This is a genomic window from Ruminococcus sp. RTP21484sp1_RTP21277st1_D2_RTP21277_210401 (assembly GCF_040924225.1).
Taxonomy (GTDB): domain Bacteria; phylum Bacillota; class Clostridia; order Lachnospirales; family Lachnospiraceae; genus Blautia_A; species Blautia_A faecis.
The window spans coordinates 1-82,616 of the sequence record NZ_JBCOMJ010000025.1 but is presented as its reverse complement, the minus strand read 5'-3'; the positions used below and the strand labels follow the sequence as shown (position 1 = coordinate 82,616).

Below are 82,616 nucleotides of genomic sequence, written 5' to 3'. Positions count from 1 at the left end.
TAATAATACTCATTTATTTATATTTATTATCTTATAAAACCCAATGATTTTATAACAAAATAGCATAAATATATATTTATATATCTTTTATTATTATGAAAAATATAAATATATTTACAATAAACAGAATAAAGGAGGATGCAAAAGATGAGTGATTTTGTAATGCAAATTGGAGCTGACCTGGATTTATCTAAAGTCCAGGAACAGCTTGATTCTATAAAAAAACAAAAAGTAACTCTTGATATTGATATTAAAGGTAATGATGATGCACACAATCTGGCAAAGAGCATTGAAAAAGGATTGAAAGCCACAAAAATTGATACATCAGGATTGAGTAAACAGTTAGCAGACGCATTTAATATTACGGACAAATCGGTAGTGAATAAGATTAAGAGCCAGATTAACAGCGTAATGTCTGAGCTTGGAAAAACATGGAACGGTAAGGAGTTCAATTTACAGGGTGGCAAGGGCAAAGCTTTTATATCTGGGCTGAGTGATCTTGCGAATAGTGTTTCTCAGAATGCCAATATTATTCAGGGAAAAATGGGGATTTATGATCAGTTCTACAGCTATTTCAAAGACAAGAAGATATATGTATCAGATGATTTGAAGAAAGCATTGAGCGGTGATGATTATAAGGAATTATTGAACAATAATATAGGTCACATTGTCAGGGATGCAAGCAAGGGCGTAAGCATTGATTCTATCTGGGGCGAAATGACAAGCATGTTCCCGGAACATTTTGCGGATAATATTACCAACCAGGCGGACCAGATTAAAAGAGCCTTTGAAGTATTAACGCAAGCACGACAGGATATGGTACAGACGATATCTGCACAGGACATGACACCGGAACAGTTTTCTGGTATTAAAGCAGACGCATTCGATGAAGTTATATCTATGGCTAATCAAATGAGGGAAAGACTTCAGCAGAATATTGAGACTGCTTCAGAAGGTGTGAAGAATACATACGATCTTGATGTGGATATTAATACAGAGAAAATTGTATCTGATATCCGGAATGCTATTCTGTCTGCTACCTCTGGTGCTGAAGATGCAGTTCAGATTAATGTGAAGATCAATGATGAAGAGTTGCTATCACAGATGAGGTCTGCAATCAGTCAATTAGCAACTGGGGACGAGCCAGTACAGGTAGACATTCAAGTAAATAAGCAGAGTTTGGAAGCTGATCTGGAAGTTGCACTGAAAGATGTAGAGTTACCTATTAAGTTCAAGATTGATTCAGAACAGATGGCAGCTGATATCCAGGCGGCTGTTAATCAGATCACAGACGTTGAAATCAACTTGAGGGTTAATACGGATAGTCTGCGAAGCTCTGTTGAGGGTGCTGTGAACAATGGTGGAAGTAATGTCCCGACGGTTGATACATCTGGAATGAGCGAATTACAGAATATTCTTAATGGTCTTAATAACGCAGGTGTCCAGGGACAGAGTGTGTTCCAGAGTTTTGGCAATACACTGAAAGACGCTTTTAGCACATTTACCGCAGCAAATTTGTTGACTGATGCTATTTATAAAGTTGGTGACGCTGCCAGAGATGCAGTGAGTACGGTCAAAGAATTGGACGATGCCACAATAGCTTTGCAGCTTGCCACGGGAGCTAATTATAATACAGTTCATGGTATGATGAATGATTATAATGCACTGGCAAAAGAGTTGGGATCACTTACTACACAAGTTAGTGAGGGTGCAGATGCCTGGTTGAGACAGGGAAAAAGCATTGAGGAAGTAAATAACCTTGTAAAATCATCAATGGTTCTTTCTAAAGTCGGTGATATGTCCTCTGAAGATGCAACCAAGTATCTTACCGCAAGTTTGAATGGATATAAATTACAGGCTGATGCAGCTGAGTCGGTAGTTGATAAGATTTCGTCAGTTGACCTCGTTTCGGCTACAGATTCAGCCGGTCTAGCTGAAGCAATGTCTCGTGTTGCTGTTACTGCGGATCAAGCCGGAATCTCTATGGACCGTCTATTGAGTTATGTGGCAACTATCGGTGAAGTCACACAGCAAAGTATGTCTACTGTGGGAACTGCTATGAAGTCTATTCTAACTCGTATGACTAATATAAAAGCCGGGAAGTTGGAACTGGTAGACGAGGACGGAACTACTGAGAAGCTGTCTGATGTTGAAGCTACACTTGCAAACGTGGGAATTAATCTTAGAAAAACAATGACGGAGTATAACAGTGCTTCAGACGTATTAGATGCACTTGCTTCCAAGTGGGATACATTGAATCAGGCACAGCAAAACGCCATTGCGATTTCTTTTAGTGGCCAACGCATGCAGAATCAATTTAGAGTCCTCATGGAGAATTATGACCGTGTACAGAAGTACACAGACGTTGCTGCAAATTCAGAAGGCAGTGGTGAGCAAAAGTTTGATCTCTACTTGGAAGGACTTGAAGCAAAAACCAATTCCTTAAAGGCTTCCCTGGAATCATTATCTTCCAGTGTGATTTCTCGTGACCTATATGCTGGATTCTTGGATGGATCAAAAGCAGTTGTAGACTTCACGGAGAAAACAGGACTTCTCAAAGGAGCATTGGCAGGACTTGGAACAGCTGGTGCGACCTATGCTCTTAGTCAGTTAGTAAGTATGGCTACCGGTGCAACAAAAGAATTTTCCAATTTGTCAAATGCTCTGAAGATGGTTAAAGCAGCGGAGTCCACAGGAACATTTGACACTTCTAATATGGCAAGTCTAATTAATCTCACGAAAGGTCTTTCAAAATCTCAGACCAAACTTGTATTATCCAGTACAGCATTATCAGATGCACAGAGAGTAGCAGTGCTGATGGGGCAAGGCATGACTGAAGCACAGGCGAGTGCTGCGGTTGCTTCTATGGGATTAGCAAGTGCTGAAACGACTGCTACCGGAGCAACAGTTTCATTGAGTTCTGCGCTTTCTGGGTTAATGTCAACGTTGTTAGCAAATCCTCTGATCTTAATTGCTGCAAGTGTAACAGCTGCCGTATCCGCTTTTTCCGCATACAAAAGATCAATTGAAGAAGCAGTGGACAAAGCGCAAGAAGCTGGAAACGCTTGGGAGGATAATAATACCTCATTGCAGAGCAACATTGATAAGATTACGGAATTACGCACAGCATTGGATAATGGCACACTGACTGAAGAGGAAGCTTATCAGGCGAAATCTGATCTGTTGGAAATCCAGGATTCCTTAACAGAGAGCTACGGTAATCAGGCACAGGGCATAGATTTAGTGAATGGTTCATTGGATCAGCAGATTTCCAAACTGAAGGAGTTATCTACTGAAGAATCCAAACGTTTCCTGAATGAGAATAAAAAGGGTATTGATGAAGCTGAAAAGCAGATGGAGAAGAATAGACATACATTCTTAGGACAGTATTTTGACGATGGAACCAGTCAAGCTACAGCAATAAATGCAGCTGTAAAGAAATTGCAAGATAAATACGGTGCCGAGGTTTTTGACCTGCAAAAGGGTTTTGATGATATGGGTACTGTAAATATTCAGTTCAATGCTGATGCAAGTACCGCTAGCGAAGCTTTAAATGATTTTATGAATGAGATGAATACGATTCAGGAACAGTATGGTGAAAATGATGTTTTGAACGGGTTATTATCTAATGCTTCAAGTGGTTTAGAATCAGCAAATGAGGTGTTGACAGAATATCAGGACTTATACAACCAGGCGAAACAAGCTGAGTTATTTTCCGATAAACAACAATACTCTGGGAAGACTGCGTTGGAATGGTTAAATAAATACGAAGGCGCTATAAATAAATACAATGATGCAATATCAAATGGAAATGCAGACGAGATTGCAGATGCAAAGCAATATTATGATGATATCAACAAGAGTGTTCAGGTTCTTATGAACACAGATGCCTCTAAGTATTCCTCACAATTTAAGGAGATTGGAGATCAGCTAAACACGGCTGCCATAAAAGCCAATGAGTTCAACCAGGCTTTATCCGGTGAGGGTGAAAATGGATTCCAGAAACATTTACAATCTGTAGCTGAAGAGATCAAGAAGTTAAATATGGATGATTCAGACTTTAAGGCTGCTGTTGGTTCAGGTGATGTGGATTCCATTAATTATCTTGTAGAAGCTGCTAAAAATGCAGGAATCATTACTGGAAAATCTGCTAGTGAGATTCAACCTTTAATTACGGCATTGGGAAATCTGGGTTATATCAGCAATATGTCCGCAGATGGATTGGACAATGTAGCTGATAGTGCAAGCAATGTGGATATGTCCTTCTCTGATCTTGCGAAAGAGGACAGTTCAAGCTTATTGCAAGAAATCAGTGCTGTACAAGGGGCATTAGATTCTCAGGCTATTGGCGTATCAGTCAGCTATGATGATTTTAACTCTGACGCTCTGGCTGATTATAGATCGGCTTTGGAATTCGTTAATGGAAGTTTGGTACTTAGCGAAGAGAATGTTAAAAAATTAACAAAAGCAAAAGTGGAAGAACAGGTTGCTACCAATAACACAGCAAAAGCACAGAAACAGCAAGAATACTTAGAAAATGCCAAGCAGATTGAAGCTTTGCGCCAGAAACTCATTGACAATACAGACGCAACAGGTAAGAGCGCAGAGAGCATTCAGGAACAGATTGACGGATTACTTGCAAGCAATGATGCAATTGTGGAGCAGTGCGGACAACTTGATTTATTAAATTCTTCATTGATGGAGTCCATAGGAATTTATCAGCAGTGGAAAGACGCACAGAATGCTTCTGAATCAGGTAATATGTTTGACGATGCAATTACGGCATCTAAACAGATAGATGATGTTTTGAATAACACAGATTCAGATATCTATGGAAGAGTTGGACGTAAAGATTATCAAGCTTCTTTGGATTTTCTTATTCCTGATACGGTCGATAGCACAGATGAAAATGCAATCAATTCCTACTTGAGCAGTATTGACAATCTGTTTACTCACAATGAAAATGGGGAAAGAGCTGGACTTAATATAGAAGAGTTTTGTCAGCAAGCAATGAATAAAGGTCTTATGGTACTTGATGAAGCAGGTGAAAACTACCAGGTAGCAGGTGGCAAGACTATGGAAGATTTTGCTGAAGGAATGAACTTATCTATGCCTATGGTTCAAGCAATGTTCGGTGAGATGCAGGAATTTGGAGCAAATTTTGACTGGTCGGACGAGGGTATTCAATCCATGGGTGATATTGCCATGGCTGCTACAGAAGCTTCAGAAGCATTACGAAGTGTAGCTGGGAATGAAGACCTAAAAATCAATCTTGATGTATCTGATCTGGAAACGACAGAAGAAAAATGTTCTGCATTGGATGATACTATATCAGAGATGAACAGTGTTAAAGCAAAGGTCGGTGTAGATTCATCAGAAGTCGATCAGGCAAATACCATAATTCAGTATTGTGTAGCTCAGAAACAAGAGTTGGAAGCACCAGCTGTAATGAATGTTGATGTAAGCCAGGTTTCCGGTAAGATTGGAGAAGCTGTTGGATTACTTCAAGAGTTCCAGACAGCGCAGAACACATTGCAGATGCAGGAGACACTTGGAATGGACACGTCAGAAGCCCAGGCAAATGTGGAAGCTGTAGCGGATAAGATTAAAGGGCTTGATACAAATGTAAAAGCTACATTGTCTATAGATGATTCTTCGATAGATACAATCCAGGACAGCATTAGTAATAAGCTTACAAATGAAGTCATGGTAAAGGCTGGAATTGATGATTCTGCTATTATTGGATTCCAAGAAACCAAACATGATGCAAAAGGTGAAGTTGATTGGGATAACGATACGACAAAAGTTGATGCTTACGCCGCTGCTCAAAAGAAAAGTGACGGTACGGTGTTGTGGAGTAATGATATTTCACAGGTAAAAACTCAATTTCAGGCTGTAGGACACATTAATTGGGGAAACACTTCTGCTCCTACTAATGGAGCTAATAGCGTGAATGGGACAGCTCACGTATCTGGAACTGCTAAAGTTACAGGTGATTGGGGCAATAAGCGTCCTGGAACTACTCTTGTGGGCGAATTAGGTCGTGAAATGTGCGTAAATCCTCATACCGGAAAATGGTATACAGTTGGAGATAACGGAGCCGAATTTGTGAATATTCCACAAGGAGCAATTGTATTTAATCATGTACAGACTGAAGAACTTTTGAGTAACGGTTTCACAGCTTCAAGAGCAGTCGCATTAGCGTCCGGTACAAGTCCTGATATATCCGGTAAAGCTTTTGTATCTGGAAATGCCATGGTAACAGGTGGAATCAGTGTGAAACAGGCTCAGAAGTCAGTTATATCTGGTGGTAATACAGCCAAGGCTACCAATGCTACAAATGCAGATACCAAGGCTACTCAAAGCCATACCAAAGCAACAAATGATTCCACAAAAGCCACCAAGAAATCTAAGAAAACTCTTGATTGGGTAGCTGAACGGCTTAAAACATGGGAGAAGAAAGTTAAGAAATTCTCCGACCAGGTTACAGACTTTATTTCTTCAGCATTCAAGACTTCATTGTTGAAGAAGCAAATGAAAACCATGAGCAAAGAAATCTCTTCCAATAGCAAAGGTGAGCTTGCTTATATGAAAAAGGCTAACTCTGTAGCCAAGAACTACACATATTATGATAGTGATGGCGACGAGATAAATGTATCTATTCCAAAGAAGTATCAGAGATTGGTGCAATCTGGTGCTTACCGTGTTGAGGACATGGACACTTCAACAGACGAAGGAAAAGCTTTAGCAGAAGCAATTGAGCAGTATCAATCATGGTATGAAAAAGCTCAAGATTGCAAGCAAGCTGTAGTGGATTTACGAAATGAACAACAAAAGCTTTTTGAACAGTGGGCGAATATGCCAACTGAAGCAGCCGAGAAAAAGATTGATAGATTGACTACAGGATATAACGGTATAAATGCAGTATCTTCCAGGCTTACAGCTGCAACAAAAGGTGGTTCAACTCAAGCAGCTCTTGCTGAGACAATGAAATCTGATCTGACAGATGCCGAGAATCAGAAGAAAGCGGATAATAAAACATTAAAGGCTGCAAAAACGGCTAATAAGAAAGCGTCTACAGCAAAGAAGAAAGCAAATAATAAAGTGAAATCCACTGCAAAATCCTTATTGAAAACAAATCTTACTGATGAACAGAAGAAACAGGTTCAAGCTGGTAAGAAAATTGATTCTACTGGTATGTCAGGTTCCCAGAAGAAAAAAGCTGACGCTTATAATAAGGCTGTGACAAACAAGACCAAAGCGAATAAGAAAGCCACATCTGCAAAATCTAAATTATCTACGGCGAAATCTAACTACAATTCATCCAATTCTACATATAAATCCATGAAGTCTAATGTGAATACAGCGCTTAATGCTTATGATTCCGGTAATTCTCTTTCTTACATGAATGGTCTGGTTGACGAACAAGTATCTGGGAAGAAATCAGAACAGGAAGCAAGGAAGAAAGCAGTGGAACAGGCGAATGCTAATGTTACGACAGCAAAGAATCAGAAAACTGCAGCTGATAAGAAATTAGCTAATCTACAGAAAAAGTATAAAAATAGTAAGACACTGACAGCAGCACAGAAAAAGAAAATGGCAGCTGGTAAGGCGATTGATACAACTGGAATCACGGACACGAAACAGTTGAAGATTCTGAATGCCTACAATAATGCTCTTGCTGATTCCAAGAAAAAAGCAGAGAATGTAACGATTGCTACAGATGCATTAGCTACAGCAAATGAGAATCTAATGACCGCAGAAGTAGAATCTGCACAGGCTACCGTTGAAGCGATTTCTACGAAGTTTGATAATGCTAAGACCTACTATGAAGCACTTTTATCATATCAGGAACAATTGAGCAATGCACATGAAAAGAACATTGACCTTACAAAAGCTCACGGAGATTACGAAAAATCTTCTGACTATGATACAAAAATCAGTGATAAACAGGCAGAGAGAGCTATTAAACAGAATGAAGTTAATGAACTGACGAAGCAGTTAAATGATGGCGTTGCCGCAGGAACCATTGTTGAAAATTCTCAGGAATGGTTGGACATGACTACGCAGATCAAAGAAGCCGAAAATGCTGTGGCAGATTACGATAATACCATTGAGGAATTGAAGCAACAACAGATTGGTGTCTACTACGAGGAACAGTTTGAAAGAGCTGCGGAAAAGGTTGATAGATTCCGTGATAAATTAGATGGTCTGAAAGCATTGATATCTGACGATATGAAGATTGATAAGAACACAGGACTTCTTACAGAATCAGGTGCGTTGGCAATTACATTGGATGTTGATGATATCAATGCTTCCACAGAAAATCTGAAAACCTATATAAAGGAAAGACAGCAGATTATCAACGATTACAACGCTGGGAAGTTTGGTGAAGATGAATATAACCAGAAGTTGAAAGATATTGATGAAAATATCAAGAGCACCACTGCAAATATATATTCTTCCAGAAATTCCATTTTGGAGCTGGTGAAATCCCAGTCCCAGGCAGAATTGGATGTATTAAACAAGGTCATTGATAAGAGGAAAGAAGCTTTGTCAGCTAAGAAAAGCTATTATGACTATGACAAAACACTGAAGAACAAAACCAAGGATATTGAGGTGTTGGAAAGACAAATTGCAGCGTTGGAAGGATCCACTAGTGCTGAAGACAAAGCAAGAAAAGCAAAACTGCAAGAACAGCTGCAATCCGCAAAAGATGATCTGAATGATACAATCACAGATCATGCTTATAGTATGCAGACAGACGCACTTGACAAGTTGTCTACTGATATGAGTGAAGATCTGGATAAATGGATTAATACTATAAGCTCTAATATGGAAGAAATGACTACAGCTATTAATGATGCTGTGAAGAATGCAGGACTATCCACAGCCGGAACAATCAATGCTATTTCTTCAATATTAAGACATTACGGATTATCAGATAGTGAGATTTCACAGTCTGGCTTAAGTGATATTAAAGGTTATGCTTCCGGTACTGACTATGTTCCAAAATCTGGAATGTACAGAGTGAATGAGAAGGGTATGGAGTCTGTCTTTTCAAAGCAATACGGTACGCTCACTTTTCTGAGCCAGGGAGACAAAGTGTTTACAGCAGACTTCACGAAACAATTGTTAGATAACTCAACTATTGCTACACAAAAAAACATGCCTGATTATGCTGGAATGGCAAAAGCTATAGAAAAGAATATCCAAAATATTCAAAATCTAAGTGGGAACACTTATGTAAATAACTTCTATATTGATGGTGCGCAAGATACAGATTCTATTTTGAAAGAAATTGACAAACACTTGGACAAGAAAATCCAGGCACATGACAAGAAACAGGTAAGAGATTTCAGAAGTTTGCATTGAAGTGAAATGCTTCATGAGTGATTTTTGAATGATGTAATTTTTTTAGAATTATAATAAAGAGCTTTTAAGAAGAAATTACTGCAACTGGTAATGGCTTCTTGGAAGCTCTTTTTGAATATATTGAGGTAATTTTTATGGAAATAACAAATTGTGTAACACAGGAAACAACAAATGCAGCAGTAATGGGACTTGGATCAAATGAACAGGAAATGTTGAATTTTGCAATCAAAAATGGTATCATCAACTTACCACATTTGCAGGATCAAATTGAGATGATGAAGAATGCGGAAATTTTACAAAATCATCAATATAAGATATGGCAAGGAAATAATCAAAAGTGGTATACATATTTACCAGATGGCAAAGATGGACGTAAACAGGTGAAAAGGTCTACAAAGGCAGCCATTGAAAAAGCAGTGATTCAATATTACCGCCAAAATCCAAAAAAAGAAGAACGCAAGATCAAAACTTTTAAAGATGCTTATGAGCATTGGCGTAGTGTTCAAGATACTCTGGTTTGTCACAATACCGTATGCAAATATAATACAGACCGCAAAAGATATTTTGACAATACTTCATTTGTAAAAAAGAATATTCAGGACATGACGGAAGAAGACATAAAGGTTTTTATCGTAAAAACAGTCAAAGAAAAAGCACTATGCAAAAAGGCTTGTAAGACATTATTCAGTTATATTAAAAATACAATCTACAGTGCAAGAGTAAATAAAGCCATTGTTGGTGATCCTATGGAATTCTTACAGGCAAAACAGTTCTATCAATATTGTGTAGAGAAAGAAAAGCCTTTAGAGCAGAAAATTTTTTCTGATTTGGATTTGAACAGTCTACATGAGAGATTTGATCTTGACCATGAGAAAAAACCAGATTATATCCCTACATATGCAGTACAGTTAGCTTCTTTAACAGGGATGAGGGTTGGAGAAATTGTTGCGCTTAAATGGGAAGACATTAAGATGGATTACATTGTTATTAACAAGTCTGAAAAATACGATAGGATTACAAAAGAGTATTTCATTGACAAGACTAAAAATAAGAAAGACAGAGTTTTCCCAAAAACTAAAGAGATTGAGAAGCTGTTTAACACAGTAAAATATGTTGAACAGATAAATGGATTTTTGTGCGAATGGGTGTTCGCTGATAAAGACGGTAGGATTCATGCACCAAAAGTATCTTCTTGTATTAAGAACAAATGCAAGCAGCAAGGAATAAGGAACAGAGGAATTCATTCTTTTAGAAAAACAGTAAATTCTAAATTGAAATGTAATGGAGTTTCTACAACTGTTGCTGCTTCTTTACTTGGTCATACTGAAGAAGTAAATGAAAAATATTACACTTTTGATACAACAGACTTGAAATATAAGACAAAAATTATTGAAGATATTGAGGTAAAACAACAAAAGTAATCAAGGTAATCAAAAATATTTGATTATCAAACAAATAAAACACTTGATTTTTAAGGATTTATGGAGTATATTAAGAAAGTCATTTGGGGGCCGTGAGGTCGCAGGTTCAAATCCTGTTGCCCCGATTAGTCATTGACAAGTGACTTGAAAAATGTTAAGGTAATAACCACAAAGAACATATAAGAGAAATGCTTTGATAAGGAGTAGTACACAGGTGCCAGAGCACAGAGAGTCATCGGGTGGTGTGAGATGACGGAAGGAAACTGTAGAACTCGCCTTGGAGCAGCTGTCTGAAATTACTTCGAATGGTTAGAAGAAGCGAGAGTAGACACAGCCGGATTCCACCGTTACAGGGAAAGGATATAAGGAGTAATCCCGTATCCGATAAGTGTATGGATTCTATTCATGAAATAAGAGTGGTACCGCGTAGGATGTATGTCTTCCGTCTCTTGCACCTGTATGTGTGCAGAGTTGGAGGGCTTTTTTTATGTGATAGCAACCTCATTGAAATTTGCTGCCATATAAACCTGCTTTATCAGACAGAGTTCTGACAGGGCAGACAAAGAATCCTTCCGTCACAGAAAAGAGAAAATTTAAATTTACAATATGGAGGAATGAAAAAATGATGAATGTAAGCAAATACAAAAAACAGTATTATCTTCCACCAGAAATCTGTATGGACTGGGCAAAAAAGGACTATATTGACAAGGCACCTGCATGGTGTTCTGTAGACCTTCGTGACGGAAACCAGGCACTTGTCATCCCAATGAGCCTGGAACAGAAGGTTGAGTTTTTCAAACTTCTTGTACAGATTGGATTTAAAGAGATTGAAGTAGGATTTCCAGCTGCTTCTGAGACAGAGTATACGTTCCTTCGTACCTTGATCGATCGCAAACTGATTCCTGAAGATGTTACGATCCAGGTACTGACACAGGCCAGGGAGCATATTATCCGTAAAACCTTTGAAGCTGTAAAAGGTGCACCCAAAGCCATTGTTCACGTATACAATTCCACATCTGTTGCACAGCGTGAACAGGTATTCAAGAAATCTAAAGAAGAGATTTTAAAGATTGCCGTAGAAGGTGCGAAATTATTAAAAGAACTGGCTGAACAGACAGAAGGAAACTTCCAGTTCGAGTATAGCCCGGAGAGCTTTACAGGAACTGAGCCGGAATATGCCCTTGAGGTCTGCAATGCAGTTATCGATGTATGGCAGCCAACTCCGGACAACAAATGTATCATCAACCTTCCGGTAACAGTGGAGCATTCCATGCCGCATGTATATGCAAGTCAGGTTGAGTATATGTGCAAACATATGCTTCACCGTGAAAATGTAATCGTTTCTTTACATCCTCATAATGACAGAGGTTGTGGTGTGGCAGATTCTGAAATGGGAATTCTTGCCGGAGCAGACCGCATCGAGGGAACTCTTTTTGGAAACGGAGAGCGTACTGGTAATGTTGATATTGTAACACTTGGAATGAACATGTATTCCCAGGGAGTAGATCCGAAGCTTGACTTCTCCGATATGCCTCACATCTGTGAAGTATATGAGCGTTGCACGGGAATGACAGTTGGAGAGAGAAGTCCATACAGTGGCGCACTTGTTTTTGCAGCATTTTCTGGTTCCCATCAGGATGCAATTGCCAAAGGCATGCACTGGATCGAGGAAAAAGATCCGAATCGCTGGACAGTTCCGTATCTGCCAATTGATCCCACAGATGTTGGACGTAATTATGATGCAGATGTTATCCGTATCAACAGCCAGTCTGGTAAAGGCGGCGTAGGCTACATTCTGGAAACAAAATACGGTCTGAACCTTCCGCCAAAAATGCGTGAGGCAATGGGTTACGCAGCCAAGGGTGTTTCCGATCACCTTCATAAAGAGCTTCATCCAGATGAAATTTTTGATCTGTTCAAAAAGACTTTTGAGAATGTGGGACAGCCGTACAGCATTAATGAAGTGCACTTCCAGCAGACGAGCGAGGGAATTACAACTAAGGTAACCTCCACATTTAATGGAAAAACAATTACCACAGAGGCTGTGGGAAATGGACGTCTTGACGCAGTGAGCAATGCCCTGAAGAAAGCATACGAATTGAAGTATTCTCTGGAAGTATACCAGGAACATGCGTTAGAGCGTAGCTCCAGTTCCAAGGCTATAGCATATGTTGGAATCAAGAAACCTGACGGAACTATGGCGTGGGGAGCAGGCGTAGATTCGGATATTATCCGTGCTTCCATTGATGCACTTGTAACAGCAATTAATAACCGCTGAGAGATTTGTTTAAACCTTATTTATAATAAGAAGTATATTTGATAAAAAACCACCGCAAATCAGTTTATAAAAAAGACTGTGCGGTGGTTTGCTGCTTTGAAAGGTAACGGCGCTTTTTGTCAGAATTCAGCGATAAAAAAGGTTTGACGAATCGAAAAAGAAAAGCTATAATAAAATCCATAAGAAGGGGAGAAACAACCATACCTAAGAATAAAAGGGGACAAATAGAAACAGGGTAAATTTATCAAAAATATTACATGATTTTTGAATGAATCATCCTATTTCTTTCTTGTCGTCTTTCTTTTTTTACCTGTTTTTAGAGAAAAAAGCTATAGAAAGCAAAAAAAACTTGACATTTGGGAGTTTATTAAATATAATTTTCCTATAAATTACAGAAATGTTACAGAATGAATAATAAAAGAAATCAAAACATAACAGAAGTGCAAGGAAAGAAGAATATGAAATTAAAAAGAAGTTTACAACATGTAACAACTTGCAAGAGCAATGCCCAGAAAAAAAAGAATGGAAATGCTCTTGTACATAATTTTGTAGCTCTTAGCGCCTGCGCCACGTTGGCAATGATTTTGGCAGTTGGAACGAAGGTGGCGGAGTTTGGTCCACGGAGTCAGGTATATGCAGCTTCGGACAAAGAGAACAGATCCGCGGATGCCTGGACTGACCTTGGAAATGTAGAGTATGATCTGCCTACAGGAATTGCCGGTATGGTAACCAGTGTTGCAGATACTCCATCAGCAGGAACATCTGTAACAAGAATTGGAACTTCATGCGAGAGAGTCATGGTAGGCCAGCGCGTGAAGCAGATAAAAGGAAACGTGGATGAGCTGAATGTAGGGGACTCTATGGCTGATACAGTTGCGAGCCTTGATGCAGCTGCAGTATCCATGTCTGCAAATCCGAAGATCATGTCGGACGCAGATTATGATAACCTGCTTCATATAGTAGAGGCAGAGGCGGGCACAGAGGACATTAAAGGTCGTGTACTGATCGCAAATGTAATTATGAACCGCCTTTCCCATGAGGAATTTCCAGATACCATTACAGGTGTTATTCTGGATCAGAGAAATGGAATTCCTCAGTTTTCACCTGTTTACGATGGTAAGTTTTATGAAGTAACGGTAACAGATGAGACCAGGGAAGCTGTGAAACAGGCATTAGAGGGAACTGACTATTCAGAAGGAGCTCTGTTCTTTGTTCAGCGTTCTGCTGCGGACAAAAAGAACGTGTCCTGGTTTGATAAGGATTTAAAAAAATTATTTAAATATGGTGTTCACGAGTTTTACACCTACCCGGATGAAGCTAAGTCACAGAACACTGAGAATGAAACCTCAGAAGATGACACAAACGTTGTTCAGATGGTGAAAAAATAATATTTTAATAACAGTAACATTCTGTAATAAGGAGATATAAGCCGCCAGGAAATTACAATTCCAGGTGGCTTTTTCAAATTGGGTGTTGATTTAGCACGGTGAAGTATGTATAATACCTGTAAAGTTAAAATATGATAACAAAGAGAGGATGACTGTCGGAAGGTTACAGATTCCGGAATGTGTACCTCATAACAATAAGCGAAAGGCAGGAATAACAAATGCAGGTAATGTACCAGAGCACCAGAGGAAAAGGAGAACCGGTAACCGCTTCCCAGGCTATTTTAAAGGGACTTTCTGAAGATGGAGGACTGTTTGTACCAACACAGATTCCGGCACTTGATGTTTCTATGGATGAACTTTCCAGAATGACTTATCAGGAAACTGCTTATCAGGTAATGAGCCGCCTTCTTACTGACTTTACAGAAGAAGAGCTGCGCACTTGTATCAACCGAGCATATGACAAGAAGTTTGACACAGATGTGATCGCACCTCTTAAGGAAGCTGACGGGGCATATTATCTGGAACTTTTCCATGGTCCTACAATTGCATTTAAAGACATGGCACTTTCCATTTTGCCATATCTTATGACGACTGCAGCAAGAAAGAATAATGTAAAAAATGAAATCGTTATCCTGACTGCGACCTCCGGAGATACTGGAAAAGCAGCACTTGCAGGTTTTGCCGATGTTCCGGGAACCAGGATTATTGTATTCTATCCGAAACATGGCGTAAGCCCGATCCAGGAGAAGCAGATGGTAACCCAGAAAGGTGCCAATACTTACGTTGTGGGTATCACAGGTAATTTTGACGATGCCCAGACAGCTGTAAAGAAAATGTTCAATGATAAAGAACTGGCAGCAGAGCTTTCCCAGGCTGGATTCCAGTTCTCTTCTGCAAACTCCATTAACATTGGACGTCTTGTTCCCCAGATCGTTTATTATGTATATGCATATGCTGCGCTGGTGCGCCAGAACAAGATCGAAGCCGGACAGGAGATCAATATAGTAGTTCCTACAGGAAATTTTGGAAACATTCTGGCAGCATTTTATGCAAAACAGATGGGACTTCCGGTGAACAAGCTGATTTGTGCTTCTAATGAGAACAAGGTTCTGTTTGATTTCTTCTCCACAGGTACATACAATAGAAAGAGAGATTTTATCCTTACCAGTTCTCCATCTATGGATATTTTGATTTCCAGCAATCTGGAGCGCCTGATCTATCGCATTACAGGCGGAAATCCTGAGGAGTGTGCAAAACTTATGGAAAATCTTTCCAAGGGTGGTGAATACACTATTACACCTGAGATGAAAGCCCAGCTGAAGGATTTCTATGGAAACTACTGCTCCGAAGAAGAGACGAAGGAAGCTATCCGCGAAGTATATAAGACAAGTGATTATGTGATTGATACACATACTGCAGTTGCTGCTGGCGTATACAAAAAATATGTGAAAGATACCGGAGATAAGATTCCGGCAGTTATTGCTTCTACAGCAAGTCCATACAAGTTTACCAGAAGTGTTATGGATGCAATCTCCGAGGGACATGAGAATCTGGACGATTTCGGGCTTGCAGACGCACTTGAGAAGCTTTCCGGGGTGGCAGTTCCGAAGGCAGTCAACGATATCCGTACTGCACCAGTACTTCATGACCGGGTAGTAGATGCAGAAGATATGCCTGCAACTGTGAAAGAGATTCTAAAAATCAGTTAAAAATCAGTAAAAAGAATTTGTGCATTTTCTGTTGAAAAACAGTATATACTAGAGTATAATTATTTTTAGAAAATGAATCCTGGGATGTGCGAGGCCCCTTTTATTTTTGAACCTACATTGACATCAAGGGAATCCAATATCGCAGTGCGGATGTCAGACCTCTCGTTGTGGTAGGCAGAAGTCCTGTTGAGGATACCCACCTAGCGGTTAGCTAGGCGTCAAAAGAAAGGGAACGGCATTCTGGGATTTTTTAGAACAGGGAGGCAGGTAATATGGGTGTTACAGCAAAGAAATTTGGAAACTTAACCTCTGGGGAAGAGATTACTTTATACCATCTGGAGAATAAATCCGGTGCATGTGCAGAAGTGATGGATTACGGTGCCATTCTTGTGAAGCTTTGCGTTCCGGACAAAGATGGGGAGCTTACAGATGTAGTGCTTGGTTATGACGATGTTCAGCAGTACGAAGTAAATGGCTGCTTCTTTGGTGCGATCATAGGAAGAAGCGGAAACCGTATCGCAGGTGCCAGATTTTCCCTTTATGGACAGGAATACCAGCTTGACAAGAATGAGAATGACAATAATCTTCACAGCGGCCCCAATGGCTTCGAGAAGAAGATTTGGACTGTTAAGAATACAGATTCTGACAAAAATGCCATTACTTTTTCCAGAATCAGCCCGGATGGCGAGAATGGATTCCCGGGAGAATTCCAGGTGTCTGTTACATATGAATTTACAGAGGACAATACCCTGCAGATTTACTATAGCGGAATCAGTGACAAGGCGACACTGGCAAATATGACCAACCATTCCTACTTCAACCTTACAGGGGAGGGAAGCGGCAAGGTTCTTGATACATATCTTACGATCCATGCCAGAGATTATAATCCGGTGGATGAGTTCTCTATTCCTACAGGCGAATATGCAGCAGTAGAGGGTACTCCTATGGATTTTAATAAGGCGAAAAAGATTGGCCAGGAAATCGAGGCAGACTTCCAGCAGCTGAAGTACACTGGCGGATATGACCACAATTATGTGACTGACAATTACGCGAAAGGCAGTCGGAGAACGGTTGCAGTTGCTTACAATGAGACCTCTGGTATTACGATGGATGTGATTTCGGATTGTCCATGTGTGCAGTTCTATGCCGGTAATTTTGTTATTGATGAGAAGGGTAAGAATGGACATGTTTACAACAAGCGTGAAGGCTTCTGCCTTGAGACACAGGTTGAACCAAATGCAGTAAATGTGGAAGCATTCCATTCACCAGTACTTGAAGCTGGTGAGAAGTATCAGTCTTTTACCGCATATAAATTTGACGTAAGAAAATAATTACAATACAGATATTTTTGTCTGGTTTTCTTCATATACTTTTGTATGAAGAAGACCAGATTTTTTTATGGATTGAATTATTTTCTGATTGTACTGCTGGGCTGGCTGCTTTTGTTTGGAAAAGCCGCAGAAATGAACAAGAGGAGTGAAGAAAGTGCCAAAAGGGAGCAGAAAGAAAAGAAAAAGGAAACTGACGAAAACAAGGTGCAACAACGAGAGCCTTCCATTCGCGTTCTGCTCACAGACTCGTCCTGGCAATCCTGTTATCACCAGTCAGTAACCATAGAACAAAAAGGAAAAGAACATACCTACACCCCGGATTCACAGGAGCTCCAGAATGATAGTCTGCTTCTGGACGGGGGAACTGATGGCATTGCGATTCCCTCTATTGAAAGAGCTCAGAATCCTCCTGTTTATTATGGAACTCTGGAAATTAAAAAGACAGCGCAGGGGCTGCTGATTATTAATGAATTGTCCCTGGAAGCTTATCTGGAAGCTGTAGTCCCAAGTGAAATGCCTGCATCCTATGAAGAACAGGCATTGATGGCCCAGGCAGTATGTGCCAGAACCTATGCAGTTTGCCAGATACAGGAAAACAGTCTGGAAAAATATGGGGTGGATGTAGATGACAGCGTGAATTATCAGGTTTACAACAATTTTGGGGCAGATAAAAGAACAAATAAAGCAGTACAGGATACAAAAGGTCAGATCCTATGCCAGAATGGAGAACCGATCACGGCTTATTATTTTTCTACATCAGCAGGCAGGACAAGCACAGATGAGATATGGGGAGCAGACAGGTCAGCAGCTTATCTGAAAAGTGTAGAATGTGATTTTGACCAGAATATGCCATGGAGCAGCTGGAGCGTGGAAATTCCCTGGGAAACTTTAGAGAAACGATCGGGAAATCTGGAAGGCAGCGGGGAATTTATAGGGCTTCAGGTTATTAAAAAGAATATCAGTGGTGCAGTTACGGGAATGGAGATTGTGACGGAAAATAAAAGTATACAGCTGGAAGGCGAATATGAAATACGGCAATTTCTTTCCCCGGCAGGGTGTTTGATTACAGAAAAAGATGGAAGTATTGTGAACGGCAGTAATCTTCTGCCAAGCGCCTATTTTGAACTGAACGTGAAATCCGGTAAGGCAGTACAGATTCAGGGGAAAGGGTATGGACACGGTGTGGGAATGAGCCAGAACGGGGCAAATGAAATGGCCAGGGAAGGCTATGGCTGGCAGGAAATCCTAAATTATTTTTTTAAGGATATTACGTTGGAAGTGGTGGGGAATAACCTGTCAAAGCGGGAAACATGACATTTTGCAAGGTATTTTTGTGAACAAAGTTCACAGAAAACCCGAGAATTAAGTTTGCGCAGCAAACGCTGCTGTTTGTGCTTGTCACAGGAAGGTTCGTCTTTTTGTGCATCGCGAAGCGTTTACTGATTATGGAGTGAACAGTAATTGTTGCTGTGAACGGAAAGAACAGTAACACCAGGAAAAAGTAGACAGAAAGCATGTTTCGTGATATGATACAAAAAATGATTACGAAAATGTAACAGGAGCAATCATATGGATAAGAAGAAAGAAAAACAGAGCGTTCTCCAGCTTCTGTTCGGTTTTATGGACAGGGCAAATGGAGACCATGTGGGAGCTTATGCGGCACAGGCAGCATATTTCCTGATTATGTCTTTTATTCCGTTTATTCTGTTTCTCACGACTATAATTCGATATACACCTTTAACATACAATATGGTCAGCGAAACCATCCGGGCATTTGTGCCCCACAATATACAGAATTTTGTGCTTACCATTGTATCAGAAGTATATGGCAGAAGCACGGCGGTAGTTCCGATTTCTGCTATCATGGCATTGTGGTCTGCAGGAAAAGCCATGCAATCCCTTACGAACGGACTGAATAGCATTTATCACGTCCATGAGACCCGTAACTGGCTGATTACCAGAATGTATGCAGTTGTTTATACATTTCTGTTCAGCATTGCAATTATTGCAAGTCTTCTGCTTCTGGTTCTTGGAAATCAGATTCAGATTATGGCAGGAAAGTACGTTCCATTCCTTGGGAGAATTATCGGAAAGATCATTGGAGCCAGGACGGCGCTTGTATTTGCCGGACTGTTTCTGATCTTTCTGATTTTGTATAAAATGCTTCCAAACCGTAAAGCTACTTTTAAAAGTCAGGTGCCGGGAGCTCTTCTGATTGCAGCAGGGTGGTCCCTGTTTTCCTATTTCTTTTCTATTTATTTTGACATGTTTCCAGGCTTCAGCAATATGTATGGAAGCCTGACTGCGTTGATCATGGTGATGCTGTGGCTGTATATCTGTATGAATCTGCTGCTGTATGGAGCAGAGATTAACGCTTACTTTGAAAAGCAATTCAGAATGGCCCAGGCATCCATGAGGGAAATGCTCAGCCGCGAGCGTGATGAGGCGGAAAAAGAGCTTAATAAGGAGAAGAAAAAATATCTGGAAAAAGAGAATGAGAGAAAGAAAAAGACTGAGATGAAAGTTTCAGCTGAGAAAAAGAAGGAAGAGCAACAGACAAATTAACCTCTTGACAGATTCACTCTGATGTGGCATAGTTATAAAAGAGAAAAAGCCAGGAAGGTGTTTTTAGGAAATTATTTTCTTTCAGAGAGAGGAAGCCACCGGCTGTAAGCTTCCTTAAGTTCAGATAGTTTCTGAGTTTCGCACCGGAGCCGCGTTTCTGAAATTTCCAGTAGGAAGCGACGTGAAGCTGCGCGTTAAGCGGCGGGAGAGCCTGTATATACAGGAATCAGGGTGGTACCGCGGAATATGCTTCGTCCCTTTTGTTGGGGACGGAGCTTTTTTATTTTCACGAGCAAGAGTCAAAGTCCACGCTTGGGTGAGAACTTGGTGACTGCCGCGAAAATGTAGGAAATACGCAAAGCGGGTTTTTCGCATTGTAAAGTCCTTGGAGCGCGAGCGCTGAACAATCCGCTTTACGAAAGAAAAAATCTGCTATGTAGATATTTTCTTACCTTCCTTCCCCCCCTCATCTGGCAGATTATAAAAATAAAGGAGAAATGAACCATGGATATGAAAGAAAGACTTCAGGAACTGGCTGAGAACGCCAGAGTACGGATTGAAGAATCCGAAGGCCTGGATAAATTAAATGATGTGCGTGTGGCATATCTTGGAAAAAAGGGAGAGCTTACCGCAATCTTAAAAGGAATGAAAGACGTTTCCCCGGAGGAGAGACCGAAGGTTGGCCAGCTTGTAAACGAGACCAGAGCTAAGATCGAAGGTCTTCTTGAAGAGTCCAGACAGAAACTGGAAGAAGCAGTCAGAGAAGAGAAGATGAAAGCAGAAGTAATCGATGTTACCCTACCTGCAAAGAAATCCAGAATCGGTCATCGTCATCCCAACAGCATTGCGCTGGAAGAGGTTGAGCGCATTTTTATTGGAATGGGCTATGAAGTTGTAGAAGGTCCGGAAGTTGAATATGCAGATTACAACTTTACCAAGCTGAATATTCCGGAGAATCATCCGGCAAGAGACGAGCAGGATACTTTCTTTATCAATGATTCCATACTTCTTCGTTCCCAGACATCTCCGGTTCAGGCACGTGCCATGGAAAAAGGAAAGCTGCCGATCCGTATGATCGCACCTGGAAGAGTATTCCGTTCGGATGAAGTAGATGCAACTCATTCTCCATCCTTCCATCAGATTGAGGGCCTTGTAATAGATAAAAATATTACGTTCGCAGACCTGAAAGGAACTCTTGAAGTATTTGCGAAAGAGCTTTTCGGACCAGAAACCAAAACAAAATTCAGACCACATCACTTCCCGTTTACAGAGCCAAGTGCAGAGGTTGATGTTTCCTGCTTCAAATGCGGCGGAAAAGGCTGCCGTTTCTGTAAAGGATCCGGCTGGATTGAAATCCTTGGCTGTGGAACAGTTCATCCCAATGTACTTCGCATGTGTGGAATTGATCCGGAGGAGTACACTGGTTTTGCATTCGGCGTAGGTCTTGAGCGTATTGCGCTTCTGAAATATGAGATTGATGATATGCGTCTGCTTTATGAGAACGACATCCGTTTCCTGAAGCAGTTCTGATTTCTGGGCATCGCGAAGCGTGTAACTGTGAAAGTACTGAGCAGTTACCTTTCATAATATAAATATTAGAGTGAGAAGAGGATTAAATAAATGAATACTTCATTATCTTGGATGAAAATGTATGTGCCGGATCTTGACGTAACCGCACAGGAATATACAGATGCAATGACATTGTCAGGTACAAAGGTAGAAGGCTTCACCAGGCTTGATGCTGACCTTGAAAAGATTGTAATCGGACAGATTGAGAAAATTGAGAAACATCCGGATGCAGATAAGCTGATCATCTGCCAGGTGAATATCGGATCTGAGGTGATCCAGATCGTTACGGGTGCTCCAAACGTAAAAGAGGGAGACAAGGTTCCGGTTGTTCTTGACGGAGGTCGTGTAGCAGGAGGACATGATGGAAAAATGACTCCTGGCGGAATCAGGATCAAAGCCGGAAAACTTCGCGGAGTACCGTCCAACGGCATGATGTGCTCCATCGAAGAGCTGGGAAGCAACCGGGATATGTATCCGGAAGCCCCAGAATATGGAATTTATATATTCCCGGAAAACGCAGTTGTAGGTGAAAGCGCTATTAAGGCTCTTGGACTTGATGACGTTGTATTTGAATATGAGATCACATCCAACCGTGTTGACTGTTACGGTGTTCTTGGAATTGCAAGAGAAGCAGCAGCTACTTTTGGTAAGAAATTTTACCCTCCGGAAGTTAAAGAGACAGGAAATGATGAAAAAGCTTCTGATTACGTAAAGGTAACTGTAGAGAAACCGGAGCTTTGCCCACGTTATTGTGCAAGAGTTGTAAAAAATGTTAAGATCGGACCATCTCCGAAATGGATGCAGCGCTGCCTGGCTTCCAATGGAATCCGCCCGATCAACAATCTGGTAGATATCACCAACTATGTAATGGAAGAGTTTGGACAGCCAATGCATGCTTACGATCTCGATACGATTGCAAACCATGAAATTGTTGTACGCTGTGCGGGTAAAGATGAGAAATTTGTCACACTGGATGGTCAGGAACGTATTATGGACGAGAACGTCCTGATGATCTGCGATGGTGAGAAACCAGTTGGAATCGCAGGTATTATGGGCGGCGAGAACTCCATGATCACAGATGACGTACACACAGTTCTGTTTGAGGCAGCCTGCTTTGATGGAACAAACATCAGACTTTCTTCCAAGAGAATCGGACTTCGTACAGATGCTTCCGGCAAGTTTGAGAAAGGTCTTGATCCGAATAATGCAAAGGCTGCAATCGACAGAGCCTGCCAGCTGATGGAAGAGCTTGGTGCCGGTGAGGTTGTTGGCGGTATGGTTGATATCTGCAATAAGGTCAGCAAGCCATCCCGTGTAAAATTTGAGCCAGACCGTATCAACGGTCTTCTTGGAACAAATCTTTCCAAAGAAGAGATGCTTGGCTATCTTGCAAAGATCGAACTCACCTATGATGAGGAGACAAATGAAATCGTAGCACCGACTTTCCGCCAGGATATCCACTGCATGGCAGATGTTGCAGAAGAAATTGCACGTTTCTACGGATATGACAAGATTCCTACAACTTTGCCATCCGGTGAGGCTACTACAGGAAAAATGCCATTCAAGCTTCGCATTGAAAATATCGCAAGAGATATTGCAGAGTACTGCGGATTCTCAGAAGGTATGACTTACTCATTTGAGAGCCCGAAGGTATTTGACAAACTGAGAATTCCAGAAGATAATGTACTTCGTCAGGTGATCACCATCAGCAATCCTCTTGGTGAGGACTACAGCATTATGCGTACCAGTACACTGAATGGAATGCTTTCTTCTCTGGCAACTAACTATAACAGAAGAAACAAAGACGTTCGTCTTTATGAGCTTGGAAATGTATATCTTCCGAAGGCACTTCCACTTACCGAGCTTCCAGATGAAAGAACCATGTTTACACTTGGAATGTACGGAACCGGTGATTTCTTTGACATGAAGGGCGTTTGTGAGGAGTTCTTCGAAAAAATCGGTATGAAGAAGAAAATGGAGTATGATCCGGCAAGCGGAAAACCATTTCTTCATCCTGGAAGACAGGCCGATATGGTATACGAGGGAACCGTTGTAGGTTACCTTGGAGAGGTTCATCCGCTGGTTGCAGATAATTATGGAATTGGGGAGCGCGCATATATCGCAATGATCGATATCAAGAGCGTTCTTGAATTTGCAAATTTTGACCGCAAGTTTACCGGAATTGCAAAATATCCGGCAGTAACCCGTGACATCAGTATGCTGGTTCCGAAACAGGTGCTTGCAGGTCAGATCGAGGACATTCTTGCTCAGAGAGGCGGAAAGATCCTGGAGAGCTATCAGCTGTTTGATATCTACGAAGGAAGCCAGATCAAGGGTGGCTACAAGTCTATGGCTTATGCGCTTGTATTCCGTGATCACGATAAGACCCTGGAAGAAAGCGAGATTTCTGCGGCAATGAAGAAAATTTTAAATGGTCTGGAAGGCCTTGGAATCGAGTTGAGAAGCTGATGCTTTTATATATTGTAAGACACGGTCTGACGCCCTGGAACCACCTTCATAAGGCTCAGGGTTCAGCAGACATTCCTCTTGCTCAGGAGGGAATTGATCTTGCCAGAAGAACGGGCGAGGCTCTGATGGATGTAAAGTTTGATATCTGTTTTACAAGTCCTCTTACCCGTGCGAGACAGACTGCCCGGTTAGTTCTGGGTGGCCGTGATATTCCTGTGATACCGGATAAAAGGATTCAGGAAATTAATTTCGGGGTTCTGGAAGGACACATTATGAGAACTGGAAATACTATGGAGTCCAACTGCGAAGAATTTGATCTGTTTTTTAAGGATCCTCTGAAATTTCCGCGTCCGGAAAATGGAGAGAATATTCAGGATGTCCTGGATCGTACCAGAGAATTCTGGCTTGAAAAAACCTCAGATCCGTCTCTGGCAGACAAAACGATTTTGGTGTCTTCCCATGGATGTGCAGTGCGGGCTCTTCTCCAGAACCTGTACAAGGATCCTGAACATTTCTGGCATGGATGTGTGCCGCCTAACTGCAGCATTAACCTGGTAGAAGTGAAGGATGGTAAGGCCAGATTCCTGGAGGAAGATAAGGTTTACGCCTGAAAATATGAAATATGATATAATACCCCTGGCTGTATGAAAAAGGTGTGAAACGATTACTGTGAAGGTCGTGAGCAGTAACAGGTAACATTTTTCATTAGGCAAGGGGTATGTTTTTTCTTGTTATTATTAGAAAATTGTGATATTATGATAAAAAATGTACCATTATTAATGGAAAATTCACAAAATGCACCAATTTATTACGATGGAAGCCTTGGGCGTGCAGATTGCGGGAATGATTTTTTAAACAGCTCTGCAGATGCTATAAGCGCAGAGTAGTTGGCATTCATATATGGTGATGCCGTCGACAGACGGCATATCTATTTTGTGAAAATACAAATGGGGAGGCAGACAATGAAGAAAAAAATCACACATTCTGTATTGTTTGTTGCGGTTCTTGCAGGAACCACTGCTTTGACTTTATTTGCCGGCAGGGGGAACTTATCATCTACGATCTACAATTTCGTATTTCTGGCGGTGATCGCAGTCCTGTATCTGATCGCAATGTTTGGTGGAATGTTCCGTATGAATAATCTGAGTACGGCATTTCACAGAGCAGTAGAGGAGCTGAACAGTATGTTCAAGACTCCTGGGAAGACAGATCCCAGGAATCTTACATATTTAGGCGAGCTCTTCGATGATAAATATCTGGATCAGAAGATGGACAGCTTTACAGACAGCATTAACAATAGTAAAGAAGGTCTTGGGGATATTGAGGAATTCATTAATGAAGATGAGCTGGATATCCATGTTCATAAGAAGCTTCTGGAAATGGTTCCGGATATCTTTACCAGTCTTGGTATTTTAGGTACTTTCCTTGGTCTTGTCTGGGGTCTTCGGGATTTTCAGCCTACTGATTACAGTGCCATGACTTCTTCTGTAGAAGCGCTGGTGGAAGGTATTAAAGTAGCATTCCTTACCTCTATTTATGGTATCTCTTTTTCCATTATTTATACCTTTGGGATGAAGGGAGAGTATTCATCCATGACAGAGGAGCTTCAGGGATTCCTTGAAAAGTTTCATTCTTATGTAATGCCTACAGCGGAGAATGAGTCCAGAAATCTGCTGCTTGCAAGCCAGAAGCTGCAGACAAGCGCCATGAAACAGATGGCAGAGCAGTTTTCCGTTCAGATGGCAGACAGCTTTGAGAAGGTTATCACACCTACCTTCCAGAAGATGAATGATTCTCTGGATATGCTGGTTTCTTCTGTAACCAGATGTCAGGAGGATGCTATTCGTGAAATATCGGACGAATTTTTAAAACAGATGAACAATTCTTTCCATATGCAGTTCCGTGATTTCAACGTGGCACTGGATCAGCTGAAAAAGGCACAGAAAGAGAATACAGCTTATACTTCTGCCATGTACCAGACTATGAGCCAGAAGCTTTCTGAGACCTATGACAAGCAGGACAAAGCCATTACAGATATGGTAAGGGAGATGGGAGGTATGCAGACCCGCTACATGTCTACTGCCAATCGTATCCTTTCTGAGAATCAGGAGATCCAGAAGATGCAGCAGCAGGATTATCAGCATATTGTGGATTATCTGAAGGATGCCGAGAAATCTGCAGCTAAGTTCTGGGTTGCCTGCAACCAGGCAATGCAGAAATATGTTGAAACAGCAGCTTCTTCTATTGAGAGAGTAGGGGCTACAGGTCAGGCAAGTGCAGATCTGATCCAGGCAAACAGCAAGATGGCAGAGCAGTTTACGGCCCAGATGGAGGATTTTGCCCAGTATCAGAGACTTTCCTATAAAACAATGGAACAGGTCCGCAAGCTCCTCAGTGAGGTGACTGCAGCGAATACCAGAGATGTATCTCTGATCGCAAGCGGAAGAAATGATTCTGTAGAGAAGCTGGGCAATCTGATTGCTCAGCAGAATGAGGGACAGCAGGCTCTTCTTGAGGAAATCAACAAGAACATGAAAGAGCTTTCCAAGGCGGCACAGAAAGGAAAATTTGGCTTATTCAGATAAGAGGAGATAGACATGCGCAAAAAAAGAAAATCAGGGGATGGAGGCTTTAATATATGGCGCTCTTATTCCGATGTTATGGCCGGCGTTCTGCTTCTTTTCATACTGATCATGTCATTGACGCTTTTCCAGGCTCAGAAGAGCTACGACGAGAGTATTCAGGAGAGAGATGAGAAGCTGGCTCTGCAGGCAGAGTATACGGCTGATCTTCTTGCCAAGCAGAATACCATTGAAGAACAGGAAGGAACTATTAAGACCAAAGATGAGAAGCTGACTGCACTGGCACAGACTCTGGCAGAGCAGGAAGCCAAGTTAAAAGAGCAGCAGGCTCTTCTGAATCAGCAGCAGACGGATCTGGATGAGAAGACCACGCAGCTTAGTGAGCAGCAGACAAAGATCGATAATATTATTGGTGTCAAGGCCGAAGTTGTGGAAGCACTTCAAAAAGAATTCCAGAAAAATAATATCAATGTAAATCTGGATTCCAAGACTGGTGCATTGACACTGGATGCCAGTGTATTGTTTGACGTTGATGAGTCGGAGCTTACAGATGCTGGTAAGGAAGCACTCCGAAACGTACTTCCGATTTACTGTAAGGTGTTGATGGAGGATACTTATAAGAATTATCTTGCTGAGATCATTATTGACGGTTATACAGATACAGATGGTGATTATGCGTATAATCTGGAGCTTTCCCAGCAACGTTCACTTGCAGTGGCACAGTATCTTCTTGATATTCAGGGGGAGTTTCTGACTGAGGATCAGAGCCTGGATCTGCAGGATTACCTGACTGTAAACGGACATTCCATGGCGAATCCGATTCTGGATGCAGATGGAAATGTAGATAAAGAGGCTTCCCGTCGTGTTGAGGTCAAATTCAGACTGAAGGATGACGAGATGATCGAAGAACTGAGTAAGATCATGGCGGGAAGTGAAGAGAGTGCAGCAGATATTGCCACAGAGGCAGGCGCAGATGCAGCAGCTAATTAGTTACATATAATTTTCAAAAGCAAAAGAGTATTTCAAATTCTTAGATCAGAGAAAATGAAATACTCTTTTTGTGTTTACATTTGAAACTCTTTTAGCTGTTTGCGTGGGAAAAAAACAGCTGAAAAAATATGAACAGTTACTATGAATTGCAGGAGGTAGAGACTTCTATAGAAAATTAGTTGCAATTTATCTGTTTCAAGTATAAAATGAGAAACAGAGTGAGTTTATATCATGTTTTACAAAAGAAAAAGTACTGCTGTAGCATTCGCAGCAGCCACAGATAAAAGGAGAGAGTGAAATGTCAACAAAAATCGGACGTAATGATCCATGCTGGTGCGGCAGTGGAAAGAAATATAAAAAATGCCATGAGGCTTTTGATGCGAAAGTAGAAATCCTGCGTCAGAAAGGATATCCGGTTCTGGATCATAAACTGATCAAGACTCCAGAGCAGATTGAGAAGATTAAAGAGAGCTGTCGAATCAATGTTGCAGTACTTGATTATGTGGCAGAGCATATTAAAGCTGGTGTATCAACAGAAGAAATCGATCATTGGGTACATGAGGAAACTGTGCGTCATGGAGGAATCCCGGCACCGTTGAATTATGAAGGGTTTCCAAAGAGCGTGTGTACTTCTGTGAATGAGGTGGTATGCCACGGAATTCCATCTGAGGATGAGATCCTGAAGGACGGTGATATAGTGAACGTAGACGTTTCTACAATTTACAATGGCTATTTTTCTGACTCATCCCGTATGTTCTGTATTGGAAATGTAAGTCCTGAGAAAGAAAAACTGGTCCGCGTAACCAAAGAATGTGTGGAAATCGGTATTTCCAAGGTAAAACCATGGGAACCTATTGGAAATATGGGTCACGCTGTTCATATGCATGCACTTGAAAATGGCTACACAATTGTAAAAGAAATCGGCGGACATGGCGTTGGCCTGGAATTCCATGAGGATCCCTGGGTAAGCTATACTTCCGAAGAGAACAGCGGCGTGATCATGGAGCCGGGAATGATGTTTACCATTGAGCCTATGGTAAATATGGGAAGCGATGAAGTATATACAGATGAGGAAGATGACTGGACAGTACGCACTGAGGACGGTATGCCTTCTGCCCAGTGGGAAGTAACCGTACTGGTAACAGAGGATGGCTGCGAGGTTATCTGTTGGTAATGGTTTTGGAAGGTTGTCTTTGAAAAAAATTTGTGACTTGTTTTATGGGCTTTTTATAAAAATAATGGTTGCAAACAGAAAATAATTATAGTATAATCACTTATGTTGTGAAAAAAGATGGTCCGCTGTTACCGTGATGGGTATTAAGAACATCCAGAGAATAAGGAGAGAATAAAATGAACGAAATTATTAAAAACATCGAAGCAGAACAGCTGAAAAAAGACGTTCCACAGTTTAACGTAGGTGATACCGTAAGAGTACACGCACTGATCAAAGAGGGTAACCGTGAGCGTATTCAGATCTTTGAAGGAACTGTATTAAAGAAACAGGGCGGAAGCACCAGAGCTACTTTCACAGTAAGAAAAGCTTCCAACGGCGTTGGCGTTGAGAAAACATGGCCGCTTCATTCCCCACACGTAAAGGAAGTAGAAGTTATCCGTCGTGGTAAAGTTCGCCGTGCGAAACTGAACTACTTAAGAGACCGTGTAGGTAAAGCTGCTAAGGTTAAAGAGCTTGTTAAATAATTTCAATTGAAAATTGCTGGTTGCTGTTCACTGGTAATGTTCCGTGAAGTGCTTTCGGGAACGAAGTGAATACGAACAGTGACATTTGCTGCGCAGATGGCCGTGATGACTGTCTGGGCAGCATTTTTTTGATTATTTTTTCTTTTTCTTTTTCGGGATATGTGATAAGATAATAAAGTATCTGGCCTGAGATGAAAAAAGCGTTTTGGAACCAGACGCAGGACATGCAATTATGACACGAATGGAGTAGATATGAGCGACAGAAGAAATAAAAGAGAAAAAGAGCAGTTGTTCAACATGCCGGAAATTGCAAAACTGGAGAAAAAATCTTTTTCTGGTGCCATGGAGAAATTGGAAGACAGTAAACTGAAAAAAGTTTTGATCTGGGTATTCGAGATCGCAGTTACACTGATCTTTGCAGTGCTGACCTCCATGATGCTATTTCAGTCTGTGACGATGCAGGAGAGCTCCATGGAGCCTACTCTGGCAGTTGGAAGCCGGTATTTTGTAAACAAGCTTGCTTATAAAGCGTCCTCGCCGAAACGCGGCGACCTTATTGTATTCCGCACAAATGCAAGTGATGATGCGGCTCTTCATATCCGCCGTGTGATCGGACTTCCAGGTGAGACCATTCAGATCGTGAATGGAAGAATTCTGATCAATGGAGAGACATATAAAGAAGGCAAAGATTTTCCCGCGATCAACAATCCGGGAATGGCAGCCAATGCCATTACACTGGAAGCGGGAGAGTACTTTGTCCTGGGCGATAACCGTAATAACAGCGAAGACAGCCGTTATGGCGATATCGGACGAGTGAATAAGAAATATATAACTGGTAAGCTCTGGTTCCAGATATCCCCGAAGAAAGACATAGGGCCGTTGAATAATTAAACTGTGAGACTTTTATAAAAAATAAGTGATTGTTCAGCACGTTCGCGGTTACACGCTTTGTGGAACGGTATCTGCTGAACAGCTGCAAGAATGAGGTAAATATGAACGTACAATGGTATCCTGGTCATATGACCAAAGCGAAAAGACAGATGCAGGAGGACATTAAGCTGATCGACCTGATCATTGAGCTTGTGGACTCCAGGGTTCCCCTTGCAAGCCGGAATCCGGATATTGACGAGCTTGGGAAAAATAAAGCAAGGCTGATCCTTTTGAACAAATCAGATCTTGGAGATGAACGCCAGAATGAAGCATGGAAAGCTTATTTTCAGGGGAAAGGGTTCTATGTGGTAAAAGTAGATTCCCGCAGCGGCTCTGGTATGAAAGCGATTCAGGCGGCTATTCAGGAAGCCTGCAGGGAGAAGACTGAGAGGGACAGAAGAAGAGGAATCAAAAACCGCCCGATCCGTGCTATGGTAGTAGGAATTCCTAACGTTGGTAAGTCTACTTTTATTAATACTTTTGCTGGAAGAGCATGCGCCAAGACAGGAAACAAGCCAGGTGTAACCAAGGGCAAACAGTGGATCCGCCTAAATAAGAATGTGGAGCTTCTGGATACTCCTGGGATTCTCTGGCCCAAGTTTGAAGATGAGGCAGTGGGAATGCGTCTTGCCTATATTGGCTCTATCAAGGATGATATTCTGAATATGGAGGAGCTTTCCCTTACGCTTATTGATTTCCTTCGGGAAAAATATTCTGGTGCATTGGAGAAACGCTATCAGATCCAGGAGGAAGGCACAGCTGTGCAGATATTAGAAGCAATCGCGCGCTCCAGAGGATGTCTGAAGAAAGGAGAGGAACTGGACTATGCAAAGGCCTCTCTGATTCTGTTCGATGACTTCCGCTCTGGAAAGATTGGAAGAATCACTTTGGAGTGGGTGCCAGAAGAAGGTAAATAATATGCAGAAAATCGGAGAAATAAAGAGTGAGATCCAGGCAGCAGAACCGGGAGAATATGCCGCTCTTTTTGAAAAATACAAAGAGGATACAAGAAGTGGAGTCAGGAAGCTTCTGGAGCAGCTTCATAAGAAAGAAGAGGCTTACCAGAAAGAACTTCTGCGCACAGAAAAGATGAAGGAATTTGAGCGCAAATACGAAGATCTGGGCTATGTGTGCGGAATTGATGAAGTTGGAAGAGGCCCGCTGGCAGGTCCTGTTGTAGCAGGTGCTGTTATTTTGCCAAGAGACTGCAAAATCCTGTATCTTAATGATTCCAAACAGTTAAGCGCAAAAAAAAGGGATGAATTGTATGACGTGATCATGGAGAATGCGGTAGCTGTTGGAATCGGAATGGCAAGTCCCCGGAGAATTGATGAGATCAATATTCTTCAGGCTACCTATGAGGCAATGCGTGAGGCTGTCAGCAAGCTGGAGCCGGTGCCGCAGATTCTTCTCAATGATGCAGTAACCATTCCCGACGTGACCATACCTCAGGTGCCGATTATAAAAGGGGATGCCAAGAGTATTTCCATTGCAGCTGCCAGCATTGTAGCTAAGGTCACAAGAGACCGGATGATGGTAGAGTACGATAAAGTGATGCCAGAATATGGCTTTGCCTCAAATAAGGGGTATGGAGCTGCAGCACATATTGAAGCCTTGAAAAAATATGGCCCAAGTCCGATACACAGGGCAACTTTTATAAAGAATTTTATAGGATAATGTGAAAATTTGAAATGGCTGATGATCCGGATATGAATATGTTTTGCAGTTATGAATACAAAAGATACCTACACAGAAGTATATATGGGAGTTTTTATGCAGAAAAACAAGCGAAAAGTAGGTGCTTTTTATGAAGAAATCGCTGCAGATTATCTGGTTTCCCAGGGCGTGATGATTCTGGAGCGAAATTACAGGAACTGGCTGGGGGAAATCGACCTGATCGGAATGACTGCTGATGGATGGTTGATTTTTGTGGAGGTTAAGTACAGAAGTACGGAACGCTCCGGAAGTCCACTGGCAGCAGTGGACGGCAGAAAGCAGCTGGTGATTTCCAAGGTGGCAGTGGAATATTTGAAGAACCATTACAGAAGCATGGATGTGAGATGCAGGTTTGATGTGGTGGGAATCAACGGCGATAAGATCTGCTGGATAAAAAATGCCTTTGATTTCTGTCAGTGAGCCAGAGCCTGTTTGAAAAAATATTCCTGCAATCTGTATGCCCCACTTTGCGGTATACTATGCCAGAATTCTGTTGACGTAGCTCGCTGCGGCGCCCTTATCCGGACAAAATCTCCCACAAATTGTGACGCACATCTTGCAGAAAGCCTTTTTCAAACACGCTCTAGAGAATGAATTCTTAACAGGTTCGAGAAGAACTGTGAGATCAGAAGAAGAGGAGAATCAGATGAAGATTAAATGGCATAACGAAAATAAACTTCATATGCAAGTAAAAGAAAATAATGGAGTCACCTATCTTACTTATCCCTCTTTTGAACAGTTCCCGGATATTGTGCATTGTTTCAGTACAAGACTTGGCGGTGTAAGCCAGGGAATTTTTTCATCTATGAATCTTAGCTTTACAAGAGGTGATGAAGAAAACGCGGTAAAAGACAATTATCGCAGACTTAGTGCAGCGGTAGGCTTTTCTTTGGAAGATATTGTCACATCTGATCAGACACACACTACAAACGTGCAGCTGGTGGGGGCAGAAGACAGGGGGAAAGGTGTAACGCGTCCAAGAACATATAAAGATGTGGATGGAATGATCACCAATGTTCCAGGTGTTGTTTTATGCACCTTTTATGCAGATTGTGTGCCGCTGTATTTCGTAGATCCGGTTCACAAAGCCGTGGGCTTGTCTCATTCCGGATGGCGCGGGACAGTTGGGAAAATCGGTAAGGTGACTATAGAGAAAATGGCAGAGCAGTTTGGCTCAGATCCGGAGGAAATTTTTACGGCAATTGGTCCCTCTATCTGTCAGGATTGCTATGAAGTAAGCGAAGATGTGATTCTGGAATTTCAGAAAGCTTTTGAAGAGAAGTACTGGGAAAGGCTTTTTTATAAAAAGAAGAATGGTAAGTACCAGCTGAATCTTTGGGAAGCAAACCACATTATTTTTCTGGAGGCAGGAATAAAAGAAGATCATATTTCCGTGCCTGGAATTTGCACCTGCTGCAATCCGGAATTCCTCTTTTCCCACAGGGCATCCCATGGCAGGAGAGGAAATCTGGCAGCTTTTCTGGGCATTCTTCGGGAAAAATAATGTGCCAGACACGTATAGATGCGGTTTACGATCCATGCAAATATGTAAATATAAAGAAGCCCTGTGCCACAAACGAGATAATGTGGAACAGGGCTTTGTTTGTTTATTTATTGTCTATTACTGATTTACACGCTTCATCAGATCCATGATCTTCTCATTGCTGGAACGAACCTTCTCAACAGAAACATCATGGTTGATGATATCCATAATACTTGCAAGATATTTGCTCATATTTGCTTCCACATAGTAAGGTCTGGTAAGAAGCTCCGGAATACGGTAATTCAGGTTGGTTGTGATAACCTTGTCAATCCAGCCTTTCTCATAGTAAGCGTCAAATTTATCCATACCTTCTGTAAACAGACCGTAAGTAGTGCAGATGAATACACGGTTGGCGTGACGTTCTTTGATCTGTTTGGCAACGTCAAGCATACTTTCTCCAGAAGAAATCATGTCGTCGATGATAACAACGTCTTTGCCTTCTACAGAGTCGCCAAGGAACTCATGAGCTACGATGGGGTTCTTGCCATTTACCACTGTGGAATAATCACGTCTCTTATAGAACATGCCCATATCAACGCCCAGAATATTGGAAAAATATACGGCTCTGGACATAGCACCCTCATCCGGACTGATGATCATGAGATGATCATTGTCAACCTGGAAATTGTCAACGTTCTTTATCAGCGCTTTCAGGAACTGATAGGTTGGGAAAAAGTTGTCAAAACCATTTAACGGAATGGAGTTCTGCACACGCGGATCATGAGCATCAAAAGTGATGATATTGGCTACGCCCATATCACTTAATTCACGAAGTGCCAGTGCGCAGTCAAGAGATTCTCTCTTCTTACGTCTGTGCTGACGGCCTTCATAAAGGAATGGCATGATTACATTGATACGATGTGCCTTACCTGTAGCTGCGGAAATAATTCTCTTCAGATCCTGAAAATGGTTATCCGGAGACATGTGATTCTCGTGACCGCAGACAGTGTATGTGGAACTGTAGTTGGTAACATCTACCATAATGTAAAGATCAGTTCCTCGGACAGATTCCTTAATGATTCCCTTACCTTCACCGGTACCGAAACGCGGACATTCGCACTCCACGATAAAAGAGTCTTCGCTGTATCCCTGTGGGATATTGTCAAGGCCTTTCTTTTCTACAAGTTCCTTACGGAATTTTACCAGGTTTCTGTCTACCTCCTCTGCAAGTTCGCGGCAGCCCTCCAGCGCTGCGATACGAATAGGTGCGACAGGCATAGATTTCTCAAGCAATTCTATGTTCGGCATGATATTCCTCCTAAGTAGTATGCTAATTATCGATTCGATTATCTGCAAAAAATGGGGACACGTGTCCTTTACCTTTACAGATCTCTTCTTTATATTTATAACATTTGCCCTAAATGTCGTCAAGGAATTTATTGATTTTTACTTGAAAAATTACCCGGACGTGAGAATGAAATGAAATTTTTTGTTGTGTTTTTCGGGAAAACTTGTTATATTAAAAATAATGGCTTTATTATGCTGAGCCAGAGATGGACGATCTGTGATGTTGTATTCGGGTCTCTGAATCTTAAAATGTATTTGAAAAATGATTTTTCAAACAGATTCTGGAACAGAGCTGACGCGACAGATCGCATTTGACTTATAATGGAGATAAATGTGAAGAAACAAAATAAACACGTGATTGCAATTGTGCAGGATGGAAGTATCGCACAGGAACTGGAGCTTGTGCCGGGAGATATACTGCTCACTGTAAACGGTCAGCCTGTGGAAGATATATTTGACTACCGATATCTGATGAATGAAGAATTCGTTGTTCTGGAAGTGGAAAAGGCAAACGGAGAGATCTGGGAGCTGGAGGTGGAGAAGGAATATGAAGAAGACCTTGGGATTACCTTTGAGAAGGATCTGATGGATGATTATCGTTCCTGTTCCAATCACTGCATTTTCTGTTTTATTGACCAGATGCCGCCTGGAATGAGAGATACTCTTTATTTTAAAGATGATGATTCCAGATTGTCCTTCATACAGGGAAATTATGTGACCCTGACCAATATGAGTGATCATGATATAGACCGGATCATCCGGTACCATCTGGAGCCCATTAATATTTCCATCCAGACCATGAATCCGGAACTGAGATGTAAAATGCTCCATAACCGCTTCGCCGGGGATGCATTGAAGAAGCTTCAGAAACTGTATGATGCAGGAATCACTATGAATGGGCAGATTGTTTTGTGCAAAGGAGTTAATGACGGTAAGGAACTGGATGACAGTATTCGCAAGATGTCTGCCTATGCACCAGTACTTCAGAGCGTTTCAGTAGTTCCGGTTGGTCTGACTAAGTTTCGTGAGGGGCTGTATCCGATGGAACAGTTTCAGAAGGAAGATGCATTAGAAGTTCTGGATATTATTCATTCCTGGCAGAAGAAAATGATGGACCAGTATGGCATTCATTTTATCCATGCTTCAGATGAATGGTACATTCTGGCAGGGAAGGATCTGCCCCTGGAAGAGTCCTATGATGGCTATCTTCAGCTGGAAAACGGTGTGGGAATGCTTCGGCTCCTTGGCGAAGAAGTGAAAGAAGCTGTTGCAGGCAGGACAGGAGATGACCGAAGGATAAAGGCTGTCAGTGCTACAGGTGCTTTGGCGGCACCATTTATTAAGAAATATATGGAGATGATCCATGAGAAATTTCCAAATGTAGAAGTGGATGTGATCTCCATAAGAAACGAATTTTTCGGAGAAACGATTACGGTGTCTGGTTTGATCACGGGACAGGATCTGATCAGACAATTAAGCGGCAGAGACCTTGGAGAGAAGCTTTTGCTTCCCTGCAACATGCTGAAAAATGAAGAAGATGTTTTTCTGGATGATATTTCTGTGGAAGAGCTTTCCAGGAAACTGAATGTAGAAATTGTAATTGTGGATGAAGGTGGTTCAGACCTTGTGTCTGCAGTCCTTGATCCGATTGAACATAAGAAACAGAAAAGGAGACAAATGTATGAGCAAACCGGTAGTAGCAATTGTGGGCAGGCCTAATGTAGGAAAATCCACATTGTTTAATGTACTGGCAGGGGATAAGATTTCCATTGTTAAAGATACGCCAGGTGTAACCAGAGACAGAATTTATGCAGATGTATCATGGCTGGATAATGATTTTACTATTATTGACACAGGTGGTATTGAACCGGATAGCGGCGATGTGATTCTTTCTCAGATGAGGGAGCAGGCTCAGATCGCTATTGATACTGCGGATGTCATTATCTTTATTACAGATGTACATCAGGGACTTGTGGATTCTGATGCGAAAGTTGCAGATATGCTTCGCCGCAGCGGCAAACCAGTGGTACTTGCAGTGAATAAGGTGGACAGCATTCAGAAATATATGATGGATGTTTATGAATTTTATAATCTGGGAATCGGCGAGCCATTTGCCATTTCTGCAGCTAACCGTCAGGGACTTGGAGATATGCTTGATGAGGTCGTAAAACATTTCCCGGAGGATACGGGAGAGGATGAGGATTCTGATATTCCGAAGATTGCTATTGTAGGTAAACCTAATGTTGGTAAGTCCTCTCTGATCAATAAGCTGCTGGGGGAAGACCGTGTAATCGTTTCAGATATTGCTGGAACCACTCGTGATGCAGTTGATACGAAGGTTACCTGGAACGAAAAAGATTATATTTTTATCGATACAGCCGGACTCCGCCGTAAAGCAAAAGTAAAAGAAGAAATTGAGCGCTTCAGTGTGATCCGTACTGTAACAGCTGTAGAACGTGCAGATGTTGTAGTTGTAATGATCGATGCATCAGAAGGCGTTACAGAGCAGGATGCAAAAATTGCCGGAATTGCCCATGAGAAAGGCAAGGGCGTGATCATTGCAGTGAATAAATGGGATGCTATTGAGAAAAATGACAAGACCATTTACAAACATACTAACCGTATTCGGGAGGTCCTTTCCTTTATGCCTTATGCAGAAATCGTGTTTATTTCTGCCCGAACAGGACTTCGGATTTCCAGAATGTTTGAGACACTGGATGCGGTAATTGAGAATCAGACTATGCGTATCCAGACTGGTGTGCTTAATGAGATCCTTGCAGAAGCAGTTGCCATGCAGCAGCCGCCGTCTGACAGGGGCCGCCGTCTGAAAATTTTCTACATGACACAGGTTGCGGTAAAACCGCCTACATTCGTAATCTTTGTCAATGACAAAGAACTTATGCATTTTTCCTATACCAGATATCTGGAAAATAAAATCCGGGATGCCTTTGACTTTGGGGGCACACCGCTGAAACTTATTGTAAGAGAGCGCGGAGAGAAGGAATAAAGATGGAACGTATTATTTGTCTGGCTATTGGATATTTGTTTGGAATGTTTCAGACGTCATACATTATCGGAAAAATCCATCACATGGATATCCGTCAATATGGAAGCGGCAATGCAGGAACTACCAATGCCCTTCGTACTCTTGGAAAAAAAGCGGGGGCAATGACTCTTATTGGCGATATGCTTAAATGTGTGATTGCCATTCTGATCGTGGATGCAGTATTTAAGAATCGGTATCAGGAAATTCTTCCATTGCTTGGCATGTACACGGCAGCAGGCTGCGTGCTTGGACATAATTTTCCGTTTTATCTTGGATTCAGGGGCGGCAAGGGAATTGCAGCTTCTGCGGGAATGCTGCTGGCAATGGACTGGAGAGTATTTCTGATCTGCGCGGTGATCTTTATTGGGCTGGTAGCTATTACCCGCTATGTGTCATTGGGGTCAATGGCAGCATATGTAGGTGCGCTGATTTGTTTCATTGGGTTTGGCGCTGCGGGAAGTTATGGCATGGATTTCCCTCATACATTTGAGATGGATGTGATCATGGGACTTATGACAGCACTTGCAATTTACAGACACAGGGCGAATATTTACCGCCTTTTAAATGGAACTGAGAATAAGCTTGGTGCAGCGAAAACTGCAGCCAAATAAGATGAGGTGATAAAATGGCAAAAATCAGCGTAATGGGAACCGGAAGCTGGGGAACAGCACTTGCAATACTGCTTCACAACAATGGTCATCAGGTTATGTTGTGGTCTGCACATCCGGAAAAGGCAGCCAGTCTGAATCAGACCCGGGAGGATCCGAAAAAGCTTCCCGGAATTAAAATTCCGGATGGAATTGTGATAACCGGTGATGAAAAGACAGCTTTGGATTCACCAGATATAGTTGTATTTGCCTCACCATCTGCTTATATGCGTGCTATCAGCAAACGACTTTCCCCATTGATTCGACGGGGACAGATTATTGTAAATGTGGCGAAAGGTGTAGAAGAAAATACGCTTATGCCTGTGTGTGATATTATTAAAGAAGAGATTCCTCAGGCAGATGTTTGTGTGCTTTCAGGACCAAGCCATGCGGAAGAAGTAAGCCGCGGACTCCCTACTACGTGTGTAGTCAGTGCCCGCAAAAAAGAGACCGCTGAATATCTCCAGGGCCTTTTTATGAGCCCTGTTTTCCGGGTGTATACGACACCGGATATGCTGGGGGTAGAGCTTGGCGGTGCCCTTAAGAATGTAATCGCCCTGGCAGCAGGGACTGCTGATGGCTTAGGGTATGGAGATAATACAAAGGCTGCTTTGATCACAAGAGGAATAGCAGAGATGGCGCGGCTTGGTGTCAAGATGGGCGCTAAATTGGAGACTTTTGCCGGCCTTTCCGGAATTGGTGATCTGATTGTTACCTGTGCCAGTGTGCACAGCCGAAACAGACGCGCCGGCTATCTGATGGGACAGGGTTACACCATGAAGCAGGCTATGGATGAAGTGCAGATGGTTGTGGAGGGCGTTTATTCCGCAAAGGCAGCCAAAGCGCTGGCTGAGAAATATAATGTGGAAATGCCGATCATTATGGAAGTAAATAAGCTTCTGTTTGAAAACAAGCCTGCATCTGAAGCTGTGAAAGACCTGATGCAGAGAGAGAAACAGGGAGAAATTTCCTGGGAACTGTGAATGCTATATTCAGCAAATAAGCTGTTGCAAAATATAAAATACAGAAAATATAACTGAAAGAATAGAACCGCAAAAAACTGCCAGAGCAGTGAGCAAAAAAACGAAAGAGTATGCTCAATGTTCTGGCAGTTAATAATTTACAAAGAGTGAAAAGATTAAAAAATAACATCCTTCAGATCATCCGGCACATGGGATGTATGGAGATCTTCATTTAAAGTATCCATGATCGCCATATCTTCATCCTCAATGTTGAAATCAAAAATATTGGCGTTGGAAGCAATGCGGTCTGGATTGACGGATTTCGGAATTACAGAAATACCCTTTTGGATTGCCCAGCGAAGACCGACCTGAGCAGGAGTATGTGCATACTTGGTTCCGAGAACACACATTACATCATTGTCAAGGTAAGCACCTCTGGCAAGCGGTGCATAAGCCTGAACCTGAATTCCTTCCGACTGGCAATATTCAATCAGTTCTTTCGGATAGCAAAGCGGATGACATTCGATCTGGTTGACAGCAGGTACAATACCGGAAATTTTCTTAAGCTCTTCCAGATGATGAATCTGGAAATTGCTGACGCCGATGGAAAGTACACGGCCGGTTTCAAGAAGTTTGGCCATCTCCAGCCAGGTTCCGGTATAGCAGCCAGGCACCGGCCAGTGAATCAGATAAAGATCCAGATAATCCAGCTTCAACCGCTCCATGCTTCTGTAAAAAGCACCATCTACATCTCCAAGGCGCTGCGCATTGTTCCAGATCTTGCTGGTGATAAAAAGTTCTTTGCGTGGGACACCACATTTGGCAATTGCCTTGCCTACACTTTCTTCGTTTTTGTAAGCGGAAGCAGTGTCAATAAGACGGTAGCCCGCGTTCACTGCAGCTGTAATGGCTGTCTCTGCTTCGTTATCTGCTGTTTTATATACACCAAGCCCTAAAAGGGGCATTTCTCTGTCGGTATTCAGGAATACGGTTTCTCTCAAAGCTAATTCCTCCTCATTAAACAATAAATGCTGCTGCTCATGAAGTAATCAGCAACCAATAAATTTCATTCATTATAGCATATAATTACAAAACATTCACCTGTTTTTTGCTTAAATACGCATTCGTTAATCTTTAGACAAACTTTAGAAATAACTGGTAAAATTGTACAGAAATTAAAACATATATTTGTGTGGTAAAGCGTTGAAATTTGGTGAAATTTTATAATTATCTCCTTGCGTAATAATGAGAAAGGTTGTATAATAAAAGAAAAATTTGATAAATTTATGTCATAACTCTGCGATTTTTTAGGTAGAAGAAAGAAAATGTGTTATGCATGAAGGTATGAGGTATGCGGAATCTCATTATATTAAAAGGGAATAGAATATCTTTATATCCATTCTTACATGTTTTCTCACGTTGCCGGCGTGAGTTTTTTTCGTGCCTGGAAGAGAAACAATGTTATGATTTGTCTGCCGCATTCAAGGCGGAAAGGAGTAGTTACTATGCATTTGATCAAAGATGAAAACGGCAATCTGATCCAGCATGGTCATGAGCATACCCACCAGCATACCCATGCAGACGGAGTGAGCCATACACATGCGCATACCCATGACGGAACAGAAGGTCATGACCATACACATAATGAGGGACAGAACTGCAGTACAGACTGCGGCGGCTGCCAGGGAGGGGACTGCAGGAATGAGACAGTAGCTCTTCTTACCTATATGCTTCAGCACAATGAGCACCATGCAGCAGAACTTGACCAGATGGCGGATAATCTTGCCAAGATGGGAATGGATGCCGCTGCGAAGACCATTAAGGAAAGCGTATCCGATTTCCAGAAAGGCAACATGCGCCTTGGCCTTGCCCTGACTCTTGTGAAAGAGGAAATGAAATAAGGAGGCATTATTATGTGTTTAGCAACTGTATATAAAGAAAATGACGATTCTGTAATCTTCAAGAACGTCAGCCGTATTAATGTAGATGGAAACAAACTTGTTCTCCGCGATATTATGGGTGATGAAAGAGTGGTAGAGGGAACCATCCTTATGGTAGACCTTGCGAACAGTATCGTTAAAGTAAAATGTGACTGACATGGATTTTCTGATTACTGTTCAGTGGAAGTGTTTCATAAGGTGCATTTGCAAACAAAGTGTACAGTAACGTTTTCTGCTGATACAGAAGAACAAAAGCGGATTGCTTCAGTAATCCGTGATGCTTATCAGATCTTGAGGCATTATGCCTTTAGAATAAAAATTACTTAATACGTGGAGGTATGTAATTATGAAATTGTCAGAAGCAATGAGAGAAAGAATGCTTCTGTCTTTCGAGCTATTTCCGCCGAAGACAGAAAAGGGGATGGATAACCTTCCTGGGACGATCGATCATCTGATGAAATACAAACCTGCGTACATTTCCTGTACATACGGTGCAGGCGGCGGAAACGTTGGTGCTAACAGAGAAGTATGCCAGATGATCAAGAAAGCCGGAACAACACCGGTTACCCATTTCACAGTAATCAAGAACACAAAAGAGGGAATCAAAGAGCAGCTGGATCAGTACCTTGCAGAGGGTGTAGATCATATGCTTGCACTTCGTGGAGATATTCCGCTTGGTGAAACAACAACCTGCGGTGATTTCAACTACGCTACAGATCTTGTTAAATTTGTCCGTGACGAATTTGGTGACAAATTCGAAATCGCAGTTGCAGGATCTCCGGAGGGACACATTGCATGCCGCAGCCTTGATGCTGATATTGCAGTTCTGAGACAGAAACAGGACAATGGTGCCGATTATATCATGACTCAGCTTTGCTGGGATATGGAGCAGTTTAAATACTGGCTGGATTCAATCCGTGAGGCTGGTGTTACAATGCCTGTAGACGTAGGAGTTATGCCAATTCTTGACATGTCCGCTACAATTAATATGGCACTTTCCCGTAACGGTTGTGTAATGGACCGTGAGCTTTGCAGACTCATCTCCAGAAACTGGCTGTTCCCGAATCCATTTGCAGCAAAAGATGCTGATGGCAAGCCGTTTGATATGTTCTATGATGATAAGATCAAGAGATTCAAAGAAGAGGGAATCGAGTACACGATCAGACAGATCGACGAGTACCGCGCTCTCGGCGTAGATGGCATCCATCTGTATGCTTTGAATAAATGGAAAGATGTATCCGAGATCATTGACAGATCCGGACTTTGTACTTTAATCTAATCGATTTTGACTTAAATTTTTCAGGAGGCAATTGATAGTATTATGGCACATGTAATTGCTGTCGCAGGTAAAGGCGGCGTTGGTAAAACCACATTATGCGGAATGCTGATCCAGTATCTCTGCGAGAAAGGCAAAGGACCGATCCTTGCAGTAGATGCTGACGCAAACTCAAATCTGAACGAAGTTCTTGGAGTAGAAGTGGAGACTACACTTGGTGATGTAAGGGAAGAAATTGCTCGCGCAGAGCTTGCAAGCGAGAATCCGATCCCGGCGGGAATGTCCAAGGCGGATTACGCTGAAAGACGTTTTGAGGATGCTCTGGTAGAAGATGATGATTTTGATCTTCTGGTTATGGGCAGAACCCAGGGAAAAGGCTGCTACTGTTTTGTAAATGGACTTCTTCAGACCCAGCTTGCCAAATACCAGAATAATTATCCTTATATCGTAGTTGATAACGAAGCTGGTATGGAGCACATCAGCAGGGGAGTACTTCCGTCCATGCAGACAGCGATTCTGGTCAGTGACTGTTCCAGAAGAGGTGTACAGGCTGTAGGTCGTATTGCAGAGCTTATTAAAGAATGTGATATGCACCCGGATACAGTAGGCCTTATCATTAACCGTGCTCCTGGCGGAAAGCTGAATGACGGAATCAAAGAAGAGATTGAGAAGCAGGGTCTTCATCTTCTTGGCGTAGTGCCGCAGGATGAGACTGTTTACGAGTATGACTGCGAGGGTAAACCGACTGCAGGGCTTCCGGAAGATAATCCGGTAAAGATGGCTCTTCGTGAGATCGTAGATAAGCTTGTTTTATAAGGGAAGTCCCCCTTACCCCACATGTTTATGTGATAAGAGGATAGAAATGGCATTATAATTCGCAGCAGGCAAGAACGCTGCTGCGGAATTTTTGTCAGGTATTTATCCCATGGGAGGGGATGGGTTCCGGAAAACGGAATATAAATAAATTTATCAAAAGTAACACATACTTAGAGGAGGTCAATAATGAGTGAATTCAAATTAACTACAGTGGAAGAATTCGAAGCTGCCACAGCCCGTCTTCTTGAGACTGGTGCAAAGGTAGGCGCTGATTCCTGGCAGATGCGTGTTAAGAATCAGACTCCACACTGTAAATTCGGTGAGCAGGGCGTATGTTGCCGAATCTGTTCAATGGGTCCGTGCCGTATTACACCTAAGGCACCGAGAGGTATCTGCGGATGCGATGTACATGGTATCGTAGGAAGAAACTTCCTTCGTTTCACAGCAGGCGGCGCAGCTACACACTCTGATCACGGACGTGAGATCTGTATCACACTTGGACATGCAAAAGAGGGCGGCGACTATCAGGTGAAAGATCCTGAGAAGCTGATCCGTATTGCAAAAGAGTGGGGCGTTGAGACAGAGGGTAAAGACATCTATGATCTGGCTCATGAAATGTCTGATCTTGCTCAGGAAGAATACGGAAAGATCAGAGGATATTCCAGATGGCTTAAGAGAGCACCTCAGCATACACAGGATCTGTGGCATGCAGCTGGAATTGAGCCAAGAGCAATTGACCGTGAGGTTTCCTGTGCACTTCATATGACTCATATGGGTAACACAAGTAAACCGGAGGCTTTGATCCGTCAGGCGCTTCGTAACGGTCTTTCCGATGGATGGGGCGGTTCCATGTGCGGAACTGAGTTCTCTGATGTCCTTTTCGGAACTCCAAAGCCAATCGATACCGAGGCTAACCTTGGTGTTATGAATGCAGAAAATGTAAACATCGTTGTTCATGGACATGACCCGAGTCTTTCTGAGATGATCTGTGAGTATGCAGACAGCAAAGAGATGATCGACTATGCGAAATCCATGGGTGCTAAGGGAATCACTGTTTCCGGTGTATGTTGTACATCTAATGAGGTTGCAATGCGTCGCGGTATTCCGATGGCAGGTAACTTCTTACAGCAGGAGAACGTTGTACTGACAGGTGCCTGTGAGGCAATCGTAGTTGACGTTCAGTGTATTTTCCCGGCACTTGGACCTCTTTCCAAATGCTTCCATACAAAATTCATCACAACTTCTCCAATCTGCCAGATGCCAGATTCCGATTTCATTGAATTTGATGCAGGTACAGCAGGAGAGAAAGCAAAACAGATCGTAAAACTTGCATGTGAGAACTTCAAGAACAGAAAACCAGAGCTTGTACATATCCCGGATCTGAAACATAAAGCTACTGTTGGTTACTCTGTAGAAGCAATCGTTAAGACACTTGACGGCGTAACAAACTCTCAGGTAGACGAGACTGGTACCACCAAACCTCTTCTTGAGTGTATTACATCTGGTGTTATCCGTGGTGCTGTTGCTATGGTTGGATGTAACAACCCGAAGGTCAGACCTGACACAGCTCACATCGAACTTATGAAGAAACTGATCGCAAACGATATCGTGATCATCGCTTCCGGATGTTCCGCTCAGGCAGCTGCTCGTGCAGGACTTATGGACAAAGCTGCAAAAGACCTTTGCGGTGCTGGTCTGAAACGTGTTTGCGAGCTTGCAGATATCCCGCCAGTATTACATATGGGATCCTGTGTTGATATCAGCCGTATGCTGATCCTTGCTTCTGAGCTTGCCAAGGATTCCGGACTGAACATTTCCCAGCTTCCAGTAGTAGGATGTGCTCCTGAGTGGATGTCTGAGAAGGCAGTTTCCATTGGAAACTATGTAGTAGCAACTGGTCTTGATACATATCTTGGTGTAGACCCATATGTTTCCGGTTCTACAGAGGTTGCAAGCCTCCTTACAGAGGGTGTACGTGACTGGGTAGAAGCAGCATATACAGTTGAGAAAGATATTGATAAATTAGGCGATCTTATGATTGCGAGAATCGAAGAGAAACGTGACGCTCTCGGAATCTGATCGAAGGAAAGGCGCGATTAACTTATGAAAATAGCAGTAACCGGTAAAGGCGGAGTAGGAAAGACAACTTTTGCAGCAACACTTGCCAGACTATATGCAGATGAAGGGAAAAAGGTCCTTGCAGCTGATGTTGACCCGGACGCAAACCTGGGACTGGCTCTTGGATTTGATGAGGAGACTTTAGATTCCATCGTTCCCATTTCCAAGATGCGTAAGCTGGTAGAGGAGCGTACCGGAGCCAACAGCCAGAATCAGTTTTATACACTGAATCCGAAGGTAGACGACATTCCGGACACCTACGGAAAGGTTTGTAATGGTGTAAAGCTGCTTGTCCTTGGAACCGTGGAAACAGGCGGAGGCGGATGTGTCTGTCCTGAACATGTCATGTTAAAAAGAATCATCAGCAACCTTGTAGTGCACAGGGATGATGTGGTAATTATGGATATGGAAGCCGGTCTGGAGCATCTGGGCCGGGGAACCACGGAGAGCATGGACGAATTTATTGTGGTGATCGAACCAGGTGCAAGAAGTGTACAGACCTACAAAAACGTAAAACGTCTTGCAAAGGATCTTGGCATTACTCAGGTTAAGGTAGTGGCCAACAAAGTACGGAACGAAGAGGATGAAGAATTTATCCGCAACAAGATTCCGGCAGAAGATCTTCTTGGAATGATCCATTACAATGTAGAAGTTATGGACGCAGACCGCCAGGGTAAATCACCCTATGATTTCAGTGAGACAGTAACATCTGAGATCAGAAAGATTAAAGAAAAGATAGACAACGAATCAAGTCTGTAAATAATAGGAGGTACTACAGTGACTTTATTTGATAGAGTATTCAGCGGAAACGACGCTGTTTATGGATTAACAGAGGGCGCTATTGATGCAGCCATCGCACAGCATGGCGAAGACAAAGCAGTAAGCTTCCCTGATACCGCTTACAGCCTTCCTTGCTACTATTCAGTAACAGGAACCAAGGTTACAACCTTAAAAGAGTTAAAAGAGGCTCTTGGCGTTGTAAAAACTCTTATGACAAGAGAGAAAAGACTGAACGACGCATTCATGTCCGGTATTGCTACCGCACTTTGCGCAGAGTTCATCGAAGTTCTGAAATATATCGACGGAGCAACACCATATGAGGAGCCATGCTATGGCCACCTTGCAGATGCTGTGATCCGTGAGCTTGGTGTACCGCTTGTAACAGGCGATATCCCTGGTGTAGCCGTTATCCTTGGAACAGCTCCATCTGTAGAAGAGGGTGTTGCACTTGTAAAGAGCTATCAGGCACAGGGTATCCTTGTAACACTGGTTGGCGGAATCATTGACCAGGTGAAGGAAGCTGGCATGAACACTGGAGCAAACGTACGTGTTATTCCTCTTGGAAAAGACGTTACAGCAGTTATCCACGTTGTATCTGTTGCACTTCGTGCAGCTCTGATCTTCGGTAACGTAACACCTGGAGATGCAGGTACACTTATGAAATATACAATGGACCGTGTTCCGGCATTCGTTAACGCATTCGGACCTCTGGATGACGTTGTAGTTGCTTGCGGAGCTGGCGCTATCGCACTTGGCTTCCCGGTAATCACAAACGAGACAGAGAACATCTTCCGTGTACCGAAGAGCCTTATCGTTCAGGAGGACGTAAGCAAATTCAACGCTACTTCCCTTGAGGCTCGTGACATCAAGATCAAGATCACAAACATCGATATCCCGGTTGCATTCGCATCTGCATTCGAGGGCGAGATCATCCGTCGTAAAGACATGCGTGTTGAGTTCGATGGTTCCCGTGTTGACTGTGCTGAGCTTGTACATACCTGTGACGCTTCTGAGATCGAGGATCACAAGATCACAGTTGTAGGACCGGAAGTTGACGAGATGGAAGACGGAAGCAAGAACAGCATTGCATACGTTGTTAAGGTTGCCGGTAAGAACATGCAGCCTGACTTTGAGCCTGTTATCGAGCGTAAATTCCACAACTACATCAACTGTATTGAGGGTGTATATCACACCGGTCAGAGAGATATGCAGCGTATCCGTATCAGCCATGCAGCATTTGATGCAGGATTCCGTATCAAACATATCGGTGAAGTTCTTTATACTCAGGTTAAGAACGAATTTGACGCAGTTGTTGACAAGTGTGAGGTTGTGATCTACACAGATCCTGCTGAGTGTACCAGAATCCGTCATGAAGTTGCAATTCCGACATTCGAGAAACGTGATGATCGTCTTGCAAACCTCACTGACGAGTCTGTTGATGTATATTACAGCTGTATCCTCTGCCAGGCATTCTCCCCGTCTCACGTTTGTGTTGTTACACCAGAGAGACTTGGACTTTGCGGTGCCGTTTCATGGCTGGATGCAAAAGCTACCAACGAGCTTGATCCGAACGGACCTTGCCAGGTGATCACCAAAGAGCGTCCGATCAATGAAGAGCTTGGTTCTTATGAAGACGTTGATGAAGCGGTTCAGAAGTTCTCCCAGGGTGCTCTGGAGCACGTTACCCTGTACTCCATCATGCAGGATCCTATGACTTCCTGCGGATGCTTCGAGTGTATCTGCGGTATCGAGCCATTCTCCAACGGTGTAGTTATTGCTAACCGTGAGTATGCAGGTATGACACCTCTCGGAATGACCTTCTCTGAGATGGCTTCCATGACAGGTGGTGGTGTTCAGACTCCTGGATTCATGGGACATGGTAAACACTTCATCGCTTCCAAGAAATTCATGAAGGCTGAGGGCGGTATCGAGCGTATCGTATGGATGCCGAAAGAATTAAAAGAGTTCATCGCAGAGAAATTAAATGCTACTGCAAAAGAACTTTACGGAATCGATAACTTTACAGATATGATCGGTGATGAGACTGTTGCTACAGATCCTGAGACTCTGGTAGGATTCCTTACAGAGAAGGGACATCCGGCACTTGGACTTGACCCGATGATGTAATTTATCCAGCAGCTCCTGCTGCAAAATGGAGATAATTTCCCTGGAGTCTGTCTCCTTTAGACAGGCTCCGGGATTCACTATTTCCGGCAGGAATACTGATTTATAGTTTCGCTGCGGAGGGCGAACAAGCAGATCATTTTGATTGCGGAATGAAATGATCTGTATCTGATAATTTATTTAGCAGCAAACCAATGGATAGAGGCGGAGCCTTACATGGTTTGTGATAGAAGATTAACAGAAAAGGAGATGCAGAAAATTGTTAATTAACAGAATTTTCAGCGGTAATGATGCAGTATACGGTCTAACAGAAAAAGCCGTAAACGATGCTGTACAGCAGCATGGTGCAGATAAGGCAGTGGGATTTCCACACACAGCATATTGTCTTCCATGCTATTATGCAGTAACCGGTGTGAAGATCAAAACACTTGGAGAACTGCAGGCAGCCCTTGGCGTCGTAAAATCTCTTATGACAAGAGAGCATGCTCTGGATGATGCTCTTATGTCAGGTGTAGCAACAGCCCTCTGTGCGGAATTTATTGAAGCACTGAAGTATCTTGATGGGGCAGAACCCTATCAGGAGCCTTGTTATGGCCATCTTGCAGATTCCATTATCCGTGAGCTTGGTGTACCGCTTGTAACAGGAGATATCCCTGGTGTAGCCGTTATCCTTGGCAGCGCACCGACTGCACAGGAAGGTGTTGACCTGATCAAGAGCTATCAGGCACAGGGTATCCTGGTAACATTAGTTGGCGGTATCATTGACCAGGCACAGGAGCTTGGTCTTAAGATGGGCTATAATTTACGAATTGTTCCTTTGGGAAAAGACGTAACATCTGTTATCCACGTTGTATCTGTTGCACTTCGTGCAGCACTGATCTTCGGCAATGTAACACCTGGCGATGCAGCAAGCCTTCTTACATACACCAAAGACAGGGTTCCGGCATTTGTAAATGCTTTCAAACCTGTTGATGATGTAGTTCTTGCAGCCGGTGCTGGTGCGATCAAGCTTGGTTTCCCGGTAATCTCCAATGAGGATGAGAACATTGTGGAAGTACCAGGAGCCCTGATCGCGTGTCCGAACGTTGCTGACTTTAATAAGGTTTCCCTTGAAGCAAGAGGAATCAAGATCAAGATCACAAAGGTGGATATTCCGGTAGCATTTGCGTCTGCCTTTGAAGGTGAGATCATTCGTCGTAAAGATATGCGTGTGGAATTTGACGGTTCCCGTGTGGACTGCGTAGAGCTTGTGCAGACTAAGGAAATGAACGAGGTCGAGGATCACAAGATTACTGTCGTAGGTCCGGAAGTCGATAGCTTCGAACCTGGAAGCAAGCACAGCCTTGCCTACGTGGTAGAAGTAGCTGGTAAGAAGATGCAGCCGGATTTTGAACCGGTTATCGAGCGTAAATTCCACAATTATATAAACTGCATTGAAGGTGTATATCACACAGGACAGAGGGATATGTTCCGTATCCGTATCAGCAATGATGCTTTTGCAGCAGGTTTCAGAGCAAAACACTTTGGTGAAGTTCTTTACACTCAGGTAAAGAATGAGTTCGAGGCTGTTGTAGATAAGTGTCAGGTAACTGTCTATACAGATCCGGATGAGTGTACCAGAATGCGTCATGAAGTAGCAATCCCTACTTTTGACAAACGTGATGCACGTCTGGAGACATTGACTGATGAATCTGTAGATGTTTATTACAGCTGTATCCTGTGTCAGGCATTTTCTCCGTCACATGTCTGCGTAGTAACACCGGAGAGACTTGGACTTTGTGGAGCCGTTTCATGGCTGGATGCAAAAGCAACCAATGAACTGGATCCAAACGGCCCATGTCAGATCATCACCAAGGAGCGCCCGATCGATGTAAATCTGGGCTCTTACGAGGATGTTGATGAAGCAGTAAAGAAATATTCCCAGGGTGCTCTGGAGCATGTTACTCTGTACTCCATCATGCAGGATCCTATGACCTCCTGCGGATGCTTCGAGTGTATTTGCGGTATTGAGCCATTTTCTAATGGTGTGGTTATCGCAAACCGTGAGTATGCAGGCATGACACCTCTTGGAATGACGTTCTCCGAGATGGCTTCCATGACCGGCGGCGGTGTTCAGACACCAGGCTTTATGGGACATGGAAAACACTTTATTTCATCCAAGAAATTCATGAAGGCAGAGGGCGGAATTGAGCGTATCGTATGGATGCCAAAGGAATTAAAAGAGACCGTGGCGGAGCGACTCAATAAGACTGCAAAAGAACTCTATGGCATTGACAACTTCACTGATATGATCGGTGATGAGACCGTTGCCACAGATCCGGAAGTTCTTGTTGCATTTTTAACAGAACATAACCATCCTGCATTGTCAATGGATCCGATGATGTAGTATAATGGTTCTGTATAATTTTTACAAATTTTTAAGGAGGCTTTAAGAAATGCCATTTAATCAGAAACCACAGAAGTTCAACGCAAAGATCAACACTGTTACGGTTGGAACTGGCGATAAAGCGGTTACTATTGGAGGAAATTCTACATTTCCTTTCTATACATTTGACGCACCAACCGAGAACAGCCCGAAAATCGGTGTAGAGATCACGGATATGGGACTTGATGACTTTGCACCTGGAATCAAAGCATATTATGAAGGATGCACCACCATGGCTGAGATCGCTCAGAAAGCAGCAGCTATGGAAGGTGGAGATTTCGTTGTACTCAACCTGGAAGGCGGAGATCCAAACGGAGTAAACAAATCTACAGAAGAACTTATTGCAATCGTAAAAGAGGTTGCAGATGCAATCGACTGTCCATTAGTAGTTGAAGGCTGCAAAAATGTGGAGAAGGATGCGGAACTTCTTCCGAAGGTTGCAGAGGCACTTCAGGGCAGAAACGTGATCGTGATGTCTGAGAAGGAAGAAAACTACAAGGCAATCGGTGCTGCAGCAGGACTTGCTTACAACCAGATCGTAGGCGCTGAGTCCGCTGATGATATCAACCTTGCAAAACAGTTGAACGTAGTAACAACACAGTTAGGTGTTGATGCGAAGAAGATCGTTATGAACGTAGGAACAGCTACCGTTGGTTATGGTTACGAGTATGTTGTTTCCACTATGGACCGTATCAAAGGTGCAGCATTATCCCAGAATGATAACATGCTGCAGATGCCTATTATTACACCAGTTTCTTCTGAGACATGGGGCGTAAAGGAATCAGTTGCAACTGAGGAAGATATGCCAGAATGGGGCTCAGAGGATGAGCGTGGTATCGACATGGAAGTTATGACAGCAGCAGCAGACCTGGCAGCAGGATCTGACGCAGTTATCTTAAGACATCCAGAGTCTGTAAAGACCATCGCTAAGATGATCAAAGCACTTGTGTAATATTTTTAGGAGGGAAAAATTGATATGGCACTGAATGGTATTCAGATTTTTAAATTAACACCAAAGAAAAACTGTAAGGAATGTGGATGCCCGACATGTATGGCTTTCTCCATGAAAGTTGCACAGGGCGCTTTAAAGATTGAGCAGTGTCCACATATGTCTGAGGAAGCATTAGCATCTCTTTCCGAGGCAACTGCTCCGCCAATGAAGACGATCAAGATTGGTACTGGCGATGAGGAGCTTACCCTTGGTGGTGAGACCGTTCTTTTCAGACATGAGAAGACCTTTGTAAACAAGACAAGATATGCAGTAGAGCTTTGCACATGCATGGATGACGCTACTGTAGATGCAAAACTGGCTGAGATCCCGAAGGTTGATTATGACCGTATCGGTGAGAGAATGTACGCAGAGATCGTTTACGTAAACTGCGATGCAGAAGCAACAGCTGACAAATATGTAGCACTTGTACAGAAAGCAGCAGCTCTTGGACGTACCCTGATCCTTGGATGTTCTGATCCGGAGATCGCAAAAGCAGCCCTTGAGGTTTGCAAAGACAGCAAGCCGGTATTAAACGGAGCAAATGCTTCTAACTATGAGGCTATGAACGCAGTTGCAACAGCAGCTGGTGTTGTTCTTGGTGTATCTGGCAAAGATCTTAACGAGTTATATGATACTACAGCAGCAATCGAGAAACTTGGAAACAAGAATCTGGTACTTGATGTAACAGGCGCTGACATCAAAGAGACCTTCGGCAATGCCGTACAGGTACGTCGTGCAGCTCTGAAGGATCAGGACAGAACATTCGGTTATCCATCCATCGTAAACCTTGCAAAGATCGCTGGTGGTGACTATCACCTTCAGGCAGGTCTGGCAGCTATGTTTACAATGAAATACGGTTCCATCGTTGTTATGGAGCGTATGACATATGCAGAGGCACTTCCGTTATATGGTCTGCGTCAGAACGTATTTACTGACCCGCAGAAGCCAATGCGTGTAGAGCCAGGTATCTACCCGATGAACGGTGGAGATGAGAATTCTCTTGTTGTTACAACTGTTGACTTCGCTCTTACATATTTCCTTGTATCTGGAGAGCTGGAGCGTTCCGGTGTTCCGCTTAATCTTGTTATCAACGATGCCGGCGGTTTATCCGTACTGACATCCTGGGCAGCAGGAAAATTCTCCGGAAACAGTATTTCTACATTCTTCAAAGAGAAAGTAGAGCCAAATGTTAAGAGCAGACGTCTGGTAATCCCAGGTAAGGTTGCAGTCCTGAAGGGTGATCTGGAAGCAAAACTTCCAGGATGGGAAATCATCGTTGGACCAAGAGAAGCTGTACAGCTTGTGAAGTTCTTAAAGGATCTTGAAGGCTGATTTAAGCCTTTAAGACCCTAAAAGGGTATGCCGCTTATGGGCGGCACCACTATAAATGTAAAGGAGAACATTTGACATGGCAAAATTTGTTACAATTGGAGAGAGACTTTCAACAACAGCACCTTCTGTAAACAAAGCATTTACAGAGAGAGATCCTGAGCCGATCTTAAAGAGAGCAAAACAGCAGCTTGATGCTGGTGCTGTTTATCTTGATGTAAACATCGGACCAGCTGAGAACGATGGAGAAGACCTGATGAAATGGGCTGTTAAGCTTCTTCAGGAGAACTTCGACAACGTTCCGCTGTCTCTGGATACATCCAACAAAAAAGCAATTGAGGCTGGTATTTCCGTATACAACCGTTCCAAAGGAAAACCAATCGTAAACTCTGCTGATGCAGCTGGAAGAATTGAGAACATCGACCTTGCAGCAGCTAACGATGCAATCGTTATCGCTCTTTGCAACGGTGAAGGTATTGCAAAAGACAACGACGAGCGTATGATGTACTGCCAGATGCTTCTTGAAAGAGGTATGGAGCATGGTATGGACGCAAGTGATCTGTGGTTTGACCCGCTGTTCCTGGTTGTTAAAGGAATGCAGGACAAACAGATGGAAGTACTTGAGGCTATTAAAATGTTCTCCGATATGGGACTGAACTCTACAGGTGGTCTGTCCAACAACAGTAACGGTATGCCGAAGAACATCCGTCCAATCATGGATTCCGCATTAGTTGCTATGGCTATGATGCAGGGCCTTACATCCGCAATTGTTAACCCTAACGACCTTCGTCTTATGGAAACAATCAAATCCTGCGATGTATTCAAGGGCAACACCCTGTATGCTGATTCCTATCTTGAACTGTAATTATTTGTAATTCGTTTCTAAATAGGGACGTAAGATACAAAAGGGGCTGGGGCTTTGGCCTCAGTCCCTTTTTCTAACGGATAAGAATAATAATGATGTCTGTTTTGGCAGATATATGACCATATGAGAAAGGTGAGTGCCGGATGTTTAAGGTTACATTTTCTTTTGAAGATGGCAGTGTGGTAGAACATTTTGCCAATGCGGGGGACAATTTACTTGAATTAGCCAGAGAGGCCAATGTGGCCATCGACGCGCCGTGCTCCGGAAATGCTTCCTGCGGAAAGTGCCGGGTACAGTTAAAAAAAGGAGAACTGGACAGCAAGAAAACCTTACATATCAGTGAGGAAGAATATCAGGAGGGATGGCGTCTTGCCTGCACCAGCAAGATCTGTGCAGATGTGACCGTACTGGTACCTGATATTGCGTCTGCTTACAAGAGCAGAATGAAGGTTGCAGATCTCAGCTCCAAAGAGGAAATTGCCATTTTCGAGAATTCCAAAAGAGACGTAGAAATGACCGGTATTGAGCTCAGAAACAGTCTGGATGTAATTGAACTTGATATGAATGAGCCAAGTCTTGATGACACCATGCCGGATAATGAGCGCCTTACAAGAGCTTTAAAGAAATACATGAATCTGAAACAGGTAAGGATCCCTTACGCTGTATTAAGAAAATTGCCGGATGTCCTCCGGGAAAATCATTTCAAAGTAAAATGTGTAGTTCGTACTGCTCCTAATGATCTTTTTGTATACGATATTTTCGGAAAAGATGAAGAAGTGGTAGTGGGCGGACTTGCAGTGGATATTGGTACCACAACTGTTTCTGCAGTCCTGATCAACATGGAGACCGGAGAGATTCTTGCCAAGGCTTCCTCTGGAAACGGACAGATCCGTTTCGGAGCAGATGTTATCAACCGTATCATCGAACAGCAGAAGCCAGGCGGTAAGAAGAAACTGCAGGATGCAGTCATTAAAGAGACAATCAATCCAATGATCGCACAGATGTGTAAAAGTGCAGGCATTCCAGCCAGCCATATTTACAGAATGTCTGTGGGAGCAAATACAACGATGAATCATCTGTTTGCCGGGATCAACGCGGATCCGGTCCGTATGGAGCCGTATATTCCAGCATTCTTCAAAACCAATTCCCTTTTTGCTTCTGATGTGGGAATTGCTATCAATAAAGATGCGCATATTATCATTGCGCCAAATATCGGAAGCTATGTAGGCGGTGATATCACTGCCGGAACTTTAGTAAGCATGATCTGGAACAGACCAGAGTTTTCTTTATTTATCGATCTTGGAACTAACGGTGAGCTGGTATTTGGCAACTCTGATTTTATGATGAGCTGTGCATGTTCCGCTGGTCCGGCTTTTGAGGGTGGTGATATCAGCTGTGGTATGCGTGCAACTGATGGAGCTATTGAAGCTTGTACCATTGATAAGGAGACTATGGAACCAACTTATAAAGTAGTTGGAGAACCGGGAACCAAGCCGGTTGGACTTTGTGGTTCCGGAATCATTGATGTGATCAGCGAGCTTTTTATGTGCGGAATCATCAACCCTAAGGGTAAATTTGTCCGTGAGGGGGAGAGAATCCGTCACGATAAATACGGAATGGGAAGCTATGTGATCGCATTTGAAAAGGATGCAGGCTCTGTGAAGGATATTGAGATCACAGAGGTTGATATTGACAACTTTATCCGTGCCAAAGGTGCTATTTTCTCAGCTATCAGAACTATGATAAATAGTCTTGATTTTGACGTGAGCATGATCGATGATGTATACGTTGCCGGTGGTATTGGAAGCGGAATCAATATGAGAAATGCTGTAAACATCGGAATGTTCCCGGATATCCCTCTGGAGAAATTCCATTATATCGGCAACTCTTCCCTGACGGGTTCCTATCTGATGCTTCTTTCTACAGAGGCCGAGAAGAAGACCTATGAGCTTGCTGCAAACATGACATATATGGAGCTTTCTACAGTGCCAACTTATATGGACGAATTTGTAGGAGCGTGCTTTATTCCTCATACAGATACGGGAATGTTCCCTGATGTAATGAATGATTTACAGAACAGGAAGTAATTAATAAAATGCCATTTACAATTGATGACTTAAATTATGATAAAGACAGCAAGGAGAGAATGCCATGGGAGCATTATCTTGAGCTGTATGCAAAAGCTGACCCGAAGGAGATCGCATCCAGACTTTCCATTCCATATGATGAAGAGGCTAAGGAATTTACTCTGACTTTCCTGGGCTCTGAATATAAGATCACATATCCGGATTTCCAGGTAAAACATGTGGCAGATGAGAAGAAATGTTATCCTCTGGAGGATATGATCTACGCAAAGATTCTTACCATTCGTTTTCTGTTAAATGGTTCCGCCTCTGTGGGGACTGGCAGGTTTAAAACTTACCGGGAAATGCCATGGGGAGAAGTGTACCTGAGACAGTTTGACGGACGTTGTATCAAAAGGCTTGCATTTACCTATGGAAACAGACTGGATGATTTCCGGCTTGTAATGGATCATATGAAATGCACTCCGGTGAAATTCGGAGATGTGGCTTATGAGCTTTCCATTTATCCGGGATATCAGATCCAGATGATCCTGTGGGAGGGGGACGATGAGTTCCCGCCGTCTTCCCAGATCCTGTTTTCCGACAATTTCCCGGTATCCTTTGCTGCGGAAGATATGGCGGTTATGGGAGATGTGATCATTGGCTCTTTGAAGGCTTTTCTGAAAGCAGCGAAAGAGCAGTAAGGTTATTGTAAAACAGATTCTGCGTGAAAGTTAACCGAGATTTAAAGTTTTCTAAATGCATGAGCTGTATATTTTTTGATTAAAGCGGACTGGAGTGCGGGTGTTTGAGCCTGCACCAGGATCCGTTTTGATAAATCCAAATTAAGCGGAGGCGTCATGCTGTAACAGCGGTGACGTAAAAAGGAGGTAAGTTACAATGGGATACAAGAGTGACATTGAAATCGCACAGGAATGCGAAATGCTGCCGATTACCCAGATTGCAGAGAAAGCTGGTATTGATGACAAATACCTGGAGCAGTATGGAAAGTATAAGGCAAAAATCGACTACAATCTCTTAAAAGAGAGCGACAAGAAAGACGGAAAACTGATCCTTGTAACAGCAATCAACCCGACCCCGGCTGGTGAGGGAAAAACAACTACAACTGTAGGACTTGCTGATGGAATGCAGAGACTTGGAAAGAGCGCAATGGTTGCACTTCGTGAGCCATCTCTTGGACCGGTATTCGGTGTTAAGGGCGGCGCTGCAGGCGGCGGATACGCACAGGTTGTTCCAATGGAGGATATCAACCTTCATTTCACAGGTGACTTCCATGCAATCGGAGCTGCAAACAACCTTCTTGCAGCAATGATCGACAACCACATTTTCCAGGGCAATGCACTGAACATTGACCCACGTAAGATCACATGGAAGAGATGCGTGGACATGAACGACCGTCAGCTTCGTAACGTGATCGATGGTCTTGGAGGAAGAACAAACGGTATGCCTCGTGAAGACGGTTATGACATCACAGTTGCTTCCGAGATCATGGCAGTTCTCTGTCTTGCAAGCGACATCACAGACCTGAAGAATAGACTTTCCAAGATGATCATTGGTTATACATATGGCAAAGTATCTGAGCAGAAACCGGTAACAGCTGGTGATCTTCACGCAGAAGGTGCTATGACAGCTCTTCTGAAAGACGCTCTGAAACCAAACCTGGTTCAGACTCTGGAGCATGTACCTGCAATCGTTCACGGTGGACCATTTGCAAACATCGCTCATGGATGTAACTCTGTAACAGCTACTAAGATGGCTATGAAGCTGGCTGATTATGCCATCACAGAGGCTGGATTCGGTGCTGACCTTGGTGCAGAGAAATTCCTTGACATCAAATGCCGTATGGCAGGTCTTCATCCAAATGCAGTTGTGATCGTTGCTACTGTACGTGCCCTTAAATACAACGGCGGTGTTGCAAAAGCAGACCTTAACAATGAGAACCTTGAGGCTCTTGAGAAAGGTATCCCGAACCTTTTAAGACATGTAAACACGATCAAAAATGTTTACAAACTTCCATGTGTTGTTGCAATCAACGCATTCCCGACCGATACCAAGGCAGAGCTTGACCTTGTTGAAGCAAAATGTAAAGAGCTTGGTGTTAACGTTGCACTTTCCGAAGTATGGGCAAAAGGCGGTGAAGGCGGCCTGAAGCTTGCTGAGGAAGTAATCCGTCTCTGCGAAGAGCCAAATGACTTCTCTTATTCCTATGAGCTTGACGGTTCTATAGAGGATAAGCTGAACCAGATCGTTCAGAAAGTATACGGCGGAAAGAAAGTTGTTCTCACAGCAAACGCTCAGAAACAGGCAAAACAGTTAGAAGCTCTTGGCTTTGGCAACTGCCCGATCTGTGTTGCAAAGACTCAGTACAGCTTAACAGATGACCAGACAAAACTCGGTGCACCGACAGATTTCGAGATCACAGTTCGTAACCTGAAGGTTTCCGCAGGTGCTGGATTTGTTGTTGCACTGACTGGTGAGATCATGACCATGCCAGGTCTTCCGAAAGTTCCGGCAGCTGAGAGAATTGACGTTGACGAGACTGGTAAGATCACAGGTCTGTTCTAATCAAAGAAAAAAGAAACATCAGGCGGATATACCTGTCCGCCTGGCGTTATAAAAAGGTCATGGCTTACATGATGACTAAGAACAATAAGGAGACAACGAAATGGGATTTTCAACAAGTACATGTACAGAATTTGTAGAAGTTCTTGCTTCTAAAGCCCCGGTTCCAGGCGGCGGCGGAGCATCTGCACTGGTAGGTGCTGTGGGAACTGCACTTGGAAACATGGTAGGAAGCCTTACTGTTGGTAAGAAGAAATATGCTGATGTTGAGGAAGAAATGTGGGAGCTGAAAGGTAAATGCGACCAGCTTCAGAAAGATTTCCTTCGTCTGATCGAGCGTGACGCCGAAGTATTCGAGCCGCTTTCCAAAGCATATGGAATGCCGAAAGAAACAGAAGAAGAGAAAGCTGAAAAAGCAAGAGTTATGGCAATCGTATTAAAAGATGCCTGCTCTGTTCCTATGGAAATCATGGAGAAATGCTGTGAGGCACTTGACCTGATCAAGGAATTTGCTGCAAAAGGCTCCAAGCTTGCCATCAGTGACGCTGGTGTAGCTGCAACCTTCTGCAAAGCTGCATTAAAAGGTGCAAGCCTGAACGTTTATATCAACACAAAGTCCATGGCAGACAGAGAGTATGCAGAAGAATTAAATGCAAAGGCTGATGCAATGCTTGAAAAATACTGCAAGCTTGCAGACGAGACATTTGACAGCGTACTTGGTAGACTGAAATAAAGATAAAAAAGAAAAGAACTGGCAGGAGCAAAATCCTGCAAGTCTTTTTTGCAGTCTCAAAATGCTGTATTACCATGAAACTGGTATGAGCATGACTGGATTTATCATAATATAAGGAGATTACTAAAAAATGGCAAAACAGTTATTAGGTAAAGAAGTAACTGCTGCATTAAACGAGCGTATCAAAGGAAATGTGGCAGCTCTTCAGGAAAAAGGCGTTAACCCCACACTTTGCATTATCCGTGTAGGAGAGAATCCAAGTGATATTTCCTATGAGAAGGGTGCAACAAAGCGTTGTGAGACATTAGGCGTTGCATGTGAGAAAATTCTTCTTCCGGAGGATGTTGCTCAGGAAGAACTTCTTACAGTTATTGATAAGGTAAACAAAGACGATCATATCCATGGTGTACTTCTGTTCCGTCCGCTTCCGAAACATCTGGATCAGGCTGTGATCGAGAATGCACTTGCTCCTGAGAAAGATGTTGACTGTATGACAGACCTTTCCATGTCTGGTGTTTTTACAGGCAAGAAGATCGGTTTCCCGCCATGTACACCACAGGCATGTATGGAAATCCTTGATCATTACGGAATCGACTGCACAGGCAAGAAGGCAGTAGTAATCGGAAGAAGCCTTGTTGTAGGTAAACCGGCAGCTATGATGCTTGTTAAGAAAAACGCAACTGTAACCATCTGCCACACAAGAACAGTCGATATGCCGTCTGTGGCACGCGAAGCGGATATTATCATCGTAGCAGCAGGCCGTGCTGGCGTTGTTGGCGCTGATTATGTAAAAGCAGGACAGGTAGTTATTGATGTAGGAATCAACGTAAATGCAGAAGGCAAGCTCTGCGGAGACGTTGACTACGCAGCAGTAGAGCCGATCGTAGATGCTATTACACCAGTTCCTGGCGGAGTTGGAAGCGTTACAACATCTGTCCTGGTTGGACATGTTGTAGAGGCTGCTATGCGCAAAGTGAACGCTTAATAGTTAATTGGTTTAGAGTTAATAGAACGATGTACCTGAAGTACATCATGTGTACAAGCGGAAGAAAAACTCTTCAGGGTAAAAACTGGAGAGTTTTTTTGTTGCAGAAAATTTTATTGAAATCCTTATTGCGGCAAAAGTTTGTTTTGCTATTACAAAAAATTTGCTTTTCTCAGTAAGATATTGTACTATAGAGGGTACAGATATATGGAGGTAACTCATTATGGGAAAAGTGATGGCAGTGAACATCAGTGTTAAAAGAGGAACTCAGAAGGTCAATGTGCACACTGTAAAACTGATTGAAAATTATGGATTGGAGAATGACGCCCACGCAGGAAACTGGCACCGTCAGGTCAGCCTTCTGTCTTATGAAAAAATAGAAGAATTTAAGGCAAAAGGCGCGCCGGTAAAGGATGGTGCTTTCGGGGAAAATCTGATCGTACAGGGATTTGACTTTAAGACTCTTCCAGTAGGAACCCGTCTGAAATGCAACGATGTGATTCTGGAAATCACGCAGATTGGAAAGCAGTGTCACAACGGTTGCGAGATTTTCAAGATCATGGGAGATTGCATTATGCCCCGCGAAGGTGTTTTTGCCAGAGTAATCAAAGGCGGTGTGATCTCTGAGGGAGATGAAATGGTTTATGCTTGACAGATACGGAAGAAATATTGATTATCTGCGGATATCTTTGACAGACAGGTGCAATCTCCGCTGTATCTACTGTATGCCGGAAGAGGGAATCCGTCAGATTCCAAGGACAGAACTTCTTGATACAGATGAAATCGTGAGAATCTGTAAGGTGGCCAGTGAACTTGGGATTTCCAGAATCAAACTGACAGGAGGAGAGCCTCTTGTCCGCAGAATTTGCACCCCATTAGTAAAAGAGCTGAAAGCCATTCCCGGGATCTGCCAGGTTACACTAACCACCAACGGAATCCTTTTGGGAGAACAGCTTCCGGGCCTGATGGAGGCCGGTCTGGATGCCGTAAACATCAGTCTGGATACTTTAGAAGAAACCACATTTCGCAAAATCACCCGCAGGGACGATTTTCACCAGGTTTTAAAGGGACTTAGGGCAGCACTTTCCTACCCTTCCCTAAAAGTGAAATTGAACTGTGTCCCCACTTTTCAGTCGGACGAGGAACTTTTACAGGTGGCAGCTCTTGCAAGGGAGAATCCTCTTCATGTGCGTTTCATTGAAATGATGCCAATCGGTCTGGGCAAGGAGTTTGCAGCCAGGGGAGAGGAACTGATAAAGTCTGTTCTGGAAAAGGAATATGGGTCAATGACACCAACGGAAGAAAAGCTTGGAAATGGTCCCTGTCATTATTATACCCTGGAGAAGTTTACAGGCAGGATCGGATTTATCAGTGCCCTGTCCCACAAATTTTGTGACAGCTGCAACCGTGTAAGGCTTACTTCTACCGGATTTCTGAAAGGCTGCCTGCAATTTGAGGACGGAGCAGATCTGAAGGTTTTGCTTCGAAGTGGTTGTTCTGATAGGATGCTTAAAGAAACGATAGAAAAAGTCATTTATGAAAAGCCTGTAGGCCACAATTTTCAGGAACATAAGAAGGGAAACGAAGAATCCCACATCATGGCTCAAATCGGTGGATGATTTTGAAAAATAAAAGAAAACACGATTTAGAAAAGTCGGATTTGCTGTTGTATCATTTGTACAACTTAAGCAATCCGGCTTTTTGTATATTTCAATATAATTCCAGATACAAAATTGTGCAAAAATATTGTTAATAAATAAACTTATTCATATTTGCTTGCCAAAATGAACAAAAAAATATATAATTTCATTACAAAAATAGTCATGTCTGTTAAAAAATACGCAAAGCCGGAAGCTTTGGAGGACGGGGACAAAAGACCTGGAGGCATCTGGCAAGTAAGGAGGTTAACAAAATGGTAGATCAGTCATATTACAAGAAAGCAGATGAGATTATTGAGCATTATGAGCGGTGTGCTGCCTCATTAATCCCTATCATGCAGGATATCCAGGCGGAATATCGGTACCTGCCTGCAGAACTTCTGACCTACGTAGCCGGACAGATCGGCGTTACTGAAGCGAAGGCCTTCAGTGTTGCAACCTTTTATGAGAACTTTTCTTTTGAACCTAAAGGAAAATACATTATCAAGGTATGCGATGGCACAGCTTGTCATGTAAGAAAGTCAATCCCGGTTAAAGAAGCATTCATGAAAGAACTGGGATTAAGCAATAAGAAGCATACCACAGATGACATGATGTTCACTGTGGAGACTGTATCCTGTCTTGGTGCCTGCGGGCTTGCTCCCACCTGTATGGTGAATGAAGAAGTGCATGCCAAGATGACACCGGAGAAGGTAGTAGAGCTTATTAACAGATTGAGAGGTGAGAACGGATGAGGATTAACAGTAAAGAAGAGCTGCAAAGCAAAAAAGCTGAGATCGAACAGAATATCCAGAGCTTCACATGCCGTGTTCTTGTCTGTTCCGGTACCGGATGTATGGCTTCCGGTGCTCAGAAAATCTATGATGAGATGGTAAGACTCTGTGAAGGTATTGATGGTGTAGAGATTGAAATGCAGAAAGATATCCCTCACGTAGGCGTTATCAAGACTGGCTGCCAGGGTCTTTGCGAGCTGGGACCTCTTGTAAGGATTGAACCATACGGATATCAGTATGTACATGTTCAGGAGGAGGACTGCCTGGAGATCGTGGAGCGAACTGTACGCCTTGGACATCCTGTAGATCGTCTGTTTTACCGCCATGGAGATGAAATCTGTCCGAAGCCTGAGGATATCCCGTTCCTTAACCGTCAGACCAGGATCGTTCTTGAAAACTGTGGTAAGATTGACGCGGAATCCATTGACGAATATATTGCAGCAGGCGGTTTTTCTGCTCTTGCTAAGGCAGTTACAGAGATGACTCCCCAGGATGTAATTGATGAAGTTACCAGATCTGGTCTTCGCGGACGCGGAGGCGCCGGCTTCCCGGCTGGTAAGAAGTGGTCACAGGTAGCCAGACAGGCTGAGAAAACCCGATATGTAGTATGTAACGGTGATGAGGGTGACCCGGGAGCATTTATGGATGGTTCCGTTATGGAAGGCGATCCGTATAAGATGATCGAGGGCATGATCATTGCCGCTTACGCAGTTGGCGCTGAGAACGGATACATATATGTTCGTGCAGAGTATCCTCTTTCCGTAGCCAGACTTCGTCTTGCTATTTCCCAGGCTGAGAAATATGGTCTCCTTGGAGATCATATCCTTGGCAGCGGTGTGAATTTCCATCTGCATATTAATCGTGGTGCAGGAGCTTTCGTATGTGGTGAAGGTTCTGCCCTTACCTCTTCCATTGAGGGAAACAGAGGTATGCCTCGTGTAAAACCACCTCGTACTGTTGAGAAAGGTCTGTGGGGCAAGCCAACTGTATTAAATAACGTTGAGACTTACGCAAATGTTCCGAAGATTATCATACAGGGTGCTGACTGGTTCCATACCATCGGAACAGAGGGAAGCCCGGGAACCAAGACCTTCTCACTGACCGGAGCAATTGAGAATACAGGTCTTATTGAAGTTCCAATGGGAACAACACTTCGTGAGATTATTTATGATATTGGCGGCGGTCTGAAGAGCGGTGCTGCATTTAAAGGCGTTCAGATTGGCGGACCATCTGGCGGATGTCTTGTAGAAGACCAGCTGGATGCTCCTCTTGATTTTGATTCTGTAAAGAAGCTTGATGCTATTATGGGATCAGGCGGTCTTGTTGTCATGGATGAGAATACCTGTATGGTAGAAGTTGCCCGTTTCTTCATGAGCTTTACCCAGCGGGAGAGCTGTGGAAAATGCGTTCCATGCCGTGAGGGTACCAAGCGTATGCTGGAGATCCTGGAGAAGATTGTAGCAGGCAATGGGGAGATGTCTGATCTTGACGAGCTGGAAGAGCTTGCCAAAATGGTTCAGAGCATGGCTCTTTGTGGACTTGGAAAGAGTGCACCTCTTCCTGTCCTCAGTACCATGAAGCGTTTTCGCGAGGAATACGAAGAGCATATCCGGGACAAGAAGTGCCGGGCAAAGGTCTGCACAGCACTCCGTCAGTTCCACATTAATCCGGAATTCTGTATCGGCTGCGGAAAATGTGCCAAGAACTGTCCTGCCGGGGCAATTTCCGGCAAGATTAAATCACCTTATCATATTAATAATGATGTATGCATCAAGTGCGGCAGTTGTAAGGATAACTGTAACTTTGATGCAATATATGTGGAAATGTAGGGAGGACAGATTATGGGTACAATGACGATTGACGGCAGAAAAGTCGAATTTACAGATGAAAAAAATGTCCTGACCGTAATCCGCAAGGCAGGCATTAATATTCCTACACTTTGTTATCACTCAGAGGTTTCCACTTTTGGAGCCTGTCGTCTGTGCACAGTAGAGGATGACAGAGGAAGAACCTTCGCTTCCTGTTCTGAGGAGCCAAGGGATGGAATGGTAATTTATACAAACTCAGGTAAGATCAAAAAATACAGGAAACTGATTGTGGAACTGCTTCTCGCAGCACATTGCCGTGACTGTACAACCTGTGTAAAGAGTGGAGAATGCGTGCTTCAGGAGCTGGCTCACCGTCTTGGAGTACATAACATCCGTTTTCAGAATACAAGAGAGCAGTATGAGATTGATGACAGTTCACCATCTCTGATCCGTGACCCGAACAAATGTATCCTCTGTGGTGACTGTGTCCGTGCCTGCGAGGAGCTTCAGGGAATCGGAGCATTGAACTTTGCATACCGTGGAACAGAGGCTATTGTAATTCCTGCGTTTAATAAGAAAATAGCAGAAACCCAGTGTGTAAACTGCGGACAGTGCCGTGTATATTGTCCGACAGGTGCCATTTCCATTAAGACGCATATGGATGAAGTCTGGGAAGCTCTTGCAGATCCGGATGTACGTGTAGTAGCACAGATTGCGCCGGCAGTTCGTGTTGCGGTAGGTGATCATTACAGTCTTCCGAAGGGACGGAGCGTAATGGGCAAAATTGTCAATGCACTCCACAGAATGGGATTTGACGAGATTTATGATACTACTTTCAGCGCCGATCTTACTATTATGGAGGAGTCAGCAGAATTTCTAAAAAGAGTTGAGAAGGGGGAGAAACTTCCACTTCTTACCTCCTGTTGCCCTGCATGGGTGAAATTTATTACAGACCAGTATAAGGATTATATCCCGAATTTGTCTACCTGCAGATCCCCACAGGGAATGATGTCTGCAGTTATTAAAGAATACTTCCGTGATCCGGAGAATGCCAAGGGTAAAAAGACCGTTATGGTATCTATTATGCCATGTACAGCCAAGAAGGCTGAGGCAATCCGTCCGAACAGTTTTACCGATGAGAAACAGGATACGGATATTGTAATTACAACCACAGAGCTGCTGCGCATGATCGATAACTTTGGCCTTGATTTTGCACAGTTAGAGCCTGAAGCATGTGATATGCCATTTGGATTTGGCTCCGGTGGAGGTGTTATTTTTGGTGTTACCGGCGGTGTTACAGAGGCGGTTCTACGCCGCTTAAGCCCGGATCATTCCAAGGAGACCATGCGGGAGATTTCTGAGTGTGGTGTCCGTGGAGATGAGGGAATCAAAGAATTCACAGTTCCATACAAGGGAATGGATATCAATGTATGTGTGGCCAGTGGTCTTGCAAATGCAAGAACCGTTATGGAACGTGTAAAGAACGGCGAAGCAAACTATCATCTCATTGAAGTAATGGCATGCCGCCGTGGCTGTATTATGGGCGGTGGCCAGCCGGTACGGGCCGGTGACAGAACCAAAGCTGCAAGAGCGAAAGGTTTGTATAATGCTGACAATACTATGCTGATCAAGAAATCCGATGAGAATCCTATGGTTCTGGAACTGTATCAGGGACTGCTCAAAGGAAAAGAGCACAAACTGCTCCACAATGACTTCTATTGATGCTGATGTATAGTAGCTGGACACGCTCCAGAGAATAATTAAGACTGGTATAATAAAAAGCCCGACTGCATATTATTTAGAGGAAGAATATAAGCATTACGCTGTAAACAAATCTTGCAGACCTTTAAATAATCAGGCAGGAGGGCTTTTTTGTATGGAAAATTTTCAGGTTTACCGTGATATACAGGCCAGAACCGGAGGCGATATATACATAGGCGTTGTAGGCCCTGTCCGTACAGGAAAATCAACATTTATCCGCAGATTTATGGAACTGGTGGCTTTGCCCGGAATGGATGAAAAAATGCAGAAAGAGGTCAGGGACCAGCTTCCATTAAGTGGTTCCGGAAAAATGATCACAACTGTGGAACCCAAATTTATCCCAAAAGAAGCTGTATCAGTTGATCTTGGCGAAGACAGGAAGGCGAAAGTGCGGCTTATCGATTGTGTTGGTTTTCTTGTAAAGGATGCTGGAGGAAACGTTGAGGATGGTAAAGAGAGGATGGTAAAAACGCCCTGGTTTTCCAGGGCAATCCCCTTTCATGAAGCTGCAAAAGCGGGAACAGAAAAGGTTATCCAGGAACATTCTACGATCGGTCTTGTGATCACCACCGATGGAAGCTTTGGAGAAATAGCAAGGGAAAATTTTGTTCCGGCCGAGGAACAGACTGTGGCTGAATTGAAAACACAGGGAAAGCCATTTCTCATTGTAGTAAACTCTCAGTTTCCCTATAAAGAAGAAACCACTCAGATGGTTAACGGGCTTCAGAAGAAGTACCAGGTACCAGTTGTTGCGGTTAACTGTGAGCAGTTGAAAAAAGAAGATGTCGCATTGCTCCTGGAAAAAATCCTATATGAATTTCCCATTACCCAGCTGCAGTTTTTTATTCCCAAATGGGTGGAAATGCTGCCTGCAGACAGCGAATTGAAAAGCCAGATCCTTTCCCAGATCAAAGTGTGCATGAAGAAGCTTTTACACATTCGTGATGTTACCAGGGAATCGGTAAAACTGGAAGGTCCTTATGTACAGGATACTCTTCTGGATCACGTAGGTCTTTCTGATGGAACCATTCAGATACGGCTTCAGATAGATGATAAATATTACTATAAGATGCTTAGCGATATGAGTGGAATCCCCATGGAAAGTGAGTATGAGCTGATCCATACGATGAAGGAGCTTGCTGCAATGAAGGAAAAGTATGTAAAGGTTAAAGATGCCCTGGATGCAGTAAATAGCAGCGGTTACGGTGTAGTTGTACCAGAGCTTTCCCAGATTCAGCTGGAAGAGCCGGCTGTGATCCGCCAGGGAAATAAATATGGTGTGAAAATTAAATCAAAGAGTCCGTCTATTCATATGATCAAAGCAAATATTGAAACTGAAATTGCTCCGATCGTAGGTACGGAGCAGCAGGCAAAAGACTTGATCACTTATATTGGAGAAAGCGATGCAAGAGGAGAGAGCATCTGGGAGACGAATATTTTCGGGAAATCCATTGAACAGCTGGTACAGGATGGCATCCGCAGCAAGCTGACCATGATCAGCGAGGAAAGCCAGGTGAAGCTTCAGGATACCATGCAGAAAATCGTAAATGACAGTAAAGGCGGTCTTGTGTGTATTATCATATAGGGATTTTTATGAAAAAAGGCAGTATTGTTATAAGCACTGCCTTTTTTTTCATATATGAAAATACTTTATGGGTACTTACCAATATACGGAAAACTGTGGTGCTTCCCTTTCCTTATCAAAGATTATTTATATCCATGTTCTTTTTTCCAGCGCGCCAGATATTCCACCTGTTCCTCGTCTGAAAGAAACTGTGAATAAGGATCATTTCCCGCCGCAACACAACAGAAAAGTACAAGCAGCTGCAACGCAAAAAATAAAACAATAAGTAAAATTACAGGCAACATAAAAACCTCCTTGTAAAGTTTATATAAAAGTCTTTACGAAAAAGTTAATTTTATACATTCTACGCTCTAAAAGTGGAAAATTATACTCGATTTTGTTATAATATGGAAAACTGCTTTTACAATTAAATAAAGTAATGCGATATAATGAGGTATCAAGTGGAAGGGGAGAATTATATGAAGAAGAGAGGTCGTGTGCTGATTTTGTTAATAACAGCTGCACTTGCTATTGAGCCCTTACAGCTGGTATATGCAGAGCCTGCAGTGGATAATCTGACAGGAACTGTTTCCCAGGAGACCGGAGCCGAGATAAGAGATGAGAATGAAAGTGCTCAGCCCGAGCCGAAACCTGGCTGGGTATCTGTGGAAAAGGGATACCAGTGGAGGCAGGAGGATGGTAGTTTCCTTCAGCAGTCTGGATGGGTTACGATCCAGGGTAAGAAATATTATCTTCAGAAAGGTGGTATTCGTTATTCCGGATGGCAGACCTTTAAGCAGAAGAAACGCTATTATTTATCTAACGGTGTCCTTGCCTCGAAACGATGGGTAAAGGATAATGGACAGTTTTACTATATACGTAAGAATGGTACGCCTGTACCAGCTGGCAGATGGTTGACAGTAAAAGGACGGAAATACTATATAGGCAAAAAGGGTTATCGTGTAACCGGTCTGAAGACTATCCATAATAAGAAATACTATTTTAATTCCAAGGGTGTTTTGATCAGGAATAAAATAAGCTATAAGATTAAAGGCAAAGAGTACGAGATCAATTCAGATGGTGTTGCAATAAGGGTTTCTTCTCTGAAAGCAGAATGTATGCGTAAGGCGAAAAAATTTGTTGAAAAGCATACCTCCCCTAATATGTCCAATAGTCAGAAGTTTAGAATCTGTTTTAACTATTTGATGGGATATACTGATTTTAAACCATGGATCAATCCTACAGATGCAGAGTTTAAGACTCAGACCTGGCCATATCAGTCGGCAATCTATATGTTCGATAATAATCTTGCCGGAAGCTGTTATGGAATTGCAAGTGCAGTAGCAGCATGTGCCAGGGTATTGGGCTATGAGCCTTATGTGATCGCCACTACAGGAGACCATGGATTCGTAATGATCGACGGATTATATTATGATAACATGGGACCACTGTTTGGTGCTTCTACACATTTCGCTTATTCAGTGCGATCAAAGGTGAAGTTTTAAGGCAGTCTGTCTGCTTTAAAAATATAATATTTATAAAAGGAGAATCAAGAAATGAGAAAATGGAAAAAATTACTTCTTCCAGCCATGTGTGCATTTATGCTCCAGATACCGGTAATTGTAAATGCCGAGGCTGTAGACAGCAGTAATAATGTGACATCTGCTGTTGAAACTCCGGTTGCTACTCCTACACCAGCACTTCTGGATGGTATCGTTAAGAAAGGCTCCAGGACTTATTTTTATAAGAATGGTGTGATGCAGAAGAATTGCTGGAGTCCAGACAAAAAGCAGTATTTTGGTAAGAATGGCGTTGCTTACGCTGCCCCGAAGGTATCTGGCTGTAAGAAGAATATTGTAGTAAAAAAGATTGGAAAGAAATACTACGGATTTGACAGAAATGGCTTTAAAGTGAAAAAAGGCGTATATGCAGATGCTAAGGGTACTCCTTACTACTTTGACAAGAAGGGTGTCCGTGTCGCAAAGAAAAGTAACCAGCTGAAGGCGGCAAGCAAGTACATGGCAGATGGAGCAGTCCTTCGTAAGCTTCTTGGCAGACCTTCCAAGACCAAAACACTTTCCAGCTGTATGACAGGTATCAGTAAAGATCTTAAATTAACCTATGCTAACATTTTCGTACAGCTTGGAAAGAAGACAACTGGCGGAGAAATCGTATATGGTGTTCAGGCACGATAAAATATCAGGAGAGAATAAGTATGAGAAAGTTTACTAAAACAATGGCAGCAGTGCTGTCCCTTACTATGACACTTACAATGGTTACCCCTGTATTTGCAGAGGGCGAAACCAACATAACACCAGCACAGACAACTGAGGTAGTTACTCCTACTCCAACTCCGGCTCAGCCTCCGAAGAATGGACTGTTTGTAAATGAGGGTAAAACCTATTGCTATAAAAACGGCAAGCTGGTTAAGAATAAATATGGTTATAAAGTCAAAAAGAAGTATTACCGCATCGACAAAAAAGGTGTTGCTACTTTAGTATCCACAGCAGAGGGACTGGCTGGTGCACGCCTTGATAAGTGTGGGGGAGACCTTAAGAAAGCTTTCAAGTGGAGCTCCACCAAGATTAAATACTGGGGAAGCGTAGGAAAGCCGAAAAAAGGACAGAATCAGGTTGAATATTATGCAACCTACGGATTTAAAAATGGTAAAGGCGACTGCTATGTTATGGCTGCAACCTTCTGTATGATGGCGAAGGTAAAAGGCTATAAAAATGTAAAGATGGTAAAAGGAACTGTTCCGCAGGCAAATGGTAAGAATGGCGCTCATGGTTGGTGTGAAATTAAAATAGGCAAAACAGTTTATGCGTATGATCCAAACTTTGCATATACATATCGGAATAGTAATGTAAAACATCATAGTGGATATAAGTTTACTTATAAAATGTTGGGTAAAGGTTTTGGACTTTATAAATACAATCTTAAGAAAGTAAAACGAATTTCTTGTTAACTACAAGTTAAAATAATAGGATTAAGGAGATGTTTTGAATGAAGAAAAAACTATTAATGGCATTATTAGTGGGAGTATTGGCTGTACCATCCTCGGTAAGCTGTTTTGCAGCTGAGAGTACGGATGCAGCTGCTGCGGATTCTGATGAGGAAGAAGAAACAGAGGAAACGGAAGCAGAAGATAAAGATACTACTGCTAAGAAGAAAGAAAATTTAAAGACAGTTGGTGAGAAGAAGGATGGTTGTATAGCATTTAAACTGAGAAATGCTACCTCTAAGAAGATTATCGGACTTGCGATCAAGACTGCTGATGAGACAGAATTTACTGAAAATATGATGGAAGAGGATGATTCCTTTGAATTAAAAGAAAAAAAGAGAATTTATTTTTCTAAGGAAACTGAAGAGAATGCAGAAGAGAATACAGACGAAACCGCAGAGGATAAAGCTCCTACATACGATATGCGTATTACCTTTGAGGATGGAACATCAGCAGATGTTCACGGAATCGTTCTGGAAGATCTTCGAACACTTACGATACGTGAGAAGGACGGAATCGTGTATGGTACTTATAAGCTGAAAAGCACAAAAGAAAAGAAGACTACCTACGATACTGAGAAAGCAATTGCAGATCAAGCTGCAGCAGATGCAGCAGCGGCACAGGCAGCAGCTTCCCAGCCGGCTGAATCCTATGACAGCAATGATTATTCTTACGATTATAGTGGAGAAGATTATAGCGGCGGTGATGACTACAGTGGTGGTGAAGATGGTGGCGATGGATGTCTTGATAATGGTCTCTTAGGCTGATTTGGGGCAAAGCAGTGTCTGTCGTAATGGACAGATATCTAGAAGAATTAATACAGGACAGGGCTCTTGCACTGAGAAAAGCAGTGGGGAGCTCTTGTCCGATTTAGGAGAAAAATATGTCGTTAGTATCTAACCTGTTTTTACTTTTTGTGGCGGCAAGTATATTGATTTACTATATAGTGCCCCGTAAATCTCAGTGGATCGTTCTTCTTATTTTCAGTTATCTCTATTACATAGCAGGTGGTCCACGTTATGTTGTCTTCATTCTTTTTTCCACACTTGTCACTTGGCTGATGGCTCTTCTTATTGAAAAAGCAGAAGGAAAAGAAAACCATAAGGGTGCCAGGAAACTTCTGATTCTTGGTCTGATTCTTAACTTTGGTATGCTTGGAATCGTCAAGTACACCAACTTTGCAGTAGAAAATATCAATGCATTGCTGCATTTGAATCTGAGAGGGATACAGCTATTGCTTCCCCTTGGAATTTCCTTCTATACATTCCAGTCCTCAGGCTATCTTCTTGATGTATACTGGAAAAGATGCAAGGCAGAGAGACACCCGTTGAAATACGCATTGTTCGTATCCTTTTTCCCTCAGATTCTGCAGGGACCTATCGGCAGATATAGCCGCCTGGCAGATCAGCTTTATGCTGAACACAGGTTTGAGGGAAATAATATAATCAGAGGTTTTGAGCGGATTCTCTGGGGCTTTTTTAAGAAAATGATCCTTGCGGACTGGGCCGCTGTTTTTGCAGATGCTATTTTTGAAGATCCGGCAAAGTATAACGGGGTGGCACTTTTTGGAGTTTTGTTTTATACGATCCAGCTTTACGCAGATTTCTCTGGAGGAATGGATGTTGTGATCGGTATTGCCTCTATGTTTGGAATTGAACTGGATGAAAACTTCAAGCGCCCATTTTTTGCTGTATCTATCACGGATTTCTGGCATCGCTGGCATATCACTCTTGGAACCTGGATGAAGGATTATGTTTTTTACCCGGTGACCTTATCCGGCTGGATGGGTAAATTTGGAAAATGGGGCAAAAAGGTGTTTGGCAAGAAAATTGGCCGCACCCTTCCTATCTGCGTGGCCAATCTGATCGTATTCTTCGTTGTAGGCGTATGGCATGGCGCTGCGTGGAAATATATTGTATACGGTATGTATAATGGTATTATTATTGCCTTCAGCGGACTTATGGCAGAGAATTACCGTAAATGGAAAAAGAAGCTTCACATTTCCGGTAAGGAAACCTGGTATTATCTGTTCACTGTAATCCGTACTTTTGTATTGGTTGTGATCAGTATGTACTTTGATAGGGCAGACAGCGTTAGACAGGCATTTCATATGATGAAGCAGTCTATCACACAATTTGCTCCGGCCCAGCTGCTTTTGATTCCGGCAGGTAAACAGGGGACTTCTTTTACTCCATATGCTCTTGTGATTATAGCTGTTGGCTGTGTAATATTATTTGTGATAAGTCTCCTTCAAGAACGTGGCGTGAAGATTCGGGAATCTCTTGCCAGGCTTCCTCTTCCTGTTACAGTTGCCATTTATTTTTGCATGCTGATATCCATAGGTTTGTTCGGTTCCACAGCAGTAGCGAGAGGTTTTATTTATGCACAATTTTAAGAAAATTATAAAAACAATAGTAGTGGTTGCTGTGTGTGTGACGCTTCTTGCTGGATTGGATATGGCTCTTTATCCTTGTACCTTTATGAGAAATGACATTCATGCAGTGGTAAGTAACCAATATGATGACATTATTCTTGGAACATCCCATGGAATGACAGATATCGATCCGGCTGTGATGGAGGAAATCACAGGCAGAAGCGGTCATAATGTATGTGTAGGGGGAGAATATGGAATTGATGCCTATTATATTGCCAGACTGATTGCAGAGAAACAGAAGCCTGCAAGAATCATTTATGAGGTAGATCCGGGATATTTTGTTTCTGAGAAAGAAGAGGGAAATAACTATCTATTATTTTATCATGAGTTTCCATTTTCAAAAGCTAAGGTTGAATACTTCTGGAATTCTATTGCAAAATGCAATTTCCGCACTGTTTTGTTTCCCTGGTATGAGTATTCTCTTGGATATGAGCTTAGCAAGGTGAAAGAAACCTTCACTCAGAAATGGAATAAGGATTACGATATTGCCCATCTGAAAAGTGATACCCAGGAGTACCACGAAAGCGGTCTTATCGAGAGGTATCCGGTGGATACTACCAAGCTGAAAATGAAGGATTTGAAGCTCTTTGAGGAGGAACAGGTAAACCCTCAGAATATGGAATATCTTGGACGGCTGATCGATTTTTGCAGGGAAAATGATATCCAGTTTGTCGCAGTAACTACGCCGATTCCTATTAATACCTTACAGGCATATAGCGATAACTATAATGCTGCATGGAAATACTTTGGACAGTATTTTGATGAGCATGAAGTAACATATCTGAACTTTAATACCCAGTATTTTAAAGCATTTTCCCATGATCTTTCAGACTATACGGATTTTGATGGTCATATGAATGGAAATGCTGCAAAGGAGTATTCTAAGGTTCTGGCTAATATTCTGAAAGGAGAGGGTGTATGATAACAAGTATTTTGGAATATCTTGAAAGTTCTGCTTCCAGATATCCGGACAAAACAGCATTTGCAGATCTTGACGCTACATGTACATTTGAGGAATTACGCCTCCGGGCAAGAAGAGTTGGGACTGCCCTTGCAGAACATTTTGCTCCGAGAAATCCGGTGCCGGTTTTTATGGAAAAAAGTGTGGATACCATAGGTATGTTTATGGGGGCTGTTTATGCTGGATGTTTCTATGTGCTTCTTGATACTAAGCAGCCGGCTGCAAGAATTTCGCAGATTCTGGATATTCTTGACAGTAATGTGATTGTTACTTCCAGTAAGTACCAGAAGGATCTGGAAAAGCTGGAATTTAAGGGAACAATTCTTCTTACTGAGGAACTGGAAAAAACACCAGAAGACAGTTTTGTTCTGAAGAGTATTCGAGATCAGGCATTAGATACAGATCCGCTTTACGGCATTTTTACATCGGGATCCACAGGAGTTCCAAAGGGTGTTGTTGTGGGGCATCGTTCTGTAATTGATTTTATTGACTGTTTTACAGAGCTGTTTCATATTACAGGCGAAGATGTAATGGGAAATCAGGCACCATGGGACTTTGATGTTTCTGTAAAGGATATTTATTCAGGCCTGAAAACCGGGGCCACTGTGCAGATCATTCCCAAACAGTATTTTTCTATTCCTAAGAATCTTCTTGATTTTCTGGTTGAGAGAGAGGTTACCACGATCGTATGGGCTGTGTCTGCTATGTGCATTATCAGTACCCTGAATGGTTTTACCTATAAGGTGCCAGACAAGATTAAAAAGGTTTTGTTCTCTGGAGAGGTTATGCCTATTAAGCATCTTAATATCTGGAGAAAATATCTTCCAGATACTATGTTTGTAAATATTTATGGTCCTACAGAGATTACCTGTAATTGTACATATTATATTGTTGACAGAGACTTTGAACCGGGAGATGTGCTTCCAATGGGGAAAGCCTTTCCTAACGAAAAAGTCTTCCTTCTGGATGAAGAAGATCATCTGGTTACAGAAAAGAGGATAAACGGTGAGATTTGTGTGGCAGGTAGTGCGCTTGCACTTGGCTATTATAGAAATCCTGAACAGACAAAGAAGGCATTTGTTCAGAACCCTTTGAATGACAGATATCTGGAGCCTATTTACCGTACAGGAGACCTTGCTTTCTACAATGAAAACGGGGAGCTTTGCTTCGCTACACGTAAGGACTTCCAGATTAAGCATATGGGACATAGAATTGAGCTTGGTGAGATTGAGACAGCAATGGATAAACTTCCTGAGATTCGAAGAAGTCTGTGTATTTACGATCAGGCAAAAAATAAAATCGTTGCTTTTTATGAGGGTGATATCGATCGTAAGCAGCTGTCACGTTCCCTTGTGAAATATGTACCAAACTTTATGGTGCCGAATGTATTTGTCCAAGTGGATACCATGCCTCTTACAAAGAATGGCAAGATTGACAGGAAAGAGCTGACAGCCAGATATCAGGAGGGAAGATAAATGGCGGATTATAATTTTTTGCAGAAATTTATAGAAGATAAGAATCCTACGCCTTCCTATGTATTTGATCTGGATGCTTTGGCTGTACATGTAAATAAGATTAAGGAGTTGCTTGCAGGTAAAGCGAGAGTCTGCTATGCTATGAAGGCCAATCCTTTTCTTACAAGACCAATGATGAAGCATGTAGATCTTTTCGAAGTATGCTCTCCGGGAGAATTTCGTATTTGTGAGCGTGTCTCTGTTCCAATGGAGAAAATCGTGCTTTCAGGTGTATATAAAAATCCTTCTGATATCCGATATGTACTTGAAACATACGGTGGAAAGGGTGTATATACAGTAGAATCTCTGGAGCATCTGAAGCATTTGCAGAGGATTGCGGGTGAACTGGGGCTGACGATTGATGTGCTGCTTCGTGTGACCAGTGGTAATCAGTTTGGTGTGGATGAAGAAGATATTCGCAAGATTATTTCCAGGAGACAGGAGTATACTGCACTTCACATTCTGGGACTTCAGTTCTATTCAGGTACTCAGAAGAAAAATCTTTCTCAGATGGAAAGGGAGCTTCAGAGTCTGGATGCCTTTCTGGGAGACCTTAAGAAGGATTATGGGTATCAGGCAGAGGAGCTTGAGTACGGACCAGGATTGTTTGCACCTTATTTTGTGAAGGATAAGGAGGAGTCTGTTGAGGAGCTTCTGGGTGGATTTGGAAGGCTTCTGGATAATCTTACCTTTGGGGGAAATGTAATACTGGAGATGGGACGATATCTTACCTATCTGTGTGGTTATTATATTACTTCTATCGTGGATATGAAGGTGAATCATGGTCTGAATTATGCTATTGTGGATGGCGGTATTAATCATCTGAATTATTATGGCCAGGCGATGGCTATGAAGCGGCCTCATTGTACACAGACCGATAATACGGGAAATATACGCATGGAGGGTGATGAGGAACAGTGGAATTTATGCGGTTCGCTTTGCACTGTAAGTGATGTGATCGTAAAGCTTTTTCCATTGAAAAAACCACAGATTAGTGATATGCTCATATTTGAACGTGTAGGTGCATATTCTGTGACAGAGGGGATTTATTTATTCCTGAGCAGACCGATGCCAAGAATTTATTTCTGGCATAAGGGAAATCTTACTTTGGTTCGGGAGGCATTACACACAGATGAATTTAATTCGGAAAGAGAGGAAATGAAAAATGGACAAATTAATTGAAATTCTTGAGGAAATCCAGCCAGATGCGGATTATGAAACCTGTGAGACACTGATCGATGATGGGATTCTTGATTCCTTCGCAATTTTATCTATTGTCAGTGAGCTTCAGGACGAGTTTGATATCACTATTACACCGGCTGATATTGTACCGGAGAACTTTAACTCAGCAGCAGCCCTTTGGGAGATGGTTTGCCGTCTGAAGGGCTGATTACAAGAGACTGATTTATTGGGAGAGAAAGAGTATGCGAAAGATAAGCAAATTTCTGGCAGTTATAGCAATCAGTATTATGGCTGTATGCGTACCTGCCCAGGCTTCTGAAATTACCCCAGAGGTGACTGCAGCTCCAACTGTGACTGCAGTTCCAGTTCAGCCTACGGCAGCACCGACTAGAAAGAAAGGCCTTGTAAAAGAAGGAAAGAAATATGTTTATTACGACAAAAAGGGTAATAAACTGAAAAATAAATGGAAAACCATTCACAAAAACCGTTACTATTTTGACGCGAACGGAAAGGCGGTTACAGGTGGGAAAAGAATTGGTAAATACATATATGTATTTAATCTGGAAGGCAAACTGATTCGTCCCACTAAGGCCAAAATTGTAAAAGTAGGAAAGACATCCTATTATGTAGACACAAAGGGTCATGCATATGTTGGATTCTTTAAACTTGGAAACCGTCTTTACCGGGGCGATGTAAAAGGTCGTCTTACCAAGAATAAAACAGTTTCCAATGTTACCTTTAACCGCAAGGGATATGCAGATAACGATGTAAATGCAAAACTAAAAATAGAGCTTATGAATGTTATTTCCAGGATCACCAATCCGGGGATGAGTAAATCCCAGAAACTGTATGCCTGCTGGTGTTATCTTACCAGCAGCAGTAATTTCTACTATTCCGGCTATTGGCCAGACTTTAATAAAAAAGGCTGGCAGCGAGAGGTAGCATACAATATGCTTGTTTCAGGTGGCGGTGACTGTTATGGCTTTGCCTGCACCTTTGCTGCAATGGCAAGAGAGATTGGCTATAATCCTTATGTAGTTCTTGGACGTGTATCCGGTACCAGAGATGGTGCAGCAGATGGCCTTACCAGTCATGGCTGGGTCATTATTGACGGATGCTACTATGATCCGGAGGCACAGTTTGCAGGATGGTACAGAGGTGTATACGGAAGCGGCAGCTACGACATCAATCATCAGATTAAGAGCATTGTGAGATTTGCGTCATAATTGACGGATACGTCACATCGGCGAAATGTGAAGCATTTTGAAGAGGGCTTTGAATAATTAAATATCTGACATCATGTAGAGCGGAAGAGAAGATATGCATTATTTCTTTTCCGCTCTTTGCGTATACAAAAATTCATTAGGTTGCAACTTGATGAGAGCGTTCAGACAAATTTGTTAATAAATTGGGGTGTGCAGACGCGAAAATTACTTTCTGCATTAATTGTTTTGCATTGAAGTTATAGGGGAAAAGAAAAATAGGAAAGAGAATGGTAATACATAAATGGAAAGTCTGGGTTGTGCGAATTGCTTTTTTATGTGGACTTCTTATTATCTCATCAACATTACAGACAGAGGCTGCCACAAAGAACAGCTGGACAGTAAAAGTAAATAATGAGTATAAAGCTAAACTTGTAAAAAAGAAAGATCAATGGTACCTTCAGTCTACATCCATTCAGATGAAGAATAAGAAAGGAACGGAAAGAATCGCATATCTTTTTGTACCATCCAAAGCGGGACTTGCCAGTGGCTATTATTATTTCTGGGCAGATGGGCGAATTGACAAAAGAAAAAAATTTCATACTCTTGATACGAAAATTGGGACTACACGTTTTAAAGGCTCCTATTATTTTGGGGAAACGGCGGGAAGGCTGAAACAAACAGCTGGATGGATTATGTTCAAGGGAAAGAAGCTTGCACTGAATAAAAACGGAAAATTATATACAAACCGATGGTATAAAGGCTATTATCTGACAGAGGATGGCACAATTGCCACAAACCGCAAGATTTCCAGCACCTTGTATGTGGATGTAGAAGGGAAAAAATGTGCGAAGGAAGAGGTAAAGCTAAGCAGGCTGAGAACCCAAATAAATGAAAAATTGAAGACCTACAGTGGGAACTGGTCTGTTTATGTGAAAGATTTAAAAACAGGAGATGTCCTTTCCATAAATGAGACCAGCATGTATCCGGCAAGTGTGATCAAGCTCTTTGTGATGGAGGCTGTTTATGCCGGTGCAGCAGAGAAAAAAATCAGTTTTAGCAGTTACGTGAACACTCTTTTGGACAGCATGATAACAATCAGTGACAATGAGAGCTACAATGAGTTGGTTCGGACTGTAGGACAGGGCAGTTTCGCGTAAGTATTCGAACCAGATGCTAAATCTTCTGCTGGCGCAGGAAAGGCGGTATAAAATTCCTGCAGGTCTCCCCTCAGGCGTTAAGTCTGGAAATAAGACCGGGGAGACAGACAGCTATCAGCATGATGCGGCGATTGTATATGGAAAAAAGACAGATTATGTGATTGTTGTGTTTGCACAAGCTGGCGAATATACAGGAATTAATGGGATAAAGGAAATATCCGGTATGGTATATGAGCGCCTGAATTAAATTAGTATGTATAAAATTCTGCTATTTCGCAAGAAACGAGGTAAAGTCCATATGTTTATCCAACCAGTTCCCTGCGATTCCGACGCCTTTTCCCATGGTAAAGGCGGCTACAACGGTACCAATTCCAAGTCCTTTGATATGTCCGAGACCGAATCCGGTGAGGGCAGCAGTGACAATCAGGCAGATTACATCGAAGCTGATCTTGATTTTTGGATATGCCACAGAAGTGATCTGGGACAGCTCCCTTGGGAAAAGGTCAGTAGGGACAATAGGCATTTTGCAGCGGTTGGAAATAGCGATTCCAATACAGATCAAAATGTAGCTTGCAATAAAATAAAAAATTCTCCAGCCAATTGCTGTAGGAAGAACATTTATCCATAATTCATGTACATCAAGCAGCTCCCCGAAAACGAATCCTACTACGAAGCTGAATAGATACTGGACTACGAATTTTTTCCGCAGGATCATCAGCGCCAGTACCAGAAGTCCCTGAAATATGTAGGTCCATGTTCCAAGGCTTATCTTCGGAAAGACGCAGGAAAAAGCGTAGGGAACACTGGAAATAGCGGAAATTCCTGTCCCGGAATAGAGCATAAGGACAACGCCGAAGCTGTTGATGGCAACAGCAAGAAGAAGTGCAAGCTCTCCCCGGTAGATTGGGAGAGATTTTTGTGTAGTTTGTGTATTCAAGTGAAAAGCCTCCTGTCATGTTGATTCCTGCATATTATACTACGGATGTGAAAAAATGCAATAAAAAACAGATTTGTTGTTATAATAACTGAATATCACGAAAATTTATAGTATAGTTACGAAAAACAGTTATAGCAGGAGGCTTTTTATCATGGATAAGATGAAAAATATAAGTAAAGCAGAAGTGCTGGTATTAAAAGACCAGGTAGCTTACCAGGAGGGACAGGTTGTGAGCCGCACACTTGCACAGAATGCGGCAGTGAGTGTTACCCTTTTCTCATTTGATAAAGGGGAGGAGATCAGTACACATGAGTCTGGCGGAGATGCATTTGTTACCTGTCTGGATGGTGTGGGGGAAATCACTATTGATGGTGTGAAGTACGAATTACATGAAGGTGAGTCTATTGTAATGCCTGCGAAGCATCCTCACGCAGTTATGGGAAAAGAGAAATTTAAAATGCTTCTTGTGGTAATTTTCTAGAGTATTTTTCAAATACGCTTTAGAACAGACAACTACTGAAAAATATTATCATGTAATCTTCTTGCAATCCCATGATGGTTAGTGTATACTAATCAGCATAGTTAGGAATAGCTAACCTAACGGTGTAAATCATTTGGACTCCTTTATTATGGCAGAAAGACCGCTGGCATAATAAAAGGAGTTCCTTTGAAAATGAAAGGAGTATACATACCATGGATTACTTAGAAATTGAGAAAGTTATTGGAAGAGAAATTATGGATTCCAGAGGAAATCCTACAGTAGAAGCAGAGGTATATCTGGCAGATGGAACCATCGGCAGAGGAGCTGCTCCCAGTGGCGCTTCTACAGGCGAATTTGAGGCTCTGGAGCTTAGAGATAATGATAAGGGCAGATACCTTGGAAAAGGTGTTACAAAAGCCGTAGAGAACATTAATACATCCATCAACGAGGTAATTTCAGGAATGGATGCGTCTGACATATACGCTATCGACAAAGCCATGATCAAGGCAGATGGAACCAAGGACAAATCAAACTTTGGCGCAAACGCGATTCTGGCTGTTTCCATTGCATGCTGCCGTGCAGCAGCAGCTTCTCTTGACATTCCGCTGTACCGTTTTCTTGGCGGTATTTCCGGAAACCGCATGCCGGTTCCCATGATGAACATTGTAAATGGTGGATGCCATGCACTTTCTTCAGGACTTGATGTACAGGAATTTATGATCATGCCAGTAGGTGCACCAACCTTTAAAGAGTGCTTAAGATGGTGTGCAGAGGTTTTCCATGCCCTTGCGGCAATTTTGAAATCAAGAGGTCTTGCAACTTCTGTTGGTGATGAGGGCGGCTTTGCACCGGCTCTGAAATCTGACGAGGAAGCCATCGAGACAATTCTTGAGGCTGTTAAAAAAGCAGGCTATGAGCCTGGAAAAGATTTCATGATCGCTATGGATGCTGCATCTTCTGAGTGGAAGACTGGCAAGCTTGGCGAGTACAAGCTTCCGAAGGCTGGTACTGTTTACACATCTGACCAGTTGATCGACCACTGGAAAAAACTGGTTGACAAGTATCCGATTATTTCTATTGAGGATGCTCTTGACGAGGAAGACTGGGAAGGCTGGAAGAAGCTTACCAAAGAGCTGGGAGATAAAGTACAGCTGGTTGGAGATGATCTGTTTGTAACAAATACAGAGAGACTTTCCAAAGGTATTTCCCTTGGATGCGGTAATTCTATTCTGATCAAGCTGAATCAGATCGGTTCTGTATCTGAAACTCTTGAGGCAATCAAGATGGCTCATAAGGCTGGCTACACTGCAATTTCTTCCCACCGTTCCGGTGAGACAGAAGATACTACAATCGCAGACCTTGCAGTAGCATTGAATACCTGCCAGATTAAGACCGGTGCTCCGTCCAGAACAGAGCGTGTAGCGAAGTACAACCAGTTGCTCCGTATTGAGGAAGAGCTTGGCGATGCTGCTGTTTATCCGGGAATGAGCGCATTTAATGTGAAACGCTAATTTAAAAAATTCCCCTGTCAGGAAAGCGTGGTTCCATGGCAGGGGAATCTTTTTGCTTTATAGGAAAGACCGCCTGTGGCGCTCTCTTGAATTGAAAAATGCCCGCACGGAGGCGGGCACGACGACAAGACG

The 82,616-nt window shown here is 42.7% G+C and carries 66 protein-coding genes, 1 other RNA gene and 2 other annotated features; of the genes, 64 read left to right on the top strand and 3 right to left on the bottom strand.

Going from position 1 to position 82,616, the window contains the following annotated elements; genetic code table 11:
- Positions 1-147 precede the first annotated feature (147 nt).
- From AB5706_RS16075 to pgeF, 23 genes are all read left to right on the top strand, one after another.
- Positions 148-9,375: a phage tail tape measure protein gene (locus AB5706_RS16075; RefSeq protein WP_173769088.1), complete on the top strand. Its 9,228-nt coding sequence runs from the start codon at positions 148-150 to the stop codon at positions 9,373-9,375.
- 134 nt (positions 9,376-9,509) lie between these two features.
- Entirely contained in the window at positions 9,510-10,796 is a 1,287-nt protein-coding gene (locus AB5706_RS16070) for a tyrosine-type recombinase/integrase (RefSeq protein WP_173769089.1), read from the top strand.
- A 184-nt stretch (positions 10,797-10,980) separates the two neighbouring features.
- Positions 10,981-11,249 (top strand) — a binding site (T-box leader).
- Positions 11,250-11,418: 169 nt separating this feature from the next.
- Positions 11,419-13,074 (top strand): 2-isopropylmalate synthase, encoded by a 1,656-nt coding sequence (locus tag AB5706_RS16065; RefSeq protein WP_368366192.1) that lies wholly within the window; start codon positions 11,419-11,421, stop codon positions 13,072-13,074.
- A 458-nt stretch (positions 13,075-13,532) separates the two neighbouring features.
- Positions 13,533-14,462, top strand: coding sequence for a cell wall hydrolase (locus AB5706_RS16060; protein WP_173736368.1), 930 nt, complete (start codon positions 13,533-13,535; stop codon positions 14,460-14,462).
- 218 nt (positions 14,463-14,680) lie between these two features.
- Positions 14,681-16,171: a threonine synthase gene (gene thrC / locus AB5706_RS16055; protein WP_118578462.1), complete on the top strand. Its 1,491-nt coding sequence runs from the start codon at positions 14,681-14,683 to the stop codon at positions 16,169-16,171.
- A 73-nt stretch (positions 16,172-16,244) separates the two neighbouring features.
- A non-coding RNA gene (ssrS, locus tag AB5706_RS16050) (6S RNA) lies at positions 16,245-16,422 on the top strand.
- Positions 16,423-16,443: 21 nt separating this feature from the next.
- On the top strand, positions 16,444-17,502 hold the full coding sequence (locus AB5706_RS16045) for an aldose epimerase family protein (RefSeq protein ID WP_173719472.1): 1,059 nt from the start codon (positions 16,444-16,446) through the stop codon (positions 17,500-17,502).
- 132 nt (positions 17,503-17,634) lie between these two features.
- Positions 17,635-18,816: a SpoIID/LytB domain-containing protein gene (locus AB5706_RS16040; protein ID WP_173715515.1), complete on the top strand. Its 1,182-nt coding sequence runs from the start codon at positions 17,635-17,637 to the stop codon at positions 18,814-18,816.
- A 255-nt stretch (positions 18,817-19,071) separates the two neighbouring features.
- On the top strand, positions 19,072-20,067 hold the full coding sequence (locus tag AB5706_RS16035) for a YihY/virulence factor BrkB family protein (RefSeq protein ID WP_173719473.1): 996 nt from the start codon (positions 19,072-19,074) through the stop codon (positions 20,065-20,067).
- Between the two features lie 42 nt (positions 20,068-20,109).
- Positions 20,110-20,329, top strand: a binding site (T-box leader).
- 248 nt (positions 20,330-20,577) lie between these two features.
- Positions 20,578-21,597 carry a phenylalanine--tRNA ligase subunit alpha gene (pheS, locus tag AB5706_RS16030; RefSeq protein WP_173719482.1) on the top strand — a complete coding sequence of 340 codons (1,020 nt, stop codon included), beginning with the start codon at positions 20,578-20,580 and terminating at the stop codon, positions 21,595-21,597.
- 90 nt (positions 21,598-21,687) lie between these two features.
- The gene (gene pheT / locus AB5706_RS16025; protein WP_173719474.1) at positions 21,688-24,105 is read left to right on the top strand and encodes a phenylalanine--tRNA ligase subunit beta; all 2,418 of its coding nucleotides are present in this window, start codon (positions 21,688-21,690) and stop codon (positions 24,103-24,105) included.
- Entirely contained in the window at positions 24,105-24,716 is a 612-nt protein-coding gene (locus AB5706_RS16020) for a histidine phosphatase family protein (protein WP_173719475.1), read from the top strand. Before pheT ends, AB5706_RS16020 begins: the two co-directional genes overlap by 1 nt.
- Before the next feature lie 117 nt (positions 24,717-24,833).
- A complete protein-coding gene (locus tag AB5706_RS16015) occupies positions 24,834-24,992 on the top strand; it encodes a hypothetical protein (RefSeq protein WP_173719476.1) in 159 nt (52 codons plus the stop codon).
- 75 nt (positions 24,993-25,067) lie between these two features.
- A complete protein-coding gene (locus tag AB5706_RS16010; protein WP_173715520.1) occupies positions 25,068-26,690 on the top strand; it encodes a MotA/TolQ/ExbB proton channel family protein in 1,623 nt (540 codons plus the stop codon).
- A gap of 12 nt (positions 26,691-26,702) precedes the next feature.
- A complete protein-coding gene (locus AB5706_RS16005) occupies positions 26,703-27,677 on the top strand; it encodes an OmpA family protein (RefSeq protein ID WP_173736369.1) in 975 nt (324 codons plus the stop codon).
- 298 nt (positions 27,678-27,975) lie between these two features.
- Positions 27,976-28,851 (top strand): methionyl aminopeptidase, encoded by an 876-nt coding sequence (locus AB5706_RS16000; RefSeq protein ID WP_148462611.1) that lies wholly within the window; start codon positions 27,976-27,978, stop codon positions 28,849-28,851.
- Positions 28,852-29,027: 176 nt separating this feature from the next.
- Entirely contained in the window at positions 29,028-29,375 is a 348-nt protein-coding gene (rplS, locus tag AB5706_RS15995; protein ID WP_118578454.1) for a 50S ribosomal protein L19, read from the top strand.
- 252 nt (positions 29,376-29,627) lie between these two features.
- On the top strand, positions 29,628-30,266 hold the full coding sequence (gene lepB, locus AB5706_RS15990) for a signal peptidase I (RefSeq protein WP_330590334.1): 639 nt from the start codon (positions 29,628-29,630) through the stop codon (positions 30,264-30,266).
- A 101-nt stretch (positions 30,267-30,367) separates the two neighbouring features.
- Positions 30,368-31,222: a ribosome biogenesis GTPase YlqF gene (ylqF, locus tag AB5706_RS15985; RefSeq protein WP_173719478.1), complete on the top strand. Its 855-nt coding sequence runs from the start codon at positions 30,368-30,370 to the stop codon at positions 31,220-31,222.
- Position 31,223: 1 nt separating this feature from the next.
- Positions 31,224-31,982, top strand: coding sequence for a ribonuclease HII (locus tag AB5706_RS15980; protein ID WP_173719479.1), 759 nt, complete (start codon positions 31,224-31,226; stop codon positions 31,980-31,982).
- Between the two features lie 96 nt (positions 31,983-32,078).
- Positions 32,079-32,441: a YraN family protein gene (locus AB5706_RS15975; RefSeq protein WP_148462608.1), complete on the top strand. Its 363-nt coding sequence runs from the start codon at positions 32,079-32,081 to the stop codon at positions 32,439-32,441.
- Between the two features lie 12 nt (positions 32,442-32,453).
- The gene (locus AB5706_RS15970; RefSeq protein ID WP_306467810.1) at positions 32,454-32,615 is read left to right on the top strand and encodes a DUF6783 domain-containing protein; all 162 of its coding nucleotides are present in this window, start codon (positions 32,454-32,456) and stop codon (positions 32,613-32,615) included.
- A 52-nt stretch (positions 32,616-32,667) separates the two neighbouring features.
- On the top strand, positions 32,668-33,525 hold the full coding sequence (gene pgeF, locus AB5706_RS15965; RefSeq protein ID WP_173719480.1) for a peptidoglycan editing factor PgeF: 858 nt from the start codon (positions 32,668-32,670) through the stop codon (positions 33,523-33,525).
- Between the two features lie 117 nt (positions 33,526-33,642).
- Here the strand turns inward: pgeF and AB5706_RS15960 are convergent, their stop codons facing one another.
- On the bottom strand, positions 33,643-34,812 hold the full coding sequence (locus AB5706_RS15960) for a ribose-phosphate pyrophosphokinase (protein WP_173719481.1): 1,170 nt from the start codon (positions 34,810-34,812) through the stop codon (positions 33,643-33,645).
- 372 nt (positions 34,813-35,184) lie between these two features.
- Between AB5706_RS15960 and AB5706_RS15955 the strand changes: the two genes are divergently transcribed.
- The 4 genes from AB5706_RS15955 to AB5706_RS15940 are packed head-to-tail and all read left to right on the top strand — an operon-like array spanning position 35,185 to position 39,527.
- Positions 35,185-36,570, top strand: coding sequence for a DUF512 domain-containing protein (locus tag AB5706_RS15955; RefSeq protein WP_330382734.1), 1,386 nt, complete (start codon positions 35,185-35,187; stop codon positions 36,568-36,570).
- A complete protein-coding gene (der, locus tag AB5706_RS15950) occupies positions 36,533-37,858 on the top strand; it encodes a ribosome biogenesis GTPase Der (RefSeq protein ID WP_173735424.1) in 1,326 nt (441 codons plus the stop codon). Before AB5706_RS15955 ends, der begins: the two co-directional genes overlap by 38 nt.
- 2 nt (positions 37,859-37,860) lie before the next feature.
- Positions 37,861-38,508: a glycerol-3-phosphate 1-O-acyltransferase PlsY gene (gene plsY / locus AB5706_RS15945; RefSeq protein WP_118578447.1), complete on the top strand. Its 648-nt coding sequence runs from the start codon at positions 37,861-37,863 to the stop codon at positions 38,506-38,508.
- Positions 38,509-38,522: 14 nt separating this feature from the next.
- Positions 38,523-39,527 carry an NAD(P)H-dependent glycerol-3-phosphate dehydrogenase gene (locus AB5706_RS15940; RefSeq protein WP_148462604.1) on the top strand — a complete coding sequence of 335 codons (1,005 nt, stop codon included), beginning with the start codon at positions 38,523-38,525 and terminating at the stop codon, positions 39,525-39,527.
- A 155-nt stretch (positions 39,528-39,682) separates the two neighbouring features.
- On the opposite strand, the gene AB5706_RS15935 is transcribed toward AB5706_RS15940, so the two are convergent.
- Positions 39,683-40,507 (bottom strand): aldo/keto reductase, encoded by an 825-nt coding sequence (locus AB5706_RS15935; protein WP_118578446.1) that lies wholly within the window; start codon positions 40,505-40,507, stop codon positions 39,683-39,685.
- A gap of 504 nt (positions 40,508-41,011) precedes the next feature.
- Here AB5706_RS15935 and AB5706_RS15930 point away from each other — a divergent pair.
- From AB5706_RS15930 to AB5706_RS15760, 35 genes are all read left to right on the top strand, one after another.
- Complete coding sequence (locus AB5706_RS15930) at positions 41,012-41,407, top strand: DUF8180 domain-containing protein (protein ID WP_148462603.1); 396 nt, start codon at positions 41,012-41,014, stop codon at positions 41,405-41,407.
- Positions 41,408-41,419: 12 nt separating this feature from the next.
- Complete coding sequence (locus AB5706_RS15925; RefSeq protein ID WP_118578444.1) at positions 41,420-41,602, top strand: CooT family nickel-binding protein; 183 nt, start codon at positions 41,420-41,422, stop codon at positions 41,600-41,602.
- Positions 41,603-41,792: 190 nt separating this feature from the next.
- Positions 41,793-42,725: a methylenetetrahydrofolate reductase gene (locus AB5706_RS15920; protein WP_118578443.1), complete on the top strand. Its 933-nt coding sequence runs from the start codon at positions 41,793-41,795 to the stop codon at positions 42,723-42,725.
- 42 nt (positions 42,726-42,767) lie between these two features.
- Entirely contained in the window at positions 42,768-43,538 is a 771-nt protein-coding gene (locus AB5706_RS15915; RefSeq protein WP_118578442.1) for an ATP-binding protein, read from the top strand.
- A gap of 186 nt (positions 43,539-43,724) precedes the next feature.
- Positions 43,725-45,617, top strand: a complete 1,893-nt coding sequence (gene cooS, locus AB5706_RS15910) for an anaerobic carbon-monoxide dehydrogenase catalytic subunit (RefSeq protein WP_148462601.1) — start codon at positions 43,725-43,727, stop codon at positions 45,615-45,617.
- Positions 45,618-45,641: 24 nt separating this feature from the next.
- Positions 45,642-46,415 (top strand): ATP-binding protein, encoded by a 774-nt coding sequence (locus AB5706_RS15905; protein WP_118578441.1) that lies wholly within the window; start codon positions 45,642-45,644, stop codon positions 46,413-46,415.
- 18 nt (positions 46,416-46,433) lie between these two features.
- Positions 46,434-48,563: an acetyl-CoA decarbonylase/synthase complex subunit alpha/beta gene (acsB, locus tag AB5706_RS15900; RefSeq protein WP_118578440.1), complete on the top strand. Its 2,130-nt coding sequence runs from the start codon at positions 46,434-46,436 to the stop codon at positions 48,561-48,563.
- Positions 48,564-48,819: 256 nt separating this feature from the next.
- On the top strand, positions 48,820-50,946 hold the full coding sequence (gene acsB / locus AB5706_RS15895; protein ID WP_118578439.1) for an acetyl-CoA decarbonylase/synthase complex subunit alpha/beta: 2,127 nt from the start codon (positions 48,820-48,822) through the stop codon (positions 50,944-50,946).
- A gap of 49 nt (positions 50,947-50,995) precedes the next feature.
- Positions 50,996-51,937: an acetyl-CoA decarbonylase/synthase complex subunit delta gene (gene acsD, locus AB5706_RS15890; protein WP_118578438.1), complete on the top strand. Its 942-nt coding sequence runs from the start codon at positions 50,996-50,998 to the stop codon at positions 51,935-51,937.
- A gap of 24 nt (positions 51,938-51,961) precedes the next feature.
- On the top strand, positions 51,962-53,308 hold the full coding sequence (gene acsC / locus AB5706_RS15885) for an acetyl-CoA decarbonylase/synthase complex subunit gamma (RefSeq protein ID WP_118578437.1): 1,347 nt from the start codon (positions 51,962-51,964) through the stop codon (positions 53,306-53,308).
- 76 nt (positions 53,309-53,384) lie between these two features.
- Positions 53,385-54,170, top strand: coding sequence for a carbon monoxide dehydrogenase/acetyl-CoA synthase methytransferase subunit (gene acsE, locus AB5706_RS15880; RefSeq protein WP_118578436.1), 786 nt, complete (start codon positions 53,385-53,387; stop codon positions 54,168-54,170).
- Positions 54,171-54,313: 143 nt separating this feature from the next.
- Complete coding sequence (gene acsV, locus AB5706_RS15875; protein WP_173769102.1) at positions 54,314-56,257, top strand: corrinoid activation/regeneration protein AcsV; 1,944 nt, start codon at positions 54,314-54,316, stop codon at positions 56,255-56,257.
- An 8-nt stretch (positions 56,258-56,265) separates the two neighbouring features.
- The gene (locus AB5706_RS15870; protein WP_118578435.1) at positions 56,266-56,937 is read left to right on the top strand and encodes a DUF3786 domain-containing protein; all 672 of its coding nucleotides are present in this window, start codon (positions 56,266-56,268) and stop codon (positions 56,935-56,937) included.
- Between the two features lie 196 nt (positions 56,938-57,133).
- On the top strand, positions 57,134-58,819 hold the full coding sequence (locus AB5706_RS15865) for a formate--tetrahydrofolate ligase (RefSeq protein ID WP_118578434.1): 1,686 nt from the start codon (positions 57,134-57,136) through the stop codon (positions 58,817-58,819).
- A 100-nt stretch (positions 58,820-58,919) separates the two neighbouring features.
- Positions 58,920-59,549, top strand: a complete 630-nt coding sequence (locus tag AB5706_RS15860) for a cyclodeaminase/cyclohydrolase family protein (RefSeq protein WP_118578433.1) — start codon at positions 58,920-58,922, stop codon at positions 59,547-59,549.
- Positions 59,550-59,679: 130 nt separating this feature from the next.
- Positions 59,680-60,534 carry a bifunctional 5,10-methylenetetrahydrofolate dehydrogenase/5,10-methenyltetrahydrofolate cyclohydrolase gene (locus AB5706_RS15855; RefSeq protein ID WP_173715528.1) on the top strand — a complete coding sequence of 285 codons (855 nt, stop codon included), beginning with the start codon at positions 59,680-59,682 and terminating at the stop codon, positions 60,532-60,534.
- A 223-nt stretch (positions 60,535-60,757) separates the two neighbouring features.
- On the top strand, positions 60,758-61,186 hold the full coding sequence (locus AB5706_RS15850; RefSeq protein ID WP_118578431.1) for an MOSC domain-containing protein: 429 nt from the start codon (positions 60,758-60,760) through the stop codon (positions 61,184-61,186).
- Positions 61,179-62,153, top strand: a complete 975-nt coding sequence (gene moaA / locus AB5706_RS15845) for a GTP 3',8-cyclase MoaA (RefSeq protein WP_173735425.1) — start codon at positions 61,179-61,181, stop codon at positions 62,151-62,153. The genes AB5706_RS15850 and moaA overlap by 8 nt, the downstream gene beginning before the upstream one ends.
- A 293-nt stretch (positions 62,154-62,446) precedes the next feature.
- The gene (locus AB5706_RS15840; RefSeq protein ID WP_148462597.1) at positions 62,447-62,926 is read left to right on the top strand and encodes a complex I 24 kDa subunit family protein; all 480 of its coding nucleotides are present in this window, start codon (positions 62,447-62,449) and stop codon (positions 62,924-62,926) included.
- Entirely contained in the window at positions 62,923-64,794 is a 1,872-nt protein-coding gene (locus AB5706_RS15835) for an NADH-quinone oxidoreductase subunit NuoF (protein ID WP_118578429.1), read from the top strand. The genes AB5706_RS15840 and AB5706_RS15835 overlap by 4 nt, the downstream gene beginning before the upstream one ends.
- Positions 64,795-64,806: 12 nt before the next feature.
- On the top strand, positions 64,807-66,495 hold the full coding sequence (locus AB5706_RS15830) for a [FeFe] hydrogenase, group A (RefSeq protein WP_118578428.1): 1,689 nt from the start codon (positions 64,807-64,809) through the stop codon (positions 66,493-66,495).
- 154 nt (positions 66,496-66,649) lie between these two features.
- Complete coding sequence (spoIVA, locus tag AB5706_RS15825) at positions 66,650-68,119, top strand: stage IV sporulation protein A (protein WP_173718664.1); 1,470 nt, start codon at positions 66,650-66,652, stop codon at positions 68,117-68,119.
- Between the two features lie 67 nt (positions 68,120-68,186).
- A complete protein-coding gene (locus AB5706_RS15820) occupies positions 68,187-68,384 on the top strand; it encodes a hypothetical protein (RefSeq protein WP_173718665.1) in 198 nt (65 codons plus the stop codon).
- A gap of 193 nt (positions 68,385-68,577) precedes the next feature.
- Positions 68,578-69,603, top strand: a complete 1,026-nt coding sequence (locus AB5706_RS15815) for an N-acetylmuramoyl-L-alanine amidase family protein (RefSeq protein ID WP_173715558.1) — start codon at positions 68,578-68,580, stop codon at positions 69,601-69,603.
- Between the two features lie 51 nt (positions 69,604-69,654).
- Positions 69,655-70,293, top strand: coding sequence for a hypothetical protein (locus AB5706_RS15810; protein WP_173715559.1), 639 nt, complete (start codon positions 69,655-69,657; stop codon positions 70,291-70,293).
- Between the two features lie 20 nt (positions 70,294-70,313).
- Positions 70,314-71,066 carry a transglutaminase domain-containing protein gene (locus tag AB5706_RS15805; RefSeq protein WP_173715560.1) on the top strand — a complete coding sequence of 251 codons (753 nt, stop codon included), beginning with the start codon at positions 70,314-70,316 and terminating at the stop codon, positions 71,064-71,066.
- A gap of 38 nt (positions 71,067-71,104) precedes the next feature.
- Positions 71,105-71,869 carry a hypothetical protein gene (locus tag AB5706_RS15800; protein ID WP_173715561.1) on the top strand — a complete coding sequence of 255 codons (765 nt, stop codon included), beginning with the start codon at positions 71,105-71,107 and terminating at the stop codon, positions 71,867-71,869.
- A gap of 116 nt (positions 71,870-71,985) precedes the next feature.
- Complete coding sequence (locus AB5706_RS15795; RefSeq protein WP_173770870.1) at positions 71,986-73,497, top strand: MBOAT family O-acyltransferase; 1,512 nt, start codon at positions 71,986-71,988, stop codon at positions 73,495-73,497.
- Positions 73,484-74,458: a hypothetical protein gene (locus tag AB5706_RS15790; RefSeq protein WP_173769107.1), complete on the top strand. Its 975-nt coding sequence runs from the start codon at positions 73,484-73,486 to the stop codon at positions 74,456-74,458. The genes AB5706_RS15795 and AB5706_RS15790 overlap by 14 nt, the downstream gene beginning before the upstream one ends.
- Positions 74,455-75,972, top strand: coding sequence for an amino acid adenylation domain-containing protein (locus tag AB5706_RS15785; RefSeq protein WP_118578420.1), 1,518 nt, complete (start codon positions 74,455-74,457; stop codon positions 75,970-75,972). The genes AB5706_RS15790 and AB5706_RS15785 overlap by 4 nt, the downstream gene beginning before the upstream one ends.
- Positions 75,973-77,193, top strand: a complete 1,221-nt coding sequence (locus AB5706_RS15780; protein WP_173770871.1) for a diaminopimelate decarboxylase family protein — start codon at positions 75,973-75,975, stop codon at positions 77,191-77,193.
- The gene (locus AB5706_RS15775) at positions 77,177-77,401 is read left to right on the top strand and encodes an acyl carrier protein (RefSeq protein ID WP_118578418.1); all 225 of its coding nucleotides are present in this window, start codon (positions 77,177-77,179) and stop codon (positions 77,399-77,401) included. The genes AB5706_RS15780 and AB5706_RS15775 overlap by 17 nt, the downstream gene beginning before the upstream one ends.
- 34 nt (positions 77,402-77,435) lie before the next feature.
- Positions 77,436-78,419, top strand: a complete 984-nt coding sequence (locus tag AB5706_RS15770; RefSeq protein WP_118578417.1) for a transglutaminase domain-containing protein — start codon at positions 77,436-77,438, stop codon at positions 78,417-78,419.
- Between the two features lie 266 nt (positions 78,420-78,685).
- On the top strand, positions 78,686-79,555 hold the full coding sequence (locus AB5706_RS15765; protein WP_173770872.1) for a serine hydrolase: 870 nt from the start codon (positions 78,686-78,688) through the stop codon (positions 79,553-79,555).
- A gap of 13 nt (positions 79,556-79,568) precedes the next feature.
- Positions 79,569-79,802: a serine hydrolase gene (locus AB5706_RS15760; RefSeq protein WP_173769111.1), complete on the top strand. Its 234-nt coding sequence runs from the start codon at positions 79,569-79,571 to the stop codon at positions 79,800-79,802.
- Between the two features lie 21 nt (positions 79,803-79,823).
- On the opposite strand, the gene AB5706_RS15755 is transcribed toward AB5706_RS15760, so the two are convergent.
- On the bottom strand, positions 79,824-80,492 hold the full coding sequence (locus AB5706_RS15755) for a DUF6198 family protein (protein WP_173769112.1): 669 nt from the start codon (positions 80,490-80,492) through the stop codon (positions 79,824-79,826).
- Between the two features lie 151 nt (positions 80,493-80,643).
- Here AB5706_RS15755 and AB5706_RS15750 point away from each other — a divergent pair, with 151 nt between their 5' ends.
- Both AB5706_RS15750 and eno read left to right on the top strand, forming a co-directional pair.
- Positions 80,644-80,973: a cupin domain-containing protein gene (locus AB5706_RS15750; RefSeq protein ID WP_173769113.1), complete on the top strand. Its 330-nt coding sequence runs from the start codon at positions 80,644-80,646 to the stop codon at positions 80,971-80,973.
- Positions 80,974-81,185: 212 nt separating this feature from the next.
- Positions 81,186-82,484 carry a phosphopyruvate hydratase gene (gene eno / locus AB5706_RS15745; RefSeq protein WP_173770873.1) on the top strand — a complete coding sequence of 433 codons (1,299 nt, stop codon included), beginning with the start codon at positions 81,186-81,188 and terminating at the stop codon, positions 82,482-82,484.
- Positions 82,485-82,616 lie beyond the last annotated feature (132 nt).

Excerpts from the sequence above, each read along its gene's own strand:
- AB5706_RS16075 (WP_173769088.1), top strand. The coding sequence starts at position 148 with ATGAGTGATTTTGTAATGCAAATTGGAGCTGACCTGGATTTATCTAAA.
- AB5706_RS16070 (WP_173769089.1), top strand. The coding sequence starts at position 9,510 with ATGGAAATAACAAATTGTGTAACACAGGAAACAACAAATGCAGCAGTA.
- AB5706_RS16065 (WP_368366192.1), top strand. The coding sequence starts at position 11,419 with ATGATGAATGTAAGCAAATACAAAAAACAGTATTATCTTCCACCAGAA.
- AB5706_RS16060 (WP_173736368.1), top strand. The coding sequence starts at position 13,533 with ATGAAATTAAAAAGAAGTTTACAACATGTAACAACTTGCAAGAGCAAT.
- thrC (WP_118578462.1), top strand. The coding sequence starts at position 14,681 with ATGCAGGTAATGTACCAGAGCACCAGAGGAAAAGGAGAACCGGTAACC.
- AB5706_RS16045 (WP_173719472.1), top strand. The coding sequence starts at position 16,444 with ATGGGTGTTACAGCAAAGAAATTTGGAAACTTAACCTCTGGGGAAGAG.
- AB5706_RS16040 (WP_173715515.1), top strand. The coding sequence starts at position 17,635 with ATGAACAAGAGGAGTGAAGAAAGTGCCAAAAGGGAGCAGAAAGAAAAG.
- AB5706_RS16035 (WP_173719473.1), top strand. The coding sequence starts at position 19,072 with ATGGATAAGAAGAAAGAAAAACAGAGCGTTCTCCAGCTTCTGTTCGGT.
- pheS (WP_173719482.1), top strand. The coding sequence starts at position 20,578 with ATGAAAGAAAGACTTCAGGAACTGGCTGAGAACGCCAGAGTACGGATT.
- pheT (WP_173719474.1), top strand. The coding sequence starts at position 21,688 with ATGAATACTTCATTATCTTGGATGAAAATGTATGTGCCGGATCTTGAC.
- AB5706_RS16020 (WP_173719475.1), top strand. The coding sequence starts at position 24,105 with ATGCTTTTATATATTGTAAGACACGGTCTGACGCCCTGGAACCACCTT.
- AB5706_RS16010 (WP_173715520.1), top strand. The coding sequence starts at position 25,068 with ATGAAGAAAAAAATCACACATTCTGTATTGTTTGTTGCGGTTCTTGCA.
- AB5706_RS16005 (WP_173736369.1), top strand. The coding sequence starts at position 26,703 with ATGCGCAAAAAAAGAAAATCAGGGGATGGAGGCTTTAATATATGGCGC.
- AB5706_RS16000 (WP_148462611.1), top strand. The coding sequence starts at position 27,976 with ATGTCAACAAAAATCGGACGTAATGATCCATGCTGGTGCGGCAGTGGA.
- rplS (WP_118578454.1), top strand. The coding sequence starts at position 29,028 with ATGAACGAAATTATTAAAAACATCGAAGCAGAACAGCTGAAAAAAGAC.
- lepB (WP_330590334.1), top strand. The coding sequence starts at position 29,628 with ATGAGCGACAGAAGAAATAAAAGAGAAAAAGAGCAGTTGTTCAACATG.
- ylqF (WP_173719478.1), top strand. The coding sequence starts at position 30,368 with ATGAACGTACAATGGTATCCTGGTCATATGACCAAAGCGAAAAGACAG.
- AB5706_RS15980 (WP_173719479.1), top strand. The coding sequence starts at position 31,224 with ATGCAGAAAATCGGAGAAATAAAGAGTGAGATCCAGGCAGCAGAACCG.
- AB5706_RS15975 (WP_148462608.1), top strand. The coding sequence starts at position 32,079 with ATGCAGAAAAACAAGCGAAAAGTAGGTGCTTTTTATGAAGAAATCGCT.
- pgeF (WP_173719480.1), top strand. The coding sequence starts at position 32,668 with ATGAAGATTAAATGGCATAACGAAAATAAACTTCATATGCAAGTAAAA.
- AB5706_RS15960 (WP_173719481.1), bottom strand. The coding sequence starts at position 34,812 with ATGCCGAACATAGAATTGCTTGAGAAATCTATGCCTGTCGCACCTATT.
- der (WP_173735424.1), top strand. The coding sequence starts at position 36,533 with ATGAGCAAACCGGTAGTAGCAATTGTGGGCAGGCCTAATGTAGGAAAA.
- plsY (WP_118578447.1), top strand. The coding sequence starts at position 37,861 with ATGGAACGTATTATTTGTCTGGCTATTGGATATTTGTTTGGAATGTTT.
- AB5706_RS15940 (WP_148462604.1), top strand. The coding sequence starts at position 38,523 with ATGGCAAAAATCAGCGTAATGGGAACCGGAAGCTGGGGAACAGCACTT.
- AB5706_RS15930 (WP_148462603.1), top strand. The coding sequence starts at position 41,012 with ATGCATTTGATCAAAGATGAAAACGGCAATCTGATCCAGCATGGTCAT.
- AB5706_RS15925 (WP_118578444.1), top strand. The coding sequence starts at position 41,420 with ATGTGTTTAGCAACTGTATATAAAGAAAATGACGATTCTGTAATCTTC.
- AB5706_RS15920 (WP_118578443.1), top strand. The coding sequence starts at position 41,793 with ATGAAATTGTCAGAAGCAATGAGAGAAAGAATGCTTCTGTCTTTCGAG.
- AB5706_RS15915 (WP_118578442.1), top strand. The coding sequence starts at position 42,768 with ATGGCACATGTAATTGCTGTCGCAGGTAAAGGCGGCGTTGGTAAAACC.
- cooS (WP_148462601.1), top strand. The coding sequence starts at position 43,725 with ATGAGTGAATTCAAATTAACTACAGTGGAAGAATTCGAAGCTGCCACA.
- AB5706_RS15905 (WP_118578441.1), top strand. The coding sequence starts at position 45,642 with ATGAAAATAGCAGTAACCGGTAAAGGCGGAGTAGGAAAGACAACTTTT.
- acsD (WP_118578438.1), top strand. The coding sequence starts at position 50,996 with ATGCCATTTAATCAGAAACCACAGAAGTTCAACGCAAAGATCAACACT.
- acsC (WP_118578437.1), top strand. The coding sequence starts at position 51,962 with ATGGCACTGAATGGTATTCAGATTTTTAAATTAACACCAAAGAAAAAC.
- acsE (WP_118578436.1), top strand. The coding sequence starts at position 53,385 with ATGGCAAAATTTGTTACAATTGGAGAGAGACTTTCAACAACAGCACCT.
- acsV (WP_173769102.1), top strand. The coding sequence starts at position 54,314 with ATGTTTAAGGTTACATTTTCTTTTGAAGATGGCAGTGTGGTAGAACAT.
- AB5706_RS15870 (WP_118578435.1), top strand. The coding sequence starts at position 56,266 with ATGCCATTTACAATTGATGACTTAAATTATGATAAAGACAGCAAGGAG.
- AB5706_RS15865 (WP_118578434.1), top strand. The coding sequence starts at position 57,134 with ATGGGATACAAGAGTGACATTGAAATCGCACAGGAATGCGAAATGCTG.
- AB5706_RS15860 (WP_118578433.1), top strand. The coding sequence starts at position 58,920 with ATGGGATTTTCAACAAGTACATGTACAGAATTTGTAGAAGTTCTTGCT.
- AB5706_RS15855 (WP_173715528.1), top strand. The coding sequence starts at position 59,680 with ATGGCAAAACAGTTATTAGGTAAAGAAGTAACTGCTGCATTAAACGAG.
- AB5706_RS15850 (WP_118578431.1), top strand. The coding sequence starts at position 60,758 with ATGGGAAAAGTGATGGCAGTGAACATCAGTGTTAAAAGAGGAACTCAG.
- moaA (WP_173735425.1), top strand. The coding sequence starts at position 61,179 with ATGCTTGACAGATACGGAAGAAATATTGATTATCTGCGGATATCTTTG.
- AB5706_RS15840 (WP_148462597.1), top strand. The coding sequence starts at position 62,447 with ATGGTAGATCAGTCATATTACAAGAAAGCAGATGAGATTATTGAGCAT.
- AB5706_RS15835 (WP_118578429.1), top strand. The coding sequence starts at position 62,923 with ATGAGGATTAACAGTAAAGAAGAGCTGCAAAGCAAAAAAGCTGAGATC.
- AB5706_RS15830 (WP_118578428.1), top strand. The coding sequence starts at position 64,807 with ATGGGTACAATGACGATTGACGGCAGAAAAGTCGAATTTACAGATGAA.
- spoIVA (WP_173718664.1), top strand. The coding sequence starts at position 66,650 with ATGGAAAATTTTCAGGTTTACCGTGATATACAGGCCAGAACCGGAGGC.
- AB5706_RS15820 (WP_173718665.1), top strand. The coding sequence starts at position 68,187 with ATGGGTACTTACCAATATACGGAAAACTGTGGTGCTTCCCTTTCCTTA.
- AB5706_RS15815 (WP_173715558.1), top strand. The coding sequence starts at position 68,578 with ATGAAGAAGAGAGGTCGTGTGCTGATTTTGTTAATAACAGCTGCACTT.
- AB5706_RS15810 (WP_173715559.1), top strand. The coding sequence starts at position 69,655 with ATGAGAAAATGGAAAAAATTACTTCTTCCAGCCATGTGTGCATTTATG.
- AB5706_RS15805 (WP_173715560.1), top strand. The coding sequence starts at position 70,314 with ATGAGAAAGTTTACTAAAACAATGGCAGCAGTGCTGTCCCTTACTATG.
- AB5706_RS15800 (WP_173715561.1), top strand. The coding sequence starts at position 71,105 with ATGAAGAAAAAACTATTAATGGCATTATTAGTGGGAGTATTGGCTGTA.
- AB5706_RS15795 (WP_173770870.1), top strand. The coding sequence starts at position 71,986 with ATGTCGTTAGTATCTAACCTGTTTTTACTTTTTGTGGCGGCAAGTATA.
- AB5706_RS15790 (WP_173769107.1), top strand. The coding sequence starts at position 73,484 with ATGCACAATTTTAAGAAAATTATAAAAACAATAGTAGTGGTTGCTGTG.
- AB5706_RS15785 (WP_118578420.1), top strand. The coding sequence starts at position 74,455 with ATGATAACAAGTATTTTGGAATATCTTGAAAGTTCTGCTTCCAGATAT.
- AB5706_RS15780 (WP_173770871.1), top strand. The coding sequence starts at position 75,973 with ATGGCGGATTATAATTTTTTGCAGAAATTTATAGAAGATAAGAATCCT.
- AB5706_RS15775 (WP_118578418.1), top strand. The coding sequence starts at position 77,177 with ATGGACAAATTAATTGAAATTCTTGAGGAAATCCAGCCAGATGCGGAT.
- AB5706_RS15770 (WP_118578417.1), top strand. The coding sequence starts at position 77,436 with ATGCGAAAGATAAGCAAATTTCTGGCAGTTATAGCAATCAGTATTATG.
- AB5706_RS15765 (WP_173770872.1), top strand. The coding sequence starts at position 78,686 with ATGGTAATACATAAATGGAAAGTCTGGGTTGTGCGAATTGCTTTTTTA.
- AB5706_RS15760 (WP_173769111.1), top strand. The coding sequence starts at position 79,569 with ATGCTAAATCTTCTGCTGGCGCAGGAAAGGCGGTATAAAATTCCTGCA.
- AB5706_RS15750 (WP_173769113.1), top strand. The coding sequence starts at position 80,644 with ATGGATAAGATGAAAAATATAAGTAAAGCAGAAGTGCTGGTATTAAAA.
- eno (WP_173770873.1), top strand. The coding sequence starts at position 81,186 with ATGGATTACTTAGAAATTGAGAAAGTTATTGGAAGAGAAATTATGGAT.